The sequence below is a fragment of the Pseudomonas sp. GW821-FHT01A09 genome (assembly GCF_058986725.1).
In genome coordinates this window covers 222,653-333,141 of the sequence record NZ_JBYSWB010000004.1, presented here as the reverse complement: position 1 = coordinate 333,141, position 110,489 = coordinate 222,653, and the positions used below count along the sequence as shown (strand labels likewise).

Sequence of the window (110,489 nt, the reverse complement as noted above, 5' to 3'; positions counted from 1 at the left end):
AGCCAACTGGCAGGACGGCGATGAAGTGGTCATCGTGCCGTCGCTCAAGGACGAGGCCGAAATCGCCAGGCGCTTCCCCAAAGGCTACCGCGCCGTCAAGCCGTACCTGCGCTTGACGCCGCAACCGAACCGTTGACAGGTAGGGTCTTCAGGGCGCTTCGGCGCCCTTTTTTTATTCTCGAGCGCAGTGTGGCGTGTATATAGCGTTCGAGAATAACTAAATGAATAAATATGATTTATGGATATATATGTTCAGCTGTTAAGGTTTCCCCCATCACAGCGCGTTCACAGAACCGCGGCAATTTGAAGGAAGCCTAGCGATGTTGGTTGTAGCGATCGGTGGAAGTCCCAGTCAGCGTTCCCGCTCCGGCGTATTGCTCGAGCGTGCCAAGCACACCTTGCAAGGCAAGGGGGTCGAGGTGGTGACCTTTCAGGTGCGTGACTTCAATGCAGAGGACCTGCTGCACGCGCGTTTCGACAGTCCGCAGGTGCTCGACTTTCTGCAACTGGTCGAGAAGGCCGATGGTGTGATCGTCGCCACGCCGATCTACAAGGCCGCCTACTCCGGCGCCCTGAAGACACTGCTGGACCTGCTGCCCGAACGCGCCCTGAGCGGCAAGGTGGTGCTGCCGATCGCCACCGGTGGCAGCATCGCCCACCTGCTGGCCGTCGACTACGCCCTCAAGCCGGTGCTGTCGGCCCTCAAGGCCCAGGAAACGCTGCAGGGCATTTTTGCCGATGACAGCCAGATCACCTACGGCCAGGGCAATGCTGGCGCCCAGCTGGAAGAACGTCTGGCGGAACGCTTCGAAGCGGTACTGAGCGAATTTCACCAGACCATCGCCAGCCGCCCGAAACCCCTGGACCCGGGTTTGCTCAACGAACGTCTGCTCAGTGCTCGCTGGAGCATCTGAGCGGCCACTCCACTATCACCATTGCTGTACTCGTCTTTACACCGTAAGGGCGATCAGACCTCTACACCTGAAGGAAAGCGTAAATGCGTAAAGTCTTGTTGCGTCGTGGTCTGGTCGCGCTGTTCGCTGCGGCGGTGGCGATGGGGGCCATCACTGAGGCCCAGGCCGAAACCCTGCGTATCGGTTACCAGAAGTACGGCACCCTGGTGCTGCTCAAGGCCCGTGGCACCCTGGAGAAGCGCCTGGCTGCCCAGGGCGTCGACGTCAAGTGGACCGAGTTCCCCGGTGGCCCACAGCTGCTCGAAGGCCTCAACGTCGGTTCCATCGACTTTGGCGTGACCGGCGAAACGCCACCGGTGTTCGCCCAGGCCGCCAAGGCCGATCTGGTTTACGTCGCCTACGAGCCCCCAGCGCCGACCAGCGAAGCGCTGCTGGTGCCCAAGGACTCGCCGATCAAGACCGTCGCCGATCTCAAAGGCAAAAAGGTCGCGCTGAACAAAGGCTCCAATGTGCACTACCTGCTGGTGCGTGCGCTGCAAGACGCCGGCTTGAAATACACCGATATCCAGACTGTCTACCTGGCCCCCGCCGATGCCCGCGCGGCGTTCGAGAAGGGCGCCGTGGATGCCTGGGTCATCTGGGACCCTTACCAGGCGGCCGCCGAGAATCAGCTGCAAGCCCGTACCCTCAAGGACGGCACCGGCCTGGTGGACAACCACCAGTTCTATCTGGCCACCCGCCCTTACGCCAAGGATCACCCGAAAGTGATCGAAGCCCTGGTGGACGAAGTGCGCAAGACCGGCGAATGGTCCAAGGCCAACCCCGAGCAAGTGACCGACGAGGTCGCGCCGCTGCTGGGACTGCCGAAGGACATCACCTTGACCTCGGTCAAGCGCCAGGGCTTCGGTGCCCAGTACCTGACGCCGGCAGTCGTCGACGCGCAGCAGAAAATCGCCGATGCCTTTTACCAGCTGAAACTCATTCCGCAGGCCTTGAGCATCAAGGACGTGGTGTGGACACCGCCCGCCGGTGTTGCCGCCGCCCAGTAACGCCTGCGCCGGAGCAGGTTCCGGCTTGAGCCCATCTATAAGGAGACAACTTCAATGAGCCTCAATATTTTCTGGTTCCTGCCCACCCACGGCGACGGTCATTATCTGGGTACCGCCGAAGGCGCCCGCGCCGTCGACCACGGCTACCTGCAACAGATCGCCCAGGCCGCCGACCGCCTCGGTTTCGGTGGCGTGCTGATCCCCACCGGCCGCTCGTGTGAAGACTCCTGGCTGGTGGCCGCCTCGCTGATTCCGGTGACCCAGCGCTTGAAGTTCCTGGTGGCGCTGCGCCCCGGGATCATTTCGCCCACGGTGGCCGCGCGTCAGGCTGCGACCCTGGATCGCCTGTCCAACGGCCGCGCGCTGTTCAACCTGGTGACCGGTGGCGACCCGGAAGAACTGTCCGGTGACGGCCTGTTCCTGACCCACGAAGAACGCTACGAAGCCTCGGTGGAATTCACCCGCATCTGGCGGCGCGTGCTGGAAGGCGAAACCGTCGACTACGATGGCAAGCACATCACCGTCAAAGGCGCCAAGTTGCTCTATCAACCGGTGCAGCAACCACGCCCGCCGCTGTATTTTGGGGGTTCTTCGGATGCCGCTCAGGATCTGGCGGCCGAGCAGGTCGAGATGTACCTGACCTGGGGCGAACCGCCGGCCGCCGTAGCCGAAAAGATCGCTCAGGTGCGGGAAAAGGCCGCGCGCCAGGGCCGCACCGTGCGCTTCGGTATCCGCTTGCACGTGATTGTGCGCGAGACCACCGAGGAGGCCTGGAGAGCCGCCGACAAGCTGATTTCCCATGTCGATGACGCAACCATCGCGCGGGCACAAAAGTCCCTCGCCCGCTACGACTCCGTGGGCCAGCAGCGCATGGCCGCCTTGCACGGCGGCGACCGCACCAAGCTGGAAGTCAGCCCTAACCTGTGGGCCGGCGTCGGCCTGGTGCGTACCGGTGCCGGCACCGCGCTGGTAGGCGATGGCCCGACCGTGGCAGCGCGGGTCAAGGAATACGCGGCGCTGGGCATCGATACCTTCATCTTCTCCGGCTACCCGCATCTGGAAGAGTCCTATCGCGTTGCCGAGCTGCTGTTCCCCCACCTCGACGTGGCTCGCACCGAGCTGCCGTCAGGTGGCCGCCCCGTCACGGCCGCCGGTGAAGTGGTTGCCAACGATTACGTACCTGCTACCGCTACCGCGGCGCAAGGTTGAGGAACTGACAATGAGCAAGCCTGTTCATCCTTGGGTGCAGCGTGTGGCGCCCTGGATCCTGCCGATATTGCTGCTCGGCAGCTGGCAACTAGCGGTAAGCGTCGGCTGGTTGTCGACGCGCATCCTGCCGGCCCCCAGTGCAGTCATCGAAGCCGGCGTAGCGCTGGTGCGCAGCGGCGAAATCTGGACCCACCTGGCAATCAGCGGTTATCGCGCCGGTGTCGGCTTTGTGATCGGCGGCAGCATCGGTTTGGCGCTGGGCTTCATCACCGGCCTGTCGAAATGGGGCGAACGCCTGCTCGACAGTTCGGTGCAGATGATTCGTAACGTCCCGCACCTGGCGCTGATCCCGTTGGTGATCCTGTGGTTCGGCATCGACGAGTCGGCGAAGATCTTCCTGGTGGCGTTGGGCACGGTGTTCCCGATCTACCTCAATACCTATCACGGCATTCGCAACGTCGATCCGGCGCTGGTGGAGATGTCTCGCAGCTACGGCCTGTCCGGCTTCGCCCTGTTCCGCCAGGTGATCCTGCCGGGTGCGCTGCCGTCGATCCTGGTGGGTGTGCGTTTCGCTCTGGGCTTCATGTGGCTGACGCTGATCGTCGCCGAAACCATCTCGGCCAGTTCAGGGATCGGTTATCTGGCGATGAACGCGCGGGAATTTCTGCAGACCGACGTGGTGGTACTGGCGATCGTCATGTATGCCATCCTCGGCAAGCTGGCTGATCTTGCGGCCCGCGGTCTGGAACGGGTGTGGCTGCGCTGGCACCCGGCCTATCAAGTCAAGGGAGGTGCGGCATGACCGTTCTCGCCGAACATTCCACCCAGTTGCTCAAGGGCATTCCCCTGGCGGTGCGCAAGTTGCGCAAGTCGTTTGGCCCGCGCCAGGTGCTCAAGGATATCGAGCTGCGCATTCCGGCGGGGCAGTTCGTGGCCATCGTCGGTCGCAGCGGCTGCGGCAAGAGTACCTTGCTGCGCCTGCTGGCCGGGCTCGACCAGCCGACCGAAGGCGAGTTGCTGGCCGGCAAGGCGCCGCTGAGCGATGCCCGTGAAGACACCCGTCTGATGTTCCAGGAAGCGCGTTTGCTGCCCTGGAAGAAGGTCATCGACAACGTCGGCCTGGGTCTCAAGGGCGACTGGCGACCCAAGGCCCTGCAAGCGCTGGAAGCGGTCGGCCTGAGTGATCGCGCCAACGAGTGGCCCGCAGGCCTGTCCGGTGGCCAGAAGCAGCGCGTGGCCCTGGCCCGTGCGCTGATTCACAAGCCGCGCCTGTTGTTGCTCGATGAGCCGCTGGGCGCGCTGGATGCCCTGACTCGTATCGAAATGCAGCAGTTGATCGAGCGTCTGTGGCAGGAGCATGGTTTTACCGTGCTGCTGGTCACCCATGACGTCAGTGAAGCCGTGGCCGTGGCCGACCGGGTGATCTTGATCGAGGAAGGCGAGATCGGCCTCGATCTGCTGGTCGACCTGCCTCGCCCGCGTGCCCGGGGCGCTTATGCCCTGGCGGCGCTGGAAGCTGAAGTGCTCAAGCGCGTGTTGTCGCTGCCCGGCAGCCCGCCCGAACCCGAACCCCCTTCGCCCCTGCCTACGCAATTGCGTTGGGCTTATTGATCCAAACCTCAAAGACAGGAAATACGCTCATGACTATCAAGGCTATCAACGTACGTAACCAGTTCAAAGGCACCATCAAGGAAATCGTCGAAGGCGACGTGCTGTCCGAAATCGACGTGCAGACCGCGTCGGGCATCGTCACTTCGGTGATCACCACCCGCTCGGTCAAGGAGCTGGAGCTGGTCGTCGGCAGCGAAGTGATCGCGTTCGTGAAGTCGACTGAAGTATCTATCGCCAAGCTGTGATCTGACGGTATAGGGCGCTATTCGGGGGCAAGCCCCCTCGCTACAGGGCGGTCATGCGATCTTGTAGCGAGGGGGCTTGCCCCCGAAAACCTCCGCCACGCCAAGACACTTCAGCGTTTGGGCAAATACGGCGGCAAATACAGCCCCAGATACGCCTCGAACACCCGCATGCCTTCCTCGGCCATGCGCGGGGTGATTGCGCCGTGCAACTGCACCGAGCGAGCATACACCCGATCTCCCAATTCCATTGCCAGCGCGAACACGTCGACTTCGTCGGTGATTCGTGGCAGTTCAAAGTGACGATCGAACAGCTGCTGCATCAGCGCGCCCAGTTCCAGATCATGTTGTCGATCGGCCTGCATCACCTCACTGAGCCCGTGCTGTGCCAGGATCAACTGGCGGGCGGCGCAGTCCTGGCTGTAGATCGCCAGCATCCGCTGCTCCACCAGCCGTGATAGATCCCGCCAGGTGACCAGTGCCTGATGATCGATCGGTGCCAGCAGGCAGGCGCGAAAGGCGGCGTGAATGTCCGCCGTCAGGGCTTCGAGCAGTGCGGGCACGTTGGCGAAGAAGTGATAGACCGACGACGGCGGAATCTGTGCGCGCTCCGCCACGCCGTAGATCGACAGGCTGGCGACCCCTTCGCTGGCCAGCACGGCACGCGCCGCGGCCAGTATCGACTCGATCCGCGCCTGGCTGCGGGCGCGCGGCTTGCGGGGGGTGGCAGGGCGATTCATGGCGGCTCTCCTGGGCATGGCGGCTGCATTGTAGCGTCAAGCCGGGAGGATTCGGCGCTTTCCCTGCGGGTCAGGGCGGTGGACGAACAGGGCATCCAGATCGCTGGTCTGCCCCAGTCCGGAGCTGGTCCAGTGGTGCGAGCGATGAATGTAATGGCGGTACAGCAGCGCTTGCTCGCTGGCGCTGAGCGCGGGCGTCGAGCTGCGGCCGCAGGCGTAGTCCAGCAGCTTGGCAGCGATGGGCTGCAGCGTTTCGGGGTAGTCGGGTTGCTTGAGCGGCGCCAGGGGCACGCCCGCGGCGACCGCCAGTTGATGCATGGCCTGCAGGTACACCCATGCCAGATCATTGCGAACGCTGCGCCGGCCTTCGACAGCAGCATGCACTTGAACTTCGTCGACGCGGTCACCGCGCGTGCTGCTGTATTTGTGGCTGGTCCAGGTCCGGATTTGCTGGTCGAAGCCATAGTCGGTCGGTGGCGTCACCGGCTGCTCCAGCAACGCCGCCGTGCGTTGGACACTGGGCGCGCTGTCGAGCGGGCGATGCGGGGCGATGCAGCTGCCATCGGGGCGAGTCAGGATGAGCCGCTCTTCCATCAGCGGCGGATAGCCGCCGCCGATATCGGCGTGGGCGCCGGGCAAAGGCAGGTCGAATGCGCCGGCACTCGACAGTGCAAAGTTGTATCGATGCTCATCGGCGGCCACCAGATGCACGATGCGCCGGGCCATGTCGGCGCTCAGGCGCAGGCGCGGCGGGGTGCCGGGACCCATGATCGAGGCGACCGTGTCGAACAGCCCGATAAAGCCGATGTGCGTTGAGAGGATTCTGTTGCTGCGCAGCGCGCGCGCCAATATGTCTTCGGCGCCAGCGCACACCTCATTGGCGAAATGCCGAGCGCAGGCGGCGCCGCGGCTGAAACCGAAGAGATCGATGATCAGGCTGTCGAGCTGTTGCCCAGGGTGTTGGCTGCCCCAGTGCTGGAGCAGTTCGCCGATGCCTTTATGAGCCTTGGCGACTGCGGCTTCCCAGCCCAGGCTGCCTATGCCGGTGGCCATGGCGAACAGCGAATCTTCTTCGTCCGCGCGGGTACCGATGCCTTCGATATACAAGCGCATCTGATGTTTTTCGGGGGCGTGAGGGTAAAGGGCGAACAGCTTGGCGACGTTGCTGGCATCGTCGTTGCGGGCGTTGGCGCGGTGGTTGCCGGTGCCGTCGAAAAAGATGCCCAGTTGCAGGGTGACAGTTGAGGTGGCTTGATTCATGACGCGCTTCCATCGATGTTAAATGGCCGCATCGTAGAAGGTGTTCGGGAGAATCGTAGGCGGCCGTTTCGCCGCTCAATGTAGGAGAGTTCCACCTACTCTTGACCCCTCTGTAGTGAGGGGGCTTGCCCCCGACGGCGCCGGTGCAGTCACCGTCGAGGTGTCTGGGAGGACGCTGTCGGGGGCAAGCCCCCTCGCTACAGTGGTCGGGTGTGTCGTTACACCGTATGCAAGTACCAGTTGTACTCGAGGTCGGAGATCGAGTGCTCGAACTCCTCCAGCTCGCTTTCCTTGCAGGCGACGAAGATATCGATGTACTTCGGATCGATATAACGCGCCATCACTTCGCTGTCGTCCAGCTCGCGCAGGGCATCGCGCAAGTTGTTGGGCAGGCTCTGCTCGTTCTGCTCGTAGGAGTTGCCTTCGACCGGGGCATTAGGCTCGATCTTGTTGGTCAGGCCGTGATGCACGCCCGCAAGTACCCCTGCCATCAGCAGATAGGGGTTGGCGTCGGCGCCCGCGACGCGGTGCTCGATACGCACGGCATCGGCGCTCCCGGTGGGCACGCGCAGGGCCACGGTACGGTTGTCCAAGCCCCAGCAGGGCGAGTTGGGCACGTAGAACTGCGAGCCGAAGCGCCGGTACGAGTTGACGTTCGGGCACAGGAAGGCCATCTGCGCCGGGAGGGTCTCGAGCACACCGCCGATCGCGTGACGCAATGCGGCGTTCTGCTCGGGATCCTCGCTGGTGAAGATGTTCTTGCCGTCCTTGTCGAGAATCGAGATGTGCACGTGCAGGCCGTTGCCCGCCTGGCCAGGGTAAGGCTTGGCCATGAAGGTGGTGTCCATCTCATGGTCGTAGGCGATGTTCTTGATCAGCCGCTTGAGCAGCACGGCATAGTCGCAGGCCTTGATCGGGTCGGCCACGTGATGCAGGTTGACCTCGAACTGCGCTGGGGCGCTTTCCTTGACGATGGCGTCTGCGGGGATGCCTTGCTCCTTGGCTCCTTCGAGGATGTCCTGAAGGCAGTCGACGTACTCGTCGAGGTCATCGATCAGGTAGACCTGGGTCGAATGCGGGCGCTTGCCTGAGATCGGCGAGCGAGGCGGCTGGGGACGTCCGTTCACGTTCTCCTGATCGATCAGGTAGAACTCCAGCTCGAACGCGGCGCAGATGGTCAGGCCCATTTCGTCGAACTTGGCCACCACCTGGCGCAGCACTTCGCGCGGGTCGGCGAAGAAGGGTTCGCCTTCGAGCTCGTGCATGGTCATCAGCAGTTGCGCGGTAGGGCGCTTTTGCCAGGGCTCGTTGGACAGGGTGTCAGGGATCGGATAGCAGATGCGGTCAGCATCGCCGATGTCCAGGCCCAGGCCAGTGCTTTCGACCGTGGAGCCGTTGATGTCCAGCGCGAAGAGGGAGGCCGGCAGGTTGATGCCTTTCTCGTAAACCTTGTGGAGACTGGTGCGTTCAATGCGCTTGCCGCGCACCACACCATTCATATCTGCGATCAGAAGGTCGACGTACAGAACCTCAGGATGTTCCTTAAGGAATGCGTTCGCTTCATTCAGCTGAACGGCACGCGGGGGTACCGACATGATGCAACACCTTTGTTGTTAAAAATATCAATCATTGGGCTACAGCAGGTTCAGTCAATCCGAAAGGACTGTTGAAGTCAAGCAAGCCCACTTTTGCCCTAAAAAAGCGCTGATTAGCCGTTTTTGCCGCAATTCAGGGCGCGGATGACGCGTTTTGCTACGGTATAACGGGCGGGCGGTAATGCCCCTGTTTCATTTATGACCGGGGTGTTGTGGAAAAAAATGAACAAGGCTAAGCTCGGCGGCAACCCATAACATCAAGAATAACGGGGGATACCATGTCGCATCGGCCGTCGAACGGCGTCAAGGGTTGCACTGAGCAGTTCAGATCTTTCCATTTTCACAGCAGGTTCGCCCGCTATTGGCGAACGATGTTGCGCACCGCTCGGCAACGCGGCTGGGCAGGGCAATCGCCCGCCATGGCGGCCGATATAATTGACAGCCCGCTCAAGCCCGCCACTTTCACTCTAGAACTCTATCGCCCCATTGGCCAAGTCTGCATGACTGGCCCGGCGAATCTTCGTGTCGCAGGCCATACTACCCTATCCCCGAGCATCCGCGTGGCCCGTGCCAGAGCCGCGCAATGGCACCTCGCGGCGGCCCCGGGCCTGGGTTTTGCACTGTTCGTGCAACAGCTGGTCACACAAAACGCACCGTATTGACGTATTTTTCAGCGCAGGGCCAATAGCCTTGAGTTGCAACCGAAGTACTGCAGCACCCAGCGACGCATCTGCGTCAAACAGCGCCCGCGCCGCCCATGGCCGGGTTTCTTGAGATCCTGAGGTCTTTATGAGCGCCAACCTCGACCAGCTCACCGATTGGTTGAAACAGCACAAGATTACCGAAGTCGAATGTCTGATCAGCGACCTGACCGGTATCACCCGCGGCAAGATCTCGCCGACCAACAAGTTCATCGCCGAAAAGGGCATGCGCTTGCCGGAAAGCGTCCTGCTGCAGACGGTCACCGGTGATTACGTCGAAGACGACATCTACTACGAATTGCTCGACCCGGCCGACATCGACATGATCTGCCGCCCCGACGAGAATGCGGTGTTTCTCGTGCCCTGGGCCATCGAGCCCACTGCCCAGGTGATCCACGACACTTACGACAAGCAAGGCAACCCTATCGAGCTGTCGCCGCGCAACGTGCTCAAGAAGGTCCTCAAGCTCTATTCCGATCGTGGCTGGCAGCCCATCGTCGCGCCGGAGATGGAGTTCTACCTGACCAAGCGCTGCGACGATCCGGACTTCCCCCTGCAGCCGCCAATCGGCCGTTCCGGGCGCCCGGAAACAGGTCGGCAGTCGTTCTCCATCGAGGCGGCCAACGAATTCGATCCGCTGTTCGAGGACGTCTACGACTGGTGCGAAGCCCAGCATCTGGACCTCGACACGCTGATCCACGAAGACGGCACGGCGCAGATGGAGATCAACTTCCGTCACGGCAACGCCTTGGCGCTGGCCGACCAGATCCTGGTGTTCAAACGCACCATGCGCGAGGCCGCGCTCAAGCACAATGTCGCCGCCACCTTCATGGCCAAGCCCATGACCGGCGAGCCCGGCAGTGCCATGCACCTGCACCAGAGCATCGTCGACCTGAACACCGGCAAGAACATCTTCGCCAACGAAGACGGCAGCATGAGCGAGCTGTTCCTGCACCACATCGGCGGCCTGCAAAAATTCATCCCCGAGCTGCTGCCGCTGTTCGCACCCAACGTCAACTCGTTCCGGCGCTTTCTGCCTGACACTTCTGCGCCGGTCAACGTCGAATGGGGCGTCGAGAACCGCACCGTGGGCCTGCGCGTGCCGGACGCCGTGCCGCAGAACCGCCGCGTCGAAAACCGCCTGCCGGGCGCCGACGCCAACCCTTATCTGGCCATTGCCGCCAGCCTGCTGTGCGGTTACATCGGCATGGTCGAGGGTCTCAATCCGAGCGCGCCGGTGCATGGCCGTGGCTACGAGCGCCGCAACCTGCGCCTGCCGTTGACCATCGAAGATGCCCTCGAGCGTATGGAAAACAGCAAGACCATCGAGAAGTACCTCGGGCGCAAATTCATCATCGGCTACGTCGCCGCCAAGCGCGCCGAGCACGAAAACTTCAAGCGCGTGATCAGTTCGTGGGAACGCGAGTTCCTGCTGTTCGCCGTCTGATCGCAGCGGGCCCGCCTTGGCTGGCGGGCCTTTCACAAGGAGCCGGCAATGAGCGTCAACAGCAACCCGCAAACCCGTCAGTGGCAAGAGCTCAGCAGCGAGCACCACCTGGCGCCCTTCAGCGATTATCAGCAGCTCAAGGAAAAAGGCCCGAGGATCATCACCAAGGCCAAAGGCGTGCACCTCTGGGACAGCGAAGACCACAAGATTCTCGACGGCATGGCCGGTCTCTGGTGCGTGGCTATCGGCTACGGTCGTGACGAACTGGCCGATGTCGCCGCCAAACAGATGCGCGAGCTGCCCTACTACAACCTGTTTTTCCAGACCGCTCACCCGCCGGTGCTGGAACTCGCCAAGGTGGTGTCCGAGCTGGCGCCCGCCGGCATGAGCCACGTGTTCTTCACCGGCTCCGGTTCCGAAGGCAACGACACCGTGCTGCGCCTGGTTCGCCACTACTGGGCGCTCAAGGGCCAGCCGCAGAAAAAGGTCATCATCAGCCGCATCAACGGTTACCACGGCTCCACCGTGGCTGGCGCCAGCCTGGGCGGCATGGTGGGCATGCATGAGCAGGGCGACCTGCCGATCCCCGGCATCGTCCACATCCCGCAGCCTTACTGGTTCGGCGAAGGCGGCGACATGACCCCGGACGAATTCGGCATCTGGGCCGCCGAGCAGTTGGAGCAGAAAATCCTCGAAGTCGGTGAAGACCAGGTCGCAGCCTTTATCGCCGAGCCGATCCAGGGCGCCGGCGGGGTGATCATCCCGCCGGACAGCTACTGGCCGAAGATCAAGGAGATCCTCGCCAAGTACGACATCCTGTTCGTGGCCGACGAGGTGATCACCGGTTTCGGTCGTACCGGCGAATGGTTCGGCAGCGACTACTACGATCTGCAACCCGATCTGATGACCATCGCCAAGGGCCTGACCTCGGGCTATATCCCCATGGGTGGCGTGATCGTGCGCGACGAAGTGGTCAAGGTCATCAGCGAGGGCGGCGATTTCAACCACGGCTTCACCTATTCCGGGCATCCGGTGGCGGCCGCCGTGGCGCTGGAGAACATCCGCATTCTGCGCTCCGAACACATAGTCACTCGTGTGAAAGAAGAAACGGCACCCTATTTGCAAAAGCGTTTGCGCGAGCTCGCCGATCACCCGCTGGTGGGCGAAGTCCGCGGCCTGGGGCTGTTGGGGGCGATCGAGCTGGTCCGCGACAAGGCCACTCGGGCGCGTTACGAAGGCGTGGGGGTGGGCATGATCTGCCGCCAGTTCTGCTTCGACAACGGCCTGATCATGCGCGCTGTCGGTGACACCATGATCATCGCGCCGTCGCTGGTGATCACCAAGGCTGAAATTGACGAGCTGCTGGACAAGGCCCGCAAGTGCCTCGATCTGACGCTCGAAGCAGTGAATGGCTAAATGCTAGGCTTGCCGGTGGGGCGCAAAGGTTGCTGGGGGCTCCCCGCCGGAACACACGTGATCGACCTAAAAGAATCTGGAGCATTACGCATGAAGAAATTTGGCAAGTCCCTCCTCGCCATGTCCCTGCTGGGCGTGGTTGCTGGTGTTGCGCACGCTGACGATAAAGTCCTGCACGTCTACAACTGGTCCGATTACATCGCGCCGGACACCACCAAGAAGTTCGAGGCGGCGACAGGGATCAAGGTTGTCTACGACGTGTACGACAGCAACGAGACTCTGGAAGCCAAGCTGCTGGCCGGCAAATCCGGTTACGACATCGTCGTGCCATCCAACAACTTCCTGGCCAAGCAGATCAAGGCCGGCGTCTACCTGACGCTGGACAAATCCAAGCTGAGCAACTACGGCAACCTCAACAAGAACCTGCTCAAGGCAGTGTCGGTCAGCGACCCGGACAACGCCCATGCCTTCCCGTATCTGTGGGGCACCATCGGCATCGGCTACAACCCGGACAAGGTCAAGGCCGCGCTGGGCGCCGACGCACCGACCAACTCCTGGGACCTGCTGTTCAAGCCTGAATACGCCGACAAGCTCAAGGGCTGCGGGATCAGCTTCCTCGATTCACCCACCGAAATGCTGCCGATCGCGCTGAAGTACCTGGGCTACCCGACCAACTCCCAGGACAAGAAGCAGATCGAAGAAGCCAAGAATCTGTACCTCAAGAACGTTCGCAAGGACGTCGCCTACTTCCATTCGTCCAAGTACATCTCGGACCTGGCCAACGGCAATATCTGCGTAGCCGTGGGTTATTCGGGTGACATCTTCCAGGCCAAGTCCCGCGCGGCTGAAGCCGGTGGCAAGGTCAAGATCGACTACAGCATTCCGAAGGAAGGCGCTGGCAGCTTCTATGACATGGTCGCCATTCCCAAGGATGCCGAAAACGTCGAAGGCGCCTACAAGTTCATGAACTTCCTGCTGCAGCCGGAAATCATGGCGGAGATCTCCAACGCCGTGTCCTACCCGAACGGCAACTCGGCTGCGACCCCGCTGGTTGACGAGGCCATCCGTGAAAACAAGGGCATCTACCCAGCCGACGACGTGCAAGCCAAGCTGTACGCCATCGCCGACCTGCCTGCCGCTACTCAGCGCGACATGACCCGCGCCTGGACTCAGATCAAAACGGGCAAGTAAGTCCGTCTGCCCTCGACCAGGCATCGCGATGCCTGGTCGAGTCGGCAAATCGATATTTCTTTTGCCGGAAGAGTTTTTCGACTGTACGGTACGCCGCTTTTCGCAGTTCGGCCGGCCGGATGACGCCTGACAACAGCACATCGAGAGGATCTCCCACTTGGCTATCTCTTTATTTCGCAAAGCATTGCTGGCAAGTGCCGGTCTGACGCTGGCCCTGAGCACCCAGGCCGCGCCCACCGTGCATATTTATAATTGGTCCGACTACATTGGCGAGACCACCCTGGCCGACTTCGAGAAGGCCACGGGCATCAAGCCGATCCAGGATGTGTTCGACTCCAACGAAACCCTCGAAGGCAAGCTGCTGGCCGGGCATACCGGCTACGACGTGGTGGTGCCGTCCAACCACTTCCTGGGCAAGCAGATCAAAGCGGGGGCTTTCCAGAAGCTCGACCGTTCGCAACTGCCCAACTGGCAGAACCTCGACCCGGCGCTGATGAAACGCCTCGAGGCCAACGACCCGGGCAACCAGTACGCCGTGCCTTACCTGTGGGGCACCAACGGCATCGGCTATAACGTCGACAAGGTCAAAAAGGCGCTGGGCGTCGACCATATCGATTCCTGGTCCGTGCTGTTCGAGCCGGAGAACATCAAGAAGCTGTCCAAGTGCGGTGTGGCCTTCCTCGACTCGGCGGACGAAATGATCCCCACGGTGCTCAACTACATGGGCCTGAACGCCAACAGCACTGACCCCGAGGACTACAAGAAGGTCGAAGCCAAACTGCTGGCCGTGCGGCCGTACGTGACCTACTTCAACTCGTCCAAATACATCACCGACCTCGCCAATGGCGATATCTGCGTGGCTGCCGGGTTCTCCGGCGACGTCTTCCAGGCCCGCGCACGTGCCCAGGAAGCCGGCAAGAACGTCAACATCGCCTACGCCATCCCCAAAGAGGGCGGCGCGCTGTGGTTCGACATGCTGGCCATCCCGGCGGACTCGCAAAACGTCAAGGAGGCTCACGCCTACATCAACTACATCCTGCAACCTGAGGTCATCGCCAAGGTCAGTGATTACGTGGGCTATGCCAACCCGACGCCGAAGTCCATCGAGTTCATGGACGCCAAGGTGCACAGCGATCCCACCGTGTACCCGTCCCAGCAAGTGCTCGACAAGATGTATGTGAGCACCGAGCTGCCACCCAAGATTCAACGCGTCATGACCCGTAGCTGGACCAAGGTCAAGACCGGCAAGTAATAGTCACCGGCCTGCGCCAAGGGCGCGGGCCACCCATTTTTGTGGAGAATCTCGTTAATGGCCGTTGCCTCCAGTGCCTATAAGAAAGCCCTCGAAGGCGACCGGACACCCAAGCAGGTGTTGGTCAAGATCGATCGGGTGACGAAGAAGTTCGATGAGACGGTCGCCGTGGACGACGTTTCCCTTGAGATCAAAAAGGGCGAGATATTCGCCCTGCTCGGTGGCTCGGGCTCGGGCAAGTCGACGCTGCTGCGCATGCTCGCCGGCTTCGAGCGGCCCACCGAAGGGCGGATCTTCCTCGACGGCGTCGATATCACCGACATGCCGCCGTACGAACGCCCGATCAACATGATGTTCCAGTCCTACGCGCTGTTCCCGCACATGACCGTGGCGCAGAACATCGCCTTCGGCCTCAAGCAGGACAAGATTCCCGCAGCCGAGATCGACGCCCGGGTGGCGGAAATGCTCAAGCTGGTGCAGATGAGCCAGTACGCCAAGCGCAAGCCCCATCAACTGTCGGGCGGGCAGCGTCAGCGCGTGGCGCTGGCCCGTTCGCTGGCCAAGCGTCCGAAACTACTGCTGCTCGACGAGCCCATGGGCGCGCTGGACAAAAAGCTGCGCTCGCAGATGCAGCTCGAACTGGTCGAGATCATCGAGCGCGTCGGGGTGACCTGCGTGATGGTGACCCACGATCAGGAAGAGGCCATGACCATGGCCCAGCGCATCGCCATCATGCACCTAGGCTGGATCGCCCAGATCGGCAGCCCCATCGATATCTATGAAACACCCACCAGCCGGCTGGTGTGCGAGTTCATCGGCAACGTCAACCTGTTCGACGGCGAAGTGATCGAGGACATGGAAGGCCACGCGCTGATCGCCAGCCCCGAGCTCGAACGCAGCATCTACGTGGGCCATGGCGTCAGCACCTCGGTGCAGGACAAGCGCGTGACCTACGCCATTCGCCCGGAAAAACTGCTGGTCACCACCGAGCAGCCTACCCACGAGTACAACTGGTCACGTGGCACCGTGCATGACATCGCCTACCTGGGCGGCCACTCGGTGTTCCACGTGCAATTGCCCTGCGGCAAGCTGGTGCAATCGTTCGTCGCCAACGCCGAGCGGCGCGGCGCCCGGCCGACCTGGGACGACGAAGTGTTCGTCTGGTGGGAGGATGACAGCGGCGTGGTACTGCGCTCATGACCGATCAATCCAAGGCCATGCGCAAGTTCAAGCGTCGCCTCGGCCGCTTGCTGCCCAACGGGCGCCAGGCGGTCATCGGTGTGCCGTTCATCTGGCTGTTCCTGTTCTTCATGCTGCCGTTCTTCATCGTCCTGAAGATCAGCTTCGCTGAAGCGGACGTGGCGATTCCGCCTTATACCGAAATCCTCACCTACCTCGACGACAAGCTGCAGATCGCCCTGAACATGGGCAACTACCTGCTGCTGACCGGCGACGACCTGTACATCGATGCCTATCTTGGCTCGTTGAAGATGGCCTTTATCAGCACGCTCCTGTGCCTGTTGATCGGCTATCCAATGGCCTACGCCATGTCGACGGCGAAAAAGGAGAGCCAGACGGTCCTGTTGCTGTTGATCATGATGCCGACCTGGACGGCCATCCTCATCCGCGTGTACGCCTGGATGGGCATCCTCAGCAACAACGGCCTGCTCAACGGCTTCTTGATGTGGACCGGCATCATCAGCCAGCCGATAGAGATCCTCAACACCAACCTGGCGGTGTACATCGGCATCGTCTATTCGTACCTGCCGTTCATGATCCTGCCGCTGTTCGCCAACCTGGTGAAGCATGATCAGAGCTTGCTCGAAGCGGCCTCGGACCTGGGCTCGAGCACCTTCAACAGCTTTTGGAAGATCACCGTGCCGCTGTCCAGGAACGGCATCATCGCCGGCTGCATGCTGGTGTTCATTCCGGTGGTGGGCGAGTTCGTCATCCCCGAGCTGCTGGGTGGCCCGGAAACCCTGATGATCGGCCGGGTGCTGTGGCAGGAATTCTTCAACAACCGCGACTGGCCGGTGGCCTCGGCGCTGGCGGTGGTGATGCTGGCAATCCTGATCATCCCGATCGTGCTGTTCAACCGCAGTCAGGCCAAGGAACTGGAGGGCAAGATATGAAAGGCTTCAAGTTCTCGCGGTTCATGCTGGTAGTGGGGCTGCTGTTCATCTACCTGCCGATGCTGATTCTGGTGATCTACTCGTTCAACGCCTCGCGGCTGGTGACGGTGTGGGGCGGTTGGTCGGTGAGCTGGTACACCGGCCTGCTCGATAACACGCAGTTGATCTCGTCCGTGGGCCGTTCGCTGCAGATTGCTGCGTGCACCGCAGTGTCGGCGGTGATCCTCGGCACCCTGGCGGCCTTTGTGTTGACCCGGGTGCCGCACTTCAAGGGGCGCACGCTGTTCGGCGGCATGGTCACGGCGCCGCTGGTGATGCCTGACGTGATCACCGGTCTGTCGCTGTTGCTGTTGTTCGTGGCGATGGCGCAGTGGATCGGCTGGCCCCAGGAACGCGGGCTGATGACTATCTGGATTGCCCACACTACCTTCTGTACCGCCTATGTGGCGGTGGTGGTGTCGTCGCGCCTGCGCGAGCTGGACCTGTCCATCGAAGAGGCGGCCATGGATCTGGGCGCGCGGCCGTGGAAGGTGTTCCTGCTGATCACCATCCCGATGATCGCGCCGTCGCTGGCGGCGGGGGCGATGATGTCGTTCGCCTTGTCGCTGGATGACCTGGTGCTGGCCAGCTTCGTGTCCGGGCCGGGGTCGACGACCTTGCCGATGGAGGTGTTCTCGGCGGTGCGCCTGGGCGTCAAGCCCGAGATCAACGCCGTGGCCAGTCTGATCCTGCTGGTGGTGTCGACCTTCACCTTTATCGTCTGGTACTTCACCCGTCGCTCCGAGCAGCAGCGGCGCAAGGCGATCCAGCTGGCGATCGAGGAAAGCGCGGCGGGTGGCGATCTGAAGCGCGATTCGCGTCGCGATCCTTCGCAGACGGTGGTATAGCCGATACACCTGTAGCGAGGGGGCTTGCCCCCGATTCGGGGAGGCTGAACCAGCCTGTCGGGGGCAAGCCCCCTCGCTACACAGTCCACGCTTTCCCCGGCCATATCTCAAGTTTTCGGAAACTCTCTATGCCCCCCGCCATATTCGATCCCGAAGCCCTGCGCGCCAGCCTCAAGCCATTGCTGGAGCGCAGCGCGCTGTCGAGCCCTGCGCACAGTTACCGACAGTTCTACGGACTCGATCTGGCCCATCGTCACGACTCGACAGAGTCCCTGCTCGGCCGCATGAGCGTCGGGCCGTTCGATATCGTCACGCAGTTGTGGCTGCCCGCGCGGCCAGTGGCGACGTTGTTCCTGCTGCATGGGTTTTACGATCACATGGGGCTGTATCGGCATGTGATCGATTGGGCGCTGGAGCAGCGGTTCGCGGTCATCGCCTGCGACTTGCCCGGGCACGGGCTGTCCAGCGGCGCGCGGGCGAGCATCGACGATTTTGGTCACTATCAGCAGGTGTTGCAGGGGCTGTTCGCCGAGGCCGAGCAGTTGCAGCTGCCTCAGCCGTGGCATCTGTGCGGGCAGAGTACCGGGGGCGCTATCGCGGTCGATCACTTGCTGCATTGCGGCGCGGATACGCCGATCCAGGGCCAGACCGTGTTGCTGGCGCCCTTGGTGCGGCCGCGGGCCTGGGGCTGGTCGAAGTTGAGCTATCGGTTGCTCAAGCCCTTCGTGTCCGGCATCGACCGGCGTTTCAGCGAGAACACCAACGACCCGGCGTTCATGCCGTTTCTGCAGGCCGATCCGCTGCAGCCAATGCGTTTGCCCACGGCCTGGGTCGGGGCGCTGGTGAAGTGGGTGGCGCGGATCGAAGCGGCGCCGACCTGCCAACGCTCGCCGCTGATCGTTCAGGGCGACGCCGATATGACGGTGGACTGGCAGCACAACCTGCAAGTGCTGCGCAGCAAGTTCGATCAGCCACGGGTGTTGATGCTGCCCCAGGCGAAGCATCATCTGGCCAACGAGTTGCCGCAGTACCGCCAGGAATATTTTGCATTCCTGCAGGCCGCCCTTGGTAGCGAGGGGGCTTGCCCCCGATAAGGCTGGTCTGCCAGGCGAGGTGTGTCAGTTGCATTTTTCGGGAGCAAGCTCCCTCGCTACAGGGTTGGTATCAGGGCTGCCCCACCGCCAGCCCTGCACGAATCGCCGCCAGCGCTGCCTGGTAATAAGCCTTGCCCTCGGCGGACTCGGCGAAGGTGACGAATTCTTCGAGCTCCAGATCGCTCAGGTCGCGATACACGTACAGCAAGGTGTTAGGCAGCTCGGTGCTGATCTGGTCCATGAGCCTTTGCCGTTGGCCGTCGAGCATGCCCTGCGCCTGACCGGCACCCAGCAGGCCGGGGATCATCTGGCTGAGGCTGTCGGCCGCGACACCAGCGATGGCCAGGCTGACTTCGGCGCCGGCCTCGCGAGCGGGCAGGGCGGTGGCCAGGTGGCCGATCAGCAGCACGCGATCATCGCTGGCCTGAATGTGCGGCAGGCCCTGAGCGTTCTTGGCCAGTTGATCCTTGCGGGTGGCGAGCAATTCGGCAGCGACGATCTTGTGCCCCAATGGCGAATCGAAGAAGGTCAACGCGGGCACCGGGTCGGCGAGCGTCTGGCGCAATTTGCCCTCGGCACGGCTGTCCATGGCCTGGGCGGCGAAGCGTTTGTTGCTGTTGTTGACCAGCGCCTGGAACACCGCCGGCGGCAGGCTGTTGCTGTAGCGTTGCTGAGCGGCGGTGAGAGCGTCGTTGAAATGCGCGCGTTGTTCTGGCCAACCGGCGACCTTGTACAACTGGTCATGGTTGTCTGCCCACGCGGGCATGGTGCAGAACATGATGAGCAACAAACACAAACGACGCATATAGACTCCTGTCGGCAGGCCGCTATTGTCCTTGGGCCGGCGTGGCTTTGTCGAGATTTGCGCACGCCTGGCGCCCATGAAACATTTGCAGGTCGTCGGTAGCCAAGTGGCGCTGTCGGTTTTGCGGGCTTCTGGATACTATGCGCGCCATGCCCATATCCCTTGATGACCCTCTGCTGTTGCGCATTGTCGATGACCTGGCCGAACGCGGCTGGTCGCAGCAGAACCTGTTCCTGCCTCAGGGTCTGACCCTGGAACTGGCGGCCGAGTGCCGTAAACGTTCGCGTGCCGGCGAATTGGCCCCGGCGGCGGTGGGGCGCGGTCTCAGTCAGGAGGTGCGCGAAGGCATCCGCGGGGACCGCATCCAGTGGATCGAACCCGGTGAAACCGCCCCGTGCGACCAATACCTGCAGATCATGGACAGCCTGCGCGAAGCACTCAATCGCAGCCTGTTCATGGGGCTGGAAGAATTCGAAGCGCATTTTGCCCTGTATCCGCCAGGGGCGTTCTACCGTCGGCATCTGGACCGCTTTCGCGATGACGACAGCCGCATGGTTTCGGCGGTGCTGTACCTCAACACCGGATGGGTGCCGGGGGATGGCGGCGAACTGCGCATGTACCTCAAGGGCGAGGTCGCGCACGACGTAGCGCCCATTGGCGGCAGCCTGGTGGTGTTTTTGTCCGGCGACATGCCCCATGAAGTGCTCCCGGCCGAGCGAGATCGGCTGTCACTCACGGGCTGGTTCCGGCGCCGCCCCAACGAGCCTTTCTGATATGCACAAGATCCTCGTCAGTCGTTGCTTGCTCGGCCACCCGGTGCGTTATGACGGCGGCTCCAGCGGGCCGTTCGATCGCTTGGCGGCCTGGCAGGCCGAAGGCCGGGTGGTGGGCCTGTGTCCGGAGGTGGCCGGCGGTTTGCCGACGCCGCGTCCACCCGCCGAAATTCCAGGCGGGCAGGGCACCGCGGTGCTGGCCGGCGAGGCGCAGGTGGTGACGGTACAGGGTGAGGATTTCACCGCGGCCTTCGTGCGCGGCGCCGAGATCGCCTTGCGCCAGGTGCGCGAACAGGGGATTCGCATCGCCATTCTCAAAGCCAACAGCCCGTCGTGCGGCAATCGCGAGACTTATGACGGCTCGTTCAGTGGCGTGCGGGTGCGCGGTGAAGGGGTGACTGCGGCGCTGCTGCGCCGCGAGGGGGTGCAGGTGTTCAATGAGCATGAATTGGATGAGGCCGCGTCGGCCCTGTTGAATCTCGATGATGCGATCACTCTGTGGTGAGGGGGCTTGCTCCCGAGGGGCTGGTCCTGCCTACCAAGGAGTGCCAGTGCCGGCCCCTCGGGAGCAAGCCCCCTCACCACCGGTGATCTGGATTCACATACTGCCGTGCTGACGGTGAAAATCGTGCATGAACTCAGTCAACTTCTCCACCGCCTGCAGCGACAGCGCGTTATAGATCGACGCCCGTACCCCGCCAATCGCGCGATGCCCTTCCAGCCCTGAGAACCCCAGCGCCCGGCTCTGTTCGAAGAACGCTTGCTGCAACTGTGCATTGGGCAGATTGAACGCCACGTTCATGGTCGAGCGATCCTCGCGTGCCGCCCAGCCACGATAGAAGTCCTCGGCGTTATCCAGCGCGCTGTAGAGCAGCTCGGCCTTGTTGCGGTTGATCTGCGCCATCCTCTCCAGACCGCCAACGTCGTTGAGCAGCCAGCGGGTCACCAGCAGCACCACATAGATGGCGAACACCGGCGGTGTATTGAGATTGGAGCGTGCCTCGATGTGTTTGCGGTAGTTGAGGAACGACGGCAGATCCTCCGAGGCCTGCTGAGCGATCTCGTCCTTGACCAGCACCACGGTCACGCCGGCCGGGCCGATGTTCTTTTGCGCGTGGGCGTAGATCACCGAAAACTTCTCGGCGTCGCAGGGCTTGGAGAGAAAGTCCGAAGACATGTCGCAGATCCGCGGCACGTCATCGCGGCCCAGCACCCGATGGAATTGCAGGCCTTCTACCGTTTCGTTGGCGACGTAATGCAGGTAAGGCGCATCGGCCGAGAAACTCAGCTCGTCATCGGTGGGCAGGCGATTGAAGCCGTAGGACTCACCGCTCCAGATGGTCTTCACCGGGCCTTCTCGGCGCGCTTCGGCGATCACCTTGCGGCTCCAGTAGCCGGAGTCGATGTACTCGGCAGGGTGCTCCTTGCCGCGCAGCAAGGTCATGGGCACCATCGAGAACTGTTGAGTGGCGCCGCCCTGCAGGAACAGCACGTGGTAGTTCTCGGACAGGCCCAGCAGGGTGCGGATATTGCGCTCGGCTTCGTCGACGACGGCGGCGAACCAGTCAGAGCGATGGCTGATGCCCAGGATCGACAGGCCGGTTTCCGGCACCTCGACGATGGACTGTTGAACCTGTGCCAGCACAGTCTCCGGCAAGGCCCCAGGGCCACCGGAGAAATTCAAGGCATTGCGCGGATTCGTCGACATAAACCAAGGGATTCCAGATCAGCTGATGGTCCTCCTGGCGTGGTCTGCGGCGCGGCGCATGAGCAGGTCCCGGAGGGCGTTCTTTACTTTTTGCATGTGGTACTGCTTGTTCGGGAACACGCTTTCCAGGTCCATGGAATGGATCACCATGGCCGGGTCGATCTCGAACACCAACAACTCGCCGTCACGGGTCTCGGCACAATCGATGCCGAGGTAATCGAGCCCGGTGCGCTCGGCAATCGCCTGCAAGGCGCCGGCGTGACGTGCAGCGAACGCCGGAAAATCGTCGAGGAATCGCGCCTCTTCCGCTCTGCGCTGCGGGTCTTCGTACATCCGCGCGTTGAGGTAGTGAATCATCCAATTTTCTGACGTCGCCATATGGCAGGCATAAGGTGTGCCATCAATGAGAAACACCCGGGCTTTTCTGAACAGGCCATCGGCTTTGCTGTAGTCGACGAAGCGCGCCAGGAAGTATTCGTCGGCCTCTACGCGGCCCAGATAGCCCTGGATGGCTTCGGCGGATTCGACGCGCTCCAGGCCATGGCCACCGTGGGTGCCGACCGGGCGCAGGATGATCGGAAAATTGACGCCCTGGGTGGCGCTGGCCAGCTCAAGGCTGCCGGCGGCGATGGCCTGCAGGGTATCCGGGGCAATGCGCTGCACCGGGCACATCACCAGGTCGGGCACGCCCTGCAGCAGCAGGCTGGCGGTCTGGCGCTCCGATTGCGGGACTCGCCCGGGCGGATTGATGATCGGCCGCGGCCAGTTGGCCAAGGGCGCCTCGAGCTGGGCGAGGGCCTCGAAGGTGCTGTCGGCGGCGCTGATGCCGACCAGCAGCACATCGTGTTCGGGGATCGGCGCCGTCAAAGGCGCGTCGGGGCTGACGTAGTAGTAGATGAGCTCGATATCGCTGTTTTCCAGCAAGCAGTCGATCGGCACGTTGGCCGACAGCTCGCCAGGGACCATCAGCATCAGCAGCGTCAGGCGCCGGGGTTGCTTGGGAGCTATACGGTAGACGCGTTGCATGCTCAGCGCCTGAGCTTGAATCTGCAGGCCCAGTTCCTGCTCGTTAAGGCACAGCAGAACGGTGGAGAGGTTCAGCCATAGCTCGGGATCGTCAGGGTGCAGTTGCGCCAGATCGAGCATTTCAGCGGCCTGCAGGCTGAAATCGATACCGGCGATGCTCATGCGCAGGAAAGGCGCCAAACCGATGAAGGCGGTGGCCGGTGGCTGTTCCGGGGCCGGGATGAAGGTGGTCGGGTTCAAGGTCATATCCCCGCAGCAGGCAGCGTTGGAAAAATGAAATGACTTTAACATGTCGCCTGCAGTTATTAGGAAAGGTCCTACGCTTGGCTCGGAACCCTCTGACAGCCATTTTTTCTCAGTGGACCTACCCTCGTTACCTTTACGCGAGGCATCTCGATGCGTTTGACCACAGCTCTATTGATCGGCTTTCTGGTAAGTGGATGTGCAGGGGCACTGGAGCCAGGCAATCATCAATCCATCAACCGAAAAGGCGAACCTGATCCTGGCAGCGATGCATGGGGGCCGGGCGCGGCCGATTGGTATCGATGCCACTTCGAGCCACACTTGAGTGAATGCCCTGGCCGAGGCGCCGAGCAATAAAAAAGGGAGGCCACCCGGGCCTCCCTCTTTCAACGCTTCAGCGCAATCAGAACAGTACGCGGCAACGAATGGTGCCGTTGACCTGTTGCAGTTTTTCCTGAGCCAGGTCGGAATACTCGGCATCGACGTCGATGACCACATAACCGACTTTCTCGTTGGTCTGCAGGAACTGACCGGAGATGTTGATGCCGTTTTCGGCGAACACCTTGTTGATCTCGCTCAGCACGCCCGGGACGTTCTCGTGGATGTGCAGCAGGCGGTGCTTGCCAGGGTGAGCGGGCAGGGCCACTTCCGGGAAGTTGACCGACGACACCGAAGTACCGTTGTCGCTGTACTTGACCAGCTTCTCCGCCACTTCCAGACCGATGTTGGCCTGGGCTTCAGCGGTAGAGCCGCCGATGTGCGGGGTCAGGATGACGTTGTCGAGGCCGCGCAGCGGGCTTTCGAAGACGTCATCGTTGGAGCGCGGCTCGATCGGGAACACATCGATGGCGGCGCCGATCAGGTGCTTGTCCTTGATCGCGTCGGCCAGGGCGTTCAGCTCGACCACGGTGCCGCGGGCGGCGTTGATCAGGATCGCGCCTTTTTTCATGGAGCGGATTTCTTTCTCGCCGATCATCCACTGGGTGGACGGCAGCTCGGGCACGTGCAGCGAGACGATATCGGCCAGGCCCAGCAGCTCGGTCAGGCTGGTGACCTGGGTGGCGTTGCCCAGCGGCAGCTTGGTCAGCGGGTCGAAGAAGAACACCTGCATGCCCAGGCCTTCAGCCAGTACCGACAGTTGCGTACCGATCGAGCCGTAGCCGACGATGCCCAGCTTCTTGCCGCGGATCTCGAAGGAGTTGGCCGCGCTCTTGATCCAGCCGCCACGGTGGCAGGAGGCGTTTTTCTCGGGGATGCCGCGCAGCAGCAGGATGGCTTCGGCCAGCACCAGTTCGGCCACCGAGCGGGTGTTGGAGTACGGCGCGTTGAACACGGCGATGCCACGCTCGCGGGCGGCATTCAGGTCGACCTGGTTGGTGCCGATGCAGAAGCAGCCGACCGCGACCAGCTTCTTGGCGGCGTCGAACATCTCTTCGGTCAGCTGGGTGCGCGAGCGGATACCGATGAAATGAGCGTCAGCGATCTTTTCCTTGAGCTCGGCTTCCGGCAGCGACTTGGTGTGATATTCGATGCTGGTGTAGCCGGCGGCCTTGAGGACGTCGACGGCGGATTGATGGACGCCTTCGAGAAGAAGGAACTTGATCTTGCTCTTGTCGAGGGAAGTCTTGCTCATCTGCGTAAACCTGTGTCCCGGAGAAATTGGCAGTAGTGAAGCGCGGCGCCAACGGTCGAAAGCTCGATTGGCGGGGGGCGTATGCTAGCATATGCACCCCGCAGAACGCCCATCCCTGGCACGTGAATACGGCTCAGGGTGACCATGAATCGTTTGAGAGTTCTATCGATGACCCATCCTGCCCTGATCGATGAGTTGATGAACCTGGTGGAGCCCGGCAAGGTCCTGACCGACGCCGCGTCTCTGGAAGCATTCGGCAAGGACTGGACCAAACACTTCCCCCCGGCCCCCCTGGCCATTGTCTTTCCCAAGACCATCGAGCAAGTGCAGGCTGTGGTGCGCTGGGCCAACGAGCGCAAGGTAGCGCTGGTGCCGTCCGGCGGGCGCACCGGATTGTCGGCGGCGGCGGTGGCGGCCAATGGCGAAGTGGTGGTGTCGTTCGATTACATGAATCAGGTGCTGGACTTCAACACCGTCGATCGCACCGTGGTCTGTCAGCCGGGCGTGGTCACCGAGCATCTGCAGAACCTCGCCGAAGAGCACAACCTCTACTATCCAGTGGACTTCGCTTCTGCGGGTTCCAGCCAGATCGGCGGCAATATCGGTACCAATGCCGGCGGTATCAAGGTCATTCGCTACGGCATGACCCGCAACTGGGTGGCGGGCATGAAGGTGGTAACCGGCAAGGGCGATCTGCTCGAGCTGAACAAGGACCTGATCAAGAACGCCACCGGTTACGACCTGCGTCAGTTGTTCATTGGCGCCGAGGGCACCCTGGGCTTTGTGGTAGAAGCCACCATGCGCCTCGATCGCGCGCCGAAGAACCTCACCGCCATGGTGCTCGGCACGCCAGACTTCGATGCGATCATGCCAGTGTTGCACGCCTTTCAGAACAAGCTGGATCTGACGGCATTCGAGTTCTTTTCCGACAAGGCGCTGGCCAAGGTGCTGGGGCGCGGCGATGTGCCCAAGCCCTTCGAATCGGATTGCCCGTTCTACGCGTTGCTGGAATTCGAGGCCACCACCGAAGAAGTCGCCAATGCTGCCTTGGCCACGTTCGAGCATTGCGTCGAGCAGGGCTGGGTGGTCGACGGCGTTATGAGTCAGAGCGAGCAGCAATTGCAGAACCTCTGGAAGTTGCGCGAATACATTTCCGAGACCATCTCGCACTGGACGCCATACAAGAACGACATCTCGGTCACAGTCTCGAAAGTCCCGGCGTTCCTGAAGGAAATCGACGCGATCGTCGGCGAGTTCTATCCCGACTTCGAAATCGTCTGGTTCGGCCATATCGGCGACGGCAACCTGCACCTGAACATTCTCAAGCCGGACAACCTGTCCAAGGACGACTTCTTCGCCAAGTGCGCCACGGTCAACAAATGGGTGTTCGAGACGGTGCAGAAATACAACGGCTCGATTTCCGCCGAGCATGGCGTGGGCATGACCAAGCGTGATTATCTGACCTACAGCCGCTCGCCGATCGAAATCGAGTACATGAAGGCCATGAAGGCGGTGTTCGACCCTAACGGCATCATGAACCCGGGCAAGATTTTTGCTGTGCAAGACCACTGATTCGCAGTGCTTCCCACACTATTCCAGCAGGCAGAGGAGTCGTTCATGAGCTATCAACACCAGTACGCTGACGGGACCCACATTCATTATCCGGTCGGGAAAGTGGTGTGTATCGGGCGCAACTACGCCGAACATGCCAAGGAACTGGACAACCCGGTGCCGACCGAGCCGCTGCTGTTCATCAAGCCAGGCAGTTGTGTGGTGCCTTCGGCGGGTGGCTTCAAGGTGCCGACCGATCGCGGGTCGGTGCACTACGAAACCGAAATCGCCGTGTTGCTGGGTAAGCCGCTGTCGACCAAGCCCAGCGTTGAAGAGGTGCTGGATGCCATCAGCGGCTACGCGCCGGCGCTGGACCTGACCCTGCGCGACGTGCAGTCGAAGTTGAAGGAGAAGGGCCTGCCATGGGAAATCGCCAAGTCGTTCGACGGCGCCTGCGTGATTGCGCCCTTCGTCGCGGCCAGCACCTACAGCGACCTGACCGACATTCCGGTGCGCCTGACCCTCAATGGCGCCGTGCGCCAGGATGGCAACAGCAGCCTGATGCTCAACCCGATCGTGCCGATGATTCAGTACATGGCGGCGTGTTTTTCGCTGCAGGCCGGGGATGTGATCATGACCGGTACGCCGGCGGGCGTAGGGCCGTTGAATCCGGGGGATGAGCTCATCCTCGAGTTGCCAGGTGCCAGCAGCTTCGCCACCACGGTCCTATAAAGACCCCTGTAGCGAGGGGGCTTGCCCCCGATAGGCCGGCACTGACACTCAGCGGTGTGTCATTCCAAGCCCCTCGGAAGCAAGCCCCCTCAGCACAGAGGTGTTGCACCCTTCTCGCTACTTCTTCAGGGTTTTCACGCCTTCTGAGGTGCCCAGCAGCAGCAGATCCGCCGAACGTGCCGCGAACAGGCCGTTTGTCACCACGCCGACGATCCCATTGATCTGGGTTTCCAGCAGCACCGGATCGGTAATCTGCAGGTTGTGCACATCGATGATGATGTTGCCGTTGTCCGTCAGCACGCCCTCGCGATAGACCGGATCGCCGCCCAGCTTGACCAGTTGGCGCGCCACATGGCTGCGGGCCATGGGAATCACTTCCACCGGCAGCGGGAAATTGCCCAGCACCGGCACCAGTTTGCTGGCATCGGCAATGCAGATGAAGGTCTTGGCCACGGCCGCGACGATCTTCTCGCGGGTCAGTGCCGCGCCGCCGCCCTTGATCAGGTTCAGGCCCTCGTCGCTTTCGTCGGCGCCGTCGATGTAGAACTCCAGGTCGCTGACGGTATTCAACTCATACACCGGAATGCCATGGCCCTTGAGGCGTGCAGCCGTGGCTTCGGAGCTGGCCACGGCGCCGTCGAAGGCACCCTTGTGCAGCGCCAGGGCGTCGATGAAGCAGTTGGCGGTCGAGCCAGTACCGACGCCGACGACACTCTTGTCGTCCAGCTTGGGCAGTATGAAATCGACGGCGGCCTGGGCGACGGCCTGTTTGAGTTGGTCCTGGGTCATGCGGGCTCCGGAAGCGGGCGGGGTCTATCTGAGGGGGCGCATTATAGCCGTATCCGTTGGCTAAAACCCGGGTGCGTGTGGTCGCCATGCCGAGCGCTGGGTTAGACTCCCCGTCCTTGCAACCACCGCCAGCAGTGATTTTTTCCGATGCTCGAACAGTACGTAAAGAAAATCCTCACCTCGCGCGTCTACGATGTCGCCGTCGAAACCCCGCTGCAGCCGGCCGATCAGCTGTCGCGGCGTCTGGGCAATACCGTGCTGCTCAAGCGCGAAGACCTGCAGCCGGTGTTCTCCTTCAAGGTGCGCGGTGCGTACAACAAGCTGGCGCAGTTGAGCGATGTCGAGCGCGCCCGGGGCGTGGTCACCGCGTCGGCGGGCAACCATGCCCAAGGGCTGGCGCTGGCGGCGAAGAAGATGGGGGTCAAGGCCACCATCGTCATGCCGCGCACGACACCGGAGATCAAGGTCGAGGGTGTGCGCTCGCGCGGCGGCAAGGTGGTGTTGCACGGCGATTCCTTCCCTGAGGCGCTGGCCTATTCGCTCAAGCTGGTGGATGAAAAGGGCTACGTCTACATTCATCCCTATGACGACCCGGATACCATCGCCGGTCAAGGCACCGTGGCCATGGAGATCCTGCGCCAGCATCCGGCGCCGCTCAACGCGATTTTCGTTCCGGTCGGCGGCGGCGGCTTGATCGCCGGTATCGCTGCCTACGTGAAGTACTTGCGTCCGGACATCAAGGTCATCGGTGTCGAGCCCGATGATTCCAATTGCCTGCAAGCGGCGCTGGCAGCGGGCGAGCGCGTGGTACTGCCGCAGGTTGGGCTGTTCGCCGACGGTGTGGCGGTGGCGCAGATCGGCCAGCACACCTTCGACATCTGCAAGGACTATGTCGACGAGGTGGTGACCGTCAGCACCGATGAGATCTGCGCTGCGATCAAGGATATCTACGACGATACCCGCTCGATCACCGAGCCTGCCGGCGCCCTCGGCGTGGCGGGGATCAAGAAGTACATCGAGCTGTACGGCGTGACCGGGCAGACGCTGGTGGCCATCGATTCCGGTGCCAACGTCAATTTCGACCGCCTGCGCCATGTGGCCGAACGGGCGGAGCTGGGCGAGGGTCGCGAAGCCATCATCGCCGTGACCATTCCGGAGCAGCCGGGTAGCTTCAAGGCGTTCTGCCAGGCCATCGGCAAGCGCCAGATCACCGAATTCAACTATCGTTTCCACAGTGGCCGCGAGGCGCACATCTTCGTCGGCGTGCAGACTCACCCGGAAAACGACCCGCGCGATGCGCTGCTGGCCAATCTGCGCGAGCAGGGCTTCCCGGTGCTGGACCTGACCGACAACGAGCTGGCCAAGCTGCACATTCGCCATATGGTCGGTGGGCACGCCGAGAAGGTCAGTGACGAGCGGGTCATGCGCTTCGAGTTCCCGGAGCGGCCAGGAGCGTTGTTCAATTTCCTCAGCAAGCTGGGCGGGCGCTGGAACATCTCGATGTTCCATTACCGCAACCACGGTGCCGCGGATGGCCGGGTGGTGGCGGGCCTGCAGGTACCGGAGGATGAGCGGCATCTGGTGGCCGCGGCCCTGGATGCCATCGGCTATCCCTATTGGGATGAGACGGATAACCCGGCGTATCGGTTGTTTCTGGGCTGATCCCCATTCAGGTAGCGAGGGGGCTTGCCCCCGAAAGTCTCCAATTCTGCTCAACTTTTGAGCGAAGCGGTGATGCACAGATTTTTCGGGGGCAAGCCCCCTCGCTACACGACACGGGAAGTGATCATGGAAAGCTACAGCGCATTCAAAATCGGGTTTTTCGCCGCCATGGTGCTGTTCGTCATCAGCGCCGCTGCGGTCGCCTGGCGCGCCGTTCGCGCCGGTGACGACAGCGCAGCGCTGGGCCGCAGCCTGCAGCGGCCCTGGCTGTTCGCCTGGATACTCATGGCCCTGAGCCTCGCCAGCCTGCCATTCAGTGGCTGGTGGCTGGCGCATCTGGGGGCCTGGCCGCTGGGGCAGCTGTGGATGCTGGGGGCGGAGTTGCTGTACGTGCTGGTGTGGGCGTTCTGGCTGCTGGCGGTACGGCGGATCAATCGCCTGCGTCGCGCACAGGTGTATTCCAGAGCCGCAGACAAGAAAGAGGTGGCCGCGCAACGCAAGCGCGCCTACCTCTATGGCGGTGCCTCAGCGCTGTGCTTTGCAGTGATTCTTGTATTGGTTGCCGTCAAACCGGTGTGATGCAGACAGCCTGGTAGCGAGGGGGCTTGCCTCCGAAAAATCGACTGATCACAACAGTCTTGTGCGGCAACGACTCGGAGTTTTCGGGGGCAAGCCCCCTCGCTACAGAGGTGGCGTGGCATCACTCGCCGCGCAGCGAGATCTCTTTCCAGCCGCGACGCTTGGCTTCTTCATGCAGCTTGGGGTCCGGGTCGACCACGATCGGATGGGCGACTTCTTCCAGCAACGGCAGGTCATTCATCGAGTCGCTGTAGAAGTAGCTGTCTTCAAGGTTCAGGCCTTGCTCCTGCAGCCAGCGGTTCAGGCGGATCACCTTGCCTTCGCGAAAGCACGGCACATCGAAGCTGCGGCCGGTGTAGCGGCCATCCTTCATCTCGCACTCGGTGGCCAGCAGCGTCTCGACGCCCAGGCGCTCGGCGATCGGGCCGGTGACGAAACGGTTGGTGGCGGTGATGATCACCAGCTTGTCACCCGCCGCGCGGTGTTGTTCGAGCAGCGCCAGGGCCTTGGGCAGAATGATCGGCTCGATGCAGTCGCGCATGAAATCCCGATGCCATTCGTTCAACTGCGGCAGATCGGTGGCGGCGAGGATTTCCAGACTGAATTCCAGATAGGCCCCCTGATCGAGTTGGCCGGCCAGATAATCCTCATAGAAGGCATCATTGCGGGCCTTGTATTCGACCTTGTCGAGAATCCCGCGCTCGCACAGGTAATCGCCCCAGGCGTGGTCGCTGTCGCCGCCGAGCAGGGTGTTGTCGAGATCGAATAACGCCAGACGCATGAATTTTCCTACCTATATATTGAAAAGCGCCTTACAGAATACGGACTTTTGACAACTGTGCACATAAGGTATGCGGGCGCGTTGCCGCCTTGACAGGCTTTGTGGAACAATGCGGAAACATGCGTTTACGAGGTTGTTGCCGTGATCGACCCCGATGGTTTCCGTCCCAATGTCGGCATCATTCTGACCAATGACGCCGGACAGGTGCTATGGGCTCGTCGTATCAACCAGGATGCCTGGCAGTTTCCTCAGGGCGGTATCAACCCCCAGGAGACGCCGGAAGAGGCCTTGTACCGAGAGTTGAATGAAGAAGTGGGGCTGGAGCGCCAGGATGTTGAAATTCTTGCCTGCACCCGCGGCTGGTTGCGTTATCGTTTGCCGCAACGCCTGGTCCGTACCCACAGCCAACCGCTGTGTATCGGCCAGAAGCAGAAATGGTTTCTGCTGCGCCTGATTTCCAACGAGCAGCGCGTAAGAATGGATTTGACGCCCAAGCCCGAGTTCGACGGCTGGCGCTGGGTCAGTTATTGGTACCCGCTGGGCCAGGTGGTGACATTCAAGCGCGAAGTTTATCGACGCGCGCTCAAAGAGCTTGCCCCGCGCCTTTTATCGCGCGACTGACGACGGAGTTCGACCCCGAGCCATGCTCAATACGCTGCGCAAGATCGTCCAGGAAGTCAACTCCGCCAAGGATCTCAAGACGGCGTTGGGGATCATTGTGCTGCGCGTCCGGGAAGCCATGGGCAGCCAGGTGTGCTCGGTCTATCTGCTCGACCCTGAGACCAACCGCTTCGTGCTGATGGCGACCGAAGGGCTCAACAAGCGCTCCATCGGCAAGGTCAGCATGGCCCCCAACGAAGGCCTGGTGGGTCTGGTGGGCACCCGCGAAGAACCCCTGAACCTCGAAAACGCCGCCGATCATCCGCGTTATCGCTACTTTGCCGAAACCGGTGAGGAGCGCTTCGCTTCATTCCTGGGCGCACCGATCATCCACCACCGTCGGGTGGTGGGCGTGGTGGTGATCCAGCAAAAAGAGCGTCGCCAGTTCGACGAGGGCGAAGAAGCTTTCCTGGTGACCATGAGCGCGCAGCTCGCCGGGGTCATCGCCCATGCCGAGGCCACGGGTTCGATCCGTGGCCTGGGGCGTCAGGGCAAGGGCATTCAAGAGGCGCGCTTCGTCGGCGTGCCCGGTTCGCCCGGTGCTGCCGTCGGTACTGCGGTGGTCATGTTGCCGCCGGCCGACCTCGACGTGGTGCCGGACAAGGTCGTTACTGACATCAAGGCCGAACTGGCGCTGTTCCAGAACGCGCTCGAAGGCGTACGCAACGACATGCGCACGCTTTCGGCGAAGTTGGCCACACAATTGCGTCCTGAAGAGCGTGCTCTGTTCGATGTGTACCTGATGATGCTCGACGATGCCTCGCTGGGCAGCGAAGTGACCAACATCATCAAGACCGGCCAGTGGGCCCAGGGCGCGCTGCGCAACGTGGTCGCCGAGCACGTCAGCCGCTTCGAATTGATGGACGACGCCTACCTGCGCGAGCGCGCGTCCGACGTCAAGGACCTGGGCCGGCGCCTGCTGGCCTACCTGCAGGAAGCTCGTTCGCAGACCATGGTCTACCCGGACAACACCATCCTCATCAGCGAGGAGCTGTCGCCCGCCATGCTCGGCGAAGTGCCCGAGGGCAAGCTGGTGGGCCTGGTCTCGGTACTCGGCTCCGGCAACTCCCACGTGGCGATCCTGGCCCGTGCCATGGGCATCCCGACGGTGATGGGCGTGGTCGACCTGCCGTATTCCAAGGTCGACGGCATCCGCATGATCCTCGACGGCTATCACGGCGAGGTGTTCACCAACCCCAGCGAGATCCTGATCAAGCAGTACAGCGCGGTCATGGAGGAGGAGCGCGAGCTCTCCAAGGGCCTCGACGCGCTGCGCGAGCTGCCCTGCGTGACCCTGGACGGGCATCGCATGCCGCTGTTGGTCAACACCGGCCTGCTGGCCGATGTGGCGCGGGCCCAGGAGCGTGGCGCCGAGGGCGTCGGCCTGTATCGCACCGAAGTGCCGTTCATGATCAACCAGCGGTTCCCCAGCGAGAAGGAACAGCTGGCCATCTACCGCGAGCAATTGGCGGCGTTCCATCCGCTGCCGGTGACCATGCGCAGCCTCGACATCGGCGGTGACAAATCGCTGTCGTATTTCCCGATCAAAGAGGACAACCCGTTTCTGGGCTGGCGCGGCATTCGCGTGACCCTCGACCATCCGGAGATCTTCCTGGTGCAGTGCCGGGCCATGCTCAAGGCCAGCGAAGGCTTGAACAACCTGCGCATCCTGCTGCCGATGATCTCGGGCACGCACGAATTGGAAGAAGCGCTGCACCTGATTCACCGGGCCTGGGGCGAGGTGCGCGATGAGGGTACCGACGTGCCGATGCCGCCCGTGGGGGTGATGGTGGAGATTCCTGCGGCGGTCTATCAGGCGCGTGAGCTGGCGCGGCAGGTGGACTTCCTGTCCGTGGGCTCCAACGACCTGACGCAGTACTTGCTGGCCGTGGACCGCAACAACCCGCGGGTGGCCGATCTCTACGATTACCTGCACCCGGCGGTGCTGATGGCTTTGCAGCATGTGGTCAACGAAGCCCATGCCGAGGGCAAGCCAGTGAGCATCTGTGGCGAGATGGCCGGTGATCCGGCGGCGGCGGTGCTGTTGATGGCCATGGGCTACGACAGCCTGTCGATGAACGCCACCAACCTGCCGAAGGTGAAGTGGATGTTGCGTCAGGTCAGCATGAGCAAGTCGAAGGATTTGCTCGCGCAGCTGATGAAGATCGACAACCCGCAAGTCATCCACAGCTCGCTGCAGCTGGCCCTGAAGAATCAGGGCCTGTCGCGGATGATCAATCCGGCGGCGCCGAAGACCCTGTAAATCGGCGTTACCTGTAGCGAGGGGGCTTGCCCCCGATTCGGTATATCAGTCACGTCATCGGGCCTGACAGACCGAATCGGGGGCAAGCCCCCTCGCTACAGGGTGAGTCAGTCTTGCAATGCAATCTCACCCAGGTGCCCGCCATAGGGCCCATAACTGCGCTCGATGATCCGCCGCCGGCCATCTGCCCGCAGCGTCACCAGCGTACTGGCCCGTGTGCCATAGCTGGGGCTGGCGATGAACACACTCGACAGCAGCCTTTCCGTTGCCAGCCCCACCCCGGTATCCGGCAAGTCGGCGTCGGCGGCCGGTTGGGGATCGCCAAGTGCATCCAGCAGTCGTTCGTCAATCGGGTCCTCCAGCTGCGCCGCCAAGGCTTCACGCGCCCTGATCAGCTTGGGCCATGGTGTATCCAGCGCCGCATTCGACAACCCGTAGACACCCGCTGCAACCACTACAGGCTCGCCTTGACGCGCATTGAAATACATCAACCGCGGCGCCTCTCCCGGTTCAACCGTGCCAAGCAGCAGATTGAACCCGGCGTACTCCGCCGAACGACCGCGAACTTCCCGTAAATAATCATCCAGCCCGATGCCGCTGGTCAGAAACCGCGCCACCAGGTCGCCCCGTGATCGATGCCCAGGTGGCTGATGCGGGTCGCGAATATTGGTCAGCGCGGCGAAGCGCCCGCCGGGTCCGAGCCCCAGCCAGGTGCCTCCGGCCTCCAGATCGCGTCCGGCGAGCACCTGGGGTGCATCCTCCCAGGCCGCCAGCGGCAAGGTCGGGCGGGCATAGAATTCATCGCGGTTGGCCGCCAGCAGCAGCGGCACGGCGTGCTCGGGACGCCAGGCGAAAACGATCAGGCACATGAGTGGTTTTCCTTGTCTTTGTCGCTACTGTACGCAGGCCGCCCGGCACTATCCATACGGCTTGGGTGGAGCCGCAGGGGCTGTTTCCGCTACCATGCCGGTCCTGATTCACCCGCACATGGCTGCAGATGCGTATTGCAGGCGCGTCGAAGCGTCTGCCATGGGCCTCGACGCCCGTGTCACAAATTTCATCATTTCCGAGTGGTCAGTGCTTCGACCCTCGGGGCATAGTTCCAGTTTTATCAAGGCGCAGCTCCTTCGGCGCAGCCTTGAGCCCATAGCTTTATTGAGGAGTCGCAATGCTGGCTTATCCGCAGATCGATCCCGTCGCCCTGGCGATCGGTCCCCTGAAAATCCACTGGTACGGCCTGATGTACCTGATCGGCATCGGCGGCGCCTGGCTGCTGGCGCTGAGCCGCATGCAGCGCTTCGACCCGACCTGGACCAAGGAAAAGCTCTCGGACATGATCTTCTGGGTGGCCATGGGTGTGATAGTCGGCGGTCGGCTGGGCTATGTATTGTTCTACGATCTGGACGTTTATCTGGCCAATCCGCTGCTGATTTTCGAAGTCTGGAAAGGCGGCATGGCGTTCCACGGTGGCTTGCTGGGCGTCATGATCTCGACCTGGTGGTTCGGCAAGCGCAACGGCAAATCGTTCTTCCAGCTGATGGACTTCATCGCGCCGATGGTGCCGATCGGCCTGGGTGCCGGGCGCATCGGTAACTTCATCAACGCCGAGCTGTGGGGCAAGCCGACCGATCTGCCATGGGCGATGGTGTTCCCGCCGTTCAGCGATCCGGCCCAACTGCCGCGCCACCCTTCCCAGTTGTATCAATTCGCCCTTGAAGGCGTGGCGTTGTTCGCTATTCTTTGGCTTTATTCGCGCAAGCCGCGCCCGACCATGGCCGTGTCCGGCATGTTCGCGCTGTTCTACGGTATCTTCCGCTTCCTGGTGGAGTTCGTGCGGGTGCCGGACGCTCAACTGGGCTATCTGGCCTGGGGCTGGCTCACCATGGGCCAAGTGCTGTGCGTGCCGATGATCGTCGGTGGCCTGGTGCTGATCTGGCTGGCCTATCACCGCAAGCCGGCGGCTCAAAGCGCGGCGCTCTAATATTCGTCAGGCAGGGTTCGGCCCTGCCGGCATCGATGCAGGTAAGTCATGAAGCAATATCTCGATCTGGTCGCCGACGTCATCAAGCGTGGCTCCCTTCAGTCCAACCGTACCGGGGTGAAGACCATCAGCCTGCCCGGCGCCATGCTGCGTTTCGATCTGCAGGAAGGCTTTCCGGCGATCACCACGCGCAAGCTGGCGTTCAAGTCGGCCATCGGCGAGATGGTCGGCTTTCTGCGCGGCGTCAACAACGCCGCCGAGTTCCGCGCCCTGGGCTGCAAGGTCTGGGACCAGAATGCCAACGAGAACCAGCAGTGGCTCGACAACCCCTTCCGCAAGGGCGCCGACGACCTGGGGGAGATCTACGGCGTGCAATGGCGCCAATGGCCGGCCTACAAGCGCATCGCCCTGAGCAACCCGGCCGCCATCGAACTGGCGCTCGGTCAGGGCTATACGCAGCTGGCCCAGGCCGAGGAAGACGGCGAGGCCTATGTGGTGCTGTACAAGGCCATCGATCAGATCCGTCAGTGCGTTGATACCATCATCAAGGACCCGGGCAGCCGCCGCATCCTGTTCCACGGCTGGAACTGCGCGCAGCTGGACGAAATGGCCTTGCCGCCCTGCCATCTGCTGTATCAGTTCCACCCCAATGCCGAGACGCGGGAAATCTCCCTGACCCTGTATATCCGCTCCAACGATCTGGGGCTGGGCACGCCATTCAATCTCACCGAGGGCGCGGCCCTGCTGTCGCTGATCGGCCGCCTGACCGGTTACACGCCGCGCTGGTTCACCTATTTCATCGGCGACGCCCACGTCTACGAAAACCACCTGAGCATGCTCACCGAGCAACTCGACCGCGAACCCCTGCCGGCACCCCGGCTGGTCATCTCGGATCGCGTCCCTGAGTTCGCCAGGACTGGTGTGTACCAGCCGGAATGGCTGGAGCTGATCGAACCGAGCGATTTCTCGTTGGAAGGGTATGAGCACCATCCGCCGATGACGGCGCCGATGGCGGTTTGATTCTGGGGAAAGATTTCCGGGTTCAACTGGAGTACCCTTAAAGGGTATTTTGCGCTCCTCGCACAGGAGCGCAAATTTTGTGGAAAAGAAGAAACCTCATTACGAGCTTTTGGCACTCCAAGTGGATGTGTCCCGCATGGGGCGGGCTGCATTTACCGGCTCGGCTTTGGCGGGGGGGCTATCGCCTTGGCCTGTCGTTGACGCAGATGCTCAACGTGATCGCGAGCCTGAAGAGGTCTGATTTCTACAAGTCCATGACAACTCATGGAGACTCGCGCCGATGGCAGGACGTTTATCGACCTAGCATTGCTGATGGCGTCGAGCTCTATGTGAAGATGACCTATCAGGCGGATAACGGCCCCCCGGTCATATCCTTCAAGGAGAGATGACGGTGAAGACTCAAGATTGCGCATGCTGTGGATCTGCAGCTGCAATGGTTCGATTTGAAGACGAAACCTTCCCGGTTCAGTACAGGCATTTCGTTCGGAATGTCCCCGGCTTGAACGGCTGGCGCTGCCAGGAATGCTCCGAGGTGTATTTTGATCCTCAAAGCTCGTACCAATATACCCAAGCAGGCGATCAGTTGCTGGAGGATGCGCAGAAGGCTATTGCCGAGGAAATGCGCCGTATCCGCCGCAAGCTGAACCTGACTCAACGTAGCGCAGTGAAAATCCTTTCGGGCGGCGGGCACAACGCGTTCTCGCGCTATGAGCGTGCAGAGGTCGAGCCGCCTAAACCGTTGTTGGTATTGATGTCGTTGCTTGATCGGCATCCCGCTCTCGTCGAAGAGATCAAGGCGATGGGGGATGGGACATTACTAGGAGATCTGGTATCTGCAAAAGAGCATCAGCGACATTCTGCTGTTTCTCAATGCCCATGACTCCTCCCCACATGTGAATGCTCCGCTTCGGGCACGGTGACCGCGCCGGTCACCTCCAGGCGCTGGAGGATGCCGCATGGGTCGTCGTCGGCCTCGCTACCGCAGCGCTGGCGCAGCTCCACTAGCTGTTGTTGCAGGGCCATGAGGCCTTCGATGCGGGCGCTGACGTGCTGGATGTGGTCGTCGATCAGATGGTTGACGCTCTCGCAGCGGTCTTGCGGGCTGTCGCGCAGGTTCAACAGGCTGCGGATTTCTTCGAGGGTCATGTCGAGGATGCGGCAGTTGCGGATGAACGTCAGGCGCTCGACGTGGGCCTGGGTGTAGACCCGGTAGTTGCCGTCGCTGCGGGCGGGCTCGGGCAGCAGGGCTTCGCGCTCGTAATACCGGATGGTCTCTACCGGGCAGTCGGTGGCCTTGGCCAGTTCGCCGATCTTCATGCTGTATCCCCTCGATCTGCAAAAGTGTCTTGACCCTATAGTCGCTACAGGGTGTTCACTTGGCAACAAGCATTTCAGAGACCGGACCCTATGAGCCGTCAGCCCAGCGATCATCCTCACGAGCACGAGCACGAGCACGAGCATTCTCAAGACCATGACGAGCACGCTTCAGCGCCGACTGCGTCCTGCTGCCAGCAAAAAGCCGCGTCTTGCGTAGCGCCCAAGCCTGCCACTCGCGCCAATGGCCATGCGGGCCACGATTGCAGCACGCACGCTCACGACCACGACCACGACCACGACCACGACCACAGCTCAGCCCCCGCGAAGGTGCAGCTCAGCGCAGCCACCAGCCCCGACGCCCAGCTCAGCCAGTTCCGCATCGTCGAGATGGACTGCCCCACCGAGCAGACCCTGATCCACAACCGCCTGGGCAAGCTCGAGGGCGTTGAACAGCTGGACTTCAACCTGATCAACCGCGTACTCGGCGTTCGCCATACGCTGGGCAGCACCGAGCCGATCATCCAGGCGATCACCTCGCTGGGCATGAGTGCCGAGCCGCTCAGCGTCGACGCGCAAGGCAAACCCATGGAAACCCTGCCGCCCGCCAACAAGCCGTGGTGGCCGTTGGCGTTGTCCGGCGTGGCGGCCATAGGCGCCGAAGTCCTGCATTTCTCGGGCGCCGCGCCTACCTGGGTCATCGCCATCGTTGCGCTGGTGGCGATCCTCAGCGGTGGTTTGACCACCTACAAAAAGGGCTGGATCGCCCTCAAGAACTTCAACCTCAACATCAATGCCCTGATGAGCATCGCCGTCACCGGTGCGGTGCTCATCGGCCAGTGGCCGGAAGCGGCGATGGTGATGTTCCTGTTCACCCTGGCGGAACTGATCGAGGCCAAGTCGCTGGATCGCGCCCGCAACGCCATTGGCGGGCTGATGCAATTGACGCCGGAAACCGCCACGGTGCAACAGGCGGACGGCACCTGGCTGGAACAACCGGCCAACGCCATCGCCCTGGGTGCGTTGGTGCGGGTCAGGCCGGGTGAGCGTATCGCGCTCGACGGTACGGTGCGCACCGGGCAATCGAGCGTCGACCAGGCGCCCATCACCGGCGAAAGCCTGCCAGTGGAAAAGACCACCGGCGACAAACTGTTCGCCGGCACCATCAATCAGGCCGGTTCGCTCGAGTATGAGGTCACGGCCGCCGCCGGCGACTCCACCTTGGCGCGCATCATCCATGCGGTCGAGCAGGCCCAGGGCGCCAAGGCCCCGACGCAACGTTTCGTCGACAGCTTCTCGCGTATCTACACGCCGGCGGTGTTCATCCTCGCCGTGCTGGTGGCCGTGGTGCCGCCGCTGTTGATGGCGGCGCCCTGGTTCGACTGGCTCTACCGAGCGTTGGTGCTGCTGGTGGTGGCTTGCCCCTGCGCACTGGTGATCTCCACGCCGGTGACCATCGTCAGCGGCCTGGCGGCAGCGGCGCGCAAGGGCATCCTGGTGAAAGGCGGCGTGTACCTCGAAAGTGGCCATCGCCTGCAAGTGCTGGCGCTGGACAAGACCGGCACGCTGACCCACGGCAAGCCGGTGCAGACCGACATGCAGCTGCTGGACTCCGCCACTGCGCAGGCGCCGTTGATCGCCGCCAGCCTGGCCCGTCGCTCGGATCACCCGGTGTCGCTGGCCATCGCTCGCGAGGCCGAGAGCCAGGCGGCGCAGTGGCTTGACGTGCAGGGGTTTACCGCATTGCCGGGCCGCGGCGTGAAAGGCGAAGTCAACGGCGAGCTTTATCACCTGGGCAACCATCGCCTGGTGGAAGACCTCGGCCTGTGCTCCAGCGAATTGGAAGCCAAGCTGGACGTTCTGGAGCGTCAGGGCAAAAGCGTCATCGTGCTCTGTGACAGCCAGCGCCCGAGGGTGCTGTTCGCCGTGGCCGATACCGTCAAGGACAGCAGCCGCGAAGCCATCGAGCAACTGCACGGCCTGGGGATCAAGACCTTGATGCTCACAGGCGACAACAGCCACACCGCCGCCGCGATCGCCCGCCAGGTTGGCATCGACGAGGCCCGTGGCGACCTGCTGCCCGAGGACAAGCTGCAGGTGATCGAAAGCCTGAGCGGCGAGGGGCGTCAGGTGGGCATGGTCGGCGACGGCATCAACGATGCCCCGGCGCTGGCGCGCGCCGACATCGGTTTCGCCATGGCGGCCGCCGGTACCGATACCGCCATCGAAACCGCCGATGTCGCGCTGATGGACGACGATCTGCGCAAGATCCCAGCGTTTATTCGCCTGTCGCGCCAGACCCGCAGCGTGCTGGTGCAGAACATCGTGCTGGCGCTGGTGATCAAGGCGGTGTTCCTGGTCATTACCTTTGCGGGTATGGCCACGCTATGGATGGCGGTGTTCGCCGACATGGGCGTCAGCCTGCTGGTGGTGTTCAACGGGTTGCGCTTGCTGCGCCGGTAACTGCAGCGAGGGGTCCGCCCGCCGGGCCTCTCGGAAACTTCCTACATTCCTGCCTAAGTTCTTCAGAATTCCCCTACAGCCTTGTCAGACTTGGCTGCTATTGCCCTCTCGCCCCGATCGAGATAATCACCCCGCCACCGAGCGAATTCATCCGACTCGCCCGGTAGCGGCGCGGTCGAGCGCTGTTGTACGGAGCATCGCCCGACCTCGCCTGCCGTCTCGACGGCATTCCCTGTCCATAACAATAAAACGAGGTATCGCCATGTCTACACACGCCCAACTGGAAATCGCCAATGCACCACAGGAAATGACCCTTGAAGACACCCATGAAGTACGCGGTGCCGGCTTGTTCGCCGACATCGGCGGGGTGATCGACTCGGCCATTCCGGTGATCGCTGCCGTGGTTGCCAAAGTAAGCTGACGCCTGCGGCCCATCAGGGCTCAAGGATGTAAACGGGGGGAGTGGCGCCGCTCCCTTCCGCAGGCTGCATGAAGGTATTCGCCATGTTGGAACTCGGAAAGGTTGCTCCGCGGGCGCCGGTTCGGACCTTGGTGTTCGGCTGGTTGATCTGCCTGTTTTTTTTCATGCTCGTGGCGCTGTTGATCGCCGGCGAGTATGCCCGCAAGGAAGAGGTACAAGGCCGGGTTCTGACCCGTGATGTGGTGCGCGTCGCCAGCGAAGGCAATGCTCATGTACAGGAAGTGCTGGTGGTCGCCGGGCAATCGGTGCGCAAGGACCAGCCGCTGCTGAGGATTCGCCCTCAGGAGCCGGAAAATTTCAGTGATGCCAGTGGTCAGACCACTGCCACCCAAAGCGCCGAGCGGCTCGACAGCCTGCTCGCCGACACCCACAGCGATGAAGCCCAGGCGCGCGATGTCTATCGCACCCAGCGCGAATCGCTACGGCTGCAGATCGACCAGCTCCAGGCCGACCTGGAACTCAACACCCGCATCGAGCAGTCGATCCAGCGCCGCGTGGCCATTGCCGCCGGGCTGCAGCAACGCCATGAGCGCCTGGCCCGGGAGGGCGCGGTGTCGGAAGCGGCCCTCAACGAAGCCATAGTGCGCCACGAAACCGCCCAGCAGAATCTCGCCGGCAATCAGCAGGCGCGAGCTGCGGCGCGCCAGCGTCTGCTGGAATTGCAGCAGCGTGGCAGCGATGCGCAACACCAGTTGGCCCTGCGCCTGAGCGATATTGCCCGTCAGCGCCACGAACTGCTCGAACGCCGCGAGACCCTGCGCAAGCACCAGCAATATGTGTTGCTGTCGCCGGTGGATGGGGTGGTCGATGGCGTATCGGTCTTCGCTGGCGGGCGCGTCCAGGCCGGGCAGCCGATGCTGCTGCTGCGCATCGATCTGCCGGAGCGGGCGATGCCCACGGTGATGCTCGACGTCGATCCCGCCAGCATCGGCTTCGCCAGCCCCGGCACAGCGGTGATCGTGCGTATCGACGCCTATCCCTACGAGCGCTACGGCGTGGTCAAGGGCCGCATCGTGCACAGCACCGCCAGCACCTATCGCGATGTGCCGCTGGGGACCTCGGTCGACAAGCCGCCGGAAGGGGCGGTGTATCTGGTGGAAGTCGCGCTGGATTTCAGCGACCCCCGCACGCGCATTCGCGAGCACTGGCTCAAGGACGGCATGACCCTGCGCGGCTCGCTGCGCCTGGAGCCGCTGAGCCTGATGGAGTGGCTGTTCCTGCCGGTACTCAAGGGCAGCCAGCGTAACCCAGACTATCTTCCGGCGCTCAAGCCGCACGCCACGGGGCAGGCGACATGATCGATGCAACGCTGAATCGAGTCCGCCGCGCGTTGGGCAAATCGGTACCGGTGATCCTCCAGGACGAGATGTCCGAGTGCGGCATGGCGGCGATTGCCATGATCGCCAGCTACCACGGCCATGCCCTCAGCCTGCGGCAGATGCGCCAGCGCTGCAGCGTCGCCCGTGATGGCATGTCGTTGTTCCAGATCATCAAGGTCAGCGAGACGCTGGGGTTCGCCTGTCGCCCGCTCAAGGTCATGCTCGACGGGCTGCGCCAGGTGCGTACGCCGTCGATTCTGTTCTGGAACAAGATGCACTTCGTGGTGCTGGAGGCGGTCGAGCGCCGGGGCCTGCGCATCGTCGACCCGGCGTTGGGGCGGCGCTTCTATACGTGGGAGGAGGCGTTGCCGCTGTTCAGCGGCGTGGCCCTCGAACTGGTCCCGGGCCTGCACTTCACCTTGCAGCGCAGGCTTGCGGCGCGCGAGGCCCTGAGCTTCACCCAGGTGCTGTCGCGCAATCCCTGGCTGTTGCGCTATCTGATCCCCATGGGGCTGCTGGCGATCGTCACGTACCTGGGCGCCATCGCCGCGCCCAAGCTGTTTTCCTTGACCATCGATGAGGTCGTGGCCAAGAACGACGAGGACTTCCTCTACCTGATCCTCTACGTGTTCGGCGCCGTCTTCCTGTTCAAGACCCTCGCCGCCTGGCTGCGTACCTGGCTCGACGCGCAACTGCGCATTGCCCTGAGCCAGGACCTGGGCACCGGCGTGATGGCCTGGCTGCTGCGCCTGCCGGTCACTTGGTTCGAGCGCCGCGCGCCGGGGGATATCCTGCGCCGCACCCAAGCCACCGACCGTGCCTACACGCAGTTCACGGCGGGCTGGATGGACATGAGCATCGATGCCGTGTTCGGCCTGGCCTTCCTGTGCCTCATGGCGCTGATCAACCTGCCACTGGCGGGGCTGTCACTGGTGCTGTGCCTGTTGTTCTTCGGTTTTCGGCTGTTGACCCTGCCGATGATGGAGCGCACCCACAAGGCTGCCATCGAGGCAGAAACCGCCCGCAACGTCAGCCTGCTCGGCACCGTCAGCGCCATCGAGTCGATGAAGCTCTACCACTACGAGGCCGCCAAGCTGGCGCGCTGGAGCAACCAGCACGTCGACACCGAGGTCGCCCGCGCCCGAGTGCAGCGCCTGCAATCGATGAACGTGGTGGTGCATGAAGGGCTGTCCCACGGGCACTCCCTGCTGGTCAGCGCCTTGGGTGCCTTCGCGGTGCTGCAAGGCAACAACAGCATTGGCGATCTGTTTGCCTTCGTGTTGTACAAGGACATGTTCATGGGTTGCATGCTCAAACTGCTGGATCGCTACGCCAGCCTGCGCCTGGTGCAGGTGGAGTTGCGCCGTGTCGAAGACATCATCGACGAGCCGGCCGAGTGGGTCGAAAGCGAGACCTACCTGGCCCGCGCCGATGAGCCGCAGGCCATGCTGCAGTCGGTGCAACTGGAGGGCGGCGTGTTTCGCTACAGCAGCTTCGAGCGGCCGGTGTTCATGGACGTCGACTTGCAGTTGGCGGCGGGGGCCAAGGTGGCGATCTTCGGGCCGTCGGGCTGTGGCAAGAGCACTTTGCTCAAGGTGCTGGCCGGGTTCTATCGATTGGAGGCCGGGCAGTTCGAGGTCAACGGCGTGGACTTGCAACGCTTTGGCCTGCAGCGTTACCGGCAGAATCTGGCCTACGTGACGGCCCATGACGAAATCATCGCCGGTAGCGTGATGGACAACATCACCCTGGACGCCGAGCGCGGCGATGGCGCCTGGCTGCAGACCTGCATCGAACAGGCCGGCCTGCTAGCAGCGGTGCAGGGGCTGGCCAACGGCTTCAACACGCTGCTGGGGCCGACCGGCGTGCAGCTGTCGACCGGGCAGAAGCAACGGCTGTTGATCGCGCGCGCGCTGTACCGACGCCCGCAGATCTTGCTGCTCGACGAGCCGACCTCCCACCTGGACGCCGAGGCTCGCGACGTGATCATCGCCACGCTCGGGCAGTTGTCGATGCTGTGCGTGGTTGTGACCCATGATCGACGTGTGGCGCAGGCTTGCGATGTCGTCCTGCAAATGCGCCAGGGGCGCGTATTGCCGATGCCTGCGGGAGGCCTGGATGACTGATCGAAAAAGCGCGCGGGTGCGCTATTGGTTGCTGTGCATGATCTTCAAGGCGCATCTGGGCCTTTGGCTGATCAAGTGCCTGGGGCTGTTATCGCGCATCGTGCCCATAGGGCGTCTGTTCATCGTCCTGCCCAAGGTGTTGAGGCGTCTGCCGTCCTGCTGGCGAGGTCGCGACTACAGCCTGTGTCGGCAGAACCTGACCGCACTCGGCTACGAATCCACCTTGGCCAAGAAGCTCAGTTGCCGGTTTGGGGTATTGCAGTGGCAGCGCGCACTGCATGAACAACTGTATCCACGCCAGCGGCCCTTCGACCTGCGCGCCTGGATTGCCGATATTCCGTGGGTCGATCCGCAGCGTCTGGCCGAGGTCGAGCGCCCGACGCTCTATCTGTTGACCCACACCGGGGAGTACTGGATGGCCGTCGCCAGCCTGATGGCCCGACAGGCGAAGCCGACTCGTTTCGTCATCCCGATCTGGAATTTCGCCGACCCCTTCACCCGTCATTCCCTGCAGCAGCTTGAAGGGCTGGGGCACTGGGTAGACGTGCTGGATGTCGCCGATCCGGGCACGGCGTTGAGCATGGCGCGGGCGCTGAAGCGCGGGGACAGCGTGGTGCTGTTCTGCGACCTGCCTGTGAGCCTGGGGGCGTTACGCTTCGGCGAGCCGCTGCCGGGCACGCTGTTCCACCGCCCGGCGCAATTCGTCAAAGGGCCGTTGTTTCTGGCCGCGAAGCTGGGCTGTGACGCCTTGCTGATCGGCCACCAGGCGCAGTTGGGCGGCAAGGGCCGGGTGCAGGTGCTGGAGCGTATCGCGGCCGCTCCGCTGCCCGTCATGCAGGCGCAGTGGATGGCGGCGTTGGATCGCTTTCTGGCGGCGGCGCCGGAGCAGTGGTTCTACCTGCCGAGGCTGGAGGCGTTCTATCACCGCCAGCGTTCGACCTCCGAGCGGCGTTCGGCAGTGGCGCTGCGATGAGCGGCCGGGACGTTGTTGCGCTGCTGGCGTGCCTGCTGGCGCTGAGTGGCTGTTCGTTCACCCCGGCCTATGTCCGCCCTGAGGCGCCGGTGCCCGCCCAGTGGCGTGACCAGGCTGCCGAGCAGGTCGATGCACCCTTGCCCGCCTGGGAGCAGGTGTTCAACGATCCGCAACTGCGGGAACTGATCGGCCAGGCGCTGGCGCACAATCGGGATCTGCGTATCGCCGTGCAGCATATCGACGAGGCACGGGCATTGTTCGGTGTGGCCCGTGCCGATCTGTTTCCCACCTTGGGCCTGCAGGGCGCAACCCAACGCCAGCAGCTATCGGCACTGGATTCGCCCACCGGCGAGCGGGTCATCAGCGAGCAGGGCCGCTTCCGGCTGGGCGTCGGCATCACGGCCTACGAGATCGATCTGTGGGGGCGCGTGCAGGCCTTGCGCGACAGCGCCGGTGAACAGTTGCGGGCCAGCGCGGAGGATGCCCGAGCGGTGCAGATCAGTCTGGTGGGGGAGGTCGCCGGTACTTATTACGAGGCCCTGACCTATCTGAGTCTGCAGGCGCAGCATGGGGATCTATTGAGTGCCGGGGAGCGCTCGTTGCAACTCATCGAAAAGCGCCATGGGCAGGGGCTGGCCAGCGAACTGGAAGTGCGTCAGGCACGCTCGTTGGTGCTGGGCCTGGCAGCCGAGCAGGCGAGTGCCGAGCGTGGGCATGTGCTGGCGCTTAATCGCCTGGAATTGCTGACCGGCGTCAGCTTGCAGCCATCGCGACTGCAGGCCTCGGCACTCGAAGCGGACACGCCCATTGCACCAGTGGCGCCCGGGCTGACTTCGACGCTGCTCACGCGTCGGCCGGATATTCGCGCCGCCGAGGCTCGGCTTAAGTCCTTCAACGCCAACATCGGCGCGGCACGGGCGGCGTATCTGCCGCGGATCTCGCTGACCGGTGTGTTGGGGTTCAGCAGCCCGCAGCTCAATCGGCTGTTCCGGGGTGGCGCCAAGGCCTGGTCGTTTTCACCGGAGGTGACGGTGCCGCTGTTCGATCTCGGCCGGCGCGAGTCTAATCTGGCGCTGGCTCGGGCGCAGCGCGACATTGCCGTTTCACAGTACGAGCGTGCGATCCAGCAGGCGTTTCGCGAAGTGGCGGACGCGCTCGGGGCCCGTGGGCCGCTGGAGCGAGAGCTGGCGACGCAACGATTGCGGGTGGCCAACGAGGCGCGCCGGGTGGAGTTGGCGGTGTTGTTGTATGAAGAGGGGCTGGACAGCTACCTCGAGGTGCTGGACGCGCAACGCAGTCTGAGCGCCGCCCAGCAGGGCCTGGTGCGTACGCGGCTGGCCGGGTTGAGCAATGCGGTGTCGTTGTACAAGGCCCTCGGTGGTGGCTGGAGCGCCACCTTGTAGCGAGGGGGCTTGCCCCCGATAGGGCGTGTCAGGCAACTGATGTGGTGCTGACACTCCGCATCGGGAGCAAGCCCCCTCACCACAGGATTTTGCATACCCCTGAAAATGCCGGGCTGGGTGATGGCTGGTCGGCGATTTGAAGTGAGCACGGTATCCAGATCACTCTGTGGTGAGGGGGCTTGCTCCCGATAGGGTGTGTCAGGCAACTGGTTTGGTGCTGACACTTCGCATCGGGAGCAAGCCCCCTCACCACAGGATTTTGCATACGGCTTGAGATTATTGTCGTCACAGATGCTGCAACAGATCCTCCAGCGCCTCCAACCGCTCGCCATCACCCAACCGCGCGCGCGGATTGAGCGATGACCACTGCGGATACGCTCGGGCCTTTTTCAGCGATTCCGGCAGTTTGCCCTCGCGCCACTGCGTCTGCTCGGCGGGCAGGTTGACCTCGATCCGCTCCAGTGCGGCATGTCCACGGCGTGCCAGCACGGCCAGAAGCCGCTGCTGGCGCAAGGCGAGCAGGCGCAGCACGTTGTCATCCACGGTCAGTTCGCGCTGGCCCTTGAGCTTGCCCAGCAGTCGTGCGCCGTACCCGCGCGCGGTTTGCAGCGCGCCACCGGCCACGGCCCCGGCGAGGGTCGCCAACCCGAGCGTCAGGCCGCCCACCAGCAGATCGATGCCTGCCCCGGCCGCCGCGCCCGCCGCCACCCCGCTGCCCAGTTTGACCCCCAGTTGCTTGAGGGTTTGCGGGTTGAACAAATCGTCACCCCAGCGCCCATCGCTCAAGGGCAGCTCGGCACTGGTGGCATCGTCGAGCCTGAAGGCATACAGGCCCAGCAGCTGCGTTACACAGTGTTGTTCTCGCTGGCGTATGGCCTGGCGTAGCGCCTCGACAGCGGCCGGCGCTTGTTCCTGGGTGGCACTGCGTCGGCACGCGGCACAGTCGATCAGCAATTCGGCGATCAAGCGTGTGGCACTGGTCTGCCGGGCGATTCGCTGCGCCTGCTGGTCATCGATCAGGCGCTGCAAGGCCGGGCGCGAGTGATCCAGCAACAGCGCCAGGCTTTCATACAATCGCCGCTCGCCATCTTCGGGCGGTGCCACACTGTCGAAGCGCACCAGGGCATGCAAGCCGAGACGCGCCAGGGCTTCGCGCCACTCGGCCTCGCGATGATCCGCCGCGCTGACGAAGTTGAGCACCGGCAGCAGCGGCTTGCCGCAGCCCGCCAGCACCTGCAGCTCGTCGCGGTATTTGGCCAGCACCGGCTCGCGGGCGTCGATCACGTACAGACCGGCGTCCGAAGCCAGCAACTGGCGCAGCACCTTGGCTTCCTGTTCGAACCGCTGACGTGCCTCGCTGCCCTGCAAAAAGCGCTCGGTGCGCGCCGGACCATCCAGGCGTTCGCCGGGGCGGTCGAGACGTTCTAGGTAGTCGAGCAGGGCGATGGCATCCTCCAGCCCGGGGGTGTCGTACAGCTCCAGCAATGCCTCACCGTCCACCGACAGGCGCGCGCCCTCGACGTGGCGGGTGGTGCTGGGGCGATGGGACACTTCGCCAAAGCCGACGTCGCGGGTCAGGGTGCGCAGCAGCGACGTCTTGCCGACGTTGGTGTGGCCGACCACGGCAAGGCGCAGGGGGCGTTTCGGCTCAGTCATCGCCGTGCTCCAGCCAGCTCAGCGGTGGCTCCTGCTGATGGGGAAGGTGCAGTCCATTCAAGGCCACGTGCCAGTCGTCGAGGCGTTCAGGATCGAGTCGTTGCCCCGCTGGCGCCGGCAGCAGCCAGATACGCGTGGCGCCGGCACAGCGCGCCAGCTCGGCGATCAGCGCCAGGCTGCCGCGGTCCGGCGAGCGCCGCGGATCACAGGTGATCAGCAAGCGCGCAGGCGGGAAACGGGTCATCTGTTCAAGCAGGCGCTGGCGCGATTCTCGGCTGTCGAGGATGCCGGCGTCCTGCACCTTGGTGGGCAACATCGGTGGCCAGGATTGTTGATCATCGAGCTCGATGGCCACCACCACGGCGCCTTCATTGGCGACTTGTCCGCGGGCCGCTTCAGTCTCGGGCCACTCTTCAGGCGCGGCGTCGCTGATGCCCAGGCGCTCGCTGCTGGGCATCAGTGCTTCGCGCAGGCGCGCATAGCCGGGCAGGTCGAGGTCGATACGCAATTGCCTGCAGCCGCGCCGCCAACGCCACAGGCACAGCGCCCACAGCAGTAGCCGTGGCAGTACGCCATAGACCACCAGCACGCCGACCAGCCAGGCGGCCCAGGCTTGTCGAGTCGCCTCCAGATTGACCGCCGCATCGCCGCTGGCGCGGATCATCTCGGTATCGGGCACATTGAAACCCAGCAGCCCGGGCAAGGCGCCCAGTGCTTGAGTCAGGGCTACAAAGGTGTCGGCGTCGAGCAGAGTGGTTTCCCAGACGAAGCCGTAGCGTCGCGTCGCCAGCAACAACAGGCTGACAGTCAGGGCGCTGAGCATTGCCAGCAGCCACAGGCCGTGGATCAAGGTACCCAGCAGCCAGCGATTGAGGCGGTGGCGTTGCAACAGCAACACCAGCGCCGGGCCCAGGTGCGCGGCCTTGGCATCGCGGGCGAGCTTTTCGCTGAGCCACAGCCACAGACGGCCGAGGCTGGCGCCGTGTTCGCCGCTGAGCAGCAGGCCCAGCGCCCAGCTCAGCAGCAACAGCAGATTCAGCCCCAGCAAACTGCCCAACGCCCAGAACACGTTGACTGGCCGCAGGCCATCGCCCAAGGCGGTGAACGCCAGACCGGCACCGCTGAACAGGGCCATCACCGCCAAGCCGATCAACGCCAGCCGCGCGCCTTGTTGCCAGTGGCGCAGGGCCGTGTCGACGCCGTCGCGCTTGGCCAGTTGGGCGGCGCGGTGGGTGATGCGAGCGGCCAGGGTGCCGCCGCCGTGGCGCGCCAGGCGGTTGGCTTCGAGATCTTCGAGGGGGCCGGCCTGCTCTTCGCGCAGGCGGATGGCTTCGGTGAGCCAGGAGGTATGCAGCAGGCTGGGTTGGGTCACGCCAGATTCCATTAGGGTTCGATCCGCCAAGAGCATACCCCAACCGGGCTGATCCGGCGCCTTGCCTCTGCTATGCTCGCCGCCATGAAAACATCTCTCCCTCTCAGCCTGATCGCCGCTCTCGCGCAGAATCGCGTGATCGGCATCGACAACCGCATGCCCTGGCATCTGCCGGGGGATTTCAAATACTTCAAGGCCACGACCCTCGGCAAGCCGATCATCATGGGCCGCAAGACCTGGGACTCGCTGGGCCGTCCGCTGCCCGGGCGCTTGAACCTGGTGGTCAGTCGTCAGACCGATCTGCAACTCGAAGGTGCCGAGGTTTATCCAACGCTGGACGCCGCCATCGCCCGCGCCGAAGCCTGGGCGTTGAAGCAGGGCGTTACGGAGGTGATGCTGATCGGTGGCGCGCAGCTGTATGAACTGGGGCTGGCGCGCGCCGATCGCTTGTATCTGACTCGCGTGGCGCTGACGCCGCAGGGTGATGCGTGGTTTCCGGCCTTCGATGAGGCGCAGTGGCAGCGGGTGTCGACGGTCGAGAATCCAGCCGTGGATGACAAACCCGCTTACGATTTCGAGGTGTGGGAGCGGGTCTGATTCTGTAGCGAGGGGGCTTGCCCCCGACTGGGCAGGTCAGCCACCTCGCTGGCGCTGACACCATTGATCGGGGGCAAGCCCCCTCGCTACAGGGATCGCGCTAGCCCTGCGCCAACCGCGCATGCTCATCGGCCTGCATCACCGTCTGGTCGGTCTGCTTGAGGATCTGGCTGGTGATGGTCCCGGCGGTCATCGAACCACTGACGTTGAGCGCCGTGCGGCCCATGTCGATCAGCGGTTCGACCGAAATCAGCAGCGCCACCAACGTCACCGGCAAGCCCATCGCCGGCAGCACGATCAGCGCTGCAAAGGTCGCCCCGCCGCCCACGCCCGCCACACCGGCCGAACTCAGGGTGACGATGCCCACCAGGGTGGCGATCCATAGCGGGTCCAGGGGATTGATGCCTACGGTTGGCGCGACCATCACCGCCAGCATCGCCGGGTACAGCCCCGCGCAGCCGTTCTGGCCGATGGTGGCACCGAACGAAGCGGCGAAACTGGCGATCGATGAAGGAATGCCCAGGCGCAGGGTTTGTGCCTCGATGCTCAGCGGGATGGTCGCCGCGCTCGAACGGCTGGTAAAGGCGAACGTCAGCACCGGCCAGACCTTGCGGAAAAACCGCAGCGGGTGCACTCCCGCCAACGCCAGCAGCAGCCCGTGCACCGCGAACATCAGCGCCAGGCCGATATAAGACACCACCACGAAACTGCCCAGCTTGATGATGTCCTGCAGGTTCGAGCCCGCCACCACTTTGGTCATCAGCGCCAGTACACCGTAGGGCGTCAGCTTCATCACCAGGCGCACCAGGCGCATGACCCAGGCCTGCAGCACATCGATGGCGACCAGCACGCGGTTGCCTTTTTCGGCATCGTCCTTGAGCAGCTGCAAGGCCGCGACGCCGAGGAACGCAGCGAAGATCACCACGCTGATGATCGAGGTCGGCTTGGCCCGGGCCAGGTCGGCCACCGGGTTCTGCGGAATGAACGACAGCAGCAACTGCGGCACGTTGATCTCGGCAACCTTGTCGACGTAATTGTTCTGCAGCGCCTGCATGCGCGCCATTTCCTGGGTGCCGGCCACCAGGCCCTCGGCGGTCAAGCCGAACAGGTTGGTCAGGCCCACGCCGATCAGCGCCGCGATGAGCGTGGTGAACAGCAGCGTGGTAATGGTCAGGAAGCTGATGCGGCCCAGCGACGAGGCGTTATGCAGACGGGCCACGGCGCTGAGGATCGAGGCGAAGATCAGCGGCATGACGATCATCTGCAGCAACTGCACGTAGCCGTTGCCGACCAGATCGAGCCAGCCGATGGTGCTTTTCAGCACGGGGCTGTTGTCGCCGTAAACGGCATGCAGCGCAGCGCCGAAGACTACCCCGAGCACCAGCGCCAGCAGCACTTTTTTCGCCAGGCTCCAGTCGGTGCGACGGGTTTGCAGCAGGCCCAGCAGCAAAGCTGCGAAGACCAGCAGGTTGAAGAACAAGGGCAGATTCATGATGGCTCCAAGAGGATGGTCGGGCGCCTCTGTGGGCGCTCTCGCTGGCGGGAAATGCTAACAGAAGATGAGCGTGCGATCCTGTAGTGAGGGGGCTTGCCCCCGATAGGGAGCATCGGCGGCAAGCCCCCTCGCAACGTGGCGGACAGAAAATCGGGCATGAAAATGCCCCGACCAGCGGGGCATTTTTTCACAGCAGCAGCGCTTACAGGCCGTCGAGCATGGCCTTGTTGCGCACGGCGCCCTTGTCGGCGCTGGTGGCCAGAAGGGCGTAGGCCTTGAGGGCGGTGGTCACTTTGCGTGGACGCACTTCCACCGGTTTCCAGCCCTTCTTGTCCTGTTCGACGCGGCGTGCAGCCAGCTCTTCATCGCTGACCAACAGATTGATCGAGCGGTTGGGGATGTCGATCAGCACCTTGTCGCCATCCCGGACCAGGCCGATGGCGCCACCCGAGGCCGCTTCCGGCGAGGCGTGGCCAATGGACAGGCCCGAGGTACCGCCCGAGAAACGCCCGTCGGTCAGCAGCGCGCAGGCCTTGCCCAGGCCCTTGGACTTCAAGTAGGACGTCGGGTAGAGCATTTCCTGCATGCCCGGGCCGCCTTTCGGGCCTTCGTAGCGAATGATGACGATGTCACCGGCTTTCACTTCGTCGGCCAGAATGCCGCGCACGGCGCTGTCCTGGCTTTCGAAGATCTTGGCGTTGCCCTCGAACACATGGATCGACTCATCGACGCCAGCGGTCTTGACCACGCAGCCATCCAGCGCGATGTTGCCGTACAGCACGGCCAGGCCGCCTTCTTGCGAATAAGCGTGCTCGACGCTGCGAATGCAGCCGTTTTCACGGTCGTCGTCCAGCGTCTCCCAGCGGGTTGACTGGCTGAACGCGGTTTGCGTCGGGATACCGGCCGGGCCGGCCTTGAAGAAGTGATGCACGGCCTCATCGTCGGTCTGGGTGATGTCCCATTTGGCGATGGCTTCTTCCATGCTGCGGCTGTGCACGGTCGGCAGGTCGGTGTGCAACAGGCCACCACGGGCCAGCGAACCGAGGATGCTGAAGATGCCGCCGGCGCGGTGCACGTCTTCCATGTGGTACTTCTGGATGTTCGGCGCGACCTTGCACAGTTGCGGCACGTGGCGGGACAGGCGGTCGATATCGCGCAGGTCGAAGTCGATCTCGGCTTCCTGAGCGGCCGCCAGCAAGTGCAGGATGGTGTTGGTCGAGCCGCCCATGGCGATGTCCAGCGTCATGGCGTTCTCGAAGGCCTTGAAGTTGGCGATGTTGCGCGGCAACACCGAGTCATCGTTTTCGCCGTAGTAGCGCTTGCACAGCTCGACGATGGTACGGCCGGCCTGCAGGAACAGCTGCTCGCGGTCGCTGTGGGTGGCCAGGGTCGAACCGTTGCCCGGCAGGGCCAGGCCCAGGGCTTCGGTCAGGCAGTTCATCGAGTTGGCGGTGAACATGCCGGAGCACGAACCGCAGGTCGGGCAGGCGCTGCGCTCGTACTCGGCGACCTTCTCGTCGGAGGCGGTGGAGTCGGCGGCGATGACCATGGCGTCGACCAGGTCGAGGCCGTGGCTGGCGAGCTTGGTCTTGCCGGCTTCCATCGGGCCACCGGAGACGAAGATCACCGGGATGTTAAGGCGCAGGGCGGCCATCAGCATGCCAGGGGTGATCTTGTCGCAGTTGGAGATGCAGACGATGGCGTCGGCGCAGTGGGCGTTGACCATGTACTCGACGGAGTCGGCGATGATCTCGCGGCTCGGCAGCGAATAGAGCATGCCATCGTGGCCCATGGCGATGCCGTCATCGACCGCGATGGTGTTGAATTCCTTCGCCACGCCACCGGCGCGTTCGATCTCGCGGGCCACCAGTTGGCCGAGGTCCTTGAGGTGCACGTGGCCGGGTACGAACTGAGTGAACGAGTTGGCGATGGCGATGATTGGTTTCTTGAAATCGTCGTCCTTCATCCCGGTTGCGCGCCACAGGGCACGGGCGCCGGCCATGTTGCGGCCGTGGGTGGAGGTCTTGGAACGATAGTCGGGCATGGGGCACTCCGGTCGGCTAATCAGGTTTGAACAAGGGAGTGAGCTTCTCTTGGTCCTTGATCGCGTGGCAGATGGCCGCGACCCGGATGGGGCCGGTGACACTGCGGGATCGCCGCGTGCTCGGCCAGAGCTCATAAACCCGCCGGGGGATGATTGGCGATGAATAAATCGATTCTACACCGAGCACGGCGGGAAAAAACGCCGTTGGCGCGCTGACTTGCGCAATTTTCATACAGGGCGGGGTCCTGCGCGAACACATCGCGCAATAGTTGTGCATTTGTCGATCACGCCCGTCCTCCCTACTATTGCGCCGCCGCATGTGCGGTTCAAGAGCCAACAGCACCCATGGACCTTCCCAGTTTTAGTTCGCCAAGAACCAAGACACCGACCGCCCCCGCGGCAGGTTTGCCTGTGAGCTGACTCGGCTTTGCCGTGCCTCTCCAGGCGGCTGCGGGCGCCTGGAGATACAACAATGATCAACGCCCTCAACTTTACCCAACTGCTGCGCAGCGCCCTGCAAGAAGAGAAGTACACCCGACCCAGGGAAGTCGCCGGTCAGCTGCTGTCCGCCGATATCGCCCGCTATCTCGATCAACTGGACGTGGAGCAGATCCTGCCTCTGCTCGAACAGCTGCCGCTCGACAAGCGCGCCGAAGCCTTCGGCTACTTCCCGCTGGAACGTCAGGTCGAACTCGCCGAAGACATGCCCCGAGCAGCCTTGGCCGGGCTGATCGGCGCCATGTCGGCGGATGAGCGTGCAGATCTGTACAACCGCTTCGATCTCCCTCGTCGCGCCACCTTGCTGCCGGCGTTGGCTCAAGCTGAACGTGACGACCTGTGCCGGCTGGCCAGTTATCCACAGGGCAGCGCCGGCGCGGTGATGACCAGCGAGTACTCCACCGTTTCCGCGCAGTTGACCGCTGCCCAGGCCATCGATGCGCTGCGCCGCGAAGCCGCCGATGCCGAGACCATCTATCAGACCTACGTACTGGACGCCCAGCGGCGCCTGCTGGGGACCTTGTCCCTGCGCGAATTGGTGCTCGCGGCGCCGGACACGGCCGTGATGCAGCTGATGAACACCGAAATCATCAGCGCCCAGGTCAGCGTCACGCAGGAGGAAGTCGCGCGGCTGATCAACCAGTACGACCTGCTGGCACTGCCCGTCGTCAATTCGCAGCGGCAACTGGTCGGCATCGTCACCTGCGACGATGCCATGGACGTCGTGGTCGAGGAGGCCACCGAAGACTTCCACAAAGGCGCACTCATCGGTACCCACATCGGCAACATGAAAAGCGCCACGGCTAGCCTGCTCTATCGCAAGCGCGTGCTGTGGCTGGTGCTGCTGGTGTTCGGCAACCTGTTCTCCGGGGCCGGTATCGCGGCGTTCGAGGATGTGATCGCATCGCACATCGCCCTGGTGTTTTTCCTGCCGCTGCTGGTGGACAGTGGCGGCAACGCGGGGGCGCAATCGGCAACCCTGATGGTGCGGGCACTGGCCACCGGCGAGGTGCTGCTGCGCGACTGGGGGCGCCTGCTGTGGCGTGAATGTGCCGTGGCCCTTGGACTGGGTGTGACCATGGCCGTGGCGGTGGCTTCGCTGGGAATCCTGCGCGGTGGTGTGGACATCGCCGTGATCGTCGCCAGCAGCATGATGATCATCGTCTTGTTGGGCAGCTTGATCGGCATGAGCCTGCCGTTTCTGCTCAGCCGCTTGCGCTTCGATCCAGCGACGGCGAGTGGGCCGTTGATTACTTCGATCGCGGATGCGGCGGGGGTGTTGGTTTATTTCGGGATTGCTTCGTATGTATTGGAGCTTTGAGGCAGATAGCTGGCCGGGAATGCTTTGGAACGACACGCAGCCCCATTGCAGGGCTGCACGCTTCCCTCACACTCAGCTGTTCGGCAACAACCGGCAAGTAATGCTCTTGATATACCGCGTTTCCGGGATCGCCGGGTGTACCGGGTGATCCGGACCCTGGCCGCCGCGTTCGAGGATCTGGATGTTGCGGTCCAGGTGGCGGGCGCTGGTCAGAAGGATGTTTTGCAGGTCGTCTTCGGGCAGGTGCATGGAGCACGAGGCGCTGACCAGAATGCCGTCCTTGGTGAGCAGGCGCATGGCTTGCTCGTTGAGGCGGCGGTAGGCGCCTTCGCCGTTTTTCAGATCTTTCTTGCGTTTAATGAACGCGGGTGGATCGGCGACGATCACGTCGAAACGTTCTTCGCCGGCTTTCAGTTCCCGCAGCGCCTCGAAGACATCGCCTTCCATGCAGGTGACTTTTTCGGCAAAACCGTTGAGCGCGGCGTTGCGCTCGACGCCGTCCAGCGCGAAGCTCGAGGCATCCACGCAGAATACTTCACTGGCGCCGAAGGCACCGGCCTGCACGCCCCAGCCGCCGATATAGCTGAACAGGTCGAGCACGCGCTTGCCCTTGACGTAGGGCGCCAGGCGCGCACGGTTCATGCGGTGGTCGTAAAACCAGCCGGTCTTCTGGCCTTCCATGACCGGCGCTTCGAACTTCACGCCGTTCTCTTCCAGGGCGACCCACTCCGGCACCATGCCGAACACGGTTTCGACGTAGCGCGGCAGGCCTTCGGCGTCACGGGCAGCGGAGTCGTTCTTGAACAGCACGCCACTCGGCTTGAGCACCTGAATCAAGGCGGCGAGAACGTCGTCCTTGTGGCGTTCCATGGTCGGCGATGCCAGCTGCACCACCAGAATGTCGCCGAAGCGGTCGACCACCAGGCCTGGCAGCAGATCCGAGTCGCCATAGACGAGGCGATAGAACGGCTTGTCGAACAGACGATCGCGCAGCGACAGCGCCACGTTCAGGCGGTGCACCAGCAGCGACTTGTCCAGTGGCAGCTTGGCATCGCGGGACAGCACGCGGGCGCAGATGAGGTTGTTGGGGCTCATGGCGACCACGGCGAGCGGCTTGCCGGTGGCGGATTCGAGGATGGCCTGGTCGCCGGCGACGAAACCTTGCAGCGGGGTGGCGGCGACGTCGATTTCGTTGCTGTAGATCCACAGGTGACCGTTGCGCAGCCGGCGATCGGCGTTGACTTTGAGGCGAAGGCTGGGCAGGGACATGACGTCGCTCCGGAAAAAAGAGCGGGAGTATACCTTGTAGGGCGCGGCGCGGGATGACCATTCACCGTTGATGTGTCAGGCACCGCCCGGAAGCCATCACCGCAAGCGAACCCATTCACGCATATGAAATTTTGACGCCGATTGCCCGGCGGTTACCCGATCGCCCCTCGGCGGGAGTAGAATCCCGACTCAGCCCAGAGTACGTACCAATGTCCCAAGAGCTTACCGCCGAGCAGATCCAGCAGGTCCTGCAAGGTATCAGTGTGCCGCCGCAACCGCAGATCATGGTCGACCTGCAGATGGAGCAGTACATGCCCGACCCGGACCTCGAAGCGATCGCCCGTCTGATCGCCCAGGATCCGGGCCTGTCCGGCGCACTGCTGAAAATCGTCAATTCGCCCTACTACGGGCTGACCAACAAGATCGCCTCGATCCAGCGCGCAGTGAACCTGCTGGGCAGCCGTTCGATCATCAATCTCATCAACGCCCAATCGATCAAGGGCGAGATGAGCGACGAGACCATCGTCACCCTCAACCGCTTCTGGGACACCGCTCAAGACGTGGCCATGACCTGCCTGACGCTGGCCAAGCGTATCGGCTCCCAGGCCGTGGACGAAGCCTATGCGCTGGGCCTGTTTCACGATTGCGGGATTCCGCTGATGCTCAAGCGCTTTGCCGATTACATGGGCGTGCTTGAGCAGGCCTATGCCAGCGCCACGGGTGAATTTCGCGTGGTCGATACCGAGAACCAGGTGTTCAACACCAACCATTCGGTGGTCGGCTACTACACGGCCAAGTCCTGGCGCCTGCCGGAACACGTCTGCGATGCCATCGCCAACCACCACAACGCCCTGGCGATTTTCCGCGACGACTCGCCGCGCAACAATCAGCTGAAAAATCTTCTGGCGGTGCTGAAAATGGCCGAGCACATCTGCGCGTCCTACCGGGTACTGGGCAACCAGTCGGTGGACCATGAGTGGAATGCCATCGCGCCGCTGGTCCTGGACTACGTCGGCCTGTCAGACTACGACTTCGAGAACCTCAAGGAATCGATCCGCGAGCTCGGTGTGCGTTAAGTCTTTTTCGAGTCGAACATGCCTGAACTACCCGAAGTCGAAACTACCCGTCGTGGGATCACCCCGCACCTGCAAGGTCAACGTGTCAGCCAGGTGATCGTGCGCGATCGTCGCCTGCGCTGGCCGATCCCCGAAGATCTCGATGTACGCCTGTCCGGGCAGCGCATCATCGGTGTCGATCGGCGCGCCAAGTATCTGTTGATCAATGCCGAGGAAGGCACCCTGATCAGCCATCTGGGCATGTCGGGCAATTTGCGCCTGGTGGACGCCGGGTTGGCGCCGCTCAAGCATGAGCATGTGGATATCGTGCTGGAGTCCGGGCTGGCCCTGCGCTATACCGACCCGCGGCGCTTCGGTGCCATGCTCTGGAGCCTCGATCCGCACAATCACGAGTTGCTGATACGCCTTGGCCCCGAGCCACTGACCGACCTGTTCGACGGTGACCGGCTGTTCAGCCTGTCCCGCAACAAGAGCATGGCGGTCAAGCCATTCATCATGGACAACGCCGTGGTGGTCGGGGTGGGCAACATCTATGCGACCGAAGCGCTGTTTGCCGCCGGGATCGATCCGCGCCGCGAGGCGGGTGGCATTTCCCGGGCTCGATACTTGAAGCTGGCAGTGGAAATCAAACGCATCCTGGCCCATGCCATCGAGCGGGGCGGCACCACCTTGCGCGACTTCATCGGCGGCGACGGCCAGCCCGGCTATTTCCAGCAGGAGTTGTTCGCCTATGGGCGTGGCGGCGAGTTGTGCAAGCTGTGCGGCACCACGTTGCGCGAGGTCAAGCTGGGTCAGCGCGCCAGCGTATTCTGCCCGCGCTGCCAGCGCTGAGTCATATCTTGTTCGACACCCGTGGTCGCGGGCGCGCTGACAAGTGCCCGGACGCTGATATAGTTGAATACTGCGCTGTCGCGTTATCCCGAGTTGTCGCCCTTATCGAGCAGAAGGACTGTGTCATGAATGTTTTGCGCGTCTTATCGGTTGCCCTGGCGCTGTGCCTGGGCCTGTCCGCCATGCCAGCCGTCGCCGGGATGACAGAAACCACGCAGTCGAACACCAGCGGCGACCCGACCTATCAGATCCAGAACCCTCCCGCCTTCGCGATGATCGCCGACCTGATCATCGCCCGGCCGCTGCTGATCGCGGCGACGGTGGTCGGCGGTGCTGTGTTCGTGGTGTCGCTGCCGTTCACCGCGGCGGGCGGCAATATGGGCGCGGCAGGCAAGGCGCTGGTGGTGGACCCGGGCAAGGCCGCATTCGTGCGCTGTCTGGGCTGCACTACTTCGGGGTACGGCAAGACCAACGAGGATTGATCCGCGGAGGCGGGTCATGCCCCGCCTGTGATCCTGCGGTACTTTTCCATCAACTGCGCCTCGGTTTCCGGGTGCGCTTTATCCAGCGGGATGCAGTCGACCGGGCAGACCTGCTGGCATTGAGGCTCGTCGTAGTGGCCCACGCATTGGGTGCACAGGTTCGGGTCGATCACATAGATCTCTTCGCCCTGGGAAATGGCAGCGTTCGGGCACTCGGGTTCGCAGACGTCGCAGTTGATGCAATCGTCGGTGATGATCAGGGACATGGATACTCCAGCCCAAGCCAGACGCCCGGGCGTAACGAAACGAATGCGCGCAATTGTGCCGTATTAGCGCCCGCAGTGCACGCGGACGCGGATTCGTCGGTCGGATATCAGTTGGCGAAGCGCTGTTTGAGGGCGTCCGCGACGGCTGGATGGACGAATTTGGTGATGTCACCGCCCAGTGCGGCAATTTCCCGAACCAGCGTCGATGAAATGAACGAGTAGCGCTCCGAAGGCGTCAGGAACAGGCTTTCGACGTCCGGCGCCAATTGACGGTTCATGTTGGCCAGCTGGAATTCATATTCGAAATCCGATACGGCACGCAGGCCACGCAGCAGCACGTTGGCCCCTTGTTCCTTGGCGAAGTGCGCCAGTAGCGTCGAAAAACCTACCACTTCGACGTTGGGCAGGTGTCTGGTCACTTCCTGGGCCAAGGCCACGCGCTGGTCCAGTGGGAACAGTGGGTTCTTCTTGGGGCTCGCGGCGACCGCGATGACCACGTGGTCGAACAGGCGCGAGGCGCGCTCGACCAAGTCGCCATGGCCCTTGGTAATAGGGTCGAAGGTACCTGGGTACAACACTCGGTTCATCGCGTCGTCCTGGCGGGAGTCCGTTGGGGACTCGGATGGTATCGCAGCACGTGCAGTGGGGAAAGTCGGCATGTGCATGAGCAAAAGGTTCAGCCACTGCGCGGGTGAGCGCAAAAGTCCACTGCCAGGGTGTCGCAGGGGATGCAGCGTGGCGTTTGCGCTAGCGTCGGGCTAGCCAAAAATCGCTATTGGGCCGGCGATAGCAAAATCGTACTATGCGGATAAAAACCGGGCGCCGTCGCCCGCTGGACAAGAGATCCGAGTCAATGAAAACCCGCCAACGCATCGTGCAGGCCAGTCTGGAGTTGTTCAATCAGCAGGGCGAGCGGACCGTCAGCACCAACCACATTGCCGCTCACATGGAGATCTCTCCCGGCAATCTGTACTACCACTTTGCCAATAAGCAGGAAATCGTCGCCGAGTTGTTCGCTGAATACGAGCTAGGGGTCGATACTTACCTGCAGCTGCCAAAAGGAGTCAGTGTGGGTGTCGACGACATGCGTTTTTATTTGCAGCGGCTGTTCGAGAGCAACTGGAATTACCGCTTTTTTTATCGGGACCTTGAACATCTGCTGGAAAGCGACCCACAGCTGGCGGTGCGTTATCGGCAGTTTTCCCGGCGCTGCCTGAGTCAGGGGCAGGTGGTCTTCGCGGCATTCGCACAAGCCGGCCTGCTGCGTTTACATGCCGGGCAAGCGGAAGCGCTGGCCCTGAACGCCTGGATTATCCTGACGTCATGGACACGCTTTTTGACCACTTCTCAGGCCGCGACGGCGCAGCTCAGCGAGGAAGTGGTCAGGCGCGGGATTTTCCAGGTGCTGACCATGATCTCCGGGCTGGTCACGGAACCCTGGCAGGCTGCCGTTAATGTCTTGTTCGAAGAGTTCAACGTACCGCTGACGCTGGCCGAGGACTGAGGGCCGCGCAGTCGGCCGGGAACTTCGTTCCGGGCCATGAATCCATTCTGCATTTCTCAGGGAGGTTTACATGCCAATCGCGCAATTGATCAGCCCACAGGAGCTGTACGATCGTCTCGACGAGCCGGGGCTGGTGATACTGGACTGTCGCTTTGCTCTTGAAGATACCGACTACGGCCAGCGCAGCTATGCCGAGGGACACCTGGCCGGTGCGCGCTTCGCCGATCTGGACAAGGACCTGAGCGGCGCGGTGGTCAAGCAGGTGACCGGGCGCCATCCGCTGCCGGCACCCGAGGTGCTGGTCGAGCGGTTGAGGGCCTGGGGCGTCAACGCCGACAGCGAAGTGGTGCTGTATGACGACGGCCCGGGTGCGTTCGCCGCTCATGCCTGGTGGCTGTTGGCATGGCTGGGCAAGCGCGAGGGTGTCTATCTGCTCGACGGCGGCCTCAAGGCCTGGCATGCAGCTGGCTTGCCGCTCAGCCTCGATCCGCCGGCCCACGAAGCCGGGCACTTTTCCGGCCAGCCTGACAGCAATCTGGTGATCAGCGCGCAACAGTTGCAGGACCAACTTCAATCGCCAGACCTGACCTTGATCGATGCTCGGGCGCCCGCGCGTTTCCGGGGAGAAGTCGAGCCGATCGACCCGGTGGCGGGGCATATTCCCGGCGCGCGTTGCGCGGTGTTTACCGACAACCTCGCGGCAGATGGGCGATTCTTGCCGGCTGATCAGTTGAAGGCGCGTTTCGAGAAGATTCTCGCCGGGCGGCCGGCCAGCACGCTGGTGTCCTACTGCGGGTCCGGAGTGACGGCCTGTCACAATCTGTTCGCGCTGTGCCTGGCGGGCTATCCGTTGGTGCCGCTGTATGCCGGCTCCTGGAGCGAGTGGATCACCGACCCGCAACGGCCGCGGGCGACGGGGGACTGATAAAGGAACCTTGCGCCAGCCACTGCGGGATGCGCCGTTCCAGGTAATAGCTGGGGCGGCGCAGGCTGCCCTCCACGAAGCCGACGTGCCCACCTCGGGCATGTCGCTCGAAGGTCGTGCCGGGCGCGAGCTCATTGGGCGTCGGCAGGCTGTGCGGGAAAACGAAGGGGTCGTCCAGCGCCTGGATGATCAGCGTGCGAGTGCGGATGTCTCCCAGAAAATAGCGGCTCGAAGATTTGCGGTAGTAGTCCCGGGCATCGGCGAACCCGTGCAGGGGCGCCGTCACCCGGCCGTCGAAGTCCCAGAAGGTGCGCATCTTTTCCAGCGAGCCCAGGCTCGCCAGTTTTGCCAGCCCCTCTTTTTGCCCTTCACGTGAAAATCGCGCCTGCTTGTCCCGCACATAGGCCAACATCGCGCGCATGAAGTGCGCTTGGTAGATCTTGGAAAACCCCTGGCCGATACGGTCGGCACACTGATCGAGGCGAAAGGGTACCGACACCGCCACCGCACCTTGGAGCTGTGACTGCGTACCCGTTTCGCCCAGATACTTGAGCAGCACATTGCCGCCCAGCGAGTAACCCACTGCATACAACGGCGCCGAAGGACGGCGCGCACGCAATTGGCCAATGACTTCGGCCAGATCGTCGCTGGCACCGGAATGGTAACTGCGCACTTGCAGGTTGGGCTCCCCCGAACAACCGCGCCAGTTGATCGCGACGCTGGCCCAGCCTTGGGCGCCCAGCGCCTGCTGTAGCCCGGCGACGTAGGGCGAGTTGGACGAGCCGGTCAACCCGTGCAGCACCAGCACCAATGGCGCATCGGTGGTGTGCGGGCCATGCCAGTCGACATCGAGAAAGTCGCCGTCCGCGAGCCACAGGCGCTCTCGGGGTCTTTGCAGATGCACGGTCGGGCGCCACAGCGGGCCCCACAGCGTTTGCAGATGGGGATTGCCCAACCCGAGCGCCGGCTGGAAGGTCTCGGGTATCGCAACTGGCGTGTCAGCCACGATGGCCTTTTATCCCCGCTGCCACAGCGCGTAGTACACCTGGCCGGCCTTCTTTTCCCGGTGCAGACGCCAATTGGCGGGCAGCTCAAGGGTCGAAGGCGGCGTTTCGCTTTCGGTGTAGATCCATGCGCGTTCGTTCAGCCATGCTCGCTGTTCGAGCAGGACGCAAGCGCCCGCCAGCAGGTTCTGATGGAAGGGTGGGTCAAGGAACACCAAGTCGAACGGCGTCGCTGGCTGGGATTCCAGATAGCGCAGGGCATCGCTTTGCTGGAATTGGCCGACGCTGCATTCCAGCAGATCCAGGTTCTTGCGCAGTGAGGCAATGGCCGCAGCGTTGGTGTCCAGCGCCAGCCCCAGGCTCGCGCCTCGCGACAGCGCCTCCAGATACAGGGCGCCGCTGCCGGCGAACGGGTCGAGCACCTTGGCGCCTTCGATATAGGGCGCCAGCCAGTTGAACAGCGTCTCGCGCACGCGATCCGGGGTCGGGCGCAGGCCGGGAGCGTCGGGGAAGCTCAAGCGCCGGCTGCGCCATTGGCCGCCAATGATGCGCAGCTGGCCCAGGCCGCCGTGAACGGCCTTGGGAGTTTTGGGTGATGGACTGGCCATTAGTGCTCCGGGACCCCCAGCGGTTGCTCGGTGGGTCTCTCAGTAGGGGGCGGCAATGGCTTTTGCGCGAGGGTCGGGCCTGCCGTGACGATGACTAGTTTGTCGGCGTCCAGGTGCTTGTTCAATGCCGTTTTCACTTGGTCGACGGTCAGGGCCTGGGATTGCTGCATGAAATCCTCGATGAAGGTCAGCGGCAGGTCGTAGAAACCGATGGCGCCCAGCTGCCCGACGATGCTGCCGTTGCTGGCATTGGACAGCGGGAAGCTGCCGGCCAGTTCGCGTTTGGCGTCATCGAGCTCCTTTTGCGTGGGCCCGGTCTTCAGGTAATCGCGCAAGATGCCCTGCACCAATTTCAGCGTGCCTTCGCTGAGTTCGGCACGGGTCTGCAGGCTAATCATGAACGGGCCGCGAGCCTGCATGGCCGTGAAGGCGGAGTACACGCCGTAAGTCAGGCCGCGTTTTTCCCGTACTTCGCTCATCAGGCGAGTGCCGAATGCGCCGCCGCCGAGGATCTGGTTGCCCATGGACAGGGCGGCGTAATCCGGATCGTTGCGGTCGATGCCCAGTTCTGCCAGCAGCAAGTGAGTCTGCTTGGACGGAAACTCCAGATGGGTCAGAGCAGGCTTGGGTTCGTTCGGCTCGGCGACCACTGGCAGATGCGGGCCTTTGGGCAGCGACGAAGATACCTGCTCGGCGATGGCGTGAGCGTCGTCCACCGACAGGTCGCCCACCAGCGCAATCACCGCATTGCCGGCAGCGTAGGCGCGTTTGTGGAAGGCCTGCAGCTGCGCCAGGTTGATAGGCGGGATGGTCTGCGTCGTGCCGTCTGTGGCGTGCCCATAGGGGTGGGCACCGTAGAGCGCTTTGTACAGGGCCTGGCTAGCTTGCGCGCCGGGGTTCTGCTTCTGGTATTCAAGCCCGGCGAGAATCTGATTCTTGATGCGCGCCAACGAGTCGGCCGGGAAGGTCGGATGGCCGACCACTTCGGCGAACAGCTTGAGCGCCGGATCACGCTTGTCCGGGTCGCTCAGGCTGCGCAGCGAGGCCACGGCCATGTCGCGATAGGCGCCGTTGCTGAAATCTGCGCCCAGGCCTTCGAAGCCCTGGGCGATGGCCTCGACGTTCTTGCCCTTGACCCCCTCGTTGAGCATGGCATTGGTCAGCAGCGCCAGGCCGCCGGCGGCGCCGTCCTGGCTGCTGCCGGCGGCGAAGGTCACGCGCAGGTCGAACATCGGCAACTGGCGTGCTTCGACGAACAGCACCTTGCTGCCGTCCTTGGTCTGCCAGGTCTTGATGTCCAGCTTGCGGTGTTCCGGGGCCTTGCTATCGAGCTCCTTGAGGGTCTGCAGGCCAGTGGCCGGGGCCGGGGCGGACGCAGGCGCAGTGGCAGGCGCCGCGTCATCTGCAAAGGCCGGCAGGCTGGTGAAGGCAGCAAGCAGGCTGGCGATCAGGGCGGTGCCCAGGCGGCGTGCTTGATGGGGCGTGATGCGCTCAATCATGAGCCTTTTCCTCGGGCAATACGTGGGCGACGCTCAGGCGTTCGCGGGTGAAATAGGTGCGTGCGGCGGTCTGGATGTCCGCGGGCGTGACACTGTTGAGGTCATCCAGCTCGCTGTCCATGAGCTTCCACGACAAGCCGACGGTTTCCAGTTGACCGATGGTGGTTGCCTGGCGGCTGATGGAGTCCCGGCCGAACACCACGCCGGCGATGACTTCGGCGCGAACGCGCTCCAGTTCTGCAGCGGTGGGAGGTTTGTCCTTGAGCTGGTCGAGCACGCCCCAGAGGCCTTTCTCGACATCCGCCAAGGTCTTTTTCTTCTGCGTGTTGGGCGTGGCGGAAAGCATGAACAGCGTGTCGCCGCGGGTGAACGCGTCGTAGCTGGCCGAGGCGCTGGACACCAGCTCGGAGCCGCGCTCCAGCTGGGTGGACAGCCGCGCGCTGTAGCCGCCATCGAGCAGGGCAGCGATGAGGCGCAGCGCCTGGACGCCGCGAGGGTCCTTGGCGGTGGCCAGGCTAGGCACGTTGAAGGCCAGCATGAGGCTCGGCAGTTCGGTACGCACGTGCAGGGTAATCTGGCGTTCGCCCGGTTCGGCGACTTCCAGCGGGATTTTCGCCGGCGGCGTAGCGCGTCGCGCAATTGCGCCGAAGAAGCGCTGGGCCAGGGCTCTGACCTCATCGGGTTTGACGTCGCCGACCACGACCAGAGTCGCGTTGTTGGGCACGTACCAGGATTCGTACCAGTGGCGCAGCTCTTCGACCTTCATGCGCTCAAGGTCGGCCATCCAGCCGATGGTGGGGGTGTGATAGCCGCTGGCCGGATAGGCCATGGCCTTGAAGGCTTCGAAGGCCTTGGCGCTTGGCTGGTCATCGGTGCGCAGGCGGCGCTCCTCCTTGATGACTTCGATTTCCTTGGTGAACTCTTCCGGCGGCAGGCGCAGGGTGGCCATGCGGTCGGCTTCGAGCTCGAAGGCGACCGGCAGGCGATCCTTGGCCATCACCTGGTAATAGGCGGTGTAGTCGTCGCTCGTGAAGGCGTTCTCTTCCGCACCCAGGTCGCGCAGGACCCGGGAGGACTCGCCCGGGCCCATCTTGCTGCTGCCTTTGAACATCATGTGCTCGAGGGCGTGGGAAAGGCCGGTCTGGCCTGGCGTCTCGTAGCTCGAGCCGACCTTGTACCAGATCTGCGAAACCACCACCGGGGCGCGATGGTCCTCGCGCACGACGACCTTGAGGCCGTTGTCGAGGGTGAACTCGGTGGTGGGTTGGGGATCGGCGGCAAAAGCGGCGAGTGGCAGGCAAAAAGTACCGAGCAGCAGACCGGCAGCGCGGCGGGCAAGATCATTCATTCGATTTTGAACCTGTAAGGCTGCCCGCTTGGCCTTAGCGTCAGTGGGCGAGGAGGTGCTAGGATACTGATCCGGCTCGCTGGCGACCATGCCTGATGTGAACGCGGGCCTGCGATCATCTTGTCAGGATGTAACGCGTGAACGAGCCGGGTAAAAAGCAGTCTGTTCTGCGATATCAGAATTTTCAGAGGCGCCGCATTGGCGCGTCGCTACCTTGAGATAGCCGTCCTCCATGTTTGGTTCCAACGACGACAAGAAGACTCCGCCACCGGCTGGAGAGAAGAAAGGCCTGTTCGGATGGCTGCGCAAAAAGCCGCAGGAAATCACCCCCGAGCCGCCGCAAGCCCTTGCCCCAGAGACGCCCGAGACGCCTGATCTGGCTGTCGAGGTCGCGCCCGAGCCCGCCTTGACGGCCGCCCCGCCGGCGGTCGAGCCGGTCGCGACCGAGCCTGTGGCCAGCGGTCTGGTACTGCCGGTGCCCGAAGAGCCCGTGGCACTAGTGCCTGATGTAGAGGCAGAGGCGGTCGCGCCGTCGATTCCTCCGGTCACAGTACAGTCGCCGCCGCAAACCACGGCCGCGCCGCTGGTCGAACTCGCGCCGACGCCGAGCGGCCTGACCCCGGCGCCTGTCGCCGAGCAGCCTGCAGCAGTGGCCCCGGTTGCTGCGCCTGTGGTCGAGTATCCCGCGCCAGTGACCCAACAGCCTGCGCCTGTGGCCGAGCCTGCGGCTCGGGCCGTCGCGTCTCCTGCGCCCGCACCGCTGGTCCAGGCCTCTGCGGTCGCTGAACCTGCAGCGGTCCTCGCTCCAGTGTCCCCGGAGCCCACCAAAGCCGGCTTTTTCGCCCGCCTCAAGCAGGGCCTGAGCAAGACCAGCGCCAGCCTCGGCGAGGGCATGGCCAGCCTGTTCCTCGGCAAGAAGGCCATCGACGACGACCTGCTCGACGAGCTGGAAACCCGTCTGCTGACCGCCGACGTTGGCGTCGAAGCCACCAACCTGATCATCGGCAACCTGACGCAGAAGGTCGCGCGCAAGCAACTGACCGACAGCGATGCCTTGTACGCCTCTTTGCAGGCTGAGCTCTCGGCCCTGCTCAAGCCGGTCGAGCAACCGCTGGAGATCCCGGCGCAGCACAAGCCTTTCGTGATTCTGGTGGTGGGCGTCAACGGCGCCGGCAAGACCACCACAATCGGCAAGCTGGCGAAAAAGCTCCAGGGTGAAGGCAAGAAGGTCATGCTGGCCGCTGGCGACACCTTCCGCGCCGCTGCCGTGGAGCAATTGCAGGTGTGGGGCGAGCGCAATCGCATCCCGGTGATCGCCCAGCACACCGGCGCCGACTCCGCTTCGGTGATCTTCGACGCCGTGCAGGCCGCTACCGCCCGCGGTATCGACGTGCTGATCGCCGACACCGCCGGGCGTCTGCACACCAAAGACAACCTGATGGAAGAGCTGAAGAAGGTCCGCCGCGTCATTGGCAAGCTGGACGAGACCGCGCCGCACGAGGTGCTACTGGTGCTGGACGCCGGTACTGGGCAGAACGCGATCAACCAGGCCAAGCAGTTCAACCAGACCGTGGCGCTGACCGGTCTGGCGCTGACCAAGCTCGACGGCACGGCCAAGGGCGGGGTCATCTTCGCCCTCGCCAAGCAGTTCGGTCTGCCGATCCGTTACATCGGTGTCGGTGAAGGCATCGACGACCTGCGCACCTTCGAAGCCGAGCCCTTCGTCCAGGCGCTCTTCGCAGAACGGGAACGCTCATGATTCGATTCGAACAGGTCGCCAAGCGCTACCCCAATGGTCATGTGGGCCTGCACGAGCTGAGCTTTCGCGTTCGTCGCGGCGAGTTTCTGTTCGTGACCGGTCACTCCGGCGCTGGCAAGAGCACCCTGCTGCGCCTGCTGCTGGCCATGGAGCGGCCCACCAGTGGCAAATTGCTGCTGGCCGGGCAGGATCTGGGGCAGATCACTAACGCGCAGATACCTTTCCTGCGGCGGCAGATCGGCGTGGTGTTCCAGAATCACCAGCTCCTGTTCGATCGCACCGTATTCAACAACATTGCCTTGCCCTTGCAGATTCTCGGCCTGTCCAAGCCCGAGATCGCCAAGCGCGTCGATTCGGCGCTGGAGCGCGTGGCTCTGGCCGACAAGGCCGATCTCTACCCTGGCGACCTGTCCACCGGGCAGCAGCAACGAGTCGGCATCGCCCGCGCCATCGTCCATCGGCCGGCCTTGCTGCTGGCGGATGAACCCACCGGTAACCTCGACCCGCGCCTGGCGGCGGAAATCATGGGCGTGTTCGAAGACATCAACCGCCTCGGCACCAGCGTACTGATCGCCAGCCACGACCTGGCCCTGATCGCCCGCATGCGCCATCGCATGCTGACCTTGCAACGCGGCCGCTTGATCGGCGATGGGGAGGCCGGCCAATGAGTGCGACACGCAGTCCAAAAGTCTCCGATCGCGTGGCGCCCAAGGCCGCCGATCAGGAACCGCAGAAAAAAAAGCCGCACAACGACGATGACGGCCCGGCCTTCAGCCAACTGTTGCACGCCTGGCTCGAAAGCCATCGTGCCAGCCTGCTGGACAGCCTGCGGCGCCTAGGCAAGCAGCCGATCGGCAGCTTTTTCACCTGTCTGGTGATGGCGGTGGCTCTGAGTCTGCCCATGGGCCTGTCGTTGCTGCTCAAGAACGTCGAGCGGCTCGGCGGTTCCTGGCAGCGTGCGGCGCAGATCTCCCTGTACATGGATCTCAACGCCAGCGACAGCGACGGTCAGGCCCTGGTCGCCAAGGCCAAGGCGCTGGGTGGCGTGGCGGATGCCGAGTATATCGACAAGACGCGCGCCCTCGAGGAGTTCCAGCAGCAGTCCGGACTGGGCGAAGCGATCAAGGAGCTGCCGCAGAACCCCTTGCCGGGTGTAGTGGTGGTGACGCCGCTCGAAGTCGATAAGGCCGCGCTGGAGTCGTTGCGTCAGACCCTCTCGGAGCTGCCCAACGTGCAGCAGGCGCAGCTCGATCTGGTGTGGGTCGAGCGCCTGGCGGCGATTCTCAAGCTCGGAGATCGTTTCGTCTTCGGCTTGACGGTACTGCTGGTGGCCGCTTTGCTGCTGGTGATCGGCAATACGATTCGCCTGCACATCGAAAACCGCCGCGTCGAGATCGAAGTGATCAAGCTCGTCGGCGGCACCGACAGCTATGTGCGCAGGCCCTTTCTGTACATGGGTGCCTTGTACGGGCTGGGCGCAGGAATTCTTTCATGGGGCATACTGGCATTTGGCCTTGATTGGCTGAACGGCGCGGTCACCGGGCTCTCGGGCCTCTATGGAAGTGATTTTGCCCTGGGTGGAGTACCCCCCTCGGACGGCCTTTCCCTATTGCTAGGAGCAGTGCTGTTAGGGTATATCGGTGCATGGATTGCGGTGGCGCGTCATTTGCGAGAACTCGCGCCACGCTAATTATTTTGCCATTACGTACGTCCCTTCAGCATGTGGGAACTTGGTTCTCGGTTCCCTGTCTTATTACGCAGTGCTGAACTGCACGAGTCACGTGAGTCGGAGGTTTCTGTATGACCACTTCGTTGCAACCTGCTTATGCCTTGGTCCCGGGTGCGAACCTGGAGGCTTATGTGCACACGGTGAACAGCATTCCACTGCTGACACCCGAGCAGGAGCGTTCACTGGCCGAGAGTCTCTTTTACGAACAGGATCTGGGGGCGGCTCGGCAGATGGTGCTCGCCCACCTGCGTTTCGTTGTACACATCGCTCGTAGCTATTCGGGTTATGGCCTGGCGCAAGCCGACCTGATCCAGGAGGGCAATGTTGGCCTGATGAAGGCGGTCAAGCGCTTCAACCCTGAAATGGGCGTGCGCCTGGTGTCGTTCGCCGTGCACTGGATCAAGGCTGAAATCCACGAGTTCATCCTGCGCAACTGGCGGATCGTCAAGGTCGCGACCACCAAGGCGCAGCGCAAGCTGTTCTTCAACCTGCGCAGCCAGAAGAAGCGTCTGGCCTGGCTGAACAACGAAGAAGTGCATCGCGTGGCCGAGAGCCTGGGCGTCGAGCCCCGCGAAGTGCGCGAGATGGAAAGCCGTCTGACGGGCCAGGACATGGCCTTCGACCCGGCCGCGGAAGCGGACGACGACAGCGCCTTTCAATCGCCAGCCAATTATCTCGAAGACCACCGCTACGACCCGGCGCGTCAACTGGAGGATGCTGACTGGAGCGACAATTCCAACAGCAATCTGCACGAAGCCCTGGAAGTGCTGGATGACCGCAGCCGCGACATTCTCTACCAGCGCTGGCTGGCGGAAGAGAAGGCGACGCTGCACGAGCTGGCTGAAAAGTACAACGTGTCGGCCGAGCGGATTCGTCAGCTGGAAAAAAGCGCGATGAACAAGCTCAAGGTGTCCATCGCTGCCTAAGCGTGCTGCCTGAAACGCAAAAAGCCCTGACAATGTTCAGGGCTTTTTTGTGGGTAAGATCCGGTGGCCCCTTCGCGGACAAGCCTTGCTCCCACAGATGTAAGCCTGTGGGAGATTCTATGGTCTTGCGCAAACCGTGCCGGCCCCTTCGCCAGCAAGCTGTGCTCCCACAGGTGTACGGCTCAGGCCCGGTTTGCACTGTGGGAGCAAGGCTTGCCCGCGAAGGGGCCGGGTGCCATTACCCATTCACAAGGACAAACCTACTCCGCCCAAGGCGCCTTGCGCGAGTCGTTCAGCCGCAGCAAGTAATCATCCCCGCCCAGTTGCCCCATCTGCTGGCGAATCCAGCCCGCTCGGCGCTGCACGTAGGCGCTGGGGCGGCTGGCGCTCCAGTTGCGCGGATTGGGCAGTACTGCAGCCAGATAACTGGCCTGCTGGCGCGACAAGCTGGCCGCGCTGACGCCGAAGTGGTGCTGCGCCGCCGCCTGCGCGCCGAATACGCCGTCGTCCCACTCAGCGCTGTTGAGGTACACCTCGAGAATCCGCTGCTTGGGCCACAACACCTCGATCAGCACCGTGAACCAGGCCTCCAGCCCCTTGCGCACATAGCTGCGCCCGGACCACAGAAACACGTTCTTGGCCACTTGCTGGCTGATGGTGCTGGCGCCGCGGATCGAGCCACCTTGCTCGTTGTGCAGGAAGGCCGCCTGGATGGCGGGGAGATCGAAGCCCCAGTGCTCGGCGAAGCGCTGGTCTTCACCGGCGATGACCGCCACTTTCAGGTCATCGGAGATCTTCGCCCACGGCTGCCAGGTACGCTGCAGATCGATGGGCTGGCCATCGGTGAGGGATTCGATCTTGCGCTCGACCATCAGCATGGTCCCGGGCGGCGGGATCCAGCGGAACGCCAGGACCAACAGCACGCTGCCGACGGCGAACCAGAGCAGGGCTTTTTTGAGGCGATGCAGAAGGGTACGCAGCATGGATAGGCTTGGCCAAAGCGGGTGAGCGGGCCATTATACAGACCCTGTGCCCGAACACCTGTCCCCGGAGTTTCCAGATGCTTCGCAGTTTTCTGCTGTTGGCGGCCTTTTTCGGCTTTACCGGCGTTGCCCTTGGCGCCTTTGCCGCCCATGGTCTCAAGGATCGCCTGAGCGCGGATTACCTGGCGGTGTTTCACACCGGCGTCACCTATCAGTTGATCCACACCCTGGCGTTGCTCGCGGTAGCCATCCTCTGCACCCAGATACCCGGGCGCTTCATGACCTGGGCAGGCGTCCTGTTTTGCGTCGGCATCGTGCTGTTTTCCGGCAGCCTCTATGCCTTGACCCTCACCGGTATCGGCAAGCTGGGCATCATCACGCCCTTCGGTGGCCTGGCCTTCCTCGGCGGCTGGGTCTGCCTGGGCCTGGCGGCGTGGCGCCTGGGCTGAGCGCCTGGCATGGACGAATGGCGCCCCTGCACCTTGGTCATCGGCAGTGATCGGGCTAGAATGCCTCCCCTTGAAAATAATGGCTGCCAGTCGCATGCGTATCCAGCTGAACGGTGAACCCTACGAACTGCCCGAAGGCGAGACCGTCGCGGCGCTGCTTGCGCGTCTGGAGTTGACCGGGCGCCGCGTGGCCGTCGAGCTCAACCTGGACATCGTGCCGCGCAGCCAGCATGGCGCGACCGCCCTCAACGAGGGTGATCAAGTGGAAGTGGTACACGCCATCGGCGGCGGCTAGGCCGTCCCTTCGCTCGCTACGCCCTTACAGACCTCAACCGCAAGAGGATGACCGATGAGCAACGCTCGCACTGACAAGCCTTTTACCTTGGCTGGCCGCACCTATGGATCGCGCCTGTTGGTCGGTACCGGCAAATACCGTGACATGGAGCAGACTCGCCTGGCCATCGAAGCCTCGGGCGCCGAAATCGTCACCGTCGCCGTGCGCCGGACCAACATCGGGCAAAACCCCGGTGAGCCGAACCTGCTGGATATCCTGCCGCCGGATCGCTACACCATCCTGCCCAACACCGCTGGCTGCTACGACGCCATCGAGGCCGTGCGCACCTGCCGCCTGGCCCGTGAGCTGCTCGATGGCCACAAGCTGGTCAAGCTCGAAGTGCTGGCCGACCAGAAAACCCTGTTCCCCAACGTGATCGAAACCCTCAAGGCCGCCGAAGTGTTGGTCAAGGACGGTTTCGACGTGATGGTCTACACCAGCGACGACCCCATCATCGCGCGCCAGCTGGCGGAAATCGGCTGCATCGCAGTGATGCCGCTGGCAGGCCTGATCGGCACCGGCCTGGGTATCTGCAATCCGTACAACCTGCAGATCATCCTTGAAGAGGCCAAGGTCCCGGTGCTGGTGGACGCCGGTGTCGGCACCGCCTCCGACGCCACCATCGCCATGGAGCTGGGCTGTGAAGCCGTGCTGATGAACTCGGCGATCGCCCATGCCCAGGACCCGATCCTGATGGGCGAAGCCATGAAGCACGCGATCATCGCCGGGCGCATGGCCTACCTCGCCGGCCGTATGCCGAAAAAACTCTATGCCAGCGCGTCCTCGCCGCTGGATGGTCTGATCAAGTAAGAGCCGTTGATGACTGAATCAAACGAAACGCCGAACACCCTGGAAGACGCAGACGAGTCCAAGCACCGCCGCATCAAGAGTTTTGTGATGCGCGCCGGGCGCATGACCGAAGGCCAGCAAAAAGGTCTGGAGCAGGGCACGCCACTGTTCGTTCTGCCGCTGGCCGATGCGCCGGTGGATTACGACCAGGTGTTTGGTCGTTCGGCGCCGCGTTCGCTGGAAATCGGCTTCGGCATGGGGCACTCGCTGCTGGAAATGGCCGCCGCTGCTCCGGAGCAGGATTTTATTGGTGTAGAGGTGCACCGGCCCGGCGTCGGCGCGCTGCTCAACGGCGTGCTGACCCAAGGCCTGACCAATCTGCGAGTCTACGATTGCGACGCGATCGAAGTGCTCAACCGCTGCATCGCCGACAACAGTCTTGATCGCTTGATGCTGTTTTTCCCCGATCCGTGGCACAAGAGTCGTCACCACAAGCGCCGCATCGTCCAGGCCTCGTTCGCCGAGCTGGTACGCAGCAAGCTCAAGCCAGGCGGCGTGTTGCACATGGCCACCGACTGGGAACCCTACGCCGAGTACATGCTGGAAGTGATGAGTGTCGCGCCCGGCTATCGCAATCTGGCCGAAGACGGCAAGTGCGTGCCTCGCCCGGCCGAGCGCCCGGTCACCAAGTTCGAACGCCGCGGTGAGCGTCTGGGTCATGGGGTGTGGGATTTGAAGTTCGAAAAGATCGACTGAAAGCAGGTCTACCCTGTAGCGAGGGGGCTTGCCCCCGATAAGGCCCAAATCCCACCCGCTCTGCAGGTCAGTGCCGGCCTATCGGGGGCAAGCCCCCTCGCTACAGGGTTGGGCTTAGCGCCGGGTTTTAGCGCCGATCGTACAGGGTTGGGCTTGGCGCCGGGTTTTAGCGCCGATCGTACAGGGTTTGGCGTGGCGCCGGATTCAGCGCCGATCGGCCACCACACCGATCAACACCAGCACCACCAACAGCACCGGCGCCAGGCTGTAGTTGTTGAACTGGCTCAGCCCGCGGATCACCCAGGGCGTCACGTAGATCAGCGCCGCGCCGCTGCCCACCGCGCACACCAATGCCATCACCGGCACCCGCAATGCCCCGGCCAATGCGCCCAGGCGGCCTTCGATCCAGCCTTTGAAATCGGCACCGAACAGTACCAGCAGGCAGCCTACCAAAGCCAAGGCGATCTCGGAGATATGGCTGCGGCTCCAGCGAGACATGGACGCGAGCAGGTCGAGAACAAAATCCATGGGCAATCCTTAGGTCAAGAAGTACTGCAGTAGATCGTTGAGGAACAGCTGTCCCCGTGGGGTCGCAGCCAGGCGCGACGGTTCGACCTGCAAAAGGCCCTTTTGTTCGGCCTCGCGGCGCGCACCGGCCAGGCTGTGCAGGTCAAGGCCGGTGCGTTGGTGATAAAGCTCGGCGGCCACGCCATCGGTCAGGCGCAGGGCGTTCATCAGGAATTCGAACGGCAGTTCGTCGTCGCTCAGCGCCTTGTTGCCGGCCTGGAACGGCTTGGCAGGGTTCAGATAATCCTTGGGCAGCCGGGTTTTCCAGGTGCGCAGTATGCGGCCGTCGGGGTGGCTGAGCTTGCCATGGGCGCCGGCGCCGATGCCGATGAAATCGCCGAAGCTCCAATAATTCAGGTTGTGCCGCGCGGGGCGCCCAGGTTGGGCGTAGGCCGAGACTTCGTACTGGCTGTAGCCGTGACTGGCCAGAAGCGCCTGACCGGCCTCCTGGATGTCCCAGAGGATGTCATCTTCGGGCAGCAACGGCGGCTGATTCCAGAACACCGTGTTCGGCTCCAGCGTCAGCTGGTACCAGGACAGGTGGGTCGGCGCCATGGCGATGGCCTGGCGCAGATCGCCCAAGGCGTCGTCGAGGGACTGGTCGGGCAGGCCGTGCATGAGGTCGAGGTTGAAATTGTCGAAGCCGGCCTGGCGCGCCATGTCGGCGGCGCGGATCGCCTCGTCGCCATTGTGGATCCGTCCCAGCGCCTGCAACTTGGCTTCCTGGAAGCTCTGGATGCCGATCGACAGGCGATTGATGCCCAGCCCGCGATAAGCGACGAACTTGTTCTGCTCGAAGGTGCCCGGGTTCGCTTCGAGGGTGATCTCGATGTCGGCCGCAAACGCAATGCGCTGCTCGACGCCGGCCAGCAAGCGCCCGAGCGCCTTGGCGCTGAACAGGCTGGGCGTGCCGCCACCGAAAAAGATCGACGTCAGCGGCCGACCGTAGACGGCCGGCAGATCCTGATCCAGATCCGCCAGCAGGGCATCCACGTATTCCTCTTCCGGCAGCACCGCGCTGGCCGTGTGCGAGTTGAAATCGCAATACGGGCATTTGCGCACGCACCAGGGAATATGGATGTACAGCGACAACGGCGGCAACTGTGGCAGGCCCGGGCGCGGGGCCAGCGAGGAAAACCCGCTGGCGCCAGGGTGCAGCGTGTGGGTGTCGCCGGTCATTCGGGTTCCAGGCTCAAACGCTGACGCAGGATGGCCATGGCCCGCGCGCGGTGGCTCAGCAGGTTTTTCTCGCTGGGGCTCAGCTCGGCGCTCGAGCAGTTGCGCTCCGGCACCCAGAACAGCGGGTCATAGCCAAAGCCGTGATCGCCGCTGGCGGCGTGCAGAATGCTGCCGTGCCATAGGCCTTCGCAGAGAATCGGCAGCGGGTCGTCGGCATGCCGCACCAGCGCCAGCACGCAGACGAACTGCGCACCACGCTCGGCCTCGGGGACGGCCTCGAGGGCGTCCAGCAGTTTGGCGTTATTGGCGGCGTCGCCTTTGCCGTCGGCGTAGCGCGCGGAATAGATGCCCGGCGCGCCGCCGAGGTAATCCACCGCCAGCCCGGAGTCGTCGGCCAGCGCCGGCAGCCCGGAAATACGCGCGGCGTTACGCGCTTTGAGGATGGCGTTTTCGACGAACGACAGTCCGGTTTCTTCGGGTTCTACCTGGCTGAACTCGCCGATCGAGCGCAATTGCACTGCGTCGCCGAGCATGGCCTGGAGTTCCTTGAGCTTGCCGGCGTTGTGGCTGGCCAGTACGAGTTGCTTGAATTTCATGGGGTTGCCTGTAGCGAGGGGGCTTGCCCCGGAAAAATATTGCAGACGATCACTGCGCTAGACCGCGACCTGATGGGCCTGCAGCCCAGGGCTCTGGACCCGATAGATACCGATCTCCCCCAACAGATTAGGCCATAGCTTGCTGGCCCACCCGTGGCGATGCTGCTGATCGACGGCCAGGCGGTCGAGGACCTGCGCGGTGCGCTCCTGGCACAGCGCCTCGAAATCCTTGAAGGTGCAGAAGTGAATGTTCGGCGTGTTGTACCAGGTGTATGGCAAGAATTCCGACACTGGCATCCTGCCCTTGCTTGCCAGATACCAGCGGCAGCGCCAGTGGCCGAAGTTGGGGAAGGTGATGATGCACTGGCGGCCGACACGCAGCATTTCGTCGAGAATCCGGTCCGGATACTCCACCGCCTGCAGCGCCTGGGTCATGACCACTACGTCGAAGCTGTTGCTGGCAAAGTTGCCCAGGCCCTTGTCGAGGTCCTGTTCGATGACGTTGATGCCTTTGCGTACGCATTCGGTGATGTTGTCGGCATCGATCTCCAGGCCGTAGCCGCTGACCTGCTTGTGGTCGCGCAGCCAGGCCAGCAGTTCGCCGTTGCCGCAGCCCAGGTCGAGCACGCGGCTGCCGGCAGGGATCCAGTCCTGGATGATTTCTAGATCAGCTCGCATGGCAGCCTCAGAGTTCGATTCGGTTCATGTAGCTGGAGAAGGCTTGCAGATAGCGCGGGATCGGGATCAGGAAGGCGTCGTGGCCTTGCGGTGCGTCGATCTCCAGGTAGCAGACGTTCTTTTTTGCCGCCATCAGCGCATCCACCAGTTCCCGCGAGCGGGCCGGCGAGAAGCGCCAGTCGGTGGTGAACGACATCACGCAGAAATCCGCAATGACATTGGCGAAGGTCTTGGCGAGGTTGTCGTTATGGGCCGCCGCCGGGTCGAAGTAGTCCAGCGCCTTGGTCATCAGCAGGTAGGTGTTGGCATCGAAGCGCCCGGAAAACTCTTCACCCTGATATCGCAGATAGCTCTCGACCTGGAACTCGACGCTGTGAAAGTCGTAGTTGAGTTTTTCGCTCTTGAGCCCGCGGCCGAATTTCTCGCCCATGGAGTCATCCGACAGGTAGGTGATGTGCCCGACCATGCGCGCCAGCATCAGGCCGCGCTTGGGGATCACGCCCAGCTCCTGGAACGAACCGCCGTGGAACTCGGGGTCGGTGAGGATGGCCTGGCGTGCGACTTCGTTGAACGCGATGTTCTGCGCCGAGAGTTTGGGCGCGGAGGCGATCGCCAGGCAGTGACGCACGCGGGCCGGGTAGCTGATGGTCCACTGCAGCGCCTGCATGCCGCCTAGGCTGCCACCCACCACCGCGGCCCATTGGCGCACGCCCAGCAGGTCGGCCAGGCGCGCCTGGCTGTGGACCCAGTCTTCGACCGTGAGCACCGGGAAATCGGCGCCGAAGGGCTTGCCGGTGTCCGGATTGAGGCTGCTGGGGCCGGTGGAGCCGTTGCAGCCACCCAGGTTGTTGAGCGCCACGACGAAAAACCTGTTGGTGTCGATCGGCTTGCCCGGCCCGATGCAGCTGTCCCACCAACCCGGCTTGCGGTCTTCGGCAGAGTGGAAACCGGCCGCATGGTGATGGCCCGACAGCGCGTGGCAGATGAGCACGGCGTTGCTGGCCTCGGCGTTGAGCGTGCCATAGGTTTCGTAGATGAGGTCGTAGGCGGGCAGCGCACGGCCGCAGGCCAAGGCCAGGGGCTCGCTGAAATGAGCCAGCTGAGGTGTGACTAATCCGACGGAATCTTCGGGGAAGACAGTGGGCATCGACCCTGCTCTCGCATAAATGAGGCGTAAGTCTAAAGACCGCTGCCCTTAGCGGCAAGCGAAGCCATCAAGCTGCACAGGACTGGTTGACGGTGTAGCGAGGGGGCTTGCCCCCGATGGCGGTGTGCCAGGCCCAATGGCTGCGCCGGATACATCTGATCGGGGGCAAGCCCCCTCGCTACAGGGGTGTGGATATTTACACCAGCAACCGCAGGATCTCCGGCATGCCGGTCATGGCCGCCAGGTTGTTGATCACCAGCATGTCCAGCAGCTTGAGCACCATGAACGCCAGGATCGGCGAGATATCCAGGCCGCCAAGACTTGGCACGATACGGCGGAACGGTGCCAGCGCCGGTTCGCAGATCTGATTGACCAACTCGGCGCCGGGGTTGTGGCTGCCTTGTGCGACCCAGGAGAGGATCACGCTGATGATCATCGCCCAGAAGAAGATCTTCAGGAACAGCGCGGTCACGCCAATGATCGACCACACCAGCATCTGCACCGCCAGCGCGCCTGCCGAGGGCGCGAAGGGCGGGCCGAAGGTGCCGCCGGCCAGCAGGAAGGTAAAGCTCATCAGCAGGTACTGGACGATCAGTGCCAGCACCAGCGAGGACATGTCCAGGCCGAACAGGCTGGGGATCACCTTGCGCAGTGGACGCAGCAGGGGCTGGGTAGCGCGCACGATGAACTGGCTGAGCGGGTTGTAGAAGTCCGCCCGCACCAGTTGCAGGACGAAGCGCAGCAGGACCACCAGCAGATACAGGCTGCCGATGGTTTGCAGTACGTAGATTGCAGCGGTGTTCAATCCAATCATCATCGACTCCTCAGTTGCCCAACTGCTCGGCCAGCTCTGCCGAGCGGTGTGCGGCGGCGCCCAGCGCCTTTTCTACCAGCGCTTCGAAGCCATCGGCCTGGAAGGTCTTGATGGCGGCTTCGGTGGTGCCGGCCGGCGAGGTCACGCGGCGGCGCAGTTCGGCGGCATCGACATCGCTGTTGATGGCCATGTGCGCGGCGCCGAGGGCGGTCTGCAGGGTCAGCTTGGCTGCGGTCTCTTGCGGCAGACCGAGCTTGACGCCGGCGGCGGTCATGGCCTCGATCAGCAGGAAAAAATACGCCGGGCCGCTGCCGGATACCGCGGTCACGGCGTCCAGCTGCTGTTCTTCATCGAGCCACAGGGCCACACCGACGGCTGACAGCAGCTGTTCGGCCTGCTGGCGCTGTTCTGGCGTGACCAGATCAGTGGCGTACAGGCCGCTGACGCCCTGACGCACCAGCGCCGGGGTGTTGGGCATGCAGCGCACGATGGGCTGTTCGCCGAGCCAACGGGTCATGCTGGCGCAATTGATGCCGGCGGCCACGGAGACCACCAGTTGGCCAGGCTGCAGGTGCGGGCGCAGGCTTTCGCAAACGGCTTTCATCACCTGCGGCTTGACGGCGATCAGCACCACGTCCGCGCCGTCGATGGCCTGGGCGTTGTCGGCGAATGTTTCAATGCCGTGTTCGGCACTGATCCGCTCGCGGGTTTCGGCACCTGGGTCGCAGGCGCGGATCTGCGCGGCTTCGACGCCTTGGGCGCGCATGCCGCCAATCAGGCTGGCGGCCATGTTGCCGGCGCCAATAAAGGCAATACGAGTCTTGCTCATGACTGATCCTTGAAAAGAAGGGTGGAGCGCATCATCAGGGCTGACCATAGTCGCGGGCACCAAACAACGCGGTGCCGATGCGCACCCAGGTCGCGCCTTGGGCAACGGCGGATTCCAGGTCGTGGCTCATGCCCATGGAGAGGGTATCGAGCGGCAGATTCAGGTCTTGTTGCAGGCGCCGTACGGTGGCGAAGGCCGCGTCTTGTGCCGCGCGGTCCTCGGTGGGCTCGGGAATCGCCATCAGCCCGCGCAGGCGCAGGTTCGGCATTGCCGAGATGGCCGCGGCCAAGGCCGGCAGGTCGGCCGCGGTACAGCCGGACTTGCTCGCCTCGCCACTGACGTTCACCTGAATGCAGATATTCAGGGGCGCCAGGCCAGCGGGGCGCTGTTCGGACAGGCGTTGGGCAATTTTCAGGCGATCCACGGAGTGCACCCAGTCGAAGTGTTCGGCGATGGGCCGGGTCTTGTTTGACTGAATGGGGCCGATGAAATGCCAACTCAAGGGCAGGTCGCTCAATTGCGCCTGTTTCTCGAGGGCTTCCTGCAGATAATTTTCGCCAAAATCCTTGATGCCGGCGGCGTGGGCCTCACGCACAGCCACGGCGGGCTTGGTCTTGCTCACTGCCAGCAGGCCGACGGCGGCAGTTTCACGACCGGCTGCCTGAGCGGCTGCATTAATTCGCGCGCTTACCGATAAAACGTTGTCTGCTATCGTGGACATTGATTTTTGCCAGTGGATCCGAGGGTCTGCGGCATTCTACCTGCTTGTCCGTATTTGGGGAGTCTCATGGACATTACCGAGCTGTTGGCTTTCAGTGCGAAACAAGGTGCTTCCGACCTCCACCTGTCGGCCGGCCTGCCGCCGATGATCCGGGTGGATGGCGATGTGCGCCGCATCAACCTGCCGGCGCTGGACAAGAAGGCCGTCACCGACCTCATCTACGACATCATGAACGATCGCCAGCGCAAGGACTTCGAAGAGTTCATGGAGACTGACTTTTCCTTCGAGGTGCCTGGGGTCGCGCGTTTTCGGGTCAACGCATTCAACCAGAACCGCGGCGCCGGTGCGGTGTTCCGAACCATTCCGTCCAAGGTACTGAGCATGGAAGACCTGGGCATGGGGGATGTGTTTCGGCGTATTTCCGACGTCCCCCGTGGGCTAGTGCTGGTGACCGGCCCGACCGGCTCGGGCAAGTCCACCACGCTGGCGGCGATGATCGACTACCTCAACGCCAACAAGCATCACCACATTCTCACCGTGGAGGACCCGATCGAGTTTGTCCACGAGTCGAAGAAGTGCCTGGTCAACCAGCGTGAGGTGCACCGCGATACCCTCGGCTTCTCCAACGCCCTGCGCTCGGCGCTGCGCGAAGACCCGGACGTGATCCTGGTGGGCGAGATGCGTGACCTGGAGACCATTCGCCTGGCCCTGACGGCGGCGGAAACCGGTCACCTGGTGTTCGGCACCCTGCACACCACCTCGGCAGCGAAGACCATCGACCGGGTGGTCGACGTGTTCCCGGCCGAAGAGAAGTCCATGGTCCGCTCCATGCTGTCGGAATCGTTGCAGGCGGTGATTTCCCAGACTCTGCTGAAAAAGATCGGCGGCGGGCGAGTGGCGGCGCACGAAATCATGATTGGCACCCCGGCGATCCGCAACCTCATCCGCGAGGACAAGGTGGCACAGATGTATTCGGCGATTCAGACCGGCGGTTCGATCGGCATGCAGACGCTGGACGCTTGCTTGAAGGACCTGCTGAGCAAGGGGATCATCGCCCGTGAGAGTGCGCGGGAGAAGGCCAAGACGCCGGATAATTTCTGAACCTGTACTTCACATGTAGCGAGGGGGCTTGCCCCCGATAGGCCGTGACTGGCACACCGTTGGGGTGTCAGTCACGGCCTATCGGGGGCAAGCCCCCTCGCTACAGTGTTTCAGCGTTGGCTCAGGCGCAATACCGGGCCTTGTTTCTGCTTGGGCAGCACACGCTTGGCGACGACGTAATGCTCGTCCCAGTACGGCTTGTCGAGGGTGTCGATGGACACCGACTTGCCAGTACGTGGCGCATGGATGAAGCGGTCGTTGCCCAGGTAGATGGCAACGTGGTTGACCTGACGCCCTTCGATGTTGAAGAACAGCAGATCGCCCGGCTTCAAGTCCTTGCGATCGACCTTCTGGCCGTGCCCTTCAGCCATGGCGTTGGAGGTGCGCGGCAAATCCACCGAATGCACATCCTTGAACGCGTATTTGACCAGCCCGCTGCAGTCGAAACCTTTTTTCGGGTTGGTGCCACCGTAAACGTAGGGTGTACCCAGCATGTTCACGGCGCGGCTGAGAACTTCACTGCTCTGCTTGGTGGACATCTGCGCGGCGGTGTTACGGGCCGACACCAGCGAGTCGCTATGCTTGCCGCGACGGATTTGCGGACTCGGACCGTTCAACTGTGCGGAGAGCTCGGCCACCTTGGCGTCGATCGCTTCGTTGGCGGCTTGGGCATCGGCGGCCGCCTCGAGCTTGCGCAGCTCCTTGTCTTTCAAGCTGTTCCCGGTGTTGTTTTTCGCCAGGACAGGGGCCTTGTGCTTGGTATTGCGGGCTTCGGTCGGCGTCTTGTGCTTCGCGGCTGCCGATGGCTTGGCAGCTTTGCTGGCGGTTTCGTTCTTGGCGAGCTTGAGGTCGGGTTTGGTTTTCTCGTTCTTGGCCGTGTGACCGGCAGGTTCAGGAAGTCGTTGCTCACGGTTGGTGGCGTGGGCGGCCAGGGGCAATAATAGGCAGATGGTTAGCCATGTCTTGAAAAAAGGACGCATTCGGCAAGGCTCGTTTGGTTAGGCGCGAAACTTTATAACAGGTTTTTTTTCTGAATTAACCCCTTCATTCAGCGTCAAGCCTGGGTCAAAGACGTGCCATCACGGTGAAAAGGCCAACTGCGTGACCAGAGAGTCAGGTAAAACGCGGGTTTGACCGGGGTGTAAGGAAAAATGACCACACGTCGGGGCAGGACAAAAAAGTCACAGAAATATTGAAAAAATTTAACTATCAGCTGTCGAGAGGTCTCCCATGAGTAGCTATCGCTCCTACCCGGTCACCCAGGACACCCACAGCAAGCTGCTGGGTTACCTGTTGTGGATTTTCGGTTTTACCGGGGCCCACCGCTTCTATTACGGCAAGCCGGTGACCGGCACGATCTGGTTTTTCACCCTTGGCCTGCTCGGCATCGGCTGGATCATCGACTTCTTCCTGATCCCGTCCATGGACCGTGAAGCGGACCTGCGCTTTACCCCCGGCCCCACGGATTACAGCGTCGCCTGGTTGCTGCTGGCGTTTCTCGGGATATTCGGGGTGCACCGGATGTACCAGGGCAAATGGATCAGCGGGATCATCTATTTGCTCACGGGTGGATTGTTTTTTCTGGGGGTGTTGTATGACTTCTGGACGCTGAATGATCAGGTGTCGCTGAAAAACGCCCACGCCGCACGCTGACTCGCACTGCAAATGTAGCGAGGGGGCTTGCCCCCGATAGGCAGCTACTGTCACACCAGGGTGTGTCAGCGATAGCGTATCGGGGGCAAGCCCCCTCGCTACAGGGACGGCGGCGAATCAACCACCGTGGCTGATATGCCCGTCCACCAGCGTATAGCGCACGGCCCCGGGCAGGCAGTGGCCGAGGAACGGGCTGTTCTGGCCCTTCGACAACCACTGCTCGCCGGCCACGGTGGAGGCCGCCGGGTCGAACAGCACCAGGTCCGCCGCCGCCCCTACCTTCAATTCCCCGGCGGGCAGGCGCAAGGCCTTGGCCGGGCCGGCGCTGAGGCGCGTCAGCAGGGTCGGCAGGTCCAGCAGGCCGTCGGCCACCAGTGTCATTGCCAGTGGCAACAGCAACTCGACGCTGCTGATGCCCGGCTCGGTGGCGCCGAACGGCGCCAGCTTGGCATCCCGTTCGTGGGGCTGGTGATGGCTGGATATCGCCTGGATCACCCCAGCCTTCACTGCCTCGCGCAGGCCATCGCGGTCCTTGCGGGTCCGTAGCGGCGGTTGCACGTGGTACAAGCTGGAAAAGTCGATCAGCGCTTCGTCCGTGAGGATCAACTGATACAAAGCCACGTCAGCTGTGACCGGCAAGCCGCGCGCCTGGGCATCGGCAATCAACTGCACGCCGCGGGCGCTGGTCAGCTGGCTGAAGTGCGCCCGCACGCCGCTTTGCTCGACCAGCAACAGGTCCCGGGCCAGGGCCACGGTTTCGGCGGTTTCAGGAATCCCCGGCAGGCCGAGGAAGCTGGCGGTCGGGCCTTCGTGGGCGAGGCCGCCCTGGGCCAGATCGCGGTCCTGAGAATGGAAGATCACGGTCAGGTCGAAGGTGGCTGCATATTCCAGCGCCCGGCACAGCGTGCGGGTGTTGTGAAAGCTCTGCAGGCCGTTGCCGAAGGCGATGCAGCCGGCGTCCCGCAGAGCCACCAGTTCGGCCAGTTGCTCGCCCTCCAGGCCCTTGCTCAGCGCGCCGATGGGGAACACCTTGCAGTGCCCCGCCTCACGCGCGCGATCGAGGATCAGCTCCGTCACCGCCGAGGTGTCCAGCACCGGGCGCGTCTGCGGTGGGCAGCACAGGCTGGTCACGCCACCGGCGGCGGCCGCCCGGGTTTCGCTGGCGATGGTGCCCTTGCGGCTGTAGCCCGGCTCGCGCAGGGCGACGCTGAGGTCGACCAGGCCGGGAGCGGCCACCAGGCCGTTGGCGTCGAGCTGCTGGCTGGCGTTGAAGCCGGCCGGTGCGGCGCCGATGGCGACTATCTTGCCTTCGCTGATGTGCAGGTCACTGATGCTGTCCAGGCCGCTGGTAGGGTCGATGACACGGGCCCCGAGAATGCTGAGACTCACTGGACGTTCTCCTGCTCGAATTGACGCTGGGCGGTTTGCCCGCTCATGGCCATGGACAGCACCGCCATGCGCACGGCGATGCCATAGGTGACCTGATTGAGAATGACCGAATGGGGACCGTCGGCCACCGCCGATTCGATCTCGACGCCGCGGTTGATCGGCCCCGGGTGCATGACGATGGCATCGGGCTTGGCCCCGGCCAGACGCGCGGTGGTCAGGCCGAACAGGCGGTAGAACTCGCCTTCGCTGGGCAGCAGACCGCCCTGCATGCGCTCGCGCTGCAGCCGCAGCATGATCACCACGTCGACGTCCTTGAGGCCTTCCTCGAGGTTGGTGTAGACCTTGACGCCGTACTGCTCGACACCGATCGGCAGCAGGGTCTTGGGCGCGACCACACGGATGTCCGGGCAGCCCAGCGCCTTGAGCGCGAGCATGTTGGAGCGCGCAACCCGCGAATGCAGGATATCGCCGACGATGGCCACCGACAGGTTCTCGAAACTGCCTTTGTGGCGGCGAATGGTGAGCATGTCCAGCATGCCCTGGGTCGGGTGCGAATGGCGACCGTCGCCGCCGTTGATGATGGCCACCTCCGGGCACACATGCTCGGCGATGAAGTGCGCGGCGCCGGAATCGCCATGGCGCACCACGAACATGTCGGCGGCCATAGCTTCGAGGTTGCGCAGGGTATCGAACAGCGTCTCGCCCTTGCTGGTCGATGAGGTCGACACGTTAAGGGTGATGACGTCGGCCGAAAGCCGCTGGGCGGCCAGTTCAAAAGTGGTGCGGGTGCGCGTGGAGTTCTCGAAGAACACGTTGCACACCGTCTTGCCGCGCAGCAGCGGGACCTTCTTGACCGCCCGCGCGCCGACTTCGAGGAACGAGTCGGCGGTGTCGAGGATTTCGGTCAGCAGGGCCTTGGGCAAGCCGTCGAGCGAAAGAAAATGCCGCAGCTGACCGTGGTCGTTGAGCTGCAGCGGGCGCTTGGCGTCAATGGGCGTCATCGCGAGGGGACCCTTAAAGGCTGGAGGCGGAGGCGAGGTCCTGGCGCTCGAGGGCGAGCGGTGAGGGGCCGGACAATTTTACCCGTTCGTGGGCGCCCAGCGACAGTGTCGCGCCGACGATATTGGGGCGGATGGGCAGTTCGCCGGCATCGAGGTCGAGCAACGACACCAGGGTCACGCTGGCCGGGCGGCCGTAATCGAACAGTTCGTTGAGCGCCGCGCGGATGGTGCGCCCGCTCATCAGCACGTCATCGATCAGCACCAGGTGCTGGCCTTCGATCTCGAACGGCAGTTCCGAAGGGCGTACTTGCGGGTGCAGGCCGTTCTGACTGAAGTCGTCGCGGTAGAACGACACGTCGAGGGTGCCCAGCTGCGCCTCGCTGTGCAGTTCGGCCAGCAGCGCCTGGGCCACCCAGACACCGCCGGTGCGGATGCCGATGTAGCGCGGTTCGCTGATCTCGCGCCTGGCCAGGTGGGCCTGCAGGTCGATGGCCATCTGACGGATCAGATCGGCAGGGTTGGGAAGGCTCATGGGGGCTCCTGGAAAGCGCCGGGCGTCGAGTCACGCCGGGCTGGAAGTCTTCAAACCCGAGTCTTGCAATCCGGGTTCAAGCGTCGAATTGATCGGCGTTGGCCTCGAGCCAGCCCTGCAACAGCAGCGCGGCGGCGATGGCGTCCACCGGGTTGTCGCGGTAACTGCCGCGCTGGCTGCCGCGGGCCATGCGTTCGCCCTTGGCTTCGAAGGTGGTCAGGCGTTCATCGTGGGTGTGCACGGGGATGTTGTAGCGGCCGTTGATGCGGCGGCCGAACTTTTCGGCGCGCTCGCTCATCTCGCTGGGGCTGCCGTCCATGTTCAGGGGCAGGCCGACGACGACGGCGTCGGGCTTCCATTCCTTGATCAGCGCTTCGACCTGATTCCAGTCCGGTACGCCATTCTGCGCCTTGAGGGTGCACAGTTCGCGGGCCTGACCGGTGATCACCTGGCCGACGGCGACGCCGATCTGTTTGGTGCCATAGTCGAAGCCCAATAGCAGGCGAATAGCCATCAGGCGTGCCCCGCCTGTGAGGTCAGCAGGCTGAGGTTGATCCCCAGGCTGTGCGCCGCTGCATCCAGGCGCAACTCGCTGGCGGTGCCGAACAGGATGTCGGCGTCGAACGGGCAGGTCAGCCAGGCATTGTCGGCCAGCTCGGCTTCCAGCTGCCCGGCTTCCCAGCCGGCATAACCGAGGGTGATCAGGCTTTGCTGGGGGCCGACGCCGTCGGCGATGGCGAACAGCACGTCCTGAGAGGTCGACAGCGCGATATCACCCAGGTCGACGGTGGCCTGGTATTTGGGCCCTAGGCTGTGTAACACGAAGCCGCGGTCGGTCTGCACCGGGCCGCCCATATAGATAGGCACGTACTGGCAGCTCACCGGGGGATCGATTTCCGGCCGCAGCTGCTCGAGGATGTCCGCCAGATTCAGCGACTGCGGACGATTGATCACCAGGCCCATGGCGCCATTGGCGCTGTGCTCGACGATGTAGGTCAAGGTATGGGCAAAGTTCGAGTCGGCCATGTGCGGCATGGCGATCAGGAACTGATGCTTGAGGTAGCTGGGTTCGACTTTTTTCATGGCATGTAGTGTGGCGTTGACCAGTCCACCTGACAAGCTGGCAGATGCGTCAGCCGCTGAGGCTTTCAGTTGCTGGAAAGACGATCGCCTTTGGCGAAACGCCAGGTACGTATGATTTCGAGCCGGTCGACGTCGGAAAGGTCCCCTGTGAACGGTTGAAAAGGCGCGGCCAGGCGCACGATGCGCTGGGCCGCCTGATCCAGCAGGGGTTGCCCGGATGACTCCAGCACCAGCACTTCATACAACGAGCCGTCGCTGTTGATCGAGACCATCAGCCGCAGGCTGCCGTAGATCTGCTGGCGACGTGCCTCTTCAGGGTAGTTGAGGTTGCCGATGCGCTCGACCTTCTTGCGCCATTCGTCTTTATACCAGGCGCCTTTGTCATGCATGGTCGAGGCGGCGCTCAGGCGGTGGATGCGCGGGCGCTTGGCGTAGGCCTGCTGCTCCTGAGCCAGTTGGGCCTCGAGGCTGGCGATCTCGCTGGACTGCTCGGTGTTGTCGAAATCCGGGGTGTTGGTCTTCGGTGTGTCCCGGGTTTTGACCGGGTCGGGCCGCGCTTCGGTCTTCTGTGGCTGCGGCGCGCGAGTGGCCACGGCCTTGCGGGTCTGCGGCGTATCCGGGTTGACCAGCGGCTTGGGGGCGGGCGGCGGCGTGACCTTGTTGATGTTCTCGTCCTGGAAGGGCGCGATCTCGGTGGTCTTGGGCAGTGCCTTGGTGTCCAGCGTGCCGCTGCCTTCCTGGTTGTCCTGGGCAAGGAAGTCGGCCTTGTCCGGCGCCTTGGCGCTCTTGAATGGCGCCAGGGTGATTTCCAGCGTGCGGGAAATCTCGCTCGGCGGGGTGACGGCAAAGCTCACGCCGAGGATCACCGCCACGTGCAGCAAGGCCGCCACCACCAGAGTGAACCCCAGTCGGTCGGCCGGCCGCACGCGCGAACGCGGGGCCTTGGCTGGCACGGGTGGAGGATCGGCGGGTAGCGTTACAGCGCGTTTCATCGGTTATCCATCATATCGGGACGCCTTTGCAAGCAAAGGCGATTGCGCCGATTACTCTGTAGCGAGGGGGCTTGCCCCCGATTAGTTCGGTCAGACGCATTGAGAATGCCAACACAATTATCGGGGGCAAGCCCCCTCGCTACAGGGTGGGCGGTGGAGCAATACTCAACGAGCCTTGAGCTTCTGATCAATGGCATCCATCAACTGCACACCAATACGCGTGCCGAAGGCATTGTCGATCTCGCGGATGCAGGTCGGGCTGGTGACGTTGATTTCGGTCAGGTGCTCGCCGATCACGTCCAGGCCGACGAACAGCAGCCCCTTCTCGCGCAACGTCGGGCCGACCTGGGCGGCGATCCAACGATCGCGCTCGGTCAGCGGACGCGCTTCGCCACGACCACCGGCGGCCAGGTTGCCGCGGGTTTCGCCAGCGGCGGGGATGCGCGCCAGGCAATAGTCGACCGGCTCGCCGTCGATCATCAGGATGCGCTTGTCGCCGTCCTTGATCGCCGGCAGGTAGGCCTGGCCCATGATCTGCTGGGCGCCGTTGACGGTCAGGGTCTCGAGGATCACCGAGAGGTTCGGGTCGCCCGGGCGATGACGGAAGATCGAAGTGCCGCCCATGCCGTCCAGCGGCTTGAGGATCACGTCGCCATGCTTGGCCACGAACTCGCGCAGGATGTCCGGGCGGCGGCTGACCACGGTGGGCGGCGTGCACTGCGGGAACAACGTGGCGAACAGCTTCTCGTTGCAGTCACGCAGGCTCTGCGGGCGATTGACCACCAGCACGCCTTCGCGCTCGGCCTGTTCGAGCAGGTAGGTGGAGTAGACGAATTCGAGATCGAAGGGCGGGTCCTTGCGCATCAGGATGACGTCGAGGTCGGCCAGCGGCGCGTCGAATTCGGACTCGAACTCGAACCATTTCTCCGGGTTGGCGAACACTTTCAGCGGGCGCATGCGCGCGCGGGCCTGGCCGTCGCCCTGATAGAGGTCCTGGATTTCCATGTGGAACAGCTCCCAGCCGCGCTCCTGGGCGGCCAGCAGCATGGCCAGCGAGCTGTCCTTCTTGTAGGAGATCTCGGCGATCGGGTCCATGACAATTCCGAGGCGAACGCTCATGGGTAATTCCTCTTGTCGGCAATGCCTGAATGGGGCGTGAAAAGTGGCGTCAGGGTGGCGCTGACGGCCGCTGCGGTCAAGGGAAAACCGCAGGCCGGCGTGGTTGATGGAATGCCTTCCCCGAGTGTGTTAAAAATGCGGGCAATACACACAGGCCCCTTGTGGACGCGGGTCCACGTCCCGGCCTGGCTTGCCAGCACGCTGGCCATCACCGTCGAGCACTCATGGAACAGCATCAGGGCACCTTGAATCCGGGCGTTAAGGTCATGGTGATCGATGACTCCAAGACCATCCGCCGTTCTGCGCAGGCGCTGCTCAAGGATACGGGGGTAGAGGTCATCACTGCGGTGGACGGCTTCGACGCCTTGGCCAAGATCATCGATAATGCCGTGCATATCATTTTCGTCGACGTCATGATGCCGCGCCTCGACGGCTACCAGACCTGCGCCCTGATCAAGCACCACAGCGCCTTGATGGCCACACCGGTGGTGATGCTGTCGTCCCGCGACGGGGTGTTCGACAAGGCCCGGGGGCGCAGCGTCGGCTCCGAGCAGTTTCTGACCAAGCCTTTCAGCAAGGAAACCCTGCTGGGTGCGATCCAGGCGCACGTGCCGGGATTCACCGTGGCAACGCAACGTACACTTTGACAACGGCTCTCGTATGGGGCTGAACGCGTCATGACGTCTTATCAAGTATGGGGAACAGCATGGCTCGAATTCTGATCGTCGATGACTCGCCGACCGAGATGTACAAACTCACCAGCATCCTGGAAAGGCACGGTCACACCGTGCTCAAGGCCGAGAACGGCGCCGATGGCGTGGCCCTGGCCCGTCAGGAAAAACCCGACGCGGTGCTGATGGACATCGTCATGCCCGGCCTCAACGGTTTCCAGGCGACCCGGCAACTGACCAAGGACGCTGACACCGCGCACATCCCGGTGATCATCATCACCACCAAGGACCAGGAGACCGACAAGGTCTGGGGCACCCGCCAGGGCGCCCGCGACTACCTGACCAAGCCGGTCGAGGAAGACAGCCTGATCGCGACGTTGAATCGCGTCCTGGCGGGCTGATCGGGGTTGAGGGTGCAAGCGCGTACGGCGTTCGACCTGCTGCTGGCCATCGATCAGCGTTGCCGTGTGCATGCCGCCGGGTTGCCATCCCAGGACGCGCCCGCGCGAACCTGGAGCGGCATCGGTTTCCGTCTGGCCGGGCACTGGCTGGTGGCGCCCATGCAGGACATCGCCGAGGTGCTGCGCGAGCCGCAGTTCACCCGCCTGCCAGGGGTCAAGCCGTGGGTACTGGGCATGACCAACCTGCGCGGCCGCTTGCTGCCGGTCATGGACCTCTGCGGTCTGCTCGACGTCGAGCCCTCCGGTGCGCGCCAGCGGCGGGTGCTGGTGGTCGACCACGCCGAGGTGTTCGCCGGCCTGGTGGTCGATGAGGTCCTGGGCCTGCAGCACTTCCCCCGCGAGAGCCTCGAGCCGTCGGCGCCCCTGCAGATCCGCGCGGCCATGGCGCCGTTCGTGCAGGGGCATTTTCAGCGTGAACAGGTGTGGAGCATCTTCAGCCTCCAGGCCTTGGTGCAGTCTGTGGAGTTTCGTGATGTCGCGCTTTGAGCTGATCGCCAGTCCTCGCCGCCGGAGGTTGCAATGATGGCCGCCGTGACCGGTAACTCGCTTCAAGGCTCGCGCAGCAGTGCGCAGATCGCCGGGCTGTTCGTGGCCCTGATCATTTTCATCATGTTGCTGTTCGCCAACTTCGCCTACCTCAACACCCAGTCCAATTACGACAAACAGTACATCGGCCACGCTGGTGAGCTGCGGGTGCTGTCCCAGCGCATCGCCAAGAACGCCGGGGAAGCGGCGGCGGGCAAGGGCGATGCGTTCAAGCAACTGGGCGACGCGCGCAACGAGTTCGATCGGCGCTGGGGCTATCTGAAAGAAGGCGACAAACGCACCGGTCTGCCCTCGGCGCCCCCGGAAGTGCACGAGGAGATGAAAACCGTCCAGCATGACTGGGAGAACCTGCGCAAGAACACTGACGCCATCCTCGCCAGCGAGCAGACGGTGCTGTCGCTGCATCAGGTCGCCGCGACCCTGGCCGAAACCGTGCCGCAGTTGCAACGCGAATCCGAGCGCGTGGTGGAAATCCTCCTGCAGCGCGGAGCACCGGCCAGTCAGGTCGCGTTGGCGCAGCGCCAGTCACTGCTGGCCGAACGCATCCTCGGCTCGGTCAACACCGTGCTCGGCGGCGACGAGAACGCCGCCCAGGCCGCGGAGTCCTTCGGCCGCGACGCCACACGTTTCGGCGTGGTGCTCAACGGCATGCTCAATGGCAATATCGGCCAGCGCATCGCCCAGGTGCAGGATGCCGATGCCCGTGCGCGGCTGCAGGAAATCTCCGAACTGTTCGAATTCATCTCCGGGTCCGTGGATGAAATCCTCGCCACGTCCCCCGAGCTGTTCAAGGTGCGGGTGGCCGCCAACAACATCTTTACCCAGTCCCAGACCCTGCTGGACGAAGCCTCGCGTCTGGCCACCGGCTTCGAGCACCTGGCCGGGCGCCGTTCGCTGGACACCATCGGCGGCTACATCCTCGGCCTGCTGGCCCTGCTGTCGATCATCTTCATCGGCCTGGTGATGGTGCGCGAAACCAACCGCCAGCTGCGCGAAACGGCGCAGAAGAACGAACGCAACCAGACCGCGATCATGCGTTTGCTCGATGAGATAGAAGACCTGGCCGACGGCGACCTGACCGTGACCGCCTCGGTCACCGAGGACTTCACCGGCACCATCGCCGACTCGATCAATTACTCCATCGATCAGCTGCGCGATTTGGTGGCGACCATCAACCACATCGCCGAATCGGTCGCCAGCGCCGTGCAGGACACCCAGACTACCGCCAAGCAGTTGGCCAAGGCCTCCGAGCACCAGGCCACGCAAATCACCGATGCCTCCATGGCCATCAGCGACATGGCGCAGTCCATCGATCACGTGTCCACTAACGCCTACGAGTCGGCCAAGGTCGCCGAGCGCTCGGTGGCAATCGCCAACAAGGGCAACGAGGTGGTGCACAACACCATCCACGGCATGGACAACATTCGTGAGCAAATCCAGGACACCTCCAAACGGATCAAGCGTCTGGGCGAGTCTTCCCAGGAAATCGGCGACATCGTCAACCTGATCGACGACATTGCCGACCAGACCAACATTCTGGCGCTCAACGCTGCCATTCAGGCATCCATGGCCGGAGAGGCCGGGCGCGGCTTTGCGGTGGTCGCCGACGAGGTGCAACGGCTGGCCGAGCGTTCGTCCTCGGCGACGCGGCAGATCGAGACGCTGGTGCGGGCGATCCAGGCCGACACCAACGAAGCGGTGATCTCCATGGAACAGACCACCGCCGAGGTGGTGCGCGGTGCGCGTCTGGCGCAAGATGCCGGGGTGGCGCTGGAAGAAATCGAGAACGTCTCCCAGGACCTCGCCGCCTTGATCCAGGGCATCTCCAACGCCGCGCAGCAGCAGACGTCCTCGGCCGGGCAGATATCCCATACCATGGCGGTGATCCAGCAGATCACCAGCCAGACCTCGGCGGATTCCACCACCACCGCCGAAAGCATCGGCAATCTGGCCCGCATGGCCAGCGAGATGCGCCGTTCGGTCTCGGGTTTCACTTTGCCGCCGTCCTCCGATGCACGTTGATCCTGACGTGTCGATCGTGCAAAGCAGGCCGGCGCTGAACTTTGATCGGAGTCGTTATGGTTGATCGGCAGGATGACGGCACCGCGCCTTTGCTCAGGGGCGCCATGGCCGAATCGCTGAAACAGGCCAGTCAGGCCCTGCTGGGCCCGCAACTGCCGCCGCTGGCAGGCCCGGACCGCGATGCCTTGCGCTCGGTGGTCAGCGCCGTGTGCGACGAACTGCGCCACAGCAAGCAGCGCCTCGATGAGTTCGTGCAGGGCGATCGCCAGCACCTCGACGCGTTGAACGGCTTGCTGCCGGCCTTGCGTCAGGTTGCCGACACCTTGGCGGTGCTGGGTTTCGGTCAGCCGCGCAAGGTCATCATCGATCAGGTCGCGGTGATTCAGGGCCTCAGCCAAGGGCAGCGCGAGCCCAATGATGCAGTGCTGATGGATGTGGCCGGAGCGCTGTTGTATGTCGAGGCGACCCTGGCCGGCATGGTCGGCGCCACCGAGGGCGGCGAGCGCGAGTTGCCGGGGTCGGAGTCGGCGGAGCAGGGCCCGGACATGCTGCAGATCCACCGCGTGGTGCTGATCGAATCCCGCGCCTGCCTGCAAGAGGCGCTGGACCTGATCGACGATTGTCTCGACAGCGGCCCGTCTTCGGAACCCGGCTTCGAGCACAGCCCCGAGCCGCACCAGGCCCTGCACGCCGTGCCGCAACTGCTCGATCAGGTCCGTGGCGCGCTGCAAATGATCGGCCTGCAACGTGCCGCCGATCTGCTGCGCCGCTGCCGTACCCACGCCCTGCAGCACTGGCAAGGTGGAACGGGCTTGAGCCAGGACCCGCACGTCGAAGCGCTGGCCTCGGCGCTGACGGCGATCGATTTTTATCTCGGCCGGCGCGTGGACAATCCGCAATCGCCGGTGGATACCGCCTTGGGCGTCGCCGAGGAGAACCTGGCGCGCCTCACTCTGCTGTCGATGCCCGTCCAGGTCGTGGAGCCCGCAAGCCTGCCCGAGGTCACGCCCGAGCCCGCGGCGATGGCGGTGTCGCGCGCAGCGGACATCGATCCTATCGACGAAGAATTGCGCGCCATCTTCCTCGAAGAGGCGGCGGAACTCAGCGCCCAGGCCCGCGACAGCCTGGCTGAATGGCGTCAGGACCCGATCGCCCATGGCGCTGCCTTGATCGATCTGCGCCGCGCCCTGCATACCCTCAAGGGCAGTGGGCGGATGGTCGCGGCCAGCGTCGCCAGCGAGATGTGCTGGGCCGCCGAGCAACTGCTCAACCGCATTGTCGACCACTGCGTCGAGCCCGGGCCGGCAGTGTTCCAGGCCATCGAGCAGGTGCTGGCGCAGTTGCCGGCGCTGCTCGACGATTTCGCCCACGACACCCAGCGCCACCACCCCGCCGTCGAGCCGCTGGCGCAGCGGCTGGTGGCCCTGACCGAGGGCCGATTGGCGCCGGACAGCGCCCTCGAAGCCATCGCCCTCAGTGCCGCCGGGGTATTCGACGCCGATGGCTTCGACCGGCAGTTGCTGGAGATCTTCCGCCACGAGGCCATGACCCACCTCGCCACCCTTGAGGGCTTTCTGCGCACCGCGGCCGACAGTGGCTCGCTTCCGGTCAGCGATGCCGCTCAGCGGGCGGTGCATACCCTCAAGGGCAGCGCGTGGATGGCCGGCGTGCTGCCGATCGCCGCGCTGGCCACCGCTATGGACCGCATGGTGCGCGAGTTCAAGAGCCATCGCTGGGCCATCGAGGCCCCGCAGGTGCAGCTCTTGCGTCGGGTGCTCGACGCCTTCAAGGCCAGTATCCAGCGCTTGCCGGCCGAGCCGCTGGCGGTCCTCGAGGGGGCTGAGGCGTTGATTGGCGAATTCGTCCAGCAAGTGGTGGCGCGTGGCAAGCGGGGCGAGCAGGGCAGCGAGGCGCCGCAGCGGGCGCGCCGTGAGCCGCAGCTGGTCAGTCGTTTTCTCGAACAAGGCATGGATATTCTGCTGGAGGCCGAACACCGCCTCGAGCACTGGCAGCAGCATCCCGCCCAGCGTGAGGACTTGACCGCTCTGCTGGACGAATTAACCACCCTGGGGCAGGGCGCGCACCTGGCCGATCTGCTGGAAATGGACGAGTTGTGCGAGGCGTTGCTGGATCTCTACGGCGCCGTCGAGGAGAGCAGCGTGGCTGTCAGTGCGGGCTTCTTCGCCGCCGCGCGGCAGGCCCAGGAGGCGCTGATCAATATGCTCGACCAGGTGGCTGCTGGCCAGGAGATCGATCCGCAGCCGGAGCAGATCGCTACTTTGCGCGAATGGCTCGAGAGCGGCTTGGCGCCGGATGCAACCGGGCTGGTCGAGCACGGCACGGGGCGCGTTACCGAGCTCTCCAGCGCCATCGATGCCTTGTCACCGGACGCTGTGGTGAGGGGGCTTGCTCCCGAGAGGCCACAACTGACACACAGCGGTGAACCAGCCCCTGCCTATCGGGGGCAAGCCCCCTCGCTACAAGGTACCGCCGAGCTGGACGAAGTCGCCCAGCTGTTCCTCGAAGAAGCCCGGGACATCCTCGTCAGCGCCGATCAGGCGCTGCAGCGCTGGCTGGCCGAGCCCGACAACGTCGCGCCATTGACGGCCCTGCGCCACGACTTGGAAACCCTCGACGGCGGCGCCCAGATGGCCGAAGTCGCCCCGATCAGTGCCTTGGCCGAAGCCTTGCTGCCTCTTTATCTCGGCTTGCAGGACAAACGCCTGCAAGCCGATGAGCGCCTGGGCGCGCTGCTGTCCGAAGCTCATGCAACTCTTGCCTCGCTGTTGCGCCAATATCAGGCGGGCGCGGCGCTGAGCGATGCGCAAGCGCTGGTCTCGGCGCTCGCGGCCTGGCGTCAGGGCGCCGCCAGCGCCATCAGCGAAAGCTTGCAGAACGCCAGCCGCCAGGCCGCGCTGGAAACACCGGACCCGGACAACGAGCTGCTGGAAATTTTTCTCGAAGAGGCCAGCGATATCCTCGAGAGCGCCGGTGAGGCACTGCTGCGCTGGCGTGGCGAACCGCAAAACAGCCTCGAGGTGGAAAACCTTCTGCGCGACCTGCACACCCTCAAGGGCGGCGCGCGCATGGTCGAGATCGCCGCCATCGGCGATCTTACCCACGAGCTGGAATTCCTCTACGAAAGCGTCTCGGCCGGCACCCTGCAGCCCGGCGCTGCGCTGTTCACCCTGCTGCAGAAAGGCCAGGACCGCCTGGCGCAGATGCTCGATCTGGTGCGCAGCGGCCAGCCGGTGCCCCAGGCAAGCACCCTGATCGACGCCATTCGCACCTTCAGCAGCCCGCCCGAGCCCGTTGCGCCGCCGGTTGCCGTGCCCCCGCTGGCGGGCACGCCTGAAGGCATCGCCAGCGGTCCGGAGCGCGGTCAGGCCGATATGGTCAAGGTGCCCGCCGAGGTGCTCGACACCCTCGGCAACCTGGCGGGGGAAGCGTCGATCATTCGCAGTCGCATCGAGCAGCAGGTCAACGACGGCCAAAGCGCGCTGCTGGAAATGGACATCACCCTGGAACGCATGCGCGAGCAGTTGCGCCGCCTCGATACCGAAGCCCAGGCGCGGGTGCTCAGCCGCCGCGCCAGCGAGCCGGATTGTCAGGGCTACGAAGACTTCGATCCGCTGGAAATGGACCGCCATTCCCAGTTACAGCAGCTGTCGCGTTCGTTGTTCGAGGCGGCCTCCGACCTGTCCGAACTCCGGGATACCCTCAGCGCCCGCGCTCATGACGCGCAGACGCTGCTGGGCCATCAGGCGCGGGTCAACACCGATCTGCAGGAAGGCCTGATGCGCACTCGCATGGTGCCGTTCGGCCGGCTGCTGCCGCGCTTGCAGCGGATCGTCCGGCAGGTGGCGGACGAGCTGGGCAAACAGGTGGAATTCGATATCGGCAACCCCGATGGCGAGATGGACCGCAGCGTTCTCGAACGGATGATCGCGCCGCTGGAGCACATGCTGCGCAATGCCGTCGACCACGGCCTGGAGTCCACCGAGGCCCGTGTGGCGGCGGGCAAGCCGGCGCAGGGGCGGATCAGCCTGAACCTGGTGCACGAAGGCAGCGAAGTAGTGCTCGAAATGAGCGACGACGGTGCCGGCGTGCCGCTGGCTGCGGTGCGTCACAAGGCGATCAAGCGCGGCCTGCTGGACCCGGCCAGCGATGTCAGCGATCACGACATCCTGCAGTTCATCCTGCAGCCGGGGTTTTCCACGGCGGCCAAGGTCACGCAGATTTCCGGGCGCGGGCTGGGCATGGACGTGGTCCATGAAGAGGTCAAGCAGCTCGGCGGCTCCATGACCATCCACTCCAGCACCGGCAGCGGCGCGACCTTCCGGATTCGGCTGCCGTTCAGCGTGTCGGTCAACCGTGCCTTGATGGTCCAGTGTGCCGACGAGCTGTATGCCGTGCCCCTCAACACCATCGAAGGTATCGTGCGCGTGCCGCCGGCCGAGCTGGCGGCGCGTTACAAGGCCGCGGATCCGCACTATGTGTACGGCGGCCAGGATTTCGAACTGCGTTATCTGGGCGATCTGCTGCATTGCGCTCAGCGCCCAGCGCTGCTGGGGCAGACGGTGCCGGTACCGTTGTTGCTGATTCGCTCCCACGATCATCAGGTGGCCGTGCAGGTGGATGCCTTGGCCGGTTCGCGGGAGATCGTGGTCAAGAGCCTCGGCATACAGATGGCGGCGGTGCAGGGGCTGTCCGGCGCGACCATTCAGGGGGACGGGCGCGTGATATTGATCCTCGATCTGCTGGCGCAGATTCGTGCGCATCAAGCGCGGCAGATCCATGGTGCGTTGCACAGCGACGAGCGCTTTTACGGGGCCGCCGAGCAGGCCGTGCCGAGGCCGCTGCTGGTGATGGTGGTGGACGACTCTGTCACGGTGCGCAAGGTCACCAGCCGCTTGCTCGAACGCCAGGGCATGCAGGTGCTCACGGCCCGCGACGGGGTCGAGGCGCTGGCCCTGTTGCGCGAGCAGCGGCCGGACGTGTTGCTGCTGGACATCGAAATGCCGCGTATGGACGGCTTCGAAGTGGCCACGCAGATTCGCCGCGACCCGCGTCTGCTCGACCTGCCGATCATCATGATCACCTCGCGCACCGGCGCCAAGCACCGCGACCGCGCCTTGGCGATCGGCGTCAACGACTACCTCGGCAAGCCCTATCAGGAGGCGCAGTTGCTCGACAGCATCGCTCAGTGGAGTGGTCAGCATGCCTGACTTCACCAGCGCGCCGCGCACCACCTTGACCACGCTGATGCTGCCGTTGGCCGACCGCAGCCTGGTGCTGCCCAATGTGGCCGTGGCCGAATTGATCGACTATCAGCTGCGCCAGCCGGTGCAGGGCGCGCCGGTGTGGCACCTGGGGATGATCGTCTGGCGCGAGCTGCAGATTCCGCTGGTGAGCTTCGAGGCCGCCTGCGGTGCCCCCGTGGTGGTCGGCGAGGACGCACGCATCGTGGTGCTCAATTGCCTGAGCGACGGGCCGCTGCAGTTCATGGCGATCCTGATCCAGGGCGTGCCACGCTCCTGCAAGGTCGACAGCCAATTGAGCTATGTCGATGTGCCGCTGGCCGAGCTGGAGCTGGCGGCGGTGCAGATCAGCGACCGGGTGGCGAAGATTCCGGACTTGGATGGCCTGGAGCGGTTGTTGTTGAGTTATTGAAAGCTGTGGTGGAAGTGATGCCCGCGAAGAGGCCGGTTCAGGCGCCGTGACATTTGCACCATCAGATTTTTTTCACATCGGCTGTGTAGCATAGGGCCTGAATTTTTGGCCATGGAGATTCAACTGCATGTATCACGGCGAAAAACTCAACGCCTGGACTCATCTGGTCGGCGCAGTGGCAGCGAGCGTCGGCGCCATCTGGCTATTGGTACTGGCCAGCCTGCAAGGCAATCCCTGGAAGATCGTCAGTGTGGCCATCTATGGCGTCACCCTGATGGTGCTCTACAGCGTTTCCACCGTGTATCACAGCGTCCGCGGGCGGGCCAAGGTGGTGATGCAAAAGCTCGATCACCTGTCCATTTACCTGTTGATCGCCGGCAGCTATACGCCGTTCTGCCTGGTGAGCTTGCGCGGGCCTTGGGGCTGGAGCCTGTTCGGAGTGGTCTGGGGGCTGGCGGTGATCGGCATGCTGCAGGAGATCAAGCCGCGCAGTGAAGCGCGGATCCTGTCCATCGTCATCTATGCGGTGATGGGCTGGATCGTGCTGGTGGCGGTCAAGCCGCTGCTGGCGACGCTGGGCGTGGCGGGGTTCGCCTGGCTGGCGGGGGGCGGGGTGTTTTACACCCTGGGCATCATCTTTTTCGCCCTGGATCATCGTCTGCGTCACGCTCATGGCATCTGGCATTTGTTTGTCATCGCCGGGAGCGTGCTGCACTTTATCGCGGTGTTTTTCTATGTGATCTGACCCCTGTAGCGAGGGGGCTCGCCGCCCAAAGAGGTATCAGTCCACAGATCTGCGGCGGCTGTACTTTTTTCGGGGGCAAGCCCCCTCGCTACGGGGTTCCTAGAAGTCGCCCCACAGCTGCTGGGCGACTGCCAGCGCAACTACGGGCGCGGTTTCGGTGCGCAGTACCCGCGGGCCGAGGCGTGCCGAGTGGAAGCCGCTACGCTGGGCCTGCTCGACTTCCGCGTCGGACAGCCCACCTTCCGGGCCGATCAGAAACGCCAGACTGGCAGGCGCCGGGTGGCGGGTCAGCGGTTCGGCCACCGGATGCAGCACCAGCTTGAGCGCCGCGTCGCTGGCGGCCAGCCAATCGGCCAACAGTTGCGGTGGATGAATGACCGGTACGGTGGAGCGGCCGCATTGCTCGCAGGCGCTGACCGCGATCTGCCGCCAATGCAGCAGGCGTTTATCGGCGCGCTCGTCCTTGAGGCGCACCTCGCAACGTTCACTGACGATCGGCGTGATCGCGTCGACGCCCAGCTCGGTGGCTTTCTGAATCGCCCAGTCCATGCGCTCGCCGCGTGAAAGGCCCTGGCCCAGGTGGATGGACAGGGATGAAGCCGGCTGGCCGGCGACGGCCTGATCCAGGCGCACGCTGACGCGCTTCTTGCCGACTTCAAGCAGCGCGCCGAGAAACTCCTGGCCCGAGCCATCGAACAGTTGCACGGCATCGCCCTCGGCCATGCGCAGCACGCGGCTGATGTAGTGGGCCTGGGCCTCGGGCAGTTCGTGCTCGCCGAGGCTCAGGGGGGCGTCGATGAAGAAGCGGGAAAGGCGCATTTGCGGTGTCTCTTTGAATATTCGTATAGCCGGTGCGAGCACTGTAGCGAGGGGGCTTGCCCCCGATTCGGTGTGTCAGGCACGGCGCGGTGATGTAGCCATCATTCGGGGGCAAGCCCCCTCGCTACAGGTGAAGACCGGACTAGCCGGGGTCGCGAAAATCCGGATGAAAGTTTGCCGGCACCGCCACGCTCACATCGCTGCGGGTGGCGATATCGATGCCTTCGCTGGCCACTTGGGCGAGGAAGTCGATCTGCTCCGGCGTGACGATATACGGCGGCAGGAAGTACACCACACTGCCCAGCGGACGCAGCAGCGCACCGCGAGTCAAGGCATGCTGGAACACCTTGAGGCCGCGACGTTCCTGCCAGGCGTATGGCGTCTTGCTGGCCTTGTCCTGGACCATCTCGATCGCCAGCACCATGCCGGTCTGACGCACCTCGGCAACGTGCGGGTGATCGACCAGATGCGCGGTGGCGGTGGCCATGCGCTGCGCCAATGCGCGGTTGTTGGCGATCACGTTGTCTTCTTCGAAGATGTCCAGGGTCGCCAATGCCGCCGCGCAGGCCAGCGGGTTGCCAGTGTAGCTGTGGGAATGCAGGAAGGCGCGCAGGGTCGGGTAGTCGTCGTAGAAGGCGCTGTACACCTCCTCGGTAGTCACGCAGGCCGCCAGCGGCAGGTAGCCGCCGGTGAGGGCCTTGGACAGGCACAGGAAGTCCGGGCGGATGCCGGCCTGCTCACAAGCGAACATGCTGCCGGTACGGCCGAAACCGACCGCGATTTCATCGTGGATCAGGTGCACGCCATAGCGGTCGCAGGCTTCGCGCAGCAGCTTGAGGTACACCGGGTGGTACATGCGCATGCCGCCCGCGCCCTGGATCAACGGCTCGACGATGACCGCCGCGACCGTGTCGTGGTGTTCGGCCAGGGTCTGTTCCATGGCCGCGAACATGTTCCGCGAATGCTCTTCCCAGCTCATGCCGTGCGGGCGGTGGTAGCAATCCGGGCTCGGCACCTTGAGGGTGTCGAGCAGCAGCGCCTTGTAGGTTTCGGTAAACAGTGGCACGTCGCCCACGGCCATGGCGGCGATGGTTTCACCGTGATAGCTGTTGGTCAGGGTGACGAAGCGCTTCTTGTTCGGCTGGCCGCGGTTGATCCAGTAGTGGAAGCTCATTTTCAGCGCGACTTCGATGCACGATGAGCCATTATCGGCGTAGAAGCACCGCGTCAGGCCCTCGGGCGTGATCGCTACCAGGCGCTCTGACAATTCGATCACTGGCTGGTGGCTGAAGCCGGCGAGAATCACGTGCTCCAGCTGGTCGACCTGATCCTTGATGCGCTGATTGATGCGCGGGTTGGCATGCCCGAACACGTTGACCCACCAGGAACTCACGGCGTCGAGGTAACGCTTGCCTTCGAAGTCTTCAAGCCACACGCCCTCGCCGCGCTTGATCGGGATGAGGGGCAGCTGTTCGTGGTCTTTCATCTGGGTGCAGGGGTGCCAAAGGACCTTGAGGTCCCGTTGCATCCACTGGTCGTTGAGGCCCATTTTTTCTCTCCTGGCAGCGACCGCATTGGCGCGCTCGGCAAACAATCGCGCAAGCCTATGCAATGCCTGCCCGCGGAACAACCCGTGACGGCCATTGATTTGCATCCGGCGGGCAAAAGCTGACGGCAAAAGGCGATGCTGGCGGGGCTATCGGCGCTCGCGTATCCTTCGCTGCACTTGGCCATCATTGGCGTTCGTTGCCCCTTCTACTGCCCTGTTTCCGGAGTTCGCTGAATGTCTGCTGGTTGGCTGCGCGCCTGTGCGCTGGTAATGATTGGACTGTTCAGCGCGCAAGCGTTCGGGCAGGAGAAACAACCCACGGCGATCGTCGTCGGTGCAGGGATGGCAGGCCTCACCGCCGCCTATGAACTGCAGAGCAAAGGCTGGCAGGTGACCGTGCTCGAAGCGCGGTCCAGCGTGGGCGGGCGTTCCGGCCTGGCCTCCAGCGAGTGGATCGGCGACGCCAAGGCCCAACCGCTGCTGAACAGGTACTTGCAGACCTTCAAGCTGGCGACAGTGCCGGCGCCGGAGTATGTGCGTACGCCCGGCTACCTGATCGACGGCGAGTATTTCACCGCCGCCGACCTGGTGACCAAGCAGCCTGACACCGCGCAGGCCCTGCAACGTTACGAGAAGACCCGGGACGATCTGGCGCGCTCGATCAGCGACCCGCTCAACCCGGCGGCCAATGCGACCTTGTTCGCCCTCGACCAGATCAACGTCTCCAGCTGGCTCGACAAGCTCAATCTGCCCGCTACCGCGCGGCAACTGGTCAATCAGCAGATCCGTACCCGTTACGACGAGCCGTCGCGCCTGTCGCTGCTGTATTTCGCCCAGCAGACCCGCGTCTACCAAGACGTCGACGACCGTGACATGCGCGCCGCGCGCCTGCCTGGCGGCAGTGTGGTGCTGGCCCAGGCGCTGCTCAAGCAGATCAAGGTGCTCAAGACCGGCGCTGAAGTTTCGGCCATCAATCAGGACAAGGACGGCGTCACGGTCAAGGTCGGCAATGTGGGTTACCAGGCCGATTACGTGGTACTGGCCGTGCCTCTGCGTGCGCTCACGCACATTCAGCTGACGCCGGCCCTGGATGCCCAGCATCTGGCGGCCATCAAGGGCACCAACTACGGCTGGCGCGACCAGATCATGCTCAAGTTCAAGACCCCGGTGTGGGAGAGCAAGGCGCGGTTGTCTGGCGAGATCTACAGCAACGCCGGCCTGGGCATGATGTGGATCGAGCCCGCGCTCAAGGGCGGTGCCAACGTCATCATCAACGTGTCCGGCGACAACGCGCGGCTGTTGCAGACGTTCGGCGACAAGCAGATGGTCGATCAGGTGCTGATTCGTCTGCACGGGTATTACCCAGAAGCGCGCGGGGCCTTCACCGGTTATGAGATCCGCCGCTACAGCACCGACCCGTCCACTGGTGGTGCTTACCTGGCGTTCGGGCCTGGGCAGATCAGCAAGTTCTGGCGCCTGTGGGAGCGTCCGCTGCAGCGGGTGATCTTCGCGGGCGAGCACACCGATGCGCTGTATCCGGGCACGCTGGAAGGCGCCTTGCGCAGTGGTGAGCGCGCCGCCAGCCAGGCGCAGGATCTGCTGGCCGGTAAATCCTTCGACCCGGTAGTGAAGAAGCCTGAGCCGGTGGTGGCGCCAGCACCTGTAAAGGCGGCGCCAGGCGGGTTCTTCTCCAATCTGTTCGGTGGCAAGCCTGCGGCGCCTGCTCCGGCGCCTGCTCCAGCTCCAGCCCCAGCCCCGGCTCCTGTGCCGCCCGCTCCTGTACCTGTCGCACCTGCGCCGGTTGCAGTGCCTGCGCAAGTTGCTCCAGTGCCTGCCAAGGTTGAACCTGCAGCCAAGGCACCGGCGAAAAAAACCACTCATCCTGCCCCGAAAAAAACTGCGCCTGAAAAGGCAGCCGAGAAAAAACCGATCGTCAAGAAGCCTGCTGCCAAGGCTGATCCCGCCCCGGCGCAATAGTCGGCGGTTCTCTGTGGTGAGGGGGCTTGCTCCTGAGAGGCCAGTATTGTCACGCACTGCGTGGTGTCAGTACCGGCGTCTCGGGAGTAAGCCCCCTCACTACGTTATTCGCGTCTATCCTGTGATTCGACTCGCTTAATATTGGCTTAATGAGTCTGTATCAAACTTTAATTATCGAATCTATCGATAGTTAAAAGCGATTATTTGCGCTTTCATTCGATAGATAAAACGATAATCTTGAGCGCAGTTCTTACAGGATGGCAGCGATGCAGATACGTAACTCCTCCTCTCGATATGGTGCGCTCAGTGTGTTCCTGCACTGGGGCGTGGCCATCACCGTGTTCGGCATGTTCGCCCTCGGCCTGTGGATGGTCGGCCTGGGCTACTACGATCCATGGCGCAAGGCAGGCCCGGACCTGCACAAGAGCATCGGCCTGGTGCTGTTCGCGTTCATGGTCTTGCGGGTGATCTGGCGCTGGATCAGTCCGCCGCCGCCACCGACGCCCAATCAAGGCCGCTTGACCCGCATCGCCGCGCATCTGGGGCATATGTTTCTATACGTTGCGCTGTTCGCGCTGATGATTGCCGGGTATCTGATTTCCACCGCAGATGGTGTCGGAATCTCGGTGTTTGGCTTGTTCGACGTACCTGCGCTAGTGTCCAACCTGCCCGATCAGGCGGACACGGCCGGGGAAATCCATTTGTACATTGCCTGGGTCGTGGTGATCTTCGCCGTACTGCATGGCCTGGCAGCCTTGAAACACCATTTTATCGACCGTGATGCGACCCTGATTCGCATGCTGGGTCGTAAAGCCTGAAGCCACACTAAACTTCCAAAGGAATAGATCGCAATGTTGAAAAAGACTCTCGCTGCTCTGGCTATCGGTACCGCGCTGCTGACCGCAGGTCAGGCCATGGCCGCCGATTACACCATCGACAAGGAAGGCCAGCACGCTTTCGTCGACTTCACTATCAGCCACCTGGGCTACAGCTACATCCACGGTACTTTCAAAGACTGGAAAGGTACTTTCAGCTGGGATGCCGCCAAGCCTGAAGACACCAAGATCGACGTGACCCTGCAGACCGCCAGCGTGTTCACCAACCAGGCCGAACGCGACAAGCACATCAGCAGCGATGCATTCCTGGACGTGGCCAAGTACCCAACCGCCACGTTCAAATCCACGAGCGTCAAGCCTACCGGTAAAGACGCTGCTGGCCACCTGACCGCTGACGTGACGGGCGACCTGACCCTGCACGGCACCACCAAGCCAGTCGTGATCAAGGCGACTTTCAACGGTGAAGGCAAGGATCCATGGGGTGGCTACCGTGCCGGCTTCAACGGCACCACCACCATCAACCGTCAGGATTTCGGCAAGATGATGGACCTGGGCCCAGCGTCCAACGAACTGACGCTGGACTTCAGCTTTGAAGGTGTGAAAGCGAAGTAATTCGCTGAGGCAATAAAAAACGCCGCAGTCCTGAACAAGGAATGCGGCGTTTTTTTGTGCCAGCCTTACCGGCCTCTTCGCGAGCAAGCTCTGCTCCCACAGATGTAAGCCTCACATCTGTGGGAGCAAGGCTTGCCCGCGAAGGGGCCCCCGAGGTTTCCACAGATGTAAGCCTCACATCTGTGGGAGCAGGGCTTGCCCGCGAAGGGGCCCTCGAGGCTAACCTCAGCCTTCGCGGTTACGCGTCAGCAGCGCGGGCTTTTCGCCCCGCGGACGGCTCGGCAAGTCTTCCAGTTGCTCGGGCGTGGGGAAGCGATCGATCTTCGACTCCTTGTGCACGATCTTCGGCGCGGTGCCACTGGGGTTTCTTACCGCAGGCTCTTCGCGGGCGACCATTGGCTGGTCATCACGCGCCGGACGACGGTCGCGACCGCCGCCACCTTCGCGACGGGCCTGGCCGTTACGGCCACCGCCGCCGTTGCCAGCACCGCCGTTACGGGCGCCACCACTGCCATTGCGAGGACCGCCGCCGGTACGCTTGGTACCTTCGCCAGCCGGGGCGCCAGTGCGTGGAGCGCTCGGACGACCCTGGCGCGCGGCTGGAGCAGCACCAGTGGCTGCACCAGGAACGCCGGGCCGACGGCCGCGGTTCTGGTCCTTCTTGCCCTGGTAAGGGCTGACGTAGTCGGCGCGGTTGCCGAAGTTGTCTACTTCATCGTCCCGGAACTCGTCCGGTGCACGGTCAGCCGGCGCTCGAGGCGCTGCGGCTTGTGCAGGCTGCTGAGCCTGACGAGGTTTCGAGTCACGGGGTTGGCGTTCAGAACGCGCCCCGGCGGGCTTTTCCTTGCCTTTATCCTTGCCTTTGTCTTTACGACCGCCGCCGCCATTGGTGTTGGCTGCCGTGCCTTCGCGCGGAGCACGCGGGGCATTGCGCGGCTTGTTGGCCTGTGGACGCTCACGCACTTCGGGCTTTTCGGCCTCGACGGTGCTGGCATCGAAGCCCATCAGGTCGCCGTCGGCGATTTTCTGCTTGGTCATGCGTTCGATGCTTTTCAGCAGTTTTTCTTCGTCCGGCGCGACCAGCGAGATCGCCTCGCCCGAACGTCCGGCGCGGCCAGTACGGCCGATACGGTGCACGTAGTCTTCATCGACATTGGGCAACTCGAAGTTGACCACGTGGGGCAACTGATCGATGTCCAGGCCGCGAGCGGCGATGTCGGTGGCGACCAGGATGCGCACGTCACCGGCCTTGAAGTCGGCCAGGGCCTTGGTACGCGCGTTCTGGCTCTTGTTGCCGTGGATGGCCACGGCGCTCAGGCCGTGCTTGTCCAGGTACTCGGCCAGGCGGTTGGCGCCGTGCTTGGTGCGGGTGAACACCAGCACTTGCTCCCAGGCACCCTGAGTGATCAGGTGCGCCAGCAGCGAGCGCTTGTGGCTGGCAGCCAGGCGGTACACGCGCTGTTCGATACGCTCGACCGTGGTGTTCGGCGGCGTGACTTCGATGCGCTCGGGGTTGTGCAACAACTTGCCCGCCAAAGCGGTGATGTCGTTGGAGAAGGTTGCCGAGAACAGCAAGTTCTGACGCTTGGCCGGCAGCCGCGCGAGGACTTTCTTGACGTCATGGACGAAGCCCATGTCGAGCATGCGGTCGGCTTCGTCGAGGACGAGGATTTCAACATGGGAAAGATCGACGCTGCCTTGGCCGGCCAGATCGAGCAGGCGACCGGGGCAGGCGACCAGCACGTCGACGCCGCGGGCCATGGCTTGCACCTGCGGGTTCATGCCGACACCGCCGAAGATCACGGCGCTGACGAACTTGAGGTCGCGGGCGTAGATCTTGAAGCTGTCGTGCACCTGGGCGGCGAGTTCACGCGTCGGGGTCAGGACCAGTACGCGCGGTTGGCGCGGGCCGTGACGCTGGGACTTGTCAGGGTGACCGTTGGGGAACAGACGCTCGAGGATGGGCAGGGCGAAACCACCTGTCTTACCTGTACCTGTCTGTGCTGCCACCATCAGGTCGCGACCTTGCAACACGGCGGGGATGGCCCGCTGTTGCACCGGAGTGGGCTGGGTATAGCCCGCTGCCTCGATGGCGCGGACTAGAGCCTCGGAGAGACCGAGGGAAGCAAAGGACATGAGTAATCCTGTCTAAGTGAGGGCTGTGCCCGAGGGATAATCGTGCCTGGCGCGACGGGGGCTCTCTGGCGCGGTCGCGTCCGGTCCTGCTGGGCCTCCAATGCGCATTCCGAGGCCGCCTTACCTGGCGAGAAGCCGAGGTGGAGAGCGAATAAGGAGCCTTTTGCGAGGTCGAGCGTCCGGGCGTAAGCCTGGCGGGAAGGCCCGAGTATAACAGAGCAATCTCTTTGCGCCGCTTTCCTACTGCTCAACGGCTGCACTTTTGTCAGAGAATTCCACGGACTTGGCGGATTTTGGTTCGGTCTGGCGGCTGCTGGTGGGCGCCGGGGCGGCGGCCGGCGCGATGTGGGCGTAGCGGGTGATCAGCTCGGCGTAGGCCGGCTCCTGCTTGAAGCGGCGCAGTTCGGCGGCGAAGCGCTGGACCAGCAGGTCCATCCCGGCGTTACGGCGTACCGCCAGGTACTGCGGATCACGGCTGACCATGATCGGCAGCTCCTCGACCTGATCCTGCAGGCCGAGCGCCTTGACGGCGTAGCGGCCAACGCGGCGATCGGTGATCACCATGTCGACGCGCCCCAGCAGCAATTTGCCGAAATTGGCCTCGAGGGTGGGTGCGGTCTCGCGCTCGAACAGCCGCGAATCACGAAATTCCTGACCGTAGATGAAGCCCGGGGATGTGCCGATCTTCAGGCCCCGCAGATCGTTCAGGCTGGCGAACAGATGGGGCCGCGCCTTAGCCTGGAACAGCACGAACTCGACCTGGGACAGCGGTTCGGAGGGGTACAGCAGCGTACTGTCGCGCTCGGTGGATTCGAAAATATCCAGCGCGCCATCGGCCTTGCCTTCATCGAGCATCATCAGGCAGCGGCGCCAGGGCAGGAATTGCCATTCCACATCGATGCCCAGGCGTTTGAACACCAGCGCGGTGATTTCGTAGTCGATGCCGGTGGGTTTGCCGTCCTGCAGATAGACGTAAGGTGCCCAGGGCTCGGTGACAATACGCAGGCTCTCGCCGTGGGCGCGAAGGCTCAGGCAAGTGATCAGCAGCGCAGACAGTAGGAGGGCGTATGCAGGCATGTCGTGGAGATTACGACGCGCGGCGGTCGATGGCTAGAGGCAAGCCGTTGAACGACAATGAATAAATAGGGGGTAGCGAGGAGGCTTGCCTCCGAAAAAAAGTGTCAGCCCCCTTGCTGTGGCTGACAGATCGCAATCGGGGGCAAGCCCCCTCGCTACAGGTATCCGGGCCTTTTTCAGCGCGGCAGCTTGAGGTTGTTCCACACCGCCAGGCTCGGCTCGGCCTGATTGAGGGTATAGAAGTGCAACCCCGGTGCGCCGCCTTGCAGCAGTTGCTCGCACATCTCGGTAATGACCTGCTCGCCGAATGCCTGGATGCTGCTGGCGTCGTCGCCGTAGGCTTCGAGTTGCTTGCGGATCCAGCGTGGGATTTCGGCACCGCAGGCGTCGGAGAAGCGCGCCAGCTTGCTGTAGTTGGTGATCGGCATGATGCCCGGCACGATCGGGATGCTCACGCCCAGCTTGCGCACGCGCTCGACGAAGTAGAAGTAGCTGTCGGCGTTGAAGAAGTACTGAGTGATCGCGCTGTCGGCGCCGGCATTGGCCTTGCGCACGAAGTTCTGCAGATCGTCCTCGAAGTTGCGCGCTTGCGGATGCATCTCCGGGTAGGCGGCGACTTCGATATGAAAATGCTCGGCGGTCTCGGCGCGAATGAACTCGACCAGGTCGTTGGCGTGACGCAGCTCGCCGCTGGCCATGCCCATGCCCGAAGGCAGGTCGCCCCGCAGCGCGACGATGCGCTTGATGCCGGCGTCCTGGTACTGGCTCAGCAGGCTGCGCAAGTCAGCCTTGCTGTCGCCCACGCACGACAGATGCGGCGCGGCCGGTACCTTCACTTCGTGCTCCAGTTGCAGCACGGTGTTCAAGGTACGATCGCGGGTGGAGCCCCCGGCACCGTAGGTGCAGGAGAAGAAGTCGGGGTTGTAGCTGGCCAGTTGACGGGCAACGGTCAGCAGTTTTTCGTGCCCAGCGTCGGTCTTGGTCGGGAAGAATTCGAAGCTGAAGCGGCGTTCCTGGGACATGATGACACCTATCTTGAAACTCGAAAGCCTGAAGGCGCTGCACGCCCCTGTGAGACCGGGCTCTGCCCGGGAAGCCGGTACCGCAGTACAAGTGGCCACCGCGGCGTGTTCTTCCCGGGCAGAGCCCGGTCCCACAGGGAGCCGGGCGCGCCTCGGTAGCATCAATCAGTAGCGGTAAGCGTGCGGCTTGAATGGGCCTTCGGCGTCGACGCCGATGTAGTCGGCCTGCTGCTTGGTCAGTTTGGTGACCACGCCGCCGAAGCCGCGAACCATTTCCAGGGCCACTTCTTCGTCGAGTTTCTTCGGCAGTACTTCAACGGTCAGACGCTCGGCTTTCTGCTCCGGGCTGAGGTCGGCGTACTTCTGGCCGAACAGGAAGATCTGCGCCAGCACCTGG

The 110,489-nt window shown here is 63.3% G+C and carries 106 protein-coding genes (2 of these 106 running past the window's edge); 60 read left to right on the top strand and 46 right to left on the bottom strand.

Annotated elements, in window-relative coordinates; all coding sequences use genetic code 11:
- The 7 genes from AC3WJP_RS07660 to AC3WJP_RS07630 all read left to right on the top strand — a co-directional run.
- On the top strand, window positions 1-136 hold the 3' end of the coding sequence (locus AC3WJP_RS07660; protein ID WP_493720372.1) for a peroxiredoxin. 503 nt of this gene lie to the left of the window's left edge; the window shows 136 of its 639 coding nt (coding positions 504-639); its start codon lies beyond the left edge, outside the window; the stop codon is at window positions 134-136.
- A 184-nt stretch (window positions 137-320) separates the two neighbouring features.
- Entirely contained in the window at window positions 321-914 is a 594-nt protein-coding gene (ssuE, locus tag AC3WJP_RS07655) for an NADPH-dependent FMN reductase (protein ID WP_493720373.1), read from the top strand.
- A gap of 83 nt (window positions 915-997) precedes the next feature.
- Window positions 998-1,963, top strand: coding sequence for a sulfonate ABC transporter substrate-binding protein (locus tag AC3WJP_RS07650; protein ID WP_493720374.1), 966 nt, complete (start codon window positions 998-1,000; stop codon window positions 1,961-1,963).
- A 54-nt stretch (window positions 1,964-2,017) separates the two neighbouring features.
- Window positions 2,018-3,172, top strand: coding sequence for an FMNH2-dependent alkanesulfonate monooxygenase (gene ssuD, locus AC3WJP_RS07645; RefSeq protein ID WP_493720375.1), 1,155 nt, complete (start codon window positions 2,018-2,020; stop codon window positions 3,170-3,172).
- A gap of 10 nt (window positions 3,173-3,182) precedes the next feature.
- A complete protein-coding gene (gene ssuC, locus AC3WJP_RS07640) occupies window positions 3,183-3,974 on the top strand; it encodes an aliphatic sulfonate ABC transporter permease SsuC (RefSeq protein ID WP_493720376.1) in 792 nt (263 codons plus the stop codon).
- A complete protein-coding gene (gene ssuB, locus AC3WJP_RS07635) occupies window positions 3,971-4,783 on the top strand; it encodes an aliphatic sulfonates ABC transporter ATP-binding protein (RefSeq protein ID WP_493720377.1) in 813 nt (270 codons plus the stop codon). The genes ssuC and ssuB overlap by 4 nt, the downstream gene beginning before the upstream one ends.
- A 29-nt stretch (window positions 4,784-4,812) precedes the next feature.
- Window positions 4,813-5,028, top strand: coding sequence for a TOBE domain-containing protein (locus AC3WJP_RS07630; RefSeq protein WP_020291765.1), 216 nt, complete (start codon window positions 4,813-4,815; stop codon window positions 5,026-5,028).
- Between the two features lie 110 nt (window positions 5,029-5,138).
- On the opposite strand, the gene AC3WJP_RS07625 is transcribed toward AC3WJP_RS07630, so the two are convergent.
- From AC3WJP_RS07625 to AC3WJP_RS07615, 3 genes are all read right to left on the bottom strand, one after another.
- Window positions 5,139-5,765: a TetR/AcrR family transcriptional regulator gene (locus AC3WJP_RS07625; protein WP_493720378.1), complete on the bottom strand. Its 627-nt coding sequence runs from the start codon at window positions 5,763-5,765 to the stop codon at window positions 5,139-5,141.
- A 36-nt stretch (window positions 5,766-5,801) separates the two neighbouring features.
- A complete protein-coding gene (locus AC3WJP_RS07620; protein WP_493720379.1) occupies window positions 5,802-7,025 on the bottom strand; it encodes a T6SS phospholipase effector Tle1-like catalytic domain-containing protein in 1,224 nt (407 codons plus the stop codon).
- A 218-nt stretch (window positions 7,026-7,243) separates the two neighbouring features.
- Window positions 7,244-8,620, bottom strand: coding sequence for a glutamine synthetase family protein (locus AC3WJP_RS07615; RefSeq protein WP_493720380.1), 1,377 nt, complete (start codon window positions 8,618-8,620; stop codon window positions 7,244-7,246).
- A 789-nt stretch (window positions 8,621-9,409) separates the two neighbouring features.
- Between AC3WJP_RS07615 and AC3WJP_RS07610 the strand changes: the two genes are divergently transcribed.
- From AC3WJP_RS07610 to bipL, 8 genes are all read left to right on the top strand, one after another.
- Window positions 9,410-10,768, top strand: coding sequence for a glutamine synthetase family protein (locus tag AC3WJP_RS07610; RefSeq protein ID WP_493720381.1), 1,359 nt, complete (start codon window positions 9,410-9,412; stop codon window positions 10,766-10,768).
- Window positions 10,769-10,816: 48 nt separating this feature from the next.
- Complete coding sequence (locus AC3WJP_RS07605; RefSeq protein WP_493720382.1) at window positions 10,817-12,184, top strand: aspartate aminotransferase family protein; 1,368 nt, start codon at window positions 10,817-10,819, stop codon at window positions 12,182-12,184.
- 90 nt (window positions 12,185-12,274) lie between these two features.
- Window positions 12,275-13,375 (top strand): polyamine ABC transporter substrate-binding protein, encoded by a 1,101-nt coding sequence (locus AC3WJP_RS07600; protein ID WP_493720383.1) that lies wholly within the window; start codon window positions 12,275-12,277, stop codon window positions 13,373-13,375.
- 157 nt (window positions 13,376-13,532) lie between these two features.
- Complete coding sequence (locus AC3WJP_RS07595; RefSeq protein WP_493720384.1) at window positions 13,533-14,627, top strand: polyamine ABC transporter substrate-binding protein; 1,095 nt, start codon at window positions 13,533-13,535, stop codon at window positions 14,625-14,627.
- A gap of 57 nt (window positions 14,628-14,684) precedes the next feature.
- Entirely contained in the window at window positions 14,685-15,827 is a 1,143-nt protein-coding gene (gene potA, locus AC3WJP_RS07590) for a polyamine ABC transporter ATP-binding protein (RefSeq protein ID WP_493720385.1), read from the top strand.
- A 50-nt stretch (window positions 15,828-15,877) separates the two neighbouring features.
- Window positions 15,878-16,759, top strand: coding sequence for an ABC transporter permease subunit (locus AC3WJP_RS07585; RefSeq protein ID WP_493720624.1), 882 nt, complete (start codon window positions 15,878-15,880; stop codon window positions 16,757-16,759).
- Complete coding sequence (locus AC3WJP_RS07580) at window positions 16,756-17,646, top strand: ABC transporter permease subunit (RefSeq protein ID WP_493720386.1); 891 nt, start codon at window positions 16,756-16,758, stop codon at window positions 17,644-17,646. The genes AC3WJP_RS07585 and AC3WJP_RS07580 overlap by 4 nt, the downstream gene beginning before the upstream one ends.
- A gap of 128 nt (window positions 17,647-17,774) precedes the next feature.
- Window positions 17,775-18,740, top strand: coding sequence for a phospholipase BipL (gene bipL / locus AC3WJP_RS07575; protein WP_493720387.1), 966 nt, complete (start codon window positions 17,775-17,777; stop codon window positions 18,738-18,740).
- A gap of 70 nt (window positions 18,741-18,810) precedes the next feature.
- Here the strand turns inward: bipL and AC3WJP_RS07570 are convergent, their stop codons facing one another.
- On the bottom strand, window positions 18,811-19,545 hold the full coding sequence (locus tag AC3WJP_RS07570; protein ID WP_493720388.1) for a hypothetical protein: 735 nt from the start codon (window positions 19,543-19,545) through the stop codon (window positions 18,811-18,813).
- Between the two features lie 140 nt (window positions 19,546-19,685).
- Between AC3WJP_RS07570 and AC3WJP_RS07565 the strand changes: the two genes are divergently transcribed.
- Window positions 19,686-20,318 (top strand): 2OG-Fe(II) oxygenase, encoded by a 633-nt coding sequence (locus tag AC3WJP_RS07565; protein WP_493720389.1) that lies wholly within the window; start codon window positions 19,686-19,688, stop codon window positions 20,316-20,318.
- A gap of 1 nt (window position 20,319) precedes the next feature.
- Window positions 20,320-20,823 carry a 2-thiouracil desulfurase family protein gene (locus AC3WJP_RS07560; protein WP_493720390.1) on the top strand — a complete coding sequence of 168 codons (504 nt, stop codon included), beginning with the start codon at window positions 20,320-20,322 and terminating at the stop codon, window positions 20,821-20,823.
- Between the two features lie 93 nt (window positions 20,824-20,916).
- Here AC3WJP_RS07560 and AC3WJP_RS07555 read toward each other — a convergent pair whose 3' ends face one another.
- The 3 genes from AC3WJP_RS07555 to serA all read right to left on the bottom strand — a co-directional run bounded on the left by AC3WJP_RS07555 (window position 20,917) and on the right by serA (window position 24,928).
- Window positions 20,917-22,026, bottom strand: a complete 1,110-nt coding sequence (locus AC3WJP_RS07555; protein WP_493720391.1) for a phosphoserine transaminase — start codon at window positions 22,024-22,026, stop codon at window positions 20,917-20,919.
- 18 nt (window positions 22,027-22,044) lie between these two features.
- Entirely contained in the window at window positions 22,045-23,292 is a 1,248-nt protein-coding gene (locus tag AC3WJP_RS07550) for an ATP-grasp domain-containing protein (protein ID WP_493720392.1), read from the bottom strand.
- 406 nt (window positions 23,293-23,698) lie between these two features.
- Window positions 23,699-24,928, bottom strand: a complete 1,230-nt coding sequence (gene serA / locus AC3WJP_RS07545) for a phosphoglycerate dehydrogenase (RefSeq protein WP_493720393.1) — start codon at window positions 24,926-24,928, stop codon at window positions 23,699-23,701.
- Between the two features lie 168 nt (window positions 24,929-25,096).
- Between serA and AC3WJP_RS07540 the strand changes: the two genes are divergently transcribed.
- Together AC3WJP_RS07540 and AC3WJP_RS07535 are read left to right on the top strand one after the other, a co-directional pair.
- A complete protein-coding gene (locus AC3WJP_RS07540; protein ID WP_493720394.1) occupies window positions 25,097-26,500 on the top strand; it encodes an FAD-binding oxidoreductase in 1,404 nt (467 codons plus the stop codon).
- A gap of 45 nt (window positions 26,501-26,545) precedes the next feature.
- Window positions 26,546-27,211: a fumarylacetoacetate hydrolase family protein gene (locus AC3WJP_RS07535; RefSeq protein WP_493720395.1), complete on the top strand. Its 666-nt coding sequence runs from the start codon at window positions 26,546-26,548 to the stop codon at window positions 27,209-27,211.
- A 117-nt stretch (window positions 27,212-27,328) separates the two neighbouring features.
- Here the strand turns inward: AC3WJP_RS07535 and rpiA are convergent, their stop codons facing one another.
- Complete coding sequence (rpiA, locus tag AC3WJP_RS07530) at window positions 27,329-28,000, bottom strand: ribose-5-phosphate isomerase RpiA (protein WP_493720396.1); 672 nt, start codon at window positions 27,998-28,000, stop codon at window positions 27,329-27,331.
- Between the two features lie 147 nt (window positions 28,001-28,147).
- Here rpiA and ilvA point away from each other — a divergent pair, with 147 nt between their 5' ends.
- Both ilvA and AC3WJP_RS07520 read left to right on the top strand, forming a co-directional pair.
- Window positions 28,148-29,662, top strand: a complete 1,515-nt coding sequence (gene ilvA, locus AC3WJP_RS07525; RefSeq protein WP_493720397.1) for a threonine ammonia-lyase, biosynthetic — start codon at window positions 28,148-28,150, stop codon at window positions 29,660-29,662.
- Window positions 29,663-29,788: 126 nt separating this feature from the next.
- On the top strand, window positions 29,789-30,241 hold the full coding sequence (locus AC3WJP_RS07520; protein WP_493720398.1) for a DUF2269 family protein: 453 nt from the start codon (window positions 29,789-29,791) through the stop codon (window positions 30,239-30,241).
- A gap of 121 nt (window positions 30,242-30,362) precedes the next feature.
- Here the strand turns inward: AC3WJP_RS07520 and AC3WJP_RS07515 are convergent, their stop codons facing one another.
- Window positions 30,363-31,022 carry a histidinol-phosphatase gene (locus AC3WJP_RS07515; protein WP_493720399.1) on the bottom strand — a complete coding sequence of 220 codons (660 nt, stop codon included), beginning with the start codon at window positions 31,020-31,022 and terminating at the stop codon, window positions 30,363-30,365.
- A 141-nt stretch (window positions 31,023-31,163) separates the two neighbouring features.
- On the opposite strand from AC3WJP_RS07515, the gene AC3WJP_RS07510 reads away from it, so the two are divergent.
- Window positions 31,164-31,643, top strand: coding sequence for an RNA pyrophosphohydrolase (locus tag AC3WJP_RS07510; protein WP_226505654.1), 480 nt, complete (start codon window positions 31,164-31,166; stop codon window positions 31,641-31,643).
- 22 nt (window positions 31,644-31,665) lie between these two features.
- Window positions 31,666-33,945 (top strand): phosphoenolpyruvate--protein phosphotransferase, encoded by a 2,280-nt coding sequence (ptsP, locus tag AC3WJP_RS07505; protein WP_493720400.1) that lies wholly within the window; start codon window positions 31,666-31,668, stop codon window positions 33,943-33,945.
- Between the two features lie 107 nt (window positions 33,946-34,052).
- Here ptsP and AC3WJP_RS07500 read toward each other — a convergent pair whose 3' ends face one another.
- Window positions 34,053-34,814 (bottom strand): NRDE family protein, encoded by a 762-nt coding sequence (locus tag AC3WJP_RS07500; protein WP_493720401.1) that lies wholly within the window; start codon window positions 34,812-34,814, stop codon window positions 34,053-34,055.
- A gap of 299 nt (window positions 34,815-35,113) precedes the next feature.
- On the opposite strand from AC3WJP_RS07500, the gene lgt reads away from it, so the two are divergent.
- The 4 genes from lgt to AC3WJP_RS07480 all read left to right on the top strand — a co-directional run bounded on the left by lgt (window position 35,114) and on the right by AC3WJP_RS07480 (window position 37,826).
- Window positions 35,114-35,926: a prolipoprotein diacylglyceryl transferase gene (lgt, locus tag AC3WJP_RS07495; protein ID WP_493720402.1), complete on the top strand. Its 813-nt coding sequence runs from the start codon at window positions 35,114-35,116 to the stop codon at window positions 35,924-35,926.
- 48 nt (window positions 35,927-35,974) lie between these two features.
- The gene (locus AC3WJP_RS07490; protein WP_493720403.1) at window positions 35,975-36,946 is read left to right on the top strand and encodes a thymidylate synthase; all 972 of its coding nucleotides are present in this window, start codon (window positions 35,975-35,977) and stop codon (window positions 36,944-36,946) included.
- 125 nt (window positions 36,947-37,071) lie between these two features.
- Window positions 37,072-37,335 (top strand): type II toxin-antitoxin system MqsR family toxin, encoded by a 264-nt coding sequence (locus tag AC3WJP_RS07485; RefSeq protein ID WP_493735669.1) that lies wholly within the window; start codon window positions 37,072-37,074, stop codon window positions 37,333-37,335.
- 2 nt (window positions 37,336-37,337) lie between these two features.
- Complete coding sequence (locus tag AC3WJP_RS07480; protein ID WP_493720405.1) at window positions 37,338-37,826, top strand: type II toxin-antitoxin system MqsA family antitoxin; 489 nt, start codon at window positions 37,338-37,340, stop codon at window positions 37,824-37,826.
- On the opposite strand, the gene cadR is transcribed toward AC3WJP_RS07480, so the two are convergent.
- The gene (gene cadR / locus AC3WJP_RS07475) at window positions 37,814-38,263 is read right to left on the bottom strand and encodes a Cd(II)/Pb(II)-responsive transcriptional regulator (RefSeq protein ID WP_493720406.1); all 450 of its coding nucleotides are present in this window, start codon (window positions 38,261-38,263) and stop codon (window positions 37,814-37,816) included. The genes AC3WJP_RS07480 and cadR overlap by 13 nt on opposite strands.
- A 90-nt stretch (window positions 38,264-38,353) precedes the next feature.
- Here cadR and AC3WJP_RS07470 point away from each other — a divergent pair, with 90 nt between their 5' ends.
- The 6 genes from AC3WJP_RS07470 (at window position 38,354) to AC3WJP_RS07445 (ending at window position 47,025) form a co-directional block, all read left to right on the top strand.
- Window positions 38,354-40,723, top strand: a complete 2,370-nt coding sequence (locus AC3WJP_RS07470; protein ID WP_493720407.1) for a heavy metal translocating P-type ATPase — start codon at window positions 38,354-38,356, stop codon at window positions 40,721-40,723.
- 262 nt (window positions 40,724-40,985) lie between these two features.
- Window positions 40,986-41,144 (top strand): hypothetical protein, encoded by a 159-nt coding sequence (locus AC3WJP_RS07465; protein WP_493720408.1) that lies wholly within the window; start codon window positions 40,986-40,988, stop codon window positions 41,142-41,144.
- Window positions 41,145-41,227: 83 nt separating this feature from the next.
- A complete protein-coding gene (locus tag AC3WJP_RS07460; protein WP_493720409.1) occupies window positions 41,228-42,502 on the top strand; it encodes an HlyD family secretion protein in 1,275 nt (424 codons plus the stop codon).
- Window positions 42,499-44,649, top strand: coding sequence for a peptidase domain-containing ABC transporter (locus tag AC3WJP_RS07455; protein ID WP_493720410.1), 2,151 nt, complete (start codon window positions 42,499-42,501; stop codon window positions 44,647-44,649). The genes AC3WJP_RS07460 and AC3WJP_RS07455 overlap by 4 nt, the downstream gene beginning before the upstream one ends.
- Window positions 44,642-45,622: a lysophospholipid acyltransferase family protein gene (locus AC3WJP_RS07450; protein ID WP_493720411.1), complete on the top strand. Its 981-nt coding sequence runs from the start codon at window positions 44,642-44,644 to the stop codon at window positions 45,620-45,622. Before AC3WJP_RS07455 ends, AC3WJP_RS07450 begins: the two co-directional genes overlap by 8 nt.
- Window positions 45,619-47,025, top strand: coding sequence for an efflux transporter outer membrane subunit (locus AC3WJP_RS07445; protein ID WP_493720412.1), 1,407 nt, complete (start codon window positions 45,619-45,621; stop codon window positions 47,023-47,025). The genes AC3WJP_RS07450 and AC3WJP_RS07445 overlap by 4 nt, the downstream gene beginning before the upstream one ends.
- A 285-nt stretch (window positions 47,026-47,310) precedes the next feature.
- Here the strand turns inward: AC3WJP_RS07445 and AC3WJP_RS07440 are convergent, their stop codons facing one another.
- Together AC3WJP_RS07440 and AC3WJP_RS07435 are read right to left on the bottom strand one after the other, a co-directional pair.
- A complete protein-coding gene (locus tag AC3WJP_RS07440) occupies window positions 47,311-48,681 on the bottom strand; it encodes a DUF3482 domain-containing protein (RefSeq protein WP_493720413.1) in 1,371 nt (456 codons plus the stop codon).
- Entirely contained in the window at window positions 48,674-50,065 is a 1,392-nt protein-coding gene (locus tag AC3WJP_RS07435; protein WP_493720414.1) for a DUF2868 domain-containing protein, read from the bottom strand. Before AC3WJP_RS07435 ends, AC3WJP_RS07440 begins: the two co-directional genes overlap by 8 nt.
- 72 nt (window positions 50,066-50,137) lie before the next feature.
- Here AC3WJP_RS07435 and AC3WJP_RS07430 point away from each other — a divergent pair, with 72 nt between their 5' ends.
- On the top strand, window positions 50,138-50,650 hold the full coding sequence (locus AC3WJP_RS07430) for a dihydrofolate reductase (RefSeq protein ID WP_493720415.1): 513 nt from the start codon (window positions 50,138-50,140) through the stop codon (window positions 50,648-50,650).
- Window positions 50,651-50,750: 100 nt separating this feature from the next.
- Here AC3WJP_RS07430 and AC3WJP_RS07425 read toward each other — a convergent pair whose 3' ends face one another.
- Together AC3WJP_RS07425 and ilvD are read right to left on the bottom strand one after the other, a co-directional pair.
- The gene (locus AC3WJP_RS07425; RefSeq protein WP_493720416.1) at window positions 50,751-52,142 is read right to left on the bottom strand and encodes an L-cystine transporter; all 1,392 of its coding nucleotides are present in this window, start codon (window positions 52,140-52,142) and stop codon (window positions 50,751-50,753) included.
- 205 nt (window positions 52,143-52,347) lie between these two features.
- Window positions 52,348-54,189, bottom strand: coding sequence for a dihydroxy-acid dehydratase (gene ilvD, locus AC3WJP_RS07420; RefSeq protein WP_493720417.1), 1,842 nt, complete (start codon window positions 54,187-54,189; stop codon window positions 52,348-52,350).
- Window positions 54,190-54,661: 472 nt separating this feature from the next.
- Between ilvD and mgtE the strand changes: the two genes are divergently transcribed.
- Window positions 54,662-56,008 (top strand): magnesium transporter, encoded by a 1,347-nt coding sequence (mgtE, locus tag AC3WJP_RS07415; RefSeq protein WP_493720418.1) that lies wholly within the window; start codon window positions 54,662-54,664, stop codon window positions 56,006-56,008.
- 72 nt (window positions 56,009-56,080) lie between these two features.
- Here mgtE and AC3WJP_RS07410 read toward each other — a convergent pair whose 3' ends face one another.
- Window positions 56,081-57,277: a class I SAM-dependent rRNA methyltransferase gene (locus tag AC3WJP_RS07410; RefSeq protein WP_493720419.1), complete on the bottom strand. Its 1,197-nt coding sequence runs from the start codon at window positions 57,275-57,277 to the stop codon at window positions 56,081-56,083.
- Window positions 57,278-57,540: 263 nt separating this feature from the next.
- Here AC3WJP_RS07410 and AC3WJP_RS07405 point away from each other — a divergent pair, with 263 nt between their 5' ends.
- The 3 genes from AC3WJP_RS07405 to AC3WJP_RS07395 all read left to right on the top strand — a co-directional run bounded on the left by AC3WJP_RS07405 (window position 57,541) and on the right by AC3WJP_RS07395 (window position 59,666).
- The gene (locus AC3WJP_RS07405) at window positions 57,541-58,353 is read left to right on the top strand and encodes an HDOD domain-containing protein (RefSeq protein ID WP_493720625.1); all 813 of its coding nucleotides are present in this window, start codon (window positions 57,541-57,543) and stop codon (window positions 58,351-58,353) included.
- An 18-nt stretch (window positions 58,354-58,371) separates the two neighbouring features.
- Entirely contained in the window at window positions 58,372-59,184 is an 813-nt protein-coding gene (mutM, locus tag AC3WJP_RS07400; RefSeq protein ID WP_493720420.1) for a bifunctional DNA-formamidopyrimidine glycosylase/DNA-(apurinic or apyrimidinic site) lyase, read from the top strand.
- Window positions 59,185-59,309: 125 nt separating this feature from the next.
- Window positions 59,310-59,666 carry a multidrug transporter gene (locus AC3WJP_RS07395; RefSeq protein ID WP_493720421.1) on the top strand — a complete coding sequence of 119 codons (357 nt, stop codon included), beginning with the start codon at window positions 59,310-59,312 and terminating at the stop codon, window positions 59,664-59,666.
- 14 nt (window positions 59,667-59,680) lie between these two features.
- Here AC3WJP_RS07395 and AC3WJP_RS07390 read toward each other — a convergent pair whose 3' ends face one another.
- Both AC3WJP_RS07390 and coaD read right to left on the bottom strand, forming a co-directional pair.
- Window positions 59,681-59,932 carry a YfhL family 4Fe-4S dicluster ferredoxin gene (locus tag AC3WJP_RS07390; RefSeq protein WP_493720422.1) on the bottom strand — a complete coding sequence of 84 codons (252 nt, stop codon included), beginning with the start codon at window positions 59,930-59,932 and terminating at the stop codon, window positions 59,681-59,683.
- A gap of 107 nt (window positions 59,933-60,039) precedes the next feature.
- A complete protein-coding gene (gene coaD / locus AC3WJP_RS07385; protein WP_226505459.1) occupies window positions 60,040-60,519 on the bottom strand; it encodes a pantetheine-phosphate adenylyltransferase in 480 nt (159 codons plus the stop codon).
- A gap of 266 nt (window positions 60,520-60,785) precedes the next feature.
- Between coaD and AC3WJP_RS07380 the strand changes: the two genes are divergently transcribed.
- Window positions 60,786-61,436 carry a TetR/AcrR family transcriptional regulator gene (locus AC3WJP_RS07380; protein ID WP_493720423.1) on the top strand — a complete coding sequence of 217 codons (651 nt, stop codon included), beginning with the start codon at window positions 60,786-60,788 and terminating at the stop codon, window positions 61,434-61,436.
- A gap of 70 nt (window positions 61,437-61,506) precedes the next feature.
- Complete coding sequence (locus AC3WJP_RS07375; protein ID WP_493720424.1) at window positions 61,507-62,361, top strand: sulfurtransferase; 855 nt, start codon at window positions 61,507-61,509, stop codon at window positions 62,359-62,361.
- Here AC3WJP_RS07375 and AC3WJP_RS07370 read toward each other — a convergent pair.
- The 4 genes from AC3WJP_RS07370 to AC3WJP_RS07355 are packed head-to-tail and all read right to left on the bottom strand — an operon-like array spanning window position 62,324 to window position 66,820.
- On the bottom strand, window positions 62,324-63,367 hold the full coding sequence (locus tag AC3WJP_RS07370; protein ID WP_493720425.1) for a hydrolase: 1,044 nt from the start codon (window positions 63,365-63,367) through the stop codon (window positions 62,324-62,326). The two genes, AC3WJP_RS07375 and AC3WJP_RS07370, sit on opposite strands and share 38 nt — an antisense overlap.
- 9 nt (window positions 63,368-63,376) lie before the next feature.
- The gene (gene rsmD, locus AC3WJP_RS07365) at window positions 63,377-63,973 is read right to left on the bottom strand and encodes a 16S rRNA (guanine(966)-N(2))-methyltransferase RsmD (protein ID WP_493720426.1); all 597 of its coding nucleotides are present in this window, start codon (window positions 63,971-63,973) and stop codon (window positions 63,377-63,379) included.
- Window positions 63,973-65,472, bottom strand: a complete 1,500-nt coding sequence (locus AC3WJP_RS07360) for a M16 family metallopeptidase (protein WP_493720427.1) — start codon at window positions 65,470-65,472, stop codon at window positions 63,973-63,975. The genes rsmD and AC3WJP_RS07360 overlap by 1 nt, the downstream gene beginning before the upstream one ends.
- The gene (locus AC3WJP_RS07355; RefSeq protein WP_493720428.1) at window positions 65,465-66,820 is read right to left on the bottom strand and encodes a M16 family metallopeptidase; all 1,356 of its coding nucleotides are present in this window, start codon (window positions 66,818-66,820) and stop codon (window positions 65,465-65,467) included. The genes AC3WJP_RS07360 and AC3WJP_RS07355 overlap by 8 nt, the downstream gene beginning before the upstream one ends.
- 232 nt (window positions 66,821-67,052) lie before the next feature.
- Between AC3WJP_RS07355 and ftsY the strand changes: the two genes are divergently transcribed.
- The 4 genes from ftsY (at window position 67,053) to rpoH (ending at window position 71,234) form a co-directional block, all read left to right on the top strand.
- Complete coding sequence (gene ftsY, locus AC3WJP_RS07350) at window positions 67,053-68,579, top strand: signal recognition particle-docking protein FtsY (RefSeq protein WP_493720429.1); 1,527 nt, start codon at window positions 67,053-67,055, stop codon at window positions 68,577-68,579.
- A complete protein-coding gene (gene ftsE, locus AC3WJP_RS07345; RefSeq protein WP_493720430.1) occupies window positions 68,576-69,247 on the top strand; it encodes a cell division ATP-binding protein FtsE in 672 nt (223 codons plus the stop codon). Before ftsY ends, ftsE begins: the two co-directional genes overlap by 4 nt.
- Entirely contained in the window at window positions 69,244-70,269 is a 1,026-nt protein-coding gene (gene ftsX, locus AC3WJP_RS07340; protein WP_493720431.1) for a permease-like cell division protein FtsX, read from the top strand. The genes ftsE and ftsX overlap by 4 nt, the downstream gene beginning before the upstream one ends.
- Before the next feature lie 110 nt (window positions 70,270-70,379).
- Window positions 70,380-71,234 (top strand): RNA polymerase sigma factor RpoH, encoded by an 855-nt coding sequence (gene rpoH, locus AC3WJP_RS07335; protein ID WP_226505469.1) that lies wholly within the window; start codon window positions 70,380-70,382, stop codon window positions 71,232-71,234.
- A 260-nt stretch (window positions 71,235-71,494) separates the two neighbouring features.
- On the opposite strand, the gene mtgA is transcribed toward rpoH, so the two are convergent.
- Window positions 71,495-72,217 (bottom strand): monofunctional biosynthetic peptidoglycan transglycosylase, encoded by a 723-nt coding sequence (gene mtgA / locus AC3WJP_RS07330; protein ID WP_493720432.1) that lies wholly within the window; start codon window positions 72,215-72,217, stop codon window positions 71,495-71,497.
- Window positions 72,218-72,294: 77 nt separating this feature from the next.
- On the opposite strand from mtgA, the gene AC3WJP_RS07325 reads away from it, so the two are divergent.
- From AC3WJP_RS07325 to trmB, 4 genes are all read left to right on the top strand, one after another.
- Window positions 72,295-72,666: a DUF423 domain-containing protein gene (locus AC3WJP_RS07325; RefSeq protein WP_493720433.1), complete on the top strand. Its 372-nt coding sequence runs from the start codon at window positions 72,295-72,297 to the stop codon at window positions 72,664-72,666.
- A gap of 94 nt (window positions 72,667-72,760) precedes the next feature.
- Window positions 72,761-72,961: a sulfur carrier protein ThiS gene (thiS, locus tag AC3WJP_RS07320; RefSeq protein ID WP_493720434.1), complete on the top strand. Its 201-nt coding sequence runs from the start codon at window positions 72,761-72,763 to the stop codon at window positions 72,959-72,961.
- Between the two features lie 54 nt (window positions 72,962-73,015).
- The gene (locus AC3WJP_RS07315) at window positions 73,016-73,810 is read left to right on the top strand and encodes a thiazole synthase (RefSeq protein ID WP_311971935.1); all 795 of its coding nucleotides are present in this window, start codon (window positions 73,016-73,018) and stop codon (window positions 73,808-73,810) included.
- A 9-nt stretch (window positions 73,811-73,819) separates the two neighbouring features.
- On the top strand, window positions 73,820-74,545 hold the full coding sequence (trmB, locus tag AC3WJP_RS07310) for a tRNA (guanosine(46)-N7)-methyltransferase TrmB (protein ID WP_493720435.1): 726 nt from the start codon (window positions 73,820-73,822) through the stop codon (window positions 74,543-74,545).
- A 204-nt stretch (window positions 74,546-74,749) separates the two neighbouring features.
- Here the strand turns inward: trmB and AC3WJP_RS07305 are convergent, their stop codons facing one another.
- The 8 genes from AC3WJP_RS07305 to AC3WJP_RS07270 all read right to left on the bottom strand — a co-directional run bounded on the left by AC3WJP_RS07305 (window position 74,750) and on the right by AC3WJP_RS07270 (window position 81,076).
- Complete coding sequence (locus tag AC3WJP_RS07305) at window positions 74,750-75,073, bottom strand: DUF3392 domain-containing protein (RefSeq protein WP_226505475.1); 324 nt, start codon at window positions 75,071-75,073, stop codon at window positions 74,750-74,752.
- A 9-nt stretch (window positions 75,074-75,082) separates the two neighbouring features.
- Window positions 75,083-76,291 (bottom strand): radical SAM family heme chaperone HemW, encoded by a 1,209-nt coding sequence (gene hemW / locus AC3WJP_RS07300; RefSeq protein ID WP_493720436.1) that lies wholly within the window; start codon window positions 76,289-76,291, stop codon window positions 75,083-75,085.
- Complete coding sequence (gene rdgB / locus AC3WJP_RS07295; protein ID WP_493720437.1) at window positions 76,288-76,887, bottom strand: RdgB/HAM1 family non-canonical purine NTP pyrophosphatase; 600 nt, start codon at window positions 76,885-76,887, stop codon at window positions 76,288-76,290. Before rdgB ends, hemW begins: the two co-directional genes overlap by 4 nt.
- A gap of 57 nt (window positions 76,888-76,944) precedes the next feature.
- Window positions 76,945-77,565 (bottom strand): methionine biosynthesis protein MetW, encoded by a 621-nt coding sequence (gene metW / locus AC3WJP_RS07290; RefSeq protein WP_311971931.1) that lies wholly within the window; start codon window positions 77,563-77,565, stop codon window positions 76,945-76,947.
- Between the two features lie 7 nt (window positions 77,566-77,572).
- Window positions 77,573-78,712, bottom strand: coding sequence for a homoserine O-succinyltransferase MetX (metX, locus tag AC3WJP_RS07285; protein ID WP_493720438.1), 1,140 nt, complete (start codon window positions 78,710-78,712; stop codon window positions 77,573-77,575).
- Between the two features lie 196 nt (window positions 78,713-78,908).
- Complete coding sequence (locus tag AC3WJP_RS07280; RefSeq protein ID WP_493720439.1) at window positions 78,909-79,526, bottom strand: YggT family protein; 618 nt, start codon at window positions 79,524-79,526, stop codon at window positions 78,909-78,911.
- Window positions 79,527-79,536: 10 nt separating this feature from the next.
- Window positions 79,537-80,355: a pyrroline-5-carboxylate reductase gene (proC, locus tag AC3WJP_RS07275; protein WP_493720440.1), complete on the bottom strand. Its 819-nt coding sequence runs from the start codon at window positions 80,353-80,355 to the stop codon at window positions 79,537-79,539.
- A gap of 34 nt (window positions 80,356-80,389) precedes the next feature.
- Complete coding sequence (locus tag AC3WJP_RS07270) at window positions 80,390-81,076, bottom strand: YggS family pyridoxal phosphate-dependent enzyme (RefSeq protein ID WP_493720441.1); 687 nt, start codon at window positions 81,074-81,076, stop codon at window positions 80,390-80,392.
- A gap of 66 nt (window positions 81,077-81,142) precedes the next feature.
- Here AC3WJP_RS07270 and AC3WJP_RS07265 point away from each other — a divergent pair, with 66 nt between their 5' ends.
- Window positions 81,143-82,177, top strand: coding sequence for a type IV pilus twitching motility protein PilT (locus AC3WJP_RS07265; RefSeq protein WP_493720442.1), 1,035 nt, complete (start codon window positions 81,143-81,145; stop codon window positions 82,175-82,177).
- A 110-nt stretch (window positions 82,178-82,287) separates the two neighbouring features.
- Here AC3WJP_RS07265 and AC3WJP_RS07260 read toward each other — a convergent pair whose 3' ends face one another.
- Window positions 82,288-83,157 carry a C40 family peptidase gene (locus AC3WJP_RS07260; protein ID WP_493720443.1) on the bottom strand — a complete coding sequence of 290 codons (870 nt, stop codon included), beginning with the start codon at window positions 83,155-83,157 and terminating at the stop codon, window positions 82,288-82,290.
- 250 nt (window positions 83,158-83,407) lie between these two features.
- Here AC3WJP_RS07260 and AC3WJP_RS07255 point away from each other — a divergent pair, with 250 nt between their 5' ends.
- Window positions 83,408-83,830 (top strand): NINE protein, encoded by a 423-nt coding sequence (locus AC3WJP_RS07255; RefSeq protein ID WP_493720444.1) that lies wholly within the window; start codon window positions 83,408-83,410, stop codon window positions 83,828-83,830.
- 117 nt (window positions 83,831-83,947) lie between these two features.
- On the opposite strand, the gene AC3WJP_RS07250 is transcribed toward AC3WJP_RS07255, so the two are convergent.
- The 8 genes from AC3WJP_RS07250 to AC3WJP_RS07215 form a co-directional block, all read right to left on the bottom strand.
- The gene (locus AC3WJP_RS07250) at window positions 83,948-85,219 is read right to left on the bottom strand and encodes a dihydroorotase (RefSeq protein ID WP_493720445.1); all 1,272 of its coding nucleotides are present in this window, start codon (window positions 85,217-85,219) and stop codon (window positions 83,948-83,950) included.
- Window positions 85,216-86,220: an aspartate carbamoyltransferase catalytic subunit gene (locus AC3WJP_RS07245; RefSeq protein ID WP_493720446.1), complete on the bottom strand. Its 1,005-nt coding sequence runs from the start codon at window positions 86,218-86,220 to the stop codon at window positions 85,216-85,218. The genes AC3WJP_RS07250 and AC3WJP_RS07245 overlap by 4 nt, the downstream gene beginning before the upstream one ends.
- Window positions 86,221-86,233: 13 nt before the next feature.
- On the bottom strand, window positions 86,234-86,752 hold the full coding sequence (gene pyrR / locus AC3WJP_RS07240) for a bifunctional pyr operon transcriptional regulator/uracil phosphoribosyltransferase PyrR (RefSeq protein ID WP_493720447.1): 519 nt from the start codon (window positions 86,750-86,752) through the stop codon (window positions 86,234-86,236).
- A 76-nt stretch (window positions 86,753-86,828) separates the two neighbouring features.
- On the bottom strand, window positions 86,829-87,266 hold the full coding sequence (ruvX, locus tag AC3WJP_RS07235; RefSeq protein ID WP_493720448.1) for a Holliday junction resolvase RuvX: 438 nt from the start codon (window positions 87,264-87,266) through the stop codon (window positions 86,829-86,831).
- Window positions 87,266-87,835: a YqgE/AlgH family protein gene (locus tag AC3WJP_RS07230; RefSeq protein ID WP_493720449.1), complete on the bottom strand. Its 570-nt coding sequence runs from the start codon at window positions 87,833-87,835 to the stop codon at window positions 87,266-87,268. Before AC3WJP_RS07230 ends, ruvX begins: the two co-directional genes overlap by 1 nt.
- Before the next feature lie 65 nt (window positions 87,836-87,900).
- Window positions 87,901-88,827, bottom strand: coding sequence for an energy transducer TonB (locus AC3WJP_RS07225; RefSeq protein ID WP_493720450.1), 927 nt, complete (start codon window positions 88,825-88,827; stop codon window positions 87,901-87,903).
- 165 nt (window positions 88,828-88,992) lie between these two features.
- The gene (gshB, locus tag AC3WJP_RS07220; RefSeq protein WP_493720451.1) at window positions 88,993-89,946 is read right to left on the bottom strand and encodes a glutathione synthase; all 954 of its coding nucleotides are present in this window, start codon (window positions 89,944-89,946) and stop codon (window positions 88,993-88,995) included.
- Window positions 89,943-90,182: a hypothetical protein gene (locus AC3WJP_RS07215; protein WP_493720452.1), complete on the bottom strand. Its 240-nt coding sequence runs from the start codon at window positions 90,180-90,182 to the stop codon at window positions 89,943-89,945. Before AC3WJP_RS07215 ends, gshB begins: the two co-directional genes overlap by 4 nt.
- Between AC3WJP_RS07215 and AC3WJP_RS07210 the strand changes: the two genes are divergently transcribed.
- From AC3WJP_RS07210 to trhA, 7 genes are all read left to right on the top strand, one after another.
- Window positions 90,171-90,593, top strand: a complete 423-nt coding sequence (locus AC3WJP_RS07210; RefSeq protein WP_493720453.1) for a response regulator — start codon at window positions 90,171-90,173, stop codon at window positions 90,591-90,593. The two genes, AC3WJP_RS07215 and AC3WJP_RS07210, sit on opposite strands and share 12 nt — an antisense overlap.
- Window positions 90,594-90,652: 59 nt before the next feature.
- The gene (gene pilH / locus AC3WJP_RS07205; RefSeq protein WP_493720454.1) at window positions 90,653-91,018 is read left to right on the top strand and encodes a twitching motility response regulator PilH; all 366 of its coding nucleotides are present in this window, start codon (window positions 90,653-90,655) and stop codon (window positions 91,016-91,018) included.
- 12 nt (window positions 91,019-91,030) lie between these two features.
- Complete coding sequence (locus AC3WJP_RS07200; RefSeq protein WP_493720455.1) at window positions 91,031-91,564, top strand: chemotaxis protein CheW; 534 nt, start codon at window positions 91,031-91,033, stop codon at window positions 91,562-91,564.
- Between the two features lie 33 nt (window positions 91,565-91,597).
- Window positions 91,598-93,646 carry a methyl-accepting chemotaxis protein gene (locus AC3WJP_RS07195; protein ID WP_493720456.1) on the top strand — a complete coding sequence of 683 codons (2,049 nt, stop codon included), beginning with the start codon at window positions 91,598-91,600 and terminating at the stop codon, window positions 93,644-93,646.
- Window positions 93,647-93,702: 56 nt separating this feature from the next.
- Window positions 93,703-98,874 (top strand): hybrid sensor histidine kinase/response regulator, encoded by a 5,172-nt coding sequence (locus AC3WJP_RS07190; protein WP_493720457.1) that lies wholly within the window; start codon window positions 93,703-93,705, stop codon window positions 98,872-98,874.
- Window positions 98,867-99,319, top strand: a complete 453-nt coding sequence (locus AC3WJP_RS07185; RefSeq protein WP_493720458.1) for a chemotaxis protein CheW — start codon at window positions 98,867-98,869, stop codon at window positions 99,317-99,319. The genes AC3WJP_RS07190 and AC3WJP_RS07185 overlap by 8 nt, the downstream gene beginning before the upstream one ends.
- A 127-nt stretch (window positions 99,320-99,446) precedes the next feature.
- Window positions 99,447-100,064 (top strand): PAQR family membrane homeostasis protein TrhA, encoded by a 618-nt coding sequence (gene trhA, locus AC3WJP_RS07180; RefSeq protein ID WP_493720459.1) that lies wholly within the window; start codon window positions 99,447-99,449, stop codon window positions 100,062-100,064.
- Window positions 100,065-100,163: 99 nt separating this feature from the next.
- On the opposite strand, the gene AC3WJP_RS07175 is transcribed toward trhA, so the two are convergent.
- Both AC3WJP_RS07175 and AC3WJP_RS07170 read right to left on the bottom strand, forming a co-directional pair.
- A complete protein-coding gene (locus AC3WJP_RS07175; protein WP_493720460.1) occupies window positions 100,164-100,883 on the bottom strand; it encodes a 16S rRNA (uracil(1498)-N(3))-methyltransferase in 720 nt (239 codons plus the stop codon).
- A gap of 142 nt (window positions 100,884-101,025) precedes the next feature.
- Window positions 101,026-102,432: an adenosylmethionine--8-amino-7-oxononanoate transaminase gene (locus AC3WJP_RS07170; protein ID WP_493720461.1), complete on the bottom strand. Its 1,407-nt coding sequence runs from the start codon at window positions 102,430-102,432 to the stop codon at window positions 101,026-101,028.
- Window positions 102,433-102,666: 234 nt separating this feature from the next.
- Between AC3WJP_RS07170 and AC3WJP_RS07165 the strand changes: the two genes are divergently transcribed.
- The 3 genes from AC3WJP_RS07165 (at window position 102,667) to AC3WJP_RS07155 (ending at window position 105,857) form a co-directional block, all read left to right on the top strand.
- Window positions 102,667-104,409, top strand: a complete 1,743-nt coding sequence (locus AC3WJP_RS07165) for a flavin monoamine oxidase family protein (RefSeq protein WP_493720462.1) — start codon at window positions 102,667-102,669, stop codon at window positions 104,407-104,409.
- A gap of 266 nt (window positions 104,410-104,675) precedes the next feature.
- The gene (locus tag AC3WJP_RS07160) at window positions 104,676-105,227 is read left to right on the top strand and encodes a cytochrome b (RefSeq protein WP_493720463.1); all 552 of its coding nucleotides are present in this window, start codon (window positions 104,676-104,678) and stop codon (window positions 105,225-105,227) included.
- A 33-nt stretch (window positions 105,228-105,260) separates the two neighbouring features.
- Window positions 105,261-105,857 (top strand): YceI family protein, encoded by a 597-nt coding sequence (locus AC3WJP_RS07155; protein ID WP_493720464.1) that lies wholly within the window; start codon window positions 105,261-105,263, stop codon window positions 105,855-105,857.
- 225 nt (window positions 105,858-106,082) lie between these two features.
- Here AC3WJP_RS07155 and rhlE2 read toward each other — a convergent pair whose 3' ends face one another.
- The 4 genes from rhlE2 to ahcY all read right to left on the bottom strand — a co-directional run.
- Complete coding sequence (rhlE2, locus tag AC3WJP_RS07150) at window positions 106,083-107,993, bottom strand: RNA helicase RhlE2 (protein ID WP_493720465.1); 1,911 nt, start codon at window positions 107,991-107,993, stop codon at window positions 106,083-106,085.
- Window positions 107,994-108,233: 240 nt separating this feature from the next.
- A complete protein-coding gene (locus tag AC3WJP_RS07145; RefSeq protein WP_493720466.1) occupies window positions 108,234-109,070 on the bottom strand; it encodes a substrate-binding periplasmic protein in 837 nt (278 codons plus the stop codon).
- Between the two features lie 176 nt (window positions 109,071-109,246).
- Complete coding sequence (gene metF, locus AC3WJP_RS07140; protein ID WP_493720467.1) at window positions 109,247-110,092, bottom strand: methylenetetrahydrofolate reductase [NAD(P)H]; 846 nt, start codon at window positions 110,090-110,092, stop codon at window positions 109,247-109,249.
- 165 nt (window positions 110,093-110,257) lie between these two features.
- Window positions 110,258-110,489, bottom strand: the end of a protein-coding gene (ahcY, locus tag AC3WJP_RS07135) for an adenosylhomocysteinase (RefSeq protein WP_493720468.1). 1,178 nt of this gene lie beyond the right edge of the window; only the last 232 of its 1,410 coding nucleotides appear in the window; its start codon lies beyond the right edge, outside the window; the stop codon is at window positions 110,258-110,260.

What these genes read in the sequence shown, in the direction of transcription:
- AC3WJP_RS07260 (WP_493720443.1), bottom strand. Translation starts at nt 83,157, where the DNA reads ATGCGTCCTTTTTTCAAGACATGGCTAACCATCTGCCTATTATTGCCC.
- ssuC (WP_493720376.1), top strand. Translation starts at nt 3,183, where the DNA reads ATGAGCAAGCCTGTTCATCCTTGGGTGCAGCGTGTGGCGCCCTGGATC.
- trhA (WP_493720459.1), top strand. Translation starts at nt 99,447, where the DNA reads ATGTATCACGGCGAAAAACTCAACGCCTGGACTCATCTGGTCGGCGCA.
- AC3WJP_RS07580 (WP_493720386.1), top strand. Translation starts at nt 16,756, where the DNA reads ATGAAAGGCTTCAAGTTCTCGCGGTTCATGCTGGTAGTGGGGCTGCTG.
- AC3WJP_RS07410 (WP_493720419.1), bottom strand. Translation starts at nt 57,277, where the DNA reads ATGTCCCTGCCCAGCCTTCGCCTCAAAGTCAACGCCGATCGCCGGCTG.
- rpoH (WP_226505469.1), top strand. Translation starts at nt 70,380, where the DNA reads ATGACCACTTCGTTGCAACCTGCTTATGCCTTGGTCCCGGGTGCGAAC.
- AC3WJP_RS07460 (WP_493720409.1), top strand. Translation starts at nt 41,228, where the DNA reads ATGTTGGAACTCGGAAAGGTTGCTCCGCGGGCGCCGGTTCGGACCTTG.
- ilvD (WP_493720417.1), bottom strand. Translation starts at nt 54,189, where the DNA reads ATGCCCGACTATCGTTCCAAGACCTCCACCCACGGCCGCAACATGGCC.
- AC3WJP_RS07280 (WP_493720439.1), bottom strand. Translation starts at nt 79,526, where the DNA reads ATGATTGGATTGAACACCGCTGCAATCTACGTACTGCAAACCATCGGC.
- rhlE2 (WP_493720465.1), bottom strand. Translation starts at nt 107,993, where the DNA reads ATGTCCTTTGCTTCCCTCGGTCTCTCCGAGGCTCTAGTCCGCGCCATC.
- AC3WJP_RS07170 (WP_493720461.1), bottom strand. Translation starts at nt 102,432, where the DNA reads ATGGGCCTCAACGACCAGTGGATGCAACGGGACCTCAAGGTCCTTTGG.
- ruvX (WP_493720448.1), bottom strand. Translation starts at nt 87,266, where the DNA reads ATGGCTATTCGCCTGCTATTGGGCTTCGACTATGGCACCAAACAGATC.
- AC3WJP_RS07175 (WP_493720460.1), bottom strand. Translation starts at nt 100,883, where the DNA reads ATGCGCCTTTCCCGCTTCTTCATCGACGCCCCCCTGAGCCTCGGCGAG.
- ssuE (WP_493720373.1), top strand. Translation starts at nt 321, where the DNA reads ATGTTGGTTGTAGCGATCGGTGGAAGTCCCAGTCAGCGTTCCCGCTCC.
- AC3WJP_RS07605 (WP_493720382.1), top strand. Translation starts at nt 10,817, where the DNA reads ATGAGCGTCAACAGCAACCCGCAAACCCGTCAGTGGCAAGAGCTCAGC.
- AC3WJP_RS07185 (WP_493720458.1), top strand. Translation starts at nt 98,867, where the DNA reads ATGCCTGACTTCACCAGCGCGCCGCGCACCACCTTGACCACGCTGATG.
- AC3WJP_RS07325 (WP_493720433.1), top strand. Translation starts at nt 72,295, where the DNA reads ATGCTTCGCAGTTTTCTGCTGTTGGCGGCCTTTTTCGGCTTTACCGGC.
- AC3WJP_RS07270 (WP_493720441.1), bottom strand. Translation starts at nt 81,076, where the DNA reads ATGTCCACGATAGCAGACAACGTTTTATCGGTAAGCGCGCGAATTAAT.
- AC3WJP_RS07555 (WP_493720391.1), bottom strand. Translation starts at nt 22,026, where the DNA reads ATGTCGACGAATCCGCGCAATGCCTTGAATTTCTCCGGTGGCCCTGGG.
- metX (WP_493720438.1), bottom strand. Translation starts at nt 78,712, where the DNA reads ATGCCCACTGTCTTCCCCGAAGATTCCGTCGGATTAGTCACACCTCAG.
- cadR (WP_493720406.1), bottom strand. Translation starts at nt 38,263, where the DNA reads ATGAAGATCGGCGAACTGGCCAAGGCCACCGACTGCCCGGTAGAGACC.
- serA (WP_493720393.1), bottom strand. Translation starts at nt 24,928, where the DNA reads ATGAGCAAGACTTCCCTCGACAAGAGCAAGATCAAGTTCCTTCTTCTC.
- AC3WJP_RS07500 (WP_493720401.1), bottom strand. Translation starts at nt 34,814, where the DNA reads ATGTGCCTGATCGTTTTCGCCTGGCGTCCCGAGCACGCCGTGCCGCTG.
- AC3WJP_RS07165 (WP_493720462.1), top strand. Translation starts at nt 102,667, where the DNA reads ATGTCTGCTGGTTGGCTGCGCGCCTGTGCGCTGGTAATGATTGGACTG.
- pilH (WP_493720454.1), top strand. Translation starts at nt 90,653, where the DNA reads ATGGCTCGAATTCTGATCGTCGATGACTCGCCGACCGAGATGTACAAA.
- AC3WJP_RS07465 (WP_493720408.1), top strand. Translation starts at nt 40,986, where the DNA reads ATGTCTACACACGCCCAACTGGAAATCGCCAATGCACCACAGGAAATG.
- ftsX (WP_493720431.1), top strand. Translation starts at nt 69,244, where the DNA reads ATGAGTGCGACACGCAGTCCAAAAGTCTCCGATCGCGTGGCGCCCAAG.
- rdgB (WP_493720437.1), bottom strand. Translation starts at nt 76,887, where the DNA reads ATGAAATTCAAGCAACTCGTACTGGCCAGCCACAACGCCGGCAAGCTC.
- ptsP (WP_493720400.1), top strand. Translation starts at nt 31,666, where the DNA reads ATGCTCAATACGCTGCGCAAGATCGTCCAGGAAGTCAACTCCGCCAAG.
- AC3WJP_RS07535 (WP_493720395.1), top strand. Translation starts at nt 26,546, where the DNA reads ATGAGCTATCAACACCAGTACGCTGACGGGACCCACATTCATTATCCG.
- mtgA (WP_493720432.1), bottom strand. Translation starts at nt 72,217, where the DNA reads ATGCTGCGTACCCTTCTGCATCGCCTCAAAAAAGCCCTGCTCTGGTTC.
- AC3WJP_RS07425 (WP_493720416.1), bottom strand. Translation starts at nt 52,142, where the DNA reads ATGAATCTGCCCTTGTTCTTCAACCTGCTGGTCTTCGCAGCTTTGCTG.
- AC3WJP_RS07560 (WP_493720390.1), top strand. Translation starts at nt 20,320, where the DNA reads ATGCACAAGATCCTCGTCAGTCGTTGCTTGCTCGGCCACCCGGTGCGT.
- AC3WJP_RS07160 (WP_493720463.1), top strand. Translation starts at nt 104,676, where the DNA reads ATGCAGATACGTAACTCCTCCTCTCGATATGGTGCGCTCAGTGTGTTC.
- ssuD (WP_493720375.1), top strand. Translation starts at nt 2,018, where the DNA reads ATGAGCCTCAATATTTTCTGGTTCCTGCCCACCCACGGCGACGGTCAT.
- AC3WJP_RS07450 (WP_493720411.1), top strand. Translation starts at nt 44,642, where the DNA reads ATGACTGATCGAAAAAGCGCGCGGGTGCGCTATTGGTTGCTGTGCATG.
- coaD (WP_226505459.1), bottom strand. Translation starts at nt 60,519, where the DNA reads ATGAACCGAGTGTTGTACCCAGGTACCTTCGACCCTATTACCAAGGGC.
- AC3WJP_RS07390 (WP_493720422.1), bottom strand. Translation starts at nt 59,932, where the DNA reads ATGTCCCTGATCATCACCGACGATTGCATCAACTGCGACGTCTGCGAA.
- AC3WJP_RS07615 (WP_493720380.1), bottom strand. Translation starts at nt 8,620, where the DNA reads ATGTCGGTACCCCCGCGTGCCGTTCAGCTGAATGAAGCGAACGCATTC.
- AC3WJP_RS07230 (WP_493720449.1), bottom strand. Translation starts at nt 87,835, where the DNA reads ATGAAAAAAGTCGAACCCAGCTACCTCAAGCATCAGTTCCTGATCGCC.
- AC3WJP_RS07455 (WP_493720410.1), top strand. Translation starts at nt 42,499, where the DNA reads ATGATCGATGCAACGCTGAATCGAGTCCGCCGCGCGTTGGGCAAATCG.
- AC3WJP_RS07435 (WP_493720414.1), bottom strand. Translation starts at nt 50,065, where the DNA reads ATGGAATCTGGCGTGACCCAACCCAGCCTGCTGCATACCTCCTGGCTC.
- AC3WJP_RS07210 (WP_493720453.1), top strand. Translation starts at nt 90,171, where the DNA reads ATGGAACAGCATCAGGGCACCTTGAATCCGGGCGTTAAGGTCATGGTG.
- AC3WJP_RS07430 (WP_493720415.1), top strand. Translation starts at nt 50,138, where the DNA reads ATGAAAACATCTCTCCCTCTCAGCCTGATCGCCGCTCTCGCGCAGAAT.
- AC3WJP_RS07600 (WP_493720383.1), top strand. Translation starts at nt 12,275, where the DNA reads ATGAAGAAATTTGGCAAGTCCCTCCTCGCCATGTCCCTGCTGGGCGTG.
- rpiA (WP_493720396.1), bottom strand. Translation starts at nt 28,000, where the DNA reads ATGACCCAGGACCAACTCAAACAGGCCGTCGCCCAGGCCGCCGTCGAT.
- AC3WJP_RS07155 (WP_493720464.1), top strand. Translation starts at nt 105,261, where the DNA reads ATGTTGAAAAAGACTCTCGCTGCTCTGGCTATCGGTACCGCGCTGCTG.
- ftsE (WP_493720430.1), top strand. Translation starts at nt 68,576, where the DNA reads ATGATTCGATTCGAACAGGTCGCCAAGCGCTACCCCAATGGTCATGTG.
- AC3WJP_RS07305 (WP_226505475.1), bottom strand. Translation starts at nt 75,073, where the DNA reads ATGGATTTTGTTCTCGACCTGCTCGCGTCCATGTCTCGCTGGAGCCGC.
- trmB (WP_493720435.1), top strand. Translation starts at nt 73,820, where the DNA reads ATGACTGAATCAAACGAAACGCCGAACACCCTGGAAGACGCAGACGAG.
- AC3WJP_RS07395 (WP_493720421.1), top strand. Translation starts at nt 59,310, where the DNA reads ATGAATGTTTTGCGCGTCTTATCGGTTGCCCTGGCGCTGTGCCTGGGC.
- lgt (WP_493720402.1), top strand. Translation starts at nt 35,114, where the DNA reads ATGCTGGCTTATCCGCAGATCGATCCCGTCGCCCTGGCGATCGGTCCC.
- metW (WP_311971931.1), bottom strand. Translation starts at nt 77,565, where the DNA reads ATGCGAGCTGATCTAGAAATCATCCAGGACTGGATCCCTGCCGGCAGC.
- AC3WJP_RS07610 (WP_493720381.1), top strand. Translation starts at nt 9,410, where the DNA reads ATGAGCGCCAACCTCGACCAGCTCACCGATTGGTTGAAACAGCACAAG.
- AC3WJP_RS07515 (WP_493720399.1), bottom strand. Translation starts at nt 31,022, where the DNA reads ATGCGTCTGGCGTTATTCGATCTCGACAACACCCTGCTCGGCGGCGAC.
- mgtE (WP_493720418.1), top strand. Translation starts at nt 54,662, where the DNA reads ATGATCAACGCCCTCAACTTTACCCAACTGCTGCGCAGCGCCCTGCAA.
- rsmD (WP_493720426.1), bottom strand. Translation starts at nt 63,973, where the DNA reads ATGGCCAGTCCATCACCCAAAACTCCCAAGGCCGTTCACGGCGGCCTG.
- AC3WJP_RS07355 (WP_493720428.1), bottom strand. Translation starts at nt 66,820, where the DNA reads ATGAATGATCTTGCCCGCCGCGCTGCCGGTCTGCTGCTCGGTACTTTT.
- AC3WJP_RS07195 (WP_493720456.1), top strand. Translation starts at nt 91,598, where the DNA reads ATGATGGCCGCCGTGACCGGTAACTCGCTTCAAGGCTCGCGCAGCAGT.
- bipL (WP_493720387.1), top strand. Translation starts at nt 17,775, where the DNA reads ATGCCCCCCGCCATATTCGATCCCGAAGCCCTGCGCGCCAGCCTCAAG.
- AC3WJP_RS07470 (WP_493720407.1), top strand. Translation starts at nt 38,354, where the DNA reads ATGAGCCGTCAGCCCAGCGATCATCCTCACGAGCACGAGCACGAGCAC.
- mutM (WP_493720420.1), top strand. Translation starts at nt 58,372, where the DNA reads ATGCCTGAACTACCCGAAGTCGAAACTACCCGTCGTGGGATCACCCCG.
- AC3WJP_RS07225 (WP_493720450.1), bottom strand. Translation starts at nt 88,827, where the DNA reads ATGAAACGCGCTGTAACGCTACCCGCCGATCCTCCACCCGTGCCAGCC.
- AC3WJP_RS07265 (WP_493720442.1), top strand. Translation starts at nt 81,143, where the DNA reads ATGGACATTACCGAGCTGTTGGCTTTCAGTGCGAAACAAGGTGCTTCC.
- pyrR (WP_493720447.1), bottom strand. Translation starts at nt 86,752, where the DNA reads ATGAGCCTTCCCAACCCTGCCGATCTGATCCGTCAGATGGCCATCGAC.
- AC3WJP_RS07145 (WP_493720466.1), bottom strand. Translation starts at nt 109,070, where the DNA reads ATGCCTGCATACGCCCTCCTACTGTCTGCGCTGCTGATCACTTGCCTG.
- AC3WJP_RS07630 (WP_020291765.1), top strand. Translation starts at nt 4,813, where the DNA reads ATGACTATCAAGGCTATCAACGTACGTAACCAGTTCAAAGGCACCATC.
- AC3WJP_RS07570 (WP_493720388.1), bottom strand. Translation starts at nt 19,545, where the DNA reads ATGCGTCGTTTGTGTTTGTTGCTCATCATGTTCTGCACCATGCCCGCG.
- potA (WP_493720385.1), top strand. Translation starts at nt 14,685, where the DNA reads ATGGCCGTTGCCTCCAGTGCCTATAAGAAAGCCCTCGAAGGCGACCGG.
- AC3WJP_RS07440 (WP_493720413.1), bottom strand. Translation starts at nt 48,681, where the DNA reads ATGACTGAGCCGAAACGCCCCCTGCGCCTTGCCGTGGTCGGCCACACC.
- AC3WJP_RS07375 (WP_493720424.1), top strand. Translation starts at nt 61,507, where the DNA reads ATGCCAATCGCGCAATTGATCAGCCCACAGGAGCTGTACGATCGTCTC.
- metF (WP_493720467.1), bottom strand. Translation starts at nt 110,092, where the DNA reads ATGTCCCAGGAACGCCGCTTCAGCTTCGAATTCTTCCCGACCAAGACC.
- AC3WJP_RS07485 (WP_493735669.1), top strand. Translation starts at nt 37,072, where the DNA reads ATGTGTCCCGCATGGGGCGGGCTGCATTTACCGGCTCGGCTTTGGCGG.
- AC3WJP_RS07625 (WP_493720378.1), bottom strand. Translation starts at nt 5,765, where the DNA reads ATGAATCGCCCTGCCACCCCCCGCAAGCCGCGCGCCCGCAGCCAGGCG.
- AC3WJP_RS07245 (WP_493720446.1), bottom strand. Translation starts at nt 86,220, where the DNA reads ATGACGCCCATTGACGCCAAGCGCCCGCTGCAGCTCAACGACCACGGT.
- AC3WJP_RS07565 (WP_493720389.1), top strand. Translation starts at nt 19,686, where the DNA reads ATGCGCGCCATGCCCATATCCCTTGATGACCCTCTGCTGTTGCGCATT.
- AC3WJP_RS07190 (WP_493720457.1), top strand. Translation starts at nt 93,703, where the DNA reads ATGGTTGATCGGCAGGATGACGGCACCGCGCCTTTGCTCAGGGGCGCC.
- AC3WJP_RS07360 (WP_493720427.1), bottom strand. Translation starts at nt 65,472, where the DNA reads ATGATTGAGCGCATCACGCCCCATCAAGCACGCCGCCTGGGCACCGCC.
- hemW (WP_493720436.1), bottom strand. Translation starts at nt 76,291, where the DNA reads ATGACCGGCGACACCCACACGCTGCACCCTGGCGCCAGCGGGTTTTCC.
- AC3WJP_RS07380 (WP_493720423.1), top strand. Translation starts at nt 60,786, where the DNA reads ATGAAAACCCGCCAACGCATCGTGCAGGCCAGTCTGGAGTTGTTCAAT.
- ftsY (WP_493720429.1), top strand. Translation starts at nt 67,053, where the DNA reads ATGTTTGGTTCCAACGACGACAAGAAGACTCCGCCACCGGCTGGAGAG.
- AC3WJP_RS07540 (WP_493720394.1), top strand. Translation starts at nt 25,097, where the DNA reads ATGACCCATCCTGCCCTGATCGATGAGTTGATGAACCTGGTGGAGCCC.
- AC3WJP_RS07255 (WP_493720444.1), top strand. Translation starts at nt 83,408, where the DNA reads ATGAGTAGCTATCGCTCCTACCCGGTCACCCAGGACACCCACAGCAAG.
- AC3WJP_RS07650 (WP_493720374.1), top strand. Translation starts at nt 998, where the DNA reads ATGCGTAAAGTCTTGTTGCGTCGTGGTCTGGTCGCGCTGTTCGCTGCG.
- AC3WJP_RS07620 (WP_493720379.1), bottom strand. Translation starts at nt 7,025, where the DNA reads ATGAATCAAGCCACCTCAACTGTCACCCTGCAACTGGGCATCTTTTTC.
- ssuB (WP_493720377.1), top strand. Translation starts at nt 3,971, where the DNA reads ATGACCGTTCTCGCCGAACATTCCACCCAGTTGCTCAAGGGCATTCCC.
- thiS (WP_493720434.1), top strand. Translation starts at nt 72,761, where the DNA reads ATGCGTATCCAGCTGAACGGTGAACCCTACGAACTGCCCGAAGGCGAG.
- proC (WP_493720440.1), bottom strand. Translation starts at nt 80,355, where the DNA reads ATGAGCAAGACTCGTATTGCCTTTATTGGCGCCGGCAACATGGCCGCC.
- AC3WJP_RS07490 (WP_493720403.1), top strand. Translation starts at nt 35,975, where the DNA reads ATGAAGCAATATCTCGATCTGGTCGCCGACGTCATCAAGCGTGGCTCC.
- gshB (WP_493720451.1), bottom strand. Translation starts at nt 89,946, where the DNA reads ATGAGCGTTCGCCTCGGAATTGTCATGGACCCGATCGCCGAGATCTCC.
- ilvA (WP_493720397.1), top strand. Translation starts at nt 28,148, where the DNA reads ATGCTCGAACAGTACGTAAAGAAAATCCTCACCTCGCGCGTCTACGAT.
- AC3WJP_RS07520 (WP_493720398.1), top strand. Translation starts at nt 29,789, where the DNA reads ATGGAAAGCTACAGCGCATTCAAAATCGGGTTTTTCGCCGCCATGGTG.
- AC3WJP_RS07315 (WP_311971935.1), top strand. Translation starts at nt 73,016, where the DNA reads ATGAGCAACGCTCGCACTGACAAGCCTTTTACCTTGGCTGGCCGCACC.
- AC3WJP_RS07215 (WP_493720452.1), bottom strand. Translation starts at nt 90,182, where the DNA reads ATGCTGTTCCATGAGTGCTCGACGGTGATGGCCAGCGTGCTGGCAAGC.
- AC3WJP_RS07445 (WP_493720412.1), top strand. Translation starts at nt 45,619, where the DNA reads ATGAGCGGCCGGGACGTTGTTGCGCTGCTGGCGTGCCTGCTGGCGCTG.